General features: G+C 71.0%; 101 protein-coding genes, 1 tRNA gene and 1 pseudogene (1 of these 103 cut by a window edge). 43 read left to right on the top strand and 60 right to left on the bottom strand.

From position 1 onward, the window contains the following. Positions 1-131: 131 nt before the first annotated feature. Positions 132-1,703: an SLC13 family permease gene (locus ACFW3L_RS03740; RefSeq protein ID WP_378735977.1), complete on the bottom strand. Its 1,572-nt coding sequence runs from the start codon at positions 1,701-1,703 to the stop codon at positions 132-134. Between the two features lie 254 nt (positions 1,704-1,957). Between ACFW3L_RS03740 and ACFW3L_RS03735 the strand changes: the two genes are divergently transcribed. After that, positions 1,958-2,953, top strand: coding sequence for a TAXI family TRAP transporter solute-binding subunit (locus ACFW3L_RS03735; RefSeq protein WP_378735975.1), 996 nt, complete (start codon positions 1,958-1,960; stop codon positions 2,951-2,953). A gap of 4 nt (positions 2,954-2,957) precedes the next feature. Here ACFW3L_RS03735 and ACFW3L_RS03730 read toward each other — a convergent pair whose 3' ends face one another. Next, entirely contained in the window at positions 2,958-4,361 is a 1,404-nt protein-coding gene (locus ACFW3L_RS03730; RefSeq protein WP_378735972.1) for an ATP-binding protein, read from the bottom strand. A gap of 3 nt (positions 4,362-4,364) precedes the next feature. Further along, positions 4,365-5,033, bottom strand: a complete 669-nt coding sequence (locus tag ACFW3L_RS03725) for a response regulator transcription factor (RefSeq protein ID WP_378735969.1) — start codon at positions 5,031-5,033, stop codon at positions 4,365-4,367. A 356-nt stretch (positions 5,034-5,389) separates the two neighbouring features. Between ACFW3L_RS03725 and ACFW3L_RS03720 the strand changes: the two genes are divergently transcribed. Next, a complete protein-coding gene (locus ACFW3L_RS03720; RefSeq protein ID WP_378735967.1) occupies positions 5,390-6,160 on the top strand; it encodes a YwqG family protein in 771 nt (256 codons plus the stop codon). Positions 6,161-6,314: 154 nt separating this feature from the next. On the opposite strand, the gene ACFW3L_RS03715 is transcribed toward ACFW3L_RS03720, so the two are convergent. Both ACFW3L_RS03715 and ACFW3L_RS03710 read right to left on the bottom strand, forming a co-directional pair. Next, the gene (locus tag ACFW3L_RS03715) at positions 6,315-6,755 is read right to left on the bottom strand and encodes a DoxX family protein (protein ID WP_378735965.1); all 441 of its coding nucleotides are present in this window, start codon (positions 6,753-6,755) and stop codon (positions 6,315-6,317) included. 193 nt (positions 6,756-6,948) lie between these two features. Next, positions 6,949-7,455 carry a MarR family winged helix-turn-helix transcriptional regulator gene (locus tag ACFW3L_RS03710; protein ID WP_378735963.1) on the bottom strand — a complete coding sequence of 169 codons (507 nt, stop codon included), beginning with the start codon at positions 7,453-7,455 and terminating at the stop codon, positions 6,949-6,951. A gap of 85 nt (positions 7,456-7,540) precedes the next feature. Here ACFW3L_RS03710 and ACFW3L_RS03705 point away from each other — a divergent pair, with 85 nt between their 5' ends. From ACFW3L_RS03705 to ACFW3L_RS03695, 3 genes are all read left to right on the top strand, one after another. Then, positions 7,541-8,320, top strand: coding sequence for a dioxygenase (locus ACFW3L_RS03705; protein ID WP_378735961.1), 780 nt, complete (start codon positions 7,541-7,543; stop codon positions 8,318-8,320). 44 nt (positions 8,321-8,364) lie between these two features. Continuing rightward, the gene (locus ACFW3L_RS03700; RefSeq protein ID WP_378735959.1) at positions 8,365-8,934 is read left to right on the top strand and encodes an NADAR family protein; all 570 of its coding nucleotides are present in this window, start codon (positions 8,365-8,367) and stop codon (positions 8,932-8,934) included. A gap of 271 nt (positions 8,935-9,205) precedes the next feature. Further along, complete coding sequence (locus ACFW3L_RS03695) at positions 9,206-9,445, top strand: hypothetical protein (RefSeq protein WP_378735957.1); 240 nt, start codon at positions 9,206-9,208, stop codon at positions 9,443-9,445. Between the two features lie 51 nt (positions 9,446-9,496). On the opposite strand, the gene ACFW3L_RS03690 is transcribed toward ACFW3L_RS03695, so the two are convergent. After that, a complete protein-coding gene (locus ACFW3L_RS03690; RefSeq protein WP_378735955.1) occupies positions 9,497-10,075 on the bottom strand; it encodes a TetR/AcrR family transcriptional regulator in 579 nt (192 codons plus the stop codon). 130 nt (positions 10,076-10,205) lie between these two features. Here ACFW3L_RS03690 and ACFW3L_RS03685 point away from each other — a divergent pair, with 130 nt between their 5' ends. The 3 genes from ACFW3L_RS03685 to ACFW3L_RS03675 all read left to right on the top strand — a co-directional run bounded on the left by ACFW3L_RS03685 (position 10,206) and on the right by ACFW3L_RS03675 (position 12,030). Beyond that, the gene (locus ACFW3L_RS03685; RefSeq protein WP_378735953.1) at positions 10,206-10,814 is read left to right on the top strand and encodes a dihydrofolate reductase family protein; all 609 of its coding nucleotides are present in this window, start codon (positions 10,206-10,208) and stop codon (positions 10,812-10,814) included. 304 nt (positions 10,815-11,118) lie between these two features. Continuing rightward, the gene (locus ACFW3L_RS03680) at positions 11,119-11,247 is read left to right on the top strand and encodes a hypothetical protein (RefSeq protein ID WP_378735951.1); all 129 of its coding nucleotides are present in this window, start codon (positions 11,119-11,121) and stop codon (positions 11,245-11,247) included. Between the two features lie 120 nt (positions 11,248-11,367). Then, entirely contained in the window at positions 11,368-12,030 is a 663-nt protein-coding gene (locus tag ACFW3L_RS03675) for a TetR/AcrR family transcriptional regulator (RefSeq protein WP_378735949.1), read from the top strand. A gap of 91 nt (positions 12,031-12,121) precedes the next feature. Here ACFW3L_RS03675 and ACFW3L_RS03670 read toward each other — a convergent pair whose 3' ends face one another. Beyond that, positions 12,122-13,420: an Ig-like domain-containing protein gene (locus ACFW3L_RS03670; RefSeq protein ID WP_378735947.1), complete on the bottom strand. Its 1,299-nt coding sequence runs from the start codon at positions 13,418-13,420 to the stop codon at positions 12,122-12,124. Between the two features lie 342 nt (positions 13,421-13,762). Between ACFW3L_RS03670 and ACFW3L_RS03665 the strand changes: the two genes are divergently transcribed. Together ACFW3L_RS03665 and ACFW3L_RS03660 are read left to right on the top strand one after the other, a co-directional pair. After that, positions 13,763-14,086 (top strand): DMT family transporter, encoded by a 324-nt coding sequence (locus tag ACFW3L_RS03665; protein ID WP_378735945.1) that lies wholly within the window; start codon positions 13,763-13,765, stop codon positions 14,084-14,086. Positions 14,087-14,102: 16 nt separating this feature from the next. Then, the gene (locus ACFW3L_RS03660; protein WP_378735944.1) at positions 14,103-14,675 is read left to right on the top strand and encodes a TetR/AcrR family transcriptional regulator; all 573 of its coding nucleotides are present in this window, start codon (positions 14,103-14,105) and stop codon (positions 14,673-14,675) included. A 103-nt stretch (positions 14,676-14,778) separates the two neighbouring features. On the opposite strand, the gene ACFW3L_RS03655 is transcribed toward ACFW3L_RS03660, so the two are convergent. The 6 genes from ACFW3L_RS03655 to ACFW3L_RS03630 form a co-directional block, all read right to left on the bottom strand. After that, complete coding sequence (locus tag ACFW3L_RS03655) at positions 14,779-16,797, bottom strand: ABC1 kinase family protein (protein WP_378735942.1); 2,019 nt, start codon at positions 16,795-16,797, stop codon at positions 14,779-14,781. Between the two features lie 346 nt (positions 16,798-17,143). Then, on the bottom strand, positions 17,144-18,718 hold the full coding sequence (gene dacB / locus ACFW3L_RS03650) for a D-alanyl-D-alanine carboxypeptidase/D-alanyl-D-alanine-endopeptidase (RefSeq protein WP_378735940.1): 1,575 nt from the start codon (positions 18,716-18,718) through the stop codon (positions 17,144-17,146). A 168-nt stretch (positions 18,719-18,886) separates the two neighbouring features. Further along, the gene (locus ACFW3L_RS03645; RefSeq protein ID WP_378735938.1) at positions 18,887-21,115 is read right to left on the bottom strand and encodes a dipeptide ABC transporter ATP-binding protein; all 2,229 of its coding nucleotides are present in this window, start codon (positions 21,113-21,115) and stop codon (positions 18,887-18,889) included. Continuing rightward, complete coding sequence (locus ACFW3L_RS03640) at positions 21,112-22,038, bottom strand: ABC transporter permease (protein ID WP_378735936.1); 927 nt, start codon at positions 22,036-22,038, stop codon at positions 21,112-21,114. The genes ACFW3L_RS03645 and ACFW3L_RS03640 overlap by 4 nt, the downstream gene beginning before the upstream one ends. Then, positions 22,031-23,041 carry an ABC transporter permease gene (locus tag ACFW3L_RS03635; protein WP_378735934.1) on the bottom strand — a complete coding sequence of 337 codons (1,011 nt, stop codon included), beginning with the start codon at positions 23,039-23,041 and terminating at the stop codon, positions 22,031-22,033. Before ACFW3L_RS03635 ends, ACFW3L_RS03640 begins: the two co-directional genes overlap by 8 nt. Before the next feature lie 82 nt (positions 23,042-23,123). Next, positions 23,124-24,830, bottom strand: coding sequence for an ABC transporter family substrate-binding protein (locus tag ACFW3L_RS03630; RefSeq protein WP_378735932.1), 1,707 nt, complete (start codon positions 24,828-24,830; stop codon positions 23,124-23,126). A 663-nt stretch (positions 24,831-25,493) separates the two neighbouring features. On the opposite strand from ACFW3L_RS03630, the gene ACFW3L_RS03625 reads away from it, so the two are divergent. Together ACFW3L_RS03625 and ACFW3L_RS03620 are read left to right on the top strand one after the other, a co-directional pair. Then, entirely contained in the window at positions 25,494-25,967 is a 474-nt protein-coding gene (locus ACFW3L_RS03625; protein ID WP_378735930.1) for a hypothetical protein, read from the top strand. A 124-nt stretch (positions 25,968-26,091) separates the two neighbouring features. Beyond that, entirely contained in the window at positions 26,092-26,703 is a 612-nt protein-coding gene (locus ACFW3L_RS03620; RefSeq protein WP_378735928.1) for a rhomboid family intramembrane serine protease, read from the top strand. A 71-nt stretch (positions 26,704-26,774) separates the two neighbouring features. On the opposite strand, the gene ACFW3L_RS03615 is transcribed toward ACFW3L_RS03620, so the two are convergent. The 5 genes from ACFW3L_RS03615 to dcd all read right to left on the bottom strand — a co-directional run bounded on the left by ACFW3L_RS03615 (position 26,775) and on the right by dcd (position 32,105). Then, a complete protein-coding gene (locus ACFW3L_RS03615) occupies positions 26,775-27,689 on the bottom strand; it encodes a glycine betaine ABC transporter substrate-binding protein (protein ID WP_378735926.1) in 915 nt (304 codons plus the stop codon). Between the two features lie 198 nt (positions 27,690-27,887). Further along, positions 27,888-28,838, bottom strand: coding sequence for a glycine betaine ABC transporter substrate-binding protein (locus tag ACFW3L_RS03610; RefSeq protein ID WP_378735924.1), 951 nt, complete (start codon positions 28,836-28,838; stop codon positions 27,888-27,890). A gap of 39 nt (positions 28,839-28,877) precedes the next feature. Continuing rightward, positions 28,878-30,101 carry an ABC transporter permease gene (locus tag ACFW3L_RS03605; protein ID WP_378735922.1) on the bottom strand — a complete coding sequence of 408 codons (1,224 nt, stop codon included), beginning with the start codon at positions 30,099-30,101 and terminating at the stop codon, positions 28,878-28,880. Beyond that, the gene (locus ACFW3L_RS03600) at positions 30,098-31,111 is read right to left on the bottom strand and encodes a glycine betaine/L-proline ABC transporter ATP-binding protein (protein WP_378735921.1); all 1,014 of its coding nucleotides are present in this window, start codon (positions 31,109-31,111) and stop codon (positions 30,098-30,100) included. The genes ACFW3L_RS03605 and ACFW3L_RS03600 overlap by 4 nt, the downstream gene beginning before the upstream one ends. A gap of 409 nt (positions 31,112-31,520) precedes the next feature. After that, positions 31,521-32,105, bottom strand: coding sequence for a dCTP deaminase (gene dcd / locus ACFW3L_RS03595; protein ID WP_378735919.1), 585 nt, complete (start codon positions 32,103-32,105; stop codon positions 31,521-31,523). 123 nt (positions 32,106-32,228) lie between these two features. Between dcd and ACFW3L_RS03590 the strand changes: the two genes are divergently transcribed. Beyond that, positions 32,229-32,302: transfer RNA gene (locus ACFW3L_RS03590), tRNA-Gly, on the top strand. Between the two features lie 116 nt (positions 32,303-32,418). Here the strand turns inward: ACFW3L_RS03590 and ACFW3L_RS03585 are convergent. The 5 genes from ACFW3L_RS03585 to ACFW3L_RS03565 all read right to left on the bottom strand — a co-directional run bounded on the left by ACFW3L_RS03585 (position 32,419) and on the right by ACFW3L_RS03565 (position 35,490). Continuing rightward, on the bottom strand, positions 32,419-32,565 hold the full coding sequence (locus ACFW3L_RS03585) for a hypothetical protein (RefSeq protein WP_378735917.1): 147 nt from the start codon (positions 32,563-32,565) through the stop codon (positions 32,419-32,421). A gap of 194 nt (positions 32,566-32,759) precedes the next feature. Next, positions 32,760-33,062, bottom strand: coding sequence for a hypothetical protein (locus ACFW3L_RS03580; RefSeq protein ID WP_378735915.1), 303 nt, complete (start codon positions 33,060-33,062; stop codon positions 32,760-32,762). Between the two features lie 79 nt (positions 33,063-33,141). Beyond that, entirely contained in the window at positions 33,142-33,762 is a 621-nt protein-coding gene (locus ACFW3L_RS03575; protein WP_378735913.1) for a hypothetical protein, read from the bottom strand. Positions 33,763-33,773: 11 nt separating this feature from the next. Next, on the bottom strand, positions 33,774-34,685 hold the full coding sequence (locus tag ACFW3L_RS03570; RefSeq protein WP_378735911.1) for a hypothetical protein: 912 nt from the start codon (positions 34,683-34,685) through the stop codon (positions 33,774-33,776). 61 nt (positions 34,686-34,746) lie between these two features. Next, positions 34,747-35,490, bottom strand: a complete 744-nt coding sequence (locus ACFW3L_RS03565; RefSeq protein WP_378735909.1) for a hypothetical protein — start codon at positions 35,488-35,490, stop codon at positions 34,747-34,749. Positions 35,491-35,762: 272 nt separating this feature from the next. On the opposite strand from ACFW3L_RS03565, the gene ACFW3L_RS03560 reads away from it, so the two are divergent. Beyond that, positions 35,763-37,049, top strand: a complete 1,287-nt coding sequence (locus ACFW3L_RS03560; RefSeq protein ID WP_378735907.1) for a hypothetical protein — start codon at positions 35,763-35,765, stop codon at positions 37,047-37,049. On the opposite strand, the gene ACFW3L_RS03555 is transcribed toward ACFW3L_RS03560, so the two are convergent. Beyond that, positions 37,036-37,566, bottom strand: coding sequence for an NUDIX hydrolase (locus tag ACFW3L_RS03555; RefSeq protein ID WP_378735906.1), 531 nt, complete (start codon positions 37,564-37,566; stop codon positions 37,036-37,038). The genes ACFW3L_RS03560 and ACFW3L_RS03555 overlap by 14 nt on opposite strands. A gap of 273 nt (positions 37,567-37,839) precedes the next feature. Between ACFW3L_RS03555 and ACFW3L_RS03550 the strand changes: the two genes are divergently transcribed. The 11 genes from ACFW3L_RS03550 to ACFW3L_RS03500 all read left to right on the top strand — a co-directional run bounded on the left by ACFW3L_RS03550 (position 37,840) and on the right by ACFW3L_RS03500 (position 47,671). Beyond that, positions 37,840-38,598, top strand: a complete 759-nt coding sequence (locus ACFW3L_RS03550; protein ID WP_082206366.1) for a DUF5131 family protein — start codon at positions 37,840-37,842, stop codon at positions 38,596-38,598. A gap of 57 nt (positions 38,599-38,655) precedes the next feature. Next, positions 38,656-39,786 (top strand): three-Cys-motif partner protein TcmP, encoded by a 1,131-nt coding sequence (locus ACFW3L_RS03545; protein WP_378735903.1) that lies wholly within the window; start codon positions 38,656-38,658, stop codon positions 39,784-39,786. Between the two features lie 540 nt (positions 39,787-40,326). Next, positions 40,327-40,626 carry a hypothetical protein gene (locus tag ACFW3L_RS03540; RefSeq protein WP_378735901.1) on the top strand — a complete coding sequence of 100 codons (300 nt, stop codon included), beginning with the start codon at positions 40,327-40,329 and terminating at the stop codon, positions 40,624-40,626. 135 nt (positions 40,627-40,761) lie between these two features. Further along, complete coding sequence (locus ACFW3L_RS03535) at positions 40,762-41,577, top strand: S1 family peptidase (protein ID WP_378735899.1); 816 nt, start codon at positions 40,762-40,764, stop codon at positions 41,575-41,577. Positions 41,578-41,865: 288 nt separating this feature from the next. Continuing rightward, positions 41,866-42,159: a lactococcin 972 family bacteriocin gene (locus ACFW3L_RS03530; RefSeq protein WP_352388595.1), complete on the top strand. Its 294-nt coding sequence runs from the start codon at positions 41,866-41,868 to the stop codon at positions 42,157-42,159. 10 nt (positions 42,160-42,169) lie between these two features. Next, positions 42,170-42,472 carry a lactococcin 972 family bacteriocin gene (locus tag ACFW3L_RS03525; RefSeq protein WP_378735897.1) on the top strand — a complete coding sequence of 101 codons (303 nt, stop codon included), beginning with the start codon at positions 42,170-42,172 and terminating at the stop codon, positions 42,470-42,472. 20 nt (positions 42,473-42,492) lie between these two features. Next, on the top strand, positions 42,493-42,786 hold the full coding sequence (locus ACFW3L_RS03520; RefSeq protein WP_378735895.1) for a lactococcin 972 family bacteriocin: 294 nt from the start codon (positions 42,493-42,495) through the stop codon (positions 42,784-42,786). 46 nt (positions 42,787-42,832) lie between these two features. Next, positions 42,833-44,878 (top strand): bacteriocin-associated integral membrane family protein, encoded by a 2,046-nt coding sequence (locus tag ACFW3L_RS03515; protein WP_378735893.1) that lies wholly within the window; start codon positions 42,833-42,835, stop codon positions 44,876-44,878. A gap of 22 nt (positions 44,879-44,900) precedes the next feature. Further along, entirely contained in the window at positions 44,901-45,548 is a 648-nt protein-coding gene (locus tag ACFW3L_RS03510; RefSeq protein ID WP_378735892.1) for an ABC transporter ATP-binding protein, read from the top strand. A 113-nt stretch (positions 45,549-45,661) separates the two neighbouring features. Beyond that, positions 45,662-46,831, top strand: a complete 1,170-nt coding sequence (locus ACFW3L_RS03505) for an amidase (protein ID WP_378735890.1) — start codon at positions 45,662-45,664, stop codon at positions 46,829-46,831. 93 nt (positions 46,832-46,924) lie between these two features. After that, positions 46,925-47,671 (top strand): hypothetical protein, encoded by a 747-nt coding sequence (locus ACFW3L_RS03500; protein WP_378735888.1) that lies wholly within the window; start codon positions 46,925-46,927, stop codon positions 47,669-47,671. 15 nt (positions 47,672-47,686) lie between these two features. Here ACFW3L_RS03500 and ACFW3L_RS03495 read toward each other — a convergent pair whose 3' ends face one another. From ACFW3L_RS03495 to ACFW3L_RS03480, 4 genes are all read right to left on the bottom strand, one after another. Beyond that, positions 47,687-48,823 carry a PQQ-dependent sugar dehydrogenase gene (locus tag ACFW3L_RS03495; RefSeq protein ID WP_378735886.1) on the bottom strand — a complete coding sequence of 379 codons (1,137 nt, stop codon included), beginning with the start codon at positions 48,821-48,823 and terminating at the stop codon, positions 47,687-47,689. A 48-nt stretch (positions 48,824-48,871) separates the two neighbouring features. Next, on the bottom strand, positions 48,872-50,011 hold the full coding sequence (locus ACFW3L_RS03490; RefSeq protein ID WP_378735884.1) for an aromatic acid exporter family protein: 1,140 nt from the start codon (positions 50,009-50,011) through the stop codon (positions 48,872-48,874). 347 nt (positions 50,012-50,358) lie between these two features. After that, positions 50,359-51,066, bottom strand: a complete 708-nt coding sequence (locus ACFW3L_RS03485) for a Crp/Fnr family transcriptional regulator (RefSeq protein ID WP_378735882.1) — start codon at positions 51,064-51,066, stop codon at positions 50,359-50,361. A gap of 120 nt (positions 51,067-51,186) precedes the next feature. Then, positions 51,187-52,581 carry an MFS transporter gene (locus tag ACFW3L_RS03480; RefSeq protein WP_378735880.1) on the bottom strand — a complete coding sequence of 465 codons (1,395 nt, stop codon included), beginning with the start codon at positions 52,579-52,581 and terminating at the stop codon, positions 51,187-51,189. Positions 52,582-52,797: 216 nt separating this feature from the next. On the opposite strand from ACFW3L_RS03480, the gene ACFW3L_RS03475 reads away from it, so the two are divergent. Beyond that, complete coding sequence (locus ACFW3L_RS03475; protein ID WP_378735878.1) at positions 52,798-53,232, top strand: VOC family protein; 435 nt, start codon at positions 52,798-52,800, stop codon at positions 53,230-53,232. Between the two features lie 45 nt (positions 53,233-53,277). Here the strand turns inward: ACFW3L_RS03475 and ACFW3L_RS03470 are convergent, their stop codons facing one another. Genes ACFW3L_RS03470 through ACFW3L_RS03450 form a run of 5 tightly spaced genes read right to left on the bottom strand, consistent with a single transcriptional unit; the run spans position 53,278 to position 60,628 of the window. Next, positions 53,278-54,438, bottom strand: a complete 1,161-nt coding sequence (locus ACFW3L_RS03470) for a vWA domain-containing protein (protein WP_378735876.1) — start codon at positions 54,436-54,438, stop codon at positions 53,278-53,280. Continuing rightward, positions 54,435-56,711: a DUF5682 family protein gene (locus ACFW3L_RS03465; protein WP_378735874.1), complete on the bottom strand. Its 2,277-nt coding sequence runs from the start codon at positions 56,709-56,711 to the stop codon at positions 54,435-54,437. The genes ACFW3L_RS03470 and ACFW3L_RS03465 overlap by 4 nt, the downstream gene beginning before the upstream one ends. Next, entirely contained in the window at positions 56,711-57,832 is a 1,122-nt protein-coding gene (locus ACFW3L_RS03460) for an AAA family ATPase (protein ID WP_378735872.1), read from the bottom strand. The genes ACFW3L_RS03465 and ACFW3L_RS03460 overlap by 1 nt, the downstream gene beginning before the upstream one ends. A gap of 1 nt (position 57,833) precedes the next feature. After that, positions 57,834-59,384, bottom strand: a complete 1,551-nt coding sequence (locus ACFW3L_RS03455) for a DUF5691 domain-containing protein (protein ID WP_378735870.1) — start codon at positions 59,382-59,384, stop codon at positions 57,834-57,836. Next, the gene (locus ACFW3L_RS03450; protein ID WP_378736190.1) at positions 59,381-60,628 is read right to left on the bottom strand and encodes an SWIM zinc finger family protein; all 1,248 of its coding nucleotides are present in this window, start codon (positions 60,626-60,628) and stop codon (positions 59,381-59,383) included. The genes ACFW3L_RS03455 and ACFW3L_RS03450 overlap by 4 nt, the downstream gene beginning before the upstream one ends. A 378-nt stretch (positions 60,629-61,006) precedes the next feature. Between ACFW3L_RS03450 and ACFW3L_RS03445 the strand changes: the two genes are divergently transcribed. Together ACFW3L_RS03445 and ACFW3L_RS03440 are read left to right on the top strand one after the other, a co-directional pair. Further along, positions 61,007-62,431 (top strand): cytochrome P450, encoded by a 1,425-nt coding sequence (locus tag ACFW3L_RS03445; RefSeq protein WP_378735868.1) that lies wholly within the window; start codon positions 61,007-61,009, stop codon positions 62,429-62,431. Positions 62,432-62,790: 359 nt separating this feature from the next. Continuing rightward, the gene (locus ACFW3L_RS03440; RefSeq protein WP_378736188.1) at positions 62,791-63,636 is read left to right on the top strand and encodes an alpha/beta hydrolase family protein; all 846 of its coding nucleotides are present in this window, start codon (positions 62,791-62,793) and stop codon (positions 63,634-63,636) included. An 88-nt stretch (positions 63,637-63,724) separates the two neighbouring features. Here the strand turns inward: ACFW3L_RS03440 and ACFW3L_RS03435 are convergent, their stop codons facing one another. After that, positions 63,725-64,150, bottom strand: coding sequence for a DoxX family protein (locus ACFW3L_RS03435; protein ID WP_378735866.1), 426 nt, complete (start codon positions 64,148-64,150; stop codon positions 63,725-63,727). 113 nt (positions 64,151-64,263) lie between these two features. Here ACFW3L_RS03435 and ACFW3L_RS03430 point away from each other — a divergent pair, with 113 nt between their 5' ends. Next, positions 64,264-64,842 (top strand): TetR/AcrR family transcriptional regulator, encoded by a 579-nt coding sequence (locus ACFW3L_RS03430; RefSeq protein ID WP_378735864.1) that lies wholly within the window; start codon positions 64,264-64,266, stop codon positions 64,840-64,842. 62 nt (positions 64,843-64,904) lie between these two features. Here ACFW3L_RS03430 and ACFW3L_RS03425 read toward each other — a convergent pair whose 3' ends face one another. From ACFW3L_RS03425 to ACFW3L_RS03400, 6 genes and pseudogenes are all read right to left on the bottom strand, one after another. Further along, the gene (locus tag ACFW3L_RS03425; protein ID WP_378735862.1) at positions 64,905-66,227 is read right to left on the bottom strand and encodes an ABC transporter substrate-binding protein; all 1,323 of its coding nucleotides are present in this window, start codon (positions 66,225-66,227) and stop codon (positions 64,905-64,907) included. A 23-nt stretch (positions 66,228-66,250) separates the two neighbouring features. Then, positions 66,251-67,258 (bottom strand): annotated as a pseudogene (locus ACFW3L_RS03420) (branched-chain amino acid ABC transporter permease); the annotation flags it as partial. 3 nt (positions 67,259-67,261) lie between these two features. Next, complete coding sequence (locus tag ACFW3L_RS03415) at positions 67,262-68,113, bottom strand: branched-chain amino acid ABC transporter permease (protein WP_378735860.1); 852 nt, start codon at positions 68,111-68,113, stop codon at positions 67,262-67,264. Positions 68,114-68,123: 10 nt separating this feature from the next. Continuing rightward, entirely contained in the window at positions 68,124-68,843 is a 720-nt protein-coding gene (locus ACFW3L_RS03410) for an ABC transporter ATP-binding protein (protein ID WP_378735858.1), read from the bottom strand. Further along, positions 68,840-69,658, bottom strand: coding sequence for an ABC transporter ATP-binding protein (locus ACFW3L_RS03405; RefSeq protein WP_378735856.1), 819 nt, complete (start codon positions 69,656-69,658; stop codon positions 68,840-68,842). Before ACFW3L_RS03405 ends, ACFW3L_RS03410 begins: the two co-directional genes overlap by 4 nt. A gap of 108 nt (positions 69,659-69,766) precedes the next feature. Further along, a complete protein-coding gene (locus ACFW3L_RS03400) occupies positions 69,767-72,565 on the bottom strand; it encodes a LuxR C-terminal-related transcriptional regulator (protein WP_378735854.1) in 2,799 nt (932 codons plus the stop codon). Between the two features lie 400 nt (positions 72,566-72,965). Here ACFW3L_RS03400 and ACFW3L_RS03395 point away from each other — a divergent pair, with 400 nt between their 5' ends. Further along, positions 72,966-74,150: a glutamate--cysteine ligase gene (locus ACFW3L_RS03395; RefSeq protein WP_378735852.1), complete on the top strand. Its 1,185-nt coding sequence runs from the start codon at positions 72,966-72,968 to the stop codon at positions 74,148-74,150. Positions 74,151-74,550: 400 nt separating this feature from the next. On the opposite strand, the gene ACFW3L_RS03390 is transcribed toward ACFW3L_RS03395, so the two are convergent. The 13 genes from ACFW3L_RS03390 to ACFW3L_RS03330 all read right to left on the bottom strand — a co-directional run bounded on the left by ACFW3L_RS03390 (position 74,551) and on the right by ACFW3L_RS03330 (position 93,783). Further along, complete coding sequence (locus ACFW3L_RS03390; protein ID WP_378736186.1) at positions 74,551-75,477, bottom strand: carbohydrate kinase; 927 nt, start codon at positions 75,475-75,477, stop codon at positions 74,551-74,553. Between the two features lie 62 nt (positions 75,478-75,539). Next, positions 75,540-76,805, bottom strand: a complete 1,266-nt coding sequence (locus ACFW3L_RS03385) for an AGE family epimerase/isomerase (RefSeq protein ID WP_378735850.1) — start codon at positions 76,803-76,805, stop codon at positions 75,540-75,542. 37 nt (positions 76,806-76,842) lie between these two features. After that, complete coding sequence (locus ACFW3L_RS03380) at positions 76,843-77,685, bottom strand: alpha/beta fold hydrolase (RefSeq protein WP_378735848.1); 843 nt, start codon at positions 77,683-77,685, stop codon at positions 76,843-76,845. 9 nt (positions 77,686-77,694) lie between these two features. Further along, on the bottom strand, positions 77,695-79,095 hold the full coding sequence (locus ACFW3L_RS03375; protein ID WP_378735846.1) for an acyltransferase: 1,401 nt from the start codon (positions 79,093-79,095) through the stop codon (positions 77,695-77,697). Positions 79,096-79,455: 360 nt separating this feature from the next. After that, positions 79,456-80,286: an ammonia-dependent NAD(+) synthetase gene (gene nadE, locus ACFW3L_RS03370; RefSeq protein ID WP_378735844.1), complete on the bottom strand. Its 831-nt coding sequence runs from the start codon at positions 80,284-80,286 to the stop codon at positions 79,456-79,458. Positions 80,287-80,356: 70 nt separating this feature from the next. After that, positions 80,357-80,941: a putative glycolipid-binding domain-containing protein gene (locus tag ACFW3L_RS03365; RefSeq protein ID WP_352388191.1), complete on the bottom strand. Its 585-nt coding sequence runs from the start codon at positions 80,939-80,941 to the stop codon at positions 80,357-80,359. A gap of 138 nt (positions 80,942-81,079) precedes the next feature. After that, the gene (putP, locus tag ACFW3L_RS03360) at positions 81,080-82,651 is read right to left on the bottom strand and encodes a sodium/proline symporter PutP (RefSeq protein ID WP_378735841.1); all 1,572 of its coding nucleotides are present in this window, start codon (positions 82,649-82,651) and stop codon (positions 81,080-81,082) included. A gap of 293 nt (positions 82,652-82,944) precedes the next feature. Next, positions 82,945-83,673: a FadR/GntR family transcriptional regulator gene (locus tag ACFW3L_RS03355; RefSeq protein WP_378735839.1), complete on the bottom strand. Its 729-nt coding sequence runs from the start codon at positions 83,671-83,673 to the stop codon at positions 82,945-82,947. Between the two features lie 233 nt (positions 83,674-83,906). After that, positions 83,907-84,989: a ribonucleotide-diphosphate reductase subunit beta gene (locus tag ACFW3L_RS03350; RefSeq protein WP_378735837.1), complete on the bottom strand. Its 1,083-nt coding sequence runs from the start codon at positions 84,987-84,989 to the stop codon at positions 83,907-83,909. Positions 84,990-85,101: 112 nt separating this feature from the next. Beyond that, entirely contained in the window at positions 85,102-87,645 is a 2,544-nt protein-coding gene (locus tag ACFW3L_RS03345; RefSeq protein WP_378735835.1) for a ribonucleoside-diphosphate reductase subunit alpha, read from the bottom strand. 772 nt (positions 87,646-88,417) lie between these two features. After that, positions 88,418-88,987 carry a hypothetical protein gene (locus ACFW3L_RS03340; RefSeq protein WP_378735833.1) on the bottom strand — a complete coding sequence of 190 codons (570 nt, stop codon included), beginning with the start codon at positions 88,985-88,987 and terminating at the stop codon, positions 88,418-88,420. Positions 88,988-89,013: 26 nt separating this feature from the next. Then, positions 89,014-90,750 (bottom strand): NYN domain-containing protein, encoded by a 1,737-nt coding sequence (locus tag ACFW3L_RS03335; protein WP_378735831.1) that lies wholly within the window; start codon positions 90,748-90,750, stop codon positions 89,014-89,016. A 210-nt stretch (positions 90,751-90,960) separates the two neighbouring features. Continuing rightward, a complete protein-coding gene (locus ACFW3L_RS03330) occupies positions 90,961-93,783 on the bottom strand; it encodes a sigma-70 family RNA polymerase sigma factor (RefSeq protein ID WP_378735829.1) in 2,823 nt (940 codons plus the stop codon). Positions 93,784-94,013: 230 nt separating this feature from the next. On the opposite strand from ACFW3L_RS03330, the gene ACFW3L_RS03325 reads away from it, so the two are divergent. Continuing rightward, complete coding sequence (locus ACFW3L_RS03325) at positions 94,014-94,769, top strand: hypothetical protein (protein WP_378735827.1); 756 nt, start codon at positions 94,014-94,016, stop codon at positions 94,767-94,769. Positions 94,770-95,209: 440 nt separating this feature from the next. Further along, the gene (locus ACFW3L_RS03320) at positions 95,210-95,755 is read left to right on the top strand and encodes a hypothetical protein (RefSeq protein WP_378735825.1); all 546 of its coding nucleotides are present in this window, start codon (positions 95,210-95,212) and stop codon (positions 95,753-95,755) included. A gap of 10 nt (positions 95,756-95,765) precedes the next feature. Here ACFW3L_RS03320 and ACFW3L_RS03315 read toward each other — a convergent pair whose 3' ends face one another. Genes ACFW3L_RS03315 through cutA form a run of 3 tightly spaced genes read right to left on the bottom strand, consistent with a single transcriptional unit; the run spans position 95,766 to position 97,332 of the window. Continuing rightward, entirely contained in the window at positions 95,766-96,407 is a 642-nt protein-coding gene (locus ACFW3L_RS03315; protein WP_378735823.1) for a GNAT family N-acetyltransferase, read from the bottom strand. A gap of 41 nt (positions 96,408-96,448) precedes the next feature. Further along, the gene (locus ACFW3L_RS03310; protein WP_378735821.1) at positions 96,449-97,006 is read right to left on the bottom strand and encodes a hypothetical protein; all 558 of its coding nucleotides are present in this window, start codon (positions 97,004-97,006) and stop codon (positions 96,449-96,451) included. Continuing rightward, a complete protein-coding gene (cutA, locus tag ACFW3L_RS03305; RefSeq protein WP_378735820.1) occupies positions 97,003-97,332 on the bottom strand; it encodes a divalent-cation tolerance protein CutA in 330 nt (109 codons plus the stop codon). Before cutA ends, ACFW3L_RS03310 begins: the two co-directional genes overlap by 4 nt. Positions 97,333-97,400: 68 nt before the next feature. Here cutA and pyrE point away from each other — a divergent pair, with 68 nt between their 5' ends. Continuing rightward, positions 97,401-97,934, top strand: coding sequence for an orotate phosphoribosyltransferase (gene pyrE, locus ACFW3L_RS03300; protein WP_378735818.1), 534 nt, complete (start codon positions 97,401-97,403; stop codon positions 97,932-97,934). Position 97,935: 1 nt separating this feature from the next. Here the strand turns inward: pyrE and ACFW3L_RS03295 are convergent, their stop codons facing one another. Further along, positions 97,936-98,316, bottom strand: coding sequence for a RodZ domain-containing protein (locus ACFW3L_RS03295; protein WP_378735816.1), 381 nt, complete (start codon positions 98,314-98,316; stop codon positions 97,936-97,938). A gap of 418 nt (positions 98,317-98,734) precedes the next feature. Here ACFW3L_RS03295 and fbaA point away from each other — a divergent pair, with 418 nt between their 5' ends. The 7 genes from fbaA (at position 98,735) to ACFW3L_RS03260 (ending at position 107,421) form a co-directional block, all read left to right on the top strand. Continuing rightward, positions 98,735-99,757: a class II fructose-bisphosphate aldolase gene (fbaA, locus tag ACFW3L_RS03290; protein WP_378735814.1), complete on the top strand. Its 1,023-nt coding sequence runs from the start codon at positions 98,735-98,737 to the stop codon at positions 99,755-99,757. Positions 99,758-99,875: 118 nt separating this feature from the next. Then, positions 99,876-100,292 (top strand): DUF3151 domain-containing protein, encoded by a 417-nt coding sequence (locus ACFW3L_RS03285; RefSeq protein WP_378735812.1) that lies wholly within the window; start codon positions 99,876-99,878, stop codon positions 100,290-100,292. 354 nt (positions 100,293-100,646) lie between these two features. Then, the gene (locus ACFW3L_RS03280; RefSeq protein ID WP_378735810.1) at positions 100,647-101,930 is read left to right on the top strand and encodes an adenylosuccinate synthase; all 1,284 of its coding nucleotides are present in this window, start codon (positions 100,647-100,649) and stop codon (positions 101,928-101,930) included. 45 nt (positions 101,931-101,975) lie between these two features. Further along, positions 101,976-103,226, top strand: a complete 1,251-nt coding sequence (gene purD / locus ACFW3L_RS03275) for a phosphoribosylamine--glycine ligase (protein WP_378735808.1) — start codon at positions 101,976-101,978, stop codon at positions 103,224-103,226. A gap of 104 nt (positions 103,227-103,330) precedes the next feature. Further along, positions 103,331-104,236 carry a phosphoribosylaminoimidazolesuccinocarboxamide synthase gene (locus tag ACFW3L_RS03270; RefSeq protein WP_378735806.1) on the top strand — a complete coding sequence of 302 codons (906 nt, stop codon included), beginning with the start codon at positions 103,331-103,333 and terminating at the stop codon, positions 104,234-104,236. Positions 104,237-104,609: 373 nt separating this feature from the next. Then, positions 104,610-105,905 carry a UDP-N-acetylglucosamine 1-carboxyvinyltransferase gene (gene murA, locus ACFW3L_RS03265; protein ID WP_378735803.1) on the top strand — a complete coding sequence of 432 codons (1,296 nt, stop codon included), beginning with the start codon at positions 104,610-104,612 and terminating at the stop codon, positions 105,903-105,905. A 250-nt stretch (positions 105,906-106,155) separates the two neighbouring features. Beyond that, positions 106,156-107,421, top strand: coding sequence for a transcriptional regulator (locus ACFW3L_RS03260; RefSeq protein ID WP_378735801.1), 1,266 nt, complete (start codon positions 106,156-106,158; stop codon positions 107,419-107,421). Between the two features lie 76 nt (positions 107,422-107,497). Here ACFW3L_RS03260 and hisC read toward each other — a convergent pair whose 3' ends face one another. Beyond that, positions 107,498-108,580, bottom strand: a complete 1,083-nt coding sequence (hisC, locus tag ACFW3L_RS03255) for a histidinol-phosphate transaminase (RefSeq protein ID WP_378735799.1) — start codon at positions 108,578-108,580, stop codon at positions 107,498-107,500. A gap of 171 nt (positions 108,581-108,751) precedes the next feature. Between hisC and ACFW3L_RS03250 the strand changes: the two genes are divergently transcribed. Further along, complete coding sequence (locus tag ACFW3L_RS03250) at positions 108,752-109,408, top strand: hypothetical protein (RefSeq protein ID WP_378736184.1); 657 nt, start codon at positions 108,752-108,754, stop codon at positions 109,406-109,408. On the opposite strand, the gene ACFW3L_RS03245 is transcribed toward ACFW3L_RS03250, so the two are convergent. Further along, a complete protein-coding gene (locus ACFW3L_RS03245; RefSeq protein WP_378735797.1) occupies positions 109,383-110,372 on the bottom strand; it encodes a MauE/DoxX family redox-associated membrane protein in 990 nt (329 codons plus the stop codon). The two genes, ACFW3L_RS03250 and ACFW3L_RS03245, sit on opposite strands and share 26 nt — an antisense overlap. Positions 110,373-110,375: 3 nt before the next feature. Then, the gene (locus tag ACFW3L_RS03240) at positions 110,376-111,347 is read right to left on the bottom strand and encodes a hypothetical protein (protein ID WP_378735795.1); all 972 of its coding nucleotides are present in this window, start codon (positions 111,345-111,347) and stop codon (positions 110,376-110,378) included. 460 nt (positions 111,348-111,807) lie between these two features. On the opposite strand from ACFW3L_RS03240, the gene ACFW3L_RS03235 reads away from it, so the two are divergent. Together ACFW3L_RS03235 and ACFW3L_RS03230 are read left to right on the top strand one after the other, a co-directional pair. Beyond that, positions 111,808-112,335: a SigE family RNA polymerase sigma factor gene (locus tag ACFW3L_RS03235; RefSeq protein ID WP_378735793.1), complete on the top strand. Its 528-nt coding sequence runs from the start codon at positions 111,808-111,810 to the stop codon at positions 112,333-112,335. Positions 112,336-112,655: 320 nt separating this feature from the next. Then, positions 112,656-113,951: the 5' portion of an ATP-binding cassette domain-containing protein gene (locus tag ACFW3L_RS03230; RefSeq protein WP_378735790.1), read on the top strand. The gene runs 609 nt beyond the window's last position; only the first 1,296 of its 1,905 coding nucleotides appear in the window; the start codon lies at positions 112,656-112,658; the stop codon falls past the right edge of the window.

Below are 113,951 nucleotides of genomic sequence, written 5' to 3'. Positions count from 1 at the left end.
GACCCCGGTGAACGGTGACGGGGTCGGAAGGGGCGCTCCCGGGTGTTCCGGGACGGCTCCGGGAAGAGGCGGAGGCACCGTCCCGGGGAAGGGGCCGCCCGCTCTCTGCTTCGGGCGGCCCGCGGGTGGCACTAGAACACCTGCACTCCGAGGGCCCAGCTGAACAGGGCGTACATGGAGAACATGATCAGCACGAGCGCGGTCATGTTGAACCACAGGCCCGCACGGAGCATCTCGGTGATCTTGACGTAGCCGGAGCCGAAGGCGATCGCGTTGGGCGGCGTGGCCACCGGCAGCATGAAGGACATGGAGGCCGCGAGGACCGCCGGGATGACCAGCGCCAGGACGTCGACGTCCATGCCGACCGCGACACCGCCCATGATCGGGAGGAACGTCGCGGCGGTGGCCGTGTTGCTGGTGAGCTCGGTGAGGACGAGCACGAGGACGACGACCGCCAGGATGAGCGCCCACATCGGCACGCCCTCGAGGATGGCCACACGGGTACCGATCCACGCGCTCAGGCCGCTGGAGGTGAACTGCGCGGAGATCGCGATACCGCCGCCGAACAGCAGCAGGATGCCCCAGGGCAGCTTGAGCGCGGAGTCCCAGTCGAGCAGGCGGTTGTCACGGTCCGCCGGGATGATGAAGAGCAGGACCGCGACGACCATCGCGACCATGGCGTCGGAGACGCTGCCGATCCACGGGATGACCGAGGCGACGGTGTCGTTCTTCGCCAGCATCGGCGCGAAGATCCAGGAGAAGGCGGCGAAGGCGAAGACCGCGAGCACCAGCTTCTCGGCGCGCTTCATCGGACCCATCTTGGCGAGCTCGCCCCGGATGAGCTCCTGGGCACCCTCCAGACGCTTGACCTCCGGCGGGTAGATGACCTTGGCCAGCAGGAACCAGGCGATCAGCAGGAAGATGATGGCGAGCGGGACACCGGCCATCATCCACTGGCCGAAGCCGATGTGGATGTCGTGGTTCTCCGCGAGGTAGCCGACCATGAGGACGTTCGGCGGGGTGCTGATCAGCGTCGAGACGGAGCCGATGGACGCGGAGTAGGCGATCGCCAGCATGAGGGCGGTGGCGAAGTTGGCGTCGGTCTTGCCGTTGCGCAGCTGGGTGACCAGGCCGATCACCGAGAGGCCGACCGGGAGCATCATGACGGCGACGGCGGTGTTGGACACCCACATGCCGATGACGAAGGTCGCGGCGATGAACCCGCCGATGAGGCCGACCGTGTTGGAGCCGACCTTCGAGACGATCAGCAGCGCGATCCTGCGGTGCAGGTCCCACTTCTGCATGGCCAGGGCCAGCATGAAGCCGCCCATGAAGAGGAAGATGACGTCGGACCCGTAGGACGAGGAGACGTCACCGACACCGACGCCGTCGATGAGCAGCGGGAAGAGGATCAGCGGCAGCAGGGAGGTCGCCGGGATCGGGATGGGCTCGGTCGCCCACCAGATGGCGATCCAGACGGTGACCGCGGCGACGACGCCACCGTTCACCGACATGACGGTCTCGGTGTCGCCGTCCCCGAGCGGCAGCGCCATCTCCGGCAGCAGGAAGAACGCCAGCAGACCGGCGAGGGGACCCGCGATGAAACCGATCACCCGGCTCCGCGTGGTGCGTTCCCCGGGTGTGCCCTTCGTGGTCTTCGCCGGGGTTTCGTCCGGTTTCCTGTCGGCGGTGTCCATCGCCATGTGTGGCCTCCTGCTCGCTGGTCGTCGGTGTCCGCGACTCCCCTCCGGTCGACCGCCGTGTTGCCGACCGGTTTCTCGGGGGTTACTACCTCTTGATGAGGAGATGATTGTGACGACCCGGGAGTGTGTGCAACGTAACTGCACAAGAGTTGGGATTCCTCTGACATTGGGCCACTCTGGGTGTGTGTCCTGGGGCACAAAGTCACACAAAGTACACGCGCGCGATCGGCGTCCCACCCGCCTAAGCTGCGTGTATGCATCCGAGGGAAACTGACCGTCGCACCGTGCTCCTGAGCCTGGCGGGTGTCGCCACCGTGGCGGCGGTGACCGGTTGCACACGTGCGCCCGACGCGGACCCGCCCCGGCTCATCGTCGCCACCGGCCCTCCCGGTGCCGTGTACCGGGAGATCGGCGGGGAGCTCGCGCTCCTCCTCGACGAACGCCTGGCGCACAACAAGGTGATCCCCGTGGAGACCCGTGCCTCGCACGACAACCTGTACCTGCTGGAGGACGGCGGGGCCCATCTGGGCCTGGCGAACCTCGACTCCGTCCTGGCCACCGAGATCGAGAGCCAGGGCCTGGTCAGCGCGGTGGGGCGGCTCTACGACAGCTTCGTGCACCTGGTGGTCACCGCGGACTCCCCCGTGCGCAGGCTGGCCGACCTCGACGGACTGCGGGTCTCCATCGGCGCCTCGGACTCCGGGACCGAGTTCACCGCCGAACAGATCCTCGGCGAGGTCGGGGTGGAACCGGAGACGCTGCGGCTCGACCAGGCGACCTCGGCCGAGGCCCTGGAGTCGGGCGAGATCGACGCCATGTTCTCCCTGACCGGGCTGCCCACCCCGGCCATCGCGGACCTCGCGGAACGCGTCCCGCTGCGCATGGTCGACCTCGCCGACATCGCCGACCTCATGGTCAACGTGTACCCGGAGGCCTACTTCCCGGCGACCATCCCCGCCACCACGTACACCGGGGTGCCGGCCTGCCCCACGATGTCCATCCCGAACCTGCTCCTGTGCCGCCGGGACCTGCCCGAGGACCTCGTGTACGTGGTGACGGACACCGTGTACACCGGAGCGTCCCGGCTGGCGGAGCAGCGTCCCGAGGCGGCGCAGATCAACGTGCGGACCGGGATCTCCACCGGGGTCGTGCCCCTGCACCCCGGCGCCGAACGGTGGTACCGGGACTACAAACCCGCGTCCGAGGGGGCGGAGGTCCAGGTGAGCCCGCCGGTGTCGCGGACCGACTGACCCGTCACCCGTCCTCGGGAGGAGCGGCCGGGGGCAGGGTGATCACCACACCGAACCCGCGCCGCCCCTGGTCAGCGAGGCCGTCACCCAGGTTGAGGCGCCCACCGGACTCACGGACCAGGTCCGCGACGATCGGCAGCCCCAGCCCGGTGCCCTCGGTGTTCTGGTGCCTCGGGGAACGCCAGAAGCGGTCCAGGGCGGCCTCGCGCTCCTCCTTCGGCAGGCCCACACCGTTGTCCAGCACCCCGATCCGCACCTGCTCACCGTCCTCGGCGCGCACCTCGATCCGGGTCCCGCCGGACAGCCGCAGCGCGTTGCTGACCAACTCGTCCAGAATGCTGCCCAGACCGCCCGCGGGGGCGTGCGCCCACAGGTGGTCGGGCAGGTCCGTGGTCACCTCCATCCCACGGGACTCCCCCAGGGCCTTCCAGCGCGCCACCCGCGTGTCCACCACCCCGGTGACCTCCACCACCTCGGTACCGGTCACGCTCTCCAGTCGGGTGGCGGCCAGAAGCGAGTTCAGCATGCGGTGCATGACGGTGGCCTCGTCGATCGCGATCGCGTGCGCCTCTCTGGCCTCGGCGCCCTTCAGGTAGGGGGACAGGTTCTCCACCGAGAGCCGCAGACTGGCCAGGGGGTTGCGGAGCTGGTGGGAGGCTTCGGAGACGAACGAGCGCTGGCGTTCCAGCGCGCGGCGCACCACTCCCACCATGGTGTTGAAGGAGTCGGTGAGGCGGCGCAGCTCCGGCGGGCCGCGTTCCGCGTCCACGTGGACGTCCAGGTCACCCGAGGTCACCGCCGTGGTCGCGGCGTCCAACCGGTGAATGGGCTGGAGGACCCAGCGGGACAGCGGCAGCGAGGCCGCCACCAGCAGCCCCAGCGGCACGATGCTGAACAGGGCCATCCACCCCCACGTGGTGAGGATGTCCTCGCTCAGGACGTCGGTGGGCGAGACCAGCACCACCGCCCCGGCGACCTCGCTGTCACGGCCGATGGGTTCGGCGATGACCAGGGGGTCCGACCGCCAGGGCCACACCGTGGTCGGGGGCTCGGGGCGTTCGCCCGCCAGCGCCACCGTGATCACCGAACCCATGCCCACGTCCGCGACCAGTGCGCGCATCCGGTCGGTCCCGCCGGAGCCCGCGATCACCTCCCCGTCCGGGGCGACCAGCACCACGGGGATGCCGTAGAGCTGTTCGTACCGGGACATCTCCTGGGTGAGGGCGTTGCTCCGCTCGGCCTGGAGGGCCGTCCCCGCCAGCGAGGCGAACCGGCCCGCGTCGCCCAGGCGGTCGACGTACACGGCCTGGGTCTGCTGTTGGGCGATGACCGTCGCCATGGGCACCAGGACCGCGCCGACCAGCACGAAGGCCACCGGAAGCAGGATGGTCAGGAGACGGCGGAGCACCGGTCAGACCTCGTCGAGCAGGTAGCCGACCCCGCGCACCGTGCGGATGCGCGGGGTGGGACCGATCTTGGCGCGCAGGGACGCGATGTGGGTGTCGAGGGTGCGGGAGGAGGCCTCCCAGGCGGCGCCCCAGACCTGGTCGAGGATCTGGTCCCGGGCGACCACGCGCGGGGAGCGTTCCACCAGCAGACGCAGGAGGTCGAACTCCTTGCGGGTCAGCGGCAGGGGTTCGGCTCCCATGAGGGCCTCCCGGGAGTGGACGTCCAGGGTCAGCTTCCCGACCCGCAGCGGGGGGTCGGCCTGCTCGGGTTCGGCCCGCGCCGTCCGGGTGCGGCGCAGCACGGCGTCGATGCGCGCCAGGAGTTCGGCGACGCCGAAGGGCTTGACCACGTAGTCGTCGGCGCCCGCCCGCAGGCCCCGGACCCGGTCGCGTTCCTCGCCCCGGGCCGTGACGGCGATGATCGCGGTCTGCGGGCGTTCGCGGAGCTTGCGCAGGAGGTCGATCCCGTCGGCGTCGGGCAGGCCGAGGTCGAGCAGGACCACGTCCGCCGAGGGCGCCGAGAGGGCCCGTTCGGCCGTGGCCACCCGCTGTACGTCGAAGGAGGCTGCCCGGAGCGCGGTGACCAGCCCGCGCGCCACCCGGTCATCGTCCTCGACCACGAGAATACGCATGGCTAGCCATAGTAGGCAGAGACCGGGGCACTCGCCCCACCGGCACGCGTCCAGCCCCGTTCGGGCGCCCTCCGGGGACGGGCGGCAGCCGCCCCACCGGCACGCGCTCAGCCCCGCAGGATCACCCTCCGAGGGATGTGCGGGATGGCCTCCCGGATCACCTGCGCCGGGCCCACGAAGGATCGGGTTTCCACAGCCTGTGGAAAAGATTCGACGGCGGAACGGTTCGGTCGCGGTCGACCGGAACGCGCCTCCGCAACGGGGGTTCCCCAGCCTTCCACGGGCAGCGACCGGCGGGACCAGCGCCTTCCTCAGCGGTTCCGAAACTGTCGCTCCGCTGCGACAGCATGTCCGGTATGCACAGCACTCAGACCTACCGCGAAGCGGCCCGCGCCAAGGGTGTCCCCGAACACGCCATCGAACTGGCCCTCAGTCTCGCCCTCCCCCAGGCCGAGCTCACCGGGACGGACGAGGACGGCGGCATCCTGGTCGGGCGGTACGGCGGCCTCCCCTCACTCCCCGAGGGCGTCGAGTGGAACAGCGGCCTGGACTTCGTCGCGAGCGTCGACTGCGCCGCCCTGCCCCCGGACGCCTGCAACCTCCCCCTGCCACGCGACGGCCACCTGCTGTTCTTCGCCGCCCGGACCGACCCCGACGGGTTAGCGCTGATGGAGAACTCCCGCTCCGTGATCCACGTTCCGGCGGGTACGCCCACCACCGAGCGGCCGGTCCCCGACGACCAGGAGTACTTCCCCGCCCTCGACCAGCACCCCCTCTACGCCCGGACCTTCCCGAGCCTCCCGTCGAGCGCCGACGACGCCGTCCTTCTCCACCCGGAGATCAGCGACCTCTACTTCGAGCACGATCTGGAGTACCTCGACCAGAGATCCCGTCAATGGGAAGTCAGCCTGTACCTGGGCGGATACGCCTACTCGCCGCAGGACCCGCCCATCATGGGCTCCTCCCCCGAGGACGAGAAGGGGGGCTGGGTACTGCTGGCCCAGGCCCAGTTGGACATGCCCGACGACCCGGGCTTCACCGCGTGCGTGTTCTGGATCATCCAGCGCGACGAGCTCGCGGCGGGGAACTTCGCGGCGGCGGGGCTCGTGTCGATCTCCTACCACTGACGTGCCGGGTCGGGGGTCTCCCGCGCGGGGACCCCGGACAGCACGAACGGCCGCCCAGCACCGGTGTGGACGGCCGCGTCAGCGGTGCGAGTCCGGACAGGGGGTGAGATCACGGGCCCCTGGTCAGGACGGACGCCGAATCAGTCCGTGCGCTTCATGCCGACACGGACTCCTCGGTTCCGCGCGCCTGGCGGACGCGGCCCCAGGGCAGGAGTCGGTCCACCGCGTGGCGACCTCCCGAGAACCCGAGAGCCAGGGCGGCGACGCCGAGCACGAGCACCAGCTCGTATCCGCCGACCAGCGGAGTACCGACGTGGGCGAAGACGTACGCGCCCACCATCATGAGGGCGAGGGACAGGCCCGCGAGCGGCAGCGCGAAGCCGACGACGAGTGCCACACCGGCACCCACCTCGACGATCACGGCGACGAGGACGGACAGGGTCGGGAAGGGGACGCCCATGGCCGCGAAGCCCTGGGTGGCGCCTCCCAGGTCAACGGCCTTCTGGAGCCCGTGGAGGATGAACAGCCCCCCGATCACGGCCCTGGCGAGCAGGGCGACGAGATCGCCGGCCCTGCTTCTGATCGATTCGTTCATGGTGTTCCTGTTCTGTGAGCGGGTATCCCGGAGTGGGCGGCCACCTCGTTGCACAGACTGCAACACTTGAGGTCACAACCTTTTCCCGGGAAGCAGCATGGTAGTACGTATCCGGCCGAACACATAGCGTCCCGGGGAACGGGTTCGACGGAACCACCATCCACCCAGGTCAGGACAGGGAACAGAACTCCACTCAGTCCCGGGTGCCGATCCCGTCAGGGTCGGGGTACCGGGGCTCCTCGCCCTGGGGGTCGAGCACGGACAGCATGGACTCGGAGATCTCCCGCAGCTGCCCCACCTGCTCGGGGCTGAGCGTGTCGAACAGGACCCGCCGCACCTCGTGCACGTGCCCCGGAGCCGCGTCCTCCAGCGCCTTCATCCCGACGGGCGTGATCTCCACGATCACGGTGCGCCGGTCCTCCGGCCGCTTGTGGCGGTGGATCATCCCGTCGCCCTCCAGCCGCGCGGCGGCGTGCGAGAGCCGACTCGGCGACGAGCGCAGCAGGCGGGCCAGCCGCGTCATCGTCAGCTCACGCCCCGGCGCCTCCGACAGCATGGCCAGGATCTGGTAGTACGCGTGCGGCAGCCCGGCGTCGTGCCTGAGCTGGCGGTCCAGTGCGCCGTCGAGCAGGTTGACGGCCATCAGGAAGGCACGCCACGTGTTCTGCTCGCCGTCGTCGAGCCAGCGCGTCTCGGCCATCGGTCCTGTGCCCCCTGAAATACTTGAGCGTTCAATTGTGTTTCTACCGGACACGGACCATCACCCCGAACCCGGAGGCGCCGCCATGGCGACACGCATGCCCACGCTGTACCTGAGCCACGGCGCACCACCCCTGGCCGACGACACCGAGTGGACCCGCCAGCTGGCCGACTGGTCTGGTGACCTCGTCCGCCCGAAGGCGATCCTCGTCGTCTCCGCGCACTGGGAGGACGCACCGCTCACCATCGGCGCGACCACGGACGACACCCCTCTGACCTACGACTTCTGGGGTTTCCCGCAACGCTACTACGACGTGACCTACGCCGCCCCGGGTGCTCCGGCACTCGCGGAGCGCGTCCGCGAACTCACCACTGGTCCAGGTGAGACCCTCCACCAGGACCCCACCCGCGGCCTCGACCACGGCGCCTACGTACCGCTGAAGGAGATGTACCCGGAAGCCGACATCCCGGTCCTCCAGGTTTCCATGCCCACGCTCGACCCGGCACGCCTCCTCGAACTCGGGCGCCGCCTCGCGCCCCTGCGCGACGAGGGCGTACTGATCATGGGCAGCGGTTTCACCACCCACAACCTCCGGGAGATGTCCCGGCGGACCCACGGGGACGCGCCCTCCTGGTCGGTCGAGTTCGACGACTGGACCCACCGGGCCGTCCTGGACCACGACGTCGACGCGCTCCTGGACTTCCGGCACAAGGCCCCGGCCGCGGCCCTCGCCCACCCGCGCAGCGACCACTTCGCACCCCTGTTCGTCGCGCTCGGCGCGGGACTGGAGGACCACCGGACCGCCACGTCCACGGTGGACGGCTTCTGGCACGGGCTGGCCAAGCGGTCGTTCCAGTTCGACTGATCGGCACCCGCCGGAACGTCGGCGGATGCTGGCAGACTGCCGCCATGGACGAAGAGCACCACCCCGCCGACGCGAGGTCCGTGGCGGACCTGCTCCGGGTCGAGGGCCGCGTCAGGTACCTGCACTTCTGGGGGCACCAGCCGCCGCCCAGCGGGGTGTCGTCGAGCTGTCTCTCCCAGTGGTGGCCCGCCGACTTCACCGTGGACGGAACCACCTACCGCACCGCCGAGCACTACATGATGGCCGGGAAGGCGCGGCTCTTCGGGGACCCCGAGGCCGCCGACCGGATCGTGGCGGCCGGACACCCGCGCGACGCCAAGGTGATCGGCCGCCAGGTCCGCGGCTTCGACCAGGAGGTCTGGGAACGGGAGCGCTTCGAGATCGTCGTCCAGGGGAGTGTCGCCAAGTTCGGCCAGCACGAGGACCTGCGCGCGTTCCTGCTCGGCACCGGGCGGCGCGTGCTGGTCGAGGCCAGCCCCCGCGACCGGATCTGGGGCATCGGCCTGGGCCGCTCCCACGAGAACGCCGAGCGCCCCCGCTTCTGGCGCGGTCGCAACCTGTTGGGTTTCGCCCTCATGGAGGCCAGGGCCAGGCTCTCCGAGGAGACCGGCTGAACGAGGGAGACCGTTCTCCCCGATTTCACTTCGGATTCCCCTGTTCACGCTGTGTGGTCGCACCGGCGGGAGTAGAGTCCGAACACGCGGACAGCACGGTGCCCCGGCACCCGCGCCTGTTTCCCGCCCTTGGCCCCGCGCCGACACCCTCGGCTCGACCTCGCGGACCACCCCGGGGTCCCGCCGTTCCCGGGAGACAGATCCTCCAGCTTCGAGCGCGCGTTCCGGACTCCACCGTCCTCACCTTCAGGACGACACTCAGGGGACTCCCATGGCCTACTACCGCATCCAGCTGAACGACGGTTCCTCCCGCACCCTCCAGGCGGTGCGCCTACGCACCGACGCGAGCAGCCTCTACCTGGAGGAGCGCGCGGCCGGCGACTGGCGGCAGGTGTTCAGCAACCCGATCGGGGAGGTGAGCCGCGTCCAGCGCCGGTTCACCGAGAACGACGGCACGTGGACCTGGCTGCCCGAGCGCCTGCCCGCCCCGATCGGCGTCCGCGCCTGGTGATCCGCCTCCGGCGCGGGGCGTGGCGGCCCCGCGTCCGTCGGGCTGCGGGCCTCAGCCCTCCAGGGTGAGCTGGTCCACGACCAGATCCACCAGCCCCTCCAGGCTTCCCTCGGCCGCCAGCACTCCGGGCAGTGTCAGGTGCTCGGTGACCAGCCAGTTCAGCGCCAGGTACAGGACCACCACCGTCCTCCGGCCGCCGGGCATGCCGCTCTGCTCGTGGAAGGCGATGTTGGCGTCCAGGTCGGCGCGGACCCGGGCGGTGAGGTCGGCGCGCAACTCCGGGCGGCGGGTGGCCTCCAGCTGGAGTTCGAGCGTGGCCAGGTACACGTTGGGGTCCGCGGCCATACGCGTGACCGTGGCGCGCATGACCTCCGCGACCTTGGCCCGGGTCCGGGGGCCCTCCAGCACGTTGGCCCACTCCTCCTGTTCGGGCATGAACCGCTCGTAGGTGCGGACGCTGGTCTGGGCGAGCAGGTCCTCACGGCTGGTGAAGTAGTTGGAGGCCGTGCCGACGGGCACACCCGCGCGGGTGTCCACGGCGCGGTAGGTGAGCCCCCGCGCGCCCTCCTCAGCGAGCGCGTCGATGGCGGCGTCGAGCAGCGCGGCACGCCGTTCAGGGTTCCTGACCATGCGTTCTTCCCTTCGTGTGCGGAAATCTCGTGCGACCGCTTGGCAAACCACTATGTGTGAAGTACTTTAATCGAAGTACTTCAAGCTTAGTGGTCAATCGGCCGCAGGAGTACCCCTTCCCAGGAGACACATGCGAACCCTCACCTACTTCGTCGCGGTATCGATCGACGGCTACGCCTGCGGCCCCGACAACTCGTACGACTTCTACGAGGCCCCCGACCCGGGCGGCGAGCTCGGAGACAACGGCCGGTTCCACGTCGACGAGTACCCCGAACTCCTTCCCACCGTGGCGCGCGCCGCGCTGGGGCTGGACGTTCCCAACAAGCACTTCGACACCATGCTCCAGGGCCGCGGCTCCTACCAGGTCGCCCTGGACGAGGGCGTGACGAGCCCCTACGACCACATGCGCCAGATCGTCTTCTCCCGCAGCCTGCCCACCGACATCGACCCCAACGTCACCGTCGTGGCCACGGACCCGTTGGAGACCGTCCGCGAACTCAAGAAGGAGGAGGGTCCCCTGGGGATCGTCATCGTCGGCGGCCCGATCATGGCCGGATACCTGCTCCCGGAGATCGACGAACTCATGATCAAGCGCTACCCCGTCGTCGCCGGTCACGGCCGCCCCCTCTTCGAGGGGGCCGCCTTCGATCCCGCCCGCTTCGAGCGGCTGAGCAGCACCACCTTCGAGGGCGGCGCCGACTACACGCTCTTCCGTCGCCGCGTCTCCAGTGCGACGTGAACCGGGTGCCGGCACCGACCGGCCGCCGACACGACGGGGCGGGGCGGGGCACGGAACGGCTCAGCGAGATCAGCGGCCACCGGTAGTCTGTCCCCGCCCCGATCCCCTCCCCCCTGAGACCTCGTGTCGCATCCCCGGCTCCCGCGCACCCTCGGCTCCGTCCTGTGGTTCCCCCTGGCCCACTACGCCCGTCACCCGTTCGTCCTGTTGGCGACCACCGCCCTCCCCCTGGTCCCCGGCCAGCTGCTCGGCGCGTACGTCAGCCTGCGCCGGACCCCTCGCCCCTCGGGACCTCCCGATCCACATGAGCGCCGCGAACCCCTCGGGGTACGCGCCCGTGCGCATCCTGTCCGTGGACGGAGCACGGCCCGAACTGCTCATGGGACGTCAGCTGATCACCTGCGCCGACCCGCTCTGCGGCCTTCCGGTCTGAGCCCGAACGACCCCGGGAGAGGCGGAACCGCCGGGGGTCGTGGATAGCGTGGGGAACGGTCGAGCACCTCCGGTGTCCGGTCCGGAGTACCCGAGCGGTACGAGGAAGTGGAGAACAGGCATGAGCGAGACGACCCCCACGCGGACGCGTTCGGAGGAGGAGCGGGCGCCGGAAGGCGTACCCCGTCGGCGGGTGAACCGGCGCGAACGGATCCTGCGCACCGCCGCCGAGGTCTTCGCCACGCAGGGCTTCCACAACACCTCGCTGGCGGACATCGCCGCGATGCTCGACATGACCCCCGCCGGGGTGCTGCACCACTTCGGTTCCAAGACCGACCTGCTCACGGCCGTCCTGGAGCTACGCGACACCAACGACCCGGCGCCCGAGGGCAGCGGCATGCTCGACCACCTGGTCACCACCGCCCGCCGTAACGCCGAACGCCCGGGTACCACCCGGCTGTACGCGGTGCTCTCCGCCGAGAGCGCCACCGCCGAACACCCCGCCCAGGAGTGGTTCCGGGAACGCTACTCCGTGCTGCGCGAGGAGGCGGAGGCGGCGGTCCTGGACCGGATCGGCCCCGAGCACCGGAAGGCCGCGAGCACGCCGGGCCCGCACGGCCACACCCCCGCTCGGGCGGCGGCCACCGCGGTACTCGCCGCCATGGACGGACTCCAGGTGCAGTGGCTGCTGGACCCGGAGGCGGTGGACATGGCCGCCGTCACCGAGCTGGTGGTGGAGGCCGTCGTCGCCCGGCTCACCCACCACGAGGCCGCCGGGCGCTGAGCACCCCCGGACGGCGCGAGGGGCGCCACGGTGCCGTTCGCACCCTGACGCCCCTGGACGTGACTACCGGCCCCTCCGGACCGGATCCGGACTACAGGTCCTCGCCGTGCACGGAGCCGGGGGTCCCGTCGGTGGTCGCCTGCGGTTCGGCGGTCTCGCTGCCCTCGAGCCACTCGTCCCAGGACTTCTGCCAGTAGCCCCAGCCGTTGTCCCACTCGAACTCGCGGTCGGTGCCGGTCGTGTCGAGGATGTCGCCCATGAGGGTGTTGTTGAAGAACCACTGGGCGTCGTCCATCCGCAGGTTGGTACAACCGTTGGAGGTGTTGGCCGAGCCGATGGCGCTGTTGTAGGACGCCTCGTGCACGAACTCGCCGCTGTTGGAGGTACGGACCGCGTACTGCACGTCCACCAGGTACGAGCCGGGGGCGTCCTCGGGGATGCCCACGGTCGCGGAGTCCATGGTGAGCTGCTCGTAGCGCTCCATCATCACGTGGGTGCCGGTCGTGGTGGTGTCGAAGCGACGGTTGGCCGCCCCGTTGCTCACCTCGATGACGCGTTCCTCTTCGCCGTCGATCTCGATGATCATCTCGTGGTCCGGCACGTGCATGGTCGCGATCAGCTCACGGCCGATCTCGAAGTCGATCTGGTAGTTGCGCACCCCGAAGACACCCTCGGACGCCTCGACGCCCGCGAGGTTCAGGTCCACGGTGACGTTCTGGTACGGCTCCCAGTACTCCTCGGGCCGGAAGACCGCCATCTGGTCGGTGACCCAGTTCCAGGCGCCGACGGTCTCCTGCTCGGCCACCACGTTCATGGAGTTCTCGACCTGCGCCTTGTTGGTGACGGGCAGGTCGAAGTTGATCACGACGGGCATGCCGACACCGACGGTGTCGCCGGAGCTGGGGAAGTTGGAGACGAGTTCGAGGCGCTGGCCGGGGGCGGCCTCCTGGGTGGTGAACTCGGTGGTGAACTCGGTCTCCTCACCGGCCTCGTTCGCCGCCGTGGCGGTCACCACGATCTCCGAGCCGGGGCGCAGGTTCCAGTCGCTGACCCACTCCGTCTCGTCCTCGTTGAGGGTGCCGGTCATGGCGTAGAGGTCGCCGTCACCGTCACCTTCGCCCTCGGCCGCCGCCTCGTCGACCACGACCTGGTCGACCCTGACGTCGGTGATGACTCCGCTCGACGCGTTGACCCGGATGGGGGTGTTGGGCGCGATCTCCTCGCCGCCGGCCTCCGGAGTGATGCTCAGCTCGGCCGGTTCGGCGTCGGCGGGATCGGCGTTGCTCTGCGTCTCGGCGTCACCGGACGTACAGGCGGTCGCTGCGAGAGCGAGCGCCACCAGACCGATGCCGAACCGACGCGTCACCGCCGGGTGGGACTTCCCCGTCACGTCTGGACCTCCATAGCTGAAACTCGAACCCGACCTACTGCTCTGAGTAAGACGCTCCGGCACGGAAAAGGTTCTGAACTCGTGCGCATCGGTATAGAGCGGTTATCCGGAACGGCCCACCTGCCGCGCCCGGAACGGCTGAGAATACACCCCGGGGGTACGGGGCCGGACCACCGGGGGGTGGGGTTTGCGGCCGTCCGGAAGGGCGTCTCCGCTTGCCCTGACCATCATGCCCGACATAGAATCTTGTTCACTCGCTCAGGTTGTTTCTCCCGAGAAACCTGTTCGATCGGCCAACTTATTCGGGGTCACTCCGACCCCTCCCGTGACAAGGGGAAACACATGCCCTGGTTCTGGCTCGCCGGAGCGATCGTCCTGGAAGTCTTCGCCACCACCTCCCTGAAACTCTCCGAGGGGTTCACTCGGCTCCTGCCCTCGATCTTCGTGGTCGTGGGCTACGTCGGCGCGTTCTACATGCTCTCCCAGACCCTCAACCGGGGCATGCCGCTCGGGGTCGCGTACGGGGTGTGGGCCGCGCTGGGGGTGGCCCTCCTCGCCGTGATCGGGGTGGTCTTCCTCGGGGAGTCCCTGACCTGGATCCAGGTGGGCGGCATCGCGATGGTCATCGCCGGGGTCATGGCCCTGGAGATGGGAGGACAGCACTGACCGGCAAAATGGTGGCGTGAGTACCAAGCCGGAGGACCCGGAGAACATCAGCGACGGCCGCCGACGCAAGGGCGAGCTGCGGCGTCGGCTGCTCCTGGACGCCACCATGAACGTCATCACGCGGGACGGTGTCGCCGCCGTCAGCCAGCGGCGGGTGGCGGCCGAGGCGGGGGTCCCGCCCAGCACCGTCACCTACTACTACTCCTGCGTGGACGACCTCCTGGTCGCCGCCCTCACCAGGGTGAACGACTCCTACGTCGAGCACATGGACACCCTCCCCGACGACCCCGCCGAGGCGCTGCGCGGCTTCGCCGTCCTCATCGCGGAGGGCACCGGCACCGACCGCACGCACGCCCTCGCCGAGATGGAGCTGTTCCTCCTCGCTGCCCGCCGTCCCGCCCTGCGGGAGCAGACCGACCGCTGGACGGCCGCGGTGGACGCCTTCCTCGTGCCCTACCTCCCCGATCCCGAGGTCAGGGCCGGGGTGGCCGCGGCGGCCAACGGCTACTTTCTGTGCTGTTGCACCACCAGCCCGCCGCCCGACGCCGACGAGGTGCACCGGGTGCTGCGCCGCCTCATCACCGGCTGACCCCCGTCTCCCCGGCCACCGCCCAGTCACCACCTCAGGGCAGCGGCTCGTCACCGTCTCCCCGACCACCGACCGAACATCACCTCCTCAGGACAGCGGCTGGTCACCGTCTCCGCCGGTCACCGTCCCGGACCATGTCCACGAGCAGCCGGAGCACGAACATCGCCGTGGCGGCCAGCAGCACCCACGCCAACAGGTTCAGCGCCTTCGTGTGCGTGGCCAGGTCCGGCCAGGACACCCCCTGTGCCTCGGTGACGTTGAACAGCCCCACCGACATGAACCCGGTGACCACGGCGAGCACCGTCATCACCGCGCGCCACACCACCGAGCGCAGGAGTCTTCGGTCCTCGGGGTGGGCGAACAACCGCGCCTGCACCGTGAACCGGCCCTTGTGCAGCTGGTCGGTGATCCGGTCCAGTCTGCGCGGCAGCCGTCGCAGGGTGGGCAGCAGGGCGATCAGCTCCGCAGACGCCATCTCCCGCAGGTTCCCCGTTCCCAGCTGCTCGGACATCCTGGCCCCCGCGTACCGCTTGGCCTCCGCCACGGTGTCGAACCCCGGCGCGAGGTGGACCAGCGTCCCCTCCAGCGTGGCCAGCGCGCGGAAGACCCCGGCCAGCTCCCCGGGCAGCACCAGCCCGAACCGGGTGACCAGCATCAGCAGCTCGGTGAACATCCGCATGCTCGCGGTGGCGCCCCCGTGCAGGTAGCGCGCCATGAACTGCCCGAGGGACCTCCGCAGCCGCTCCGCGTCGATCTCCCCCGGATCGTCCACCACGTCCAGCAGGGTGTCGGTCAGCAGGACCGCGTCGCCCCGGTCGATCGCCAGGAGCATCATCTGGAGGGCCTCCCGGGTCCGGGCGTCGAGGCGCCCCACGGACCCGTAGTCCAACAGCCCCACACCGCCCTCGTCGAGGACGAGGATGTTGCCCGGATGCGGGTCGGCGTGGAAGATCCCACTCATCAGCACCTGTTCCAGCAGGCAGTCCAGCAGGACCCTGGCGAGGCGCTCCCCCTCCTCCACCGAGAGGTCACCGACACCCACCTGGGTTCCGTGCAGGCGCTCCATCACCAGGACCCGACGGCTGGTGTAGGCCTCGTACACCTGCGGGATACGCACCGGCGTACCACCCGTGGCGTCCGCGACCGCCGCGATGTTGGCGGCCTCCACCTCGAAGTCGAGTTCCTCCAACAGCGCCTCGGCGAACCCGTCGGCCAGTTCGAGCACCCCGATCGCGGGCCCCCAGTCGGTGTGCTCGTCGAAGCGGCGGGCCAGCCTGCGGATGATGTCCAGGTCCCGCCGGACCACCGGCACGATCCCCGGCCGCTGCACCTTCACTACGACCTCCTCGCCCCCGTGGAGCCGCGCCGGGTGCGCCTGCGCGATCGAGGCGGCGGCCAGGGGCTCGGGGTCGAACCCGGCGAAGACCTCCTCCAGGGGGCGCCCCAGCTCGCCCTCCACGCACTCGCGCACCCGCTCGAAGGGCACCTTGGCCACCTCGCTGTGCAGACGGCCCAGCTCCTCCACGAAGGCCGGTGGCAGCAGGTCCCGCCGGGTGGCCAGCACCTGCCCGAGCTTCACGAACACCACCCCGGCCTCCTCCATGGACCGGGCCAGGGAACGCGCCAGACGCCGCTGGACCGAGGTGTCCTCGATCCCCTTCCTCCCGCCCAGCACGTAGCCGCCCAGACCGTGGCGGGCCAGGATCCACAGGATGCGCCGGTACCTGCCGAGCCGCCCGAACCAGTTCCTGGCCTCCCGGACCATGGCCAGCGGCCGGAAGCGGGTGCCCCGGGGCAGCAACAGCTCCAGGCCGACGAAGGCGAGCATGGCGCCCACCGCCATGGCGAAGAGCATCAGGGACATGTACCCGGGGTCCTCCATGTCGGCCGGTTCGAGGGAGTTCAGCGCCTCGAAGCTGCCGTAGTAGGCCAGGATCGCGCCCACCGAACCCAGAGGTGCCCCGACCAACGCCGCCAGGGCCAGCCTCGGCAGGTTGAACGGCACGTCCATGAGCCGACTCGCGAGCTTGCCCAGGCCCAACAGGACCAGGACCAGGACGACCAGCGACACGACCTGACTGACGACCATGCCGAACACCGAGGTCACGGTCAGTGTTTCCATCAACGTCCTTCAGCCGGAGGAGGGCGGGGAGACCTCAACACTGTCACCCCCGGGCACCCACCGACAGCCCCGGTCCCCAGCCTGTGGACAACCCCCGCGCCCGCGCCACCGCCCGCGACCGGCGCCGCCGAACCGAGGTCCCCGCGGCCCCGTCCCGTCCGTCCGGCCGCACGCGTCCCGGGCCGGAGGAGCGGGCGGAGCTGAACCCGCCCCGCACCTGCGTACTTCGCCCCCGGCCCGGCGTACTTCGCCCTGAAGCGGCGTACCTCGTCTGGGTTCGCTGCGCTCCGGACACACGAGGGGCCCACGGGCCTGCCTCCCGTGGGCCCTCGGTTCGGTCAGCGGATCAGCAGGTCAGCTCCCATGAGCACTCGATCTCGCCGCCGTCGGTGACCTCGGCGCGCTGCGTGACCGTGCCCGTACGGGCCTGGTTGCCCAGGTGCTCGGCCAGCCGGACCACCACGGCGTTCTGCACGTCGAGGGGCGCGCCGCCGGTGTGGCCGTTGTTGACGACGCTGAAGTACAGCTCGCCGCCGTCCGGGCCCTGCACGTAGCCCGACAGGGCGCTCACCCCGGTCATCGTGCCGGTCTTGGCCTGCGCCACTCCTTCGGCGGCGGTGCCGCGCATCCGGTTGGCCAGCGTGCCCCCGACGAACGGGTCGCTGTCGCCCGCCACCGGCAGCGAGTGGTGCCACACCTCGTACCAGGGAGCGTCCTGGGCGCTGTCGAGCAGGTCGACGACGGTGTTGGCGGTGACCAGGTTGCCCCGCGACAAACCCGAGCCGTCGGTGAGGACCAGGTCCGAGGTGTCCACGCCCAGCTGCTGGAGCGCGGTGTCCTCGGCGGCGAGACCCGCCTCCCACGAACCCTCGCCCGCGACCTCGCGGCCGAGGGTCTTCGTCAGCATCTCCGCGTGCCCGTTGTTGCTGAACTTCATGAGCGGGACCAGGACTTCGCTCAGCGGCATGGAGGTGTGCTCCCCCACCACTCGGGGCCGGTGCCATTCGGTGGGTACCTCGCCCCGCGCGACCCCGCCCTTCACGGCGACCCCGTTCTCCTCCAGGGCCTGGGCGAACAGGTGCCCGGCCAACCCCGCGGGCTCGTCCACGGTGCGCAGCGCCACCACCGGTCCGGCGTTCACCGACAGCGACCCGGTGACGGTGACGGTGTTGGTGCCCACCGGTCGGTCGACCGTGATCCCGGTGCCCTGCCCCGCCGGGGCGGTGACGGCGCGGTTGTCGAGTTCCACGTATCCCTCGGCGGCGCCCAGGTCCACATGGACGGGAGCATCCGCGGAGGCGGCCGTGACGGTCACCTCGGTGACACCGGTGTCGTAGCGCTCGCCGTGGGCCACCGTGAGCGCGGAGATCTGCGCCGAGTACGCGTACGGCTCGTCCTCGGGCCACCAGTCGTCCACGAGGCGCTGCGCGTCGAACCACGAGTCGTCGGCGAACACGTCGCCGACGGAGGTCACCCCGGAGTCGGCCACGTCGGCGGCGAGGGAGTCGAGGTCGTCGGTGTTCAGGGTCGGGTCACCACCGCCGACCAGGTAGAGCTCCGGCACGTCCCCTCGGCCCGGGCGGCGTTCCACCACGGCCTCGGTGGCGAAGGTGTGGTCTTCCCCCAACACCTCCAGCGCGGCGGCGGCCGTGAAGAGCTTCGTGTTCGAGGCGGGCAGCAGCGGGGTGTCCGCGTCCCGCGAGTAGAGCGTCTCTCCGGACTCGGCGTCGGTGACGACCACACCGGAGGTCGCGCCCTCCAGCACGGGGTTCGCCAGGATCGTGTCGAGGTCGGCGCGCAGGTCGGCGGCGCGTTGGGCGGGCTCGGCGGTGTCGGCCCAGGCGGGCGCGACCGGGGCGAGGGCCACCAGCGGGGCCGCGGCGAGGGCGACCAGCCAACGGCGTGGGGGTGCGGGGGTCATGTGTCTCCTCCGGAAGGACCGATCGGGAGCATGCCAGGAGAACGTAACCGACCGTTTCACTCCACGCCAGGACGCCACCGGCGGTTCGATGGCAAAAGGGGCGTCTCAAACGGGGCACACACGGACGGGGCGGGCCGGGGATTCCCCGGCCCGCCCCGTGTGCGGCGCCTAGATGAGCTCGATCGCCTTCGAGTAGTGGCACGCGTCCCGGTGCCCGGTGCCCCGGTCCCTCAGGTCCGGCGGCTCCTCCACGCACCTGGTGCGCTCGGCGTCCGAAAGCTCGTTGGCGAACTTCGGGCAGCGCGTCCGGAACCGGCAGCCCGAGGGCGGGTCGGCCGGGCTCGGGATGTCACCGGTGACGGTGATCCGCTCCCGGGTCCGTTCCTTGACCGGGTCCGGCAGCGGGATCGCCGAGATCAGCGCCTGGGTGTACGGGTGCGCCGGCGAGCTGAACAGCTGGTCCGTCGTGGCCGTCTCCACCATCTTGCCGAGGTACATCACGGCCACGCGGTCCGCGATGTGCTTGACCACCGACAGGTCGTGCGACACGAACAGGTAGGACAGCCCCAGCTCGTCCTGGAGGTCCTCCAACAGGTTGATCACGCCCGCCTGGATGGACACGTCCAGAGCCGAGACCGGCTCGTCCAGCACCAGCACCCTCGGGTTGAGCGACAGCGCCCGGGCCACGCCGATGCGCTGCCGCTGGCCCCCGGAGAACTCGTGCGGGTACCGCGACCCGTGCTCGGGGTTGAGCCCCACCAGTTCGAGGAGTTCCGACACCCGCCTCCGGGCGTCCCGGTGCCCGGACCCGTGGATGCGCATGGGCTCCGCGATGATGTCCGCGACCGTCATGCGCGGGTCCAGGGAGGCGAAGGGGTCCTGGAACACCAGCTGGAGGTCCTTGCGCAGCGGCCGCATCCTGCGGTCGGACAGGCCGTGCAGCGGCTGTCCCAGGTAGGTGACCTCGCCCGAGGTGAGCTTGATCAGGTTGAGCAGCAGCCGCGCCGTGGTGGACTTGCCGCAGCCGGACTCGCCCACCAGCGCGAGGGTCTCCCGCTCGCGCAGGTCCAGGGAGATCCCGGAGACCGCCTGCACCGCGCCGACCCTGCGCCGCAACAACCCCTTGGAACGGATCGGGAAGTGCTTGACCAGGTCGGTGGCGGTGAGCAGGACCTCGGGTCCGGCCGTGTCGGAGGCCGCGCGGGAACCCTCCTCGTCCGCCTCCCCCCGGTACCCCTCGCGGGCCTCGGCCACCTGGGACTCGGCCGCCTCCACCTCGGCCACGGATCCCACGCCCTCGGTGTCCACGGAGGTGGCCCGGAACAGGTCGCCCGCCTCCGCGCCCACCAGGTCCTCGCTGAAGTGGCAGGCGGCGGTGTGCCCGGAGAGCCCGTCGCCCGTCTCACGCTCCGGTGACCCGTTCTCGATGGCCAGCAGCCGGGGCTCCTCCTCGTGGCAGCGCTCCCTGGCCATGGGGCAGCGCGGCGCGAACCCGCAGCCGCCCGGCAGGTCCCGCAGCGAGGGCGGGGTGCCGAGGATGGGGGTGAGCCGGTCGCCCCGGTCGCCGTCCAGTCGCGGCAGCGAGCCGAGGAGTCCCAGCGCGTAGGGCATGCGCGGCCGGTAGAAGACCTCCTCCACCGACCCCATCTCCACGATCCGGCCCGCGTACATCACGCCCACCCGGTCGACCTGCCCGGCCACCACGCCGAGGTCGTGGGTGATGAGCACCAGGGCGGCCCCGGTCTCCTGGCGAGCGCGCTGGAGGGCGTCCAGCACCTGCGCCTGGACGGTCACGTCGAGCGCCGTCGTGGGCTCGTCGGCGATGATCACGTCCGGGTCGTTGGCCATCGCGATCGCGATCACCACGCGCTGGCGCATGCCGCCGGACAGCTCGTGCGGGTACTGCCTGAGCCGCTGTTCGGGGGACGGGATGCCCACGATCTCCAGCAGCTCCAGCGCCCGCGCCATGGCGACCTTCTTGCTCACCTTCCGATGGGCGAGCACCGCCTCCGCGATCTGGTACCCGATCGTGTAGACGGGGTTGAGCGAGGTCAGCGGGTCCTGGAAGATCATCGCGATCCTCTGCCCCCGGACCTGGCTGATCTGCTTGTCGTCGAGCCCGATGATCTCCTGGCCCAGCAGCCGGGCCGAACCCTCCACCCGGGCGTTCCTGGGCAGCAGGCCCATGATCGCCATGGACGTCACGGACTTGCCCGACCCCGACTCCCCCACGATGCCCAGGGCCTCGCCCCGGCGCACCTTGTAGGAGACCTGCCGGACCGCGGGCAGCGGGCCGTCGTCGGAGGGGAAGGTGACGCTGAGGTCGCTGACCTCCAGCACCACGTCGTCGGTGTCCGCCACGGCGGTGTTTCCCTTGTTCTCGTACTCAGTCGTCATCGCCGCACCCTGGTCTGTCGTGGGTCGAGGGCGTCCCGGAGGCCGTCACCGATGAAGTTGATCGTCAGACAGATCAGCACCAGCAGCACACCCGGCGGATAGAACAGCCACGGCCGCGTGGACACCGCCGTGCGCGCGCTGCCGATCATCTGGCCGAGGGAGATGTCCGGCAGCTGGATGCCCAGGCCGAGGAAGGACATGCCCGCCTCCGCGAGGATGGCCACGGCCACCAGCAGGGTGGCGGCGACGATGATCGGTCCGGCCGCGTTGGGCAGCAGGTGCCGGAGGATGATCCACGGCGCCGAGGCCCCCGACGCGCGGGCCGCCTCCACGAACTCCTGCTCCCTCAGGGACAGGACCACACCGCGCACCACGCGGGCGATGGTGGCCCACGAGAAGATCGAGATGATCAGCGCGATCGCGGACCACGAGGTCCCGGCCCCGCTGTTGCCCGCGATCGCCGCGGCGGCCACGAGCAGCGGGACGATCAGGAAGATGTCCACGACGCGCATCATGAACGCGTCCACCCGGCCGCCGTAGTACCCGGCGGTGGCGCCCCACACGGAGCCGACCGCGGTGGACAGCAGCGAGACGGTGAAGGCGACCTTCAGCGTCTGCTGGGCGCCGCGCATGAGCTGGCCGAGGACGTCGTGTCCGGCGGCCGAGGTGCCCAGCGGGTGCGCCCCGGACGGCGGCTGGTTGCTGGGGATCTCCTTGTAGACCGTGTGGTCCCAGGCCCAGAGGAAGGGTCCGACGAACGCGAACAGGGCGATGACCGCCAGGAGCACCAGGCTGATCATCGCGGGCCGGTGTCGGGTGAACCGGATCAGGATGGTCTGGAGCTGGGTCTGGTCGGCGCTGCTCCTCTTCCGCTTCTTCGCCGGGTCACGGCGCGCGCTCTTCGACATGCCGTTCTCACTCATAGCGAATCCTCGGGTCCAGCACGGCGTACAACAGGTCGGCCACCAGGTTGGCCAGGATGACGATCGTGCCGCTGAGCAGCAGCCATCCCATCAGCGCGAAGGAGTCGTTGTTGTCCACCGCGGTGATGAAGAAGTCACCCAGACCGCGCCACTGGAAGACCACCTCGGTGAGGATGGCCCCGTCGATGACGCCCGCGACGCCGATGGCCACCACGGTGGTCAGCGGGATGAGCGCGGTGCGCAGGGCGTGACGCCGGATGACCGTGTGGTTGCGCAGGCCCTTGGCCCGGGCCAGGCGCACGTAGTCGCTGTTCATCACCTCCAGCATCGAGGTGCGCTGGTAGCGGCTCCACGACGCGAAGCTGATCAGCATGAGCACGATCGTGGGCAGCGCCATGTGCGCGAAGGCGTTGAGGAACTGGTCCCACAGCGGCGCGCCCTCGGCTCGGAACCGCCCGTCACCGATGGTGGCGAACACCTGGTCGCCCACCAGCTGGTTGAACTTGACCCCGGCCGCCTGCATGATGCCCGCGAACCAGAAGGTCGGCAGGGCCAGGGCGAGGAAGCCGACGAACGTGAGGGTGTAGTCGAGTTTGGAGTACTGGCGCAGCGCGCTGATCACACCGGTGATGATCGCCAGGCCGAGCGCGAAGACCATGGACGCGCCGACCAGGCGCAGGGTGGTCCACAGGCGTTCCGCGATGGCGGTGCCGATGTCGTAGTGGGGGCCCTGGGTGGAGGGGCCGAACTCCCCCTGGAGCAGTCCGATGTCGCCGTTTCCGCCGATTCCGGTCACCCACAGCCAGTACCGCTCCGGCATGGAGCGGTCGAGGTAGAGCCGCTCCTCCGCCTGTTGCAGTACTTCCTCTGTGGGCGGTGGCTGGGCCATCCGGATGTCGGCGAGCGGGTCACCGGAGACGTCGATCATCACGAAGGTGAGGATGGATGCGAGGACCAGGACGGGGAGCGCGCCCAGGATGCGCCGCATCGTGTAAACGAGCATGGGAGTGATCCTTCAGGGGTGGACGAGGACCGGTCCGGCCCCGGGAGGGTGTCCCGGGGCCGGACCTGGGTGGTTCGCCTGACTAGCTGGCGACGTCCCACTCACCGATGTTGTAGGTGGCTCGGTAGCTGGACTGAAGGTTGTCGTGGACGTTCACGAGGCGGTCGGAGTTGGCGAAGAAGTAGTTCGGCTCCGCCATGATCGGGAGGACGTAGGCCTCCGGGACCAGGATCTCCATGGCCGCGTTGGCGTGCTCGGCCGCCGTGTCCAGGTCGGGGGCGTTGGCCACGTCGCCCGCCAGGTCGTCGACCTCGTCGTTGGAGTAGCCGCCGAAGTTGCTGCCGCTCTCGGAGTGCCAGAACTGCTCCGGGTTGCTGGTGAAGTACGGGGAGCCCGACCAGCCGTACTGGACGATGTCGTACTCCGTCGCGGCGAGCATGCCGCCCAGGTCGTCGGTCATCTCGATGTTGGTCGTGATGCCGATCTCGGAGAGCTGGGCCTGGATGAGCTGGACCGAGGTGTTGCGCACGGTGGAGTCGGTGCTGCGCAGACGGAACGGGCCGATCTCCTCGCCGTCCAGGGTGAGGGTTCCGCCGTCGAGCTCGTAACCGGCCTCCTCCAGGATGCTCTTCGCCTCGTCGAGGTCGCCGGTGCCCTGCGTCTCGCCCTCGAAGTGGTCGACGTAGTAGGGGCTGTCGCTGCCGAAGACGTGGTTGTTCTTCAGCTCGTAGTCCGGGTAGCCGGCGCCGAAGTTGCGGTTGGCGATGTCGTCGCGGTCGATCGCGGTGAAGATCGCGCGGCGCAGCTCGACGTCCTGGAGCGTCTCGTTCTTCAGGTTGAGGTCGACGTGCTCCCAGGTGGCGCCCTCGGCGACGGTCACCTCGGCGTTGGCGACGTCCTGGAGCTGGAGGATCACGTCCTCGCTGTAGTCCGCCGGGTTGCCCCCGTCGATCTCGCTGTTGACGAAGGCGTTCACGAAGGTGCCCTCGTCGGTGTTGTACGGCATGGTGATCTTGTCGAGCGCGGGCGCCTCACCGAAGTAGTTCGGGTTCGGCTCCTTGACGACCTCGTTCTCCAGGTCCCCGGCGGTGATCATGTACGGGCCGCCGGACCACTCGGGGCGCTCGGCGTGCAGCCAGTCGTAGAACTCGCCCAGCTGGTCGGCGTCGTCGACGTCCCAGCCGTTCTCCTCCGCGAGGTGGGCGGGCAGGAAGCCGCCGGCCTGGCTGTGGGCGTCGAACAGGCCCATCCACTCCGGGTCGGCCAGCCCCTCCTTCAGCTGGAAGGTGGCGGTCTTGCCGTCGACCTCGACGGACTCGACCTTGTCGAAGCTCGCGGCGGCGCGGGGGTCGCAGCCGCCGCAGTAGCCCTCGTCGGGGGAGGTGCCGAGCATCCAGGAGACGCGCAGGTCCTCACCGGTCATCGGCTCGCCATCGCTCCACACGGCGTCCTCGGCGAGGGTGATCGACCACTCGAACGGCCCCTCGTCGGGGTCGTCGTTGATGAGCTCGGGCTCCTCCGCGAGGACGTTCATGTCGTACTCGTAGGTCGCGTCCGGCTGCCACTGTCCGGTGTAGGGGAGCACACCGGAGAGCATCTGGATCACGTAGACGCTGCCGCCGGCGAGGCTGGTGGCCTGCCAGGCGCCGGGGAGGCTGTTGATGACCCAGGTGACCTCCTTGGCTCCGCCGTCGCCACCGTCACCCCCTCCTCCTCCACAGCCGCTGGCCACCATGACCGCTGACGTCGCCGCGGCGGCGAGTGCCAACGTCTTTCGGCGCTTGAACATAGTCACACCCTTGATCACTCATGCGAACAGGCCACGGGGTGGGCGCCCACGGGGCACAACCCACCAAAACTAGGCGATTAGTCGATTAGAAGACCATTAAGGGAAATGTCTGTATAGCCCCAATGCCGATTTCGTGACCCATCCGCAACCGGCCCGCGCCCGGGCGAGCCGGAACGAGTCACGCACTCTCAATACACCGGCAACAACCAGGACATCCCCACATCATGCCAGGTCAAGCGGACACGTGGAACAGGGGCCCAGGCCAGCGGGATTCGGACACACTGGAAAAGTATTCGGGTTCAATCAAGGGCTTCCAGAGCAAAGACACAAACGTAAACGACGTTTAACTACGGCCTCGAAGCACGCAACTACCGAGAGAGAACAGGACAAACGACCCAAACTTCACACACGGCTCCATACATGCACCCGAGGACATCTAATACCACCCCTCCCCGCCTCACCTCTCCCGGAGAGCAATTCATGGGATAACCCGGTCATCACTCCATGGAAAGCGACACGGGGGAGGAAACCTCCTTGCGCCTGTCCTGAACTCCACGCACGAGATGACCGAAACCGCGATGCCCGTACCCACGAAGCGGATAGGGTTCCCAGTGACGACCTCCGTCATCCTCAGCGCCCCGCCCAGCGAGAGAGGCATCCGCCGTGTCCGAACCGGTCCGCCTGGTCTGCCCCGTCGGCCGTAAGTACGTGGAGCTGTGGGGTGGTTACGCTCTGCTGGCCCTGGGCGCCGTGGTCGTGGCCGTCGACCCCACCCACTGGGCCAATATCGTGCTCGGCGTCCTCCTCGGGCTCCTCGGGGCCGCCTCGGCCGTCGACGGACACCGGATCAAGGCCCCGGTACTGGAGGTCACCGAGGACGAGTTCCGCTACCGGCGCGGCGCCTACGTCGTGCGGGTGCCCTTCATCGACATCGGCTCCTACTACGTGCTTCCCGGCCGGATCCGCTCCCTCGGCCTGTGCGACCACACCGGGCGCCCCAAGCGCTTCCCCTCGCTCAAGAGCCGCCGGACCTCGCGCACCTACCTGCCGCTGACCGGGATGACCAACCCGGCGAAGGTGGAGGCCTTCATGGCCGTCGCGGGCATCCCCCCGCGCAAGCGCTCCCTGTCCTCCTGACGCTCCCGCGAGCTCCCCTGAGCGGTCGCGACAGAGCAGTCATCTGTGAACACAACAGATCATTTCGCCCACACGCGCCCCAGGAACATACCGACGCAAGGCAGCTTCATCTAGTCTCGATGGGGTGAAGCAGTCCAGAATCACCGCCATCCTGACCGTCGCGGGGATGCTCGCGGCCATGTGGGTCCTGGAGATCCTCGACACCCCGCTCGGGGGACACCTCGACCGGCAGTTCGGAATCCAGGCCCGCAACGCCGACGCACCCTGGACCGTGCTGACCGCGCCCTTCATGCACGGCAACTTCGCCCACCTGATCGGCAACTCACTGCCGTTCCTGGTGCTGGGCGCCCTCGTCGCCTTCAGCGGCCTGGGCCGGTTCCTGCTCACCACGCTGATCGTCGCCGTCGTCAGCGGCGTCGGCGTGTGGCTGTTCACCCCCTCACACGTCGTGACGGTGGGCGCCAGCGGGCTGGTCTTCGGCTACTTCGGCTACACGGTGCTGCGCGGCATCATCGAACGTCGGACCGTCGACATCGTCATCATGATCTGTGTGGTCATCTTCTACGGAACGATGATCTGGGGGGTTCTGCCCCAGCACCCGGGCGTCTCCTGGCAGGCGCACCTGTTCGGCTTCCTGGGCGGGCTCCTGTCCGCCTACGTGCTGCCCAGGCGCGACACGGGCCAGGCCAACCAGCGGAGCGTCGGCGGCGCCCAGGGCGGCTACTACGCCCCCTGATCCCCGCGCACCGCACGACGACGGGGCCGGCTCCCGGAGGGGAGACGGCCCCGTCGTCGTGTCCGGACCGGTCAGAACTCCAGACCCTCGGCGTCCTCCATCAGCGTGCGCTCCAGGAACAGCGGGTTCTGGGCGAGCCACTGACGCGCCCCGGCCGCGGGGTCGGTGACCCCGGGGCCGACCGTGAGCGCCTCCAGGGAGGCCAGCTCCTCGTCGTCCATGGTCCAGTTGCGCAGCCACTCGGCCAGTTCGGGGTAGTCCTCGGCGAACCCCGCGCGACCGATCGAGTGCAGCCCCTCCGTGCCGCCCATGCCGCCCTGCGGGTCCTCCAGGTCCCGGAGGTCGTACTGGGCGTAGGCCGGGTGCGGACGCCACAGCGTCACGACGATCGGCCGCTCCTCCGCGATCGCGGCGTCCAGCCGCTCCATCATCCCCGCGCCCGACGACGTCTCCAGCTCGAAGTCCCCGTCCAGCCCGTACAGCGGCATGGCCTGGTCACGCGTGACCTGGGTCAGGCCCGCGTCCGGCTCGATGCCGACGATGGTGCCCCCGAGCTCGTCCGCGTGCGCCGGGAGGTCGTCGATCTCCCGCACGTCCCGCACGTACTCCGGGACCGCGAGGGTGAGGACGGCGTTGTCGTACCAGGAGCCCAGGCTCTCGATGTCGTCCCGGTGCTTCTCCATGTACTCGTGGTGGGTGACCGGAAGCCACATGTCGAGGTAGAGGTCGAGCTCGCCGTCGGCCACCCCCTGGAAGGCCGGGGCGACGTCGACCTCGGTGACGGTGACGTCGTACCCCTTCTCCTCCAGGACCGCCTCCCACATGTGGGTGACCGCGACCGCCTCCTCCCAGGGGATCAACGCGATGTCGACCTCCCGCAGGTCCTCATCCGCTCCCTCGGAGTCCCCCGAGCAGGCGGACAGCAGAAGCGCGCCGCTCAGACCGGCGGCGGCCAGCCCCGTTCCTCGCCTACGTCCGACCTTCATGTATTCGTTTCCCTCGCTACGCACACGTGCGGAGCCGACCGAGGAGAGGGGGGAGCCCAGGGGGCCCTCGGTACCGGCTCCGGGACTTCGCCCAGACGAAGGCCGCCCCCACACTCGGTGAAGGCGGCCGTCATCGTATGTCTACCCCATCAAAGGGGACGAGTGGTACACCCCGTGACGGGTGCCACACTCTGGGTTCTAGAAGTTCAGGCCCTCGGCGTCGTCGCCCAGGGTGCGCTCCAGGAACTCGGGGTTGTCGGCGAGCCACTGACGGGCGCCGGCGTCGGGGTCGTCGACGTCGTCACCGACGGTCAGCGCCTCCAGGCTGGCGAGCTCGTCGTCACTCATGTCCCAGCCCTCGAGCCAGGAGGAGAGCTGCGGGTAGTCGTTGCCGAAACCGTCACGGCCCACGGCGTGGATCGTCTCGGCGTCACCCATGAGGCCCTCGGGGTCCTCGAGGTCCTTCAGGTCGTGCTTGGCGTAGGCCGGGTGCGGACGCCACAGCGTCACGACGATGGGCTCCTCCTCGGCGATCGCGGAGTCCAGCTCCGCGAGCATCGCCGCACCCGAGGAGGTGACGAGCTCGAAGTCGTCGTCCAGCTCGTAGCCGGGCATCGCGGAGTTCTGGGTGGTGTCGGTGAGACCGGCGCCCGGGTCGATGCCGACGATCCGGTTGTCCAGCTCGTCCGCGTGGTCGAGGAGGTCGGGGATCGAGTTGACGTCCTCCATGTAGGTGGGGACGGTCAGCGTGAGGATCGCGTTGTCGTACCAGGAGCCGAGGTCCTCCAGCTGGTCCCCGTAGTCGTCCCAGTACTGCTGGTGGGTGGCGGGCAGCCAGGTGTCCAGGAACAGGTCCACGTCACCGTTGGCGGCGCCCTGGTACATCGGGGCGACGTCGACGTCGGTGACCTCGACGTTGTAGCCCTTCTCGTCCAGGATGGCCTCCCACATGTGGGTGACCGCGATCGCCTCCTCCCAGGCGATCAGGGCGATGTTGACGTCCTGGAGGTCGTCACCCGTGCCCGAGCCGCCCTGGCCCTCGCCGGAGCCGCCGGTCAGGTCCTCACCGTTGCCGCCACAGGCGGTCAGGAGGAGGACCCCGCTCATACCGGCCGCGGCCAGACCCATCATGCGCTTACGGCTGTACATCTGATTCCTTCCATCAGGACTGCTCGAAGAAGACCGGGGTCAGGAACTGCTGACACTGGCCTGAGGACTCTTGCGGGTGACGGCGGCGGTCAGGCGGTCCAGGAAGATCGCCAGGATGACCACGGCGATTCCGGCCTCGAAGCCCAGCGCGCCGTCGTTGCGCGTGATGCCCTGGTAGACCTGGCTGCCGAGGCCGCCCGCGCCGACCATGCCCGCGATGACGACCATCGACAGACCCAGCATGATGACCTGGTTGACACCGGCCATGATCGTCGGCAGGGCGAGCGGGAGCTGGATGCCGGTGAGGATCTTGCGCCTGGGAGCGCCGAAGGCCTCACCCGCCTCGACGAGCTCCTTGTCGATCTGCCGGATACCGAGTTCCGTCAGGCGCACGCCGGGCGGCATCGCGAACACGATGGTCGCGACCACACCGGGCACCGCGCCGATGGAGAAGAAGAAGATCGCCGGGATCAGGTAGACGAACGCCGGCAGCGTCTGCATCAGGTCCAGGACCGGCTTGGCGACCTTGCTGACGTAGTCGTTGTAGGCGGCCAGGATGCCGATCGGGATCGCGATGACCACCGCGATGAGGCTGGCCACCAAGACCAGGCCGAGGGTGTCCATGGCGTTCGACCACTGGCCGACGGAGGCCACGACGGTCAGGGCGAGCAGCGCGAAGACGCCCAGGCGCCATCCGGCCACCGAGAGCGCGAGCAGGCTCAGCAGCAGGATCATCAGCAGGGACATCGGGTTGGTGACCAGCATGGGCAGGACCAGCCAGCCCAGCAGCACCAGCGCGAGCCAACCGCCCGCGACGATCCCCGTGCGCACCCGGTTGGCGCGGTCCACCATGCCCAGGGCCGCCGTCGCGATCAGGAAGACCAGCGAGACGACGAAAGTGGGCTCGACGTTCGTGTCGAACAGGTTCATGGCCCAGACGAAGAGCCCCGGGACACTGTTGATGAAGCCGGTCACCAGGGAGAACTGCGCCTCCGCGATGTACAGGAGCGACACCACCACGACGATGGCGAGCAGCGGCACCCGGCGCGAGCGCACCAGCGGGACCGCGATGATCACGGCCGCGACGAAGGCGAGCTGTCCGGCCGCCGGCTCCACGAAGAACCCGGACAGGACCGCGACGGCCCAGCGGATGAAGTCGCCGGTGAGGTCGAAGAACAGCCCGAAGTTGCTCTTCAGCCAGGCGTTGAACGCCTCGAAGCCGTCACCGATGGGCAACGACGGAGGGAAGTCGACGGGGGTCACTTGGCCACCTCCTGGACCAGTGCGGCGAGCACCGACTCACGGGTGACCATGCCCAGCACCTCGTCGTCGGCCGTGACCACCCGGAGGCGGTTCTCGGTGGCGACGCTGGTGAACAGGTCGGCGACCAGGGTGTCCGCGGCGACCTGCGGTGCGCCAGCGTCGACGGCGACGTCGGCGAGCGCCTCGGCAGCGGTCAGCACGCGGCTGCGGTCCACGTCCTCCACGAAACGCTCGACGTACTCGTTCGCGGGCGAGTTCAGGATCTCCGACGCCTCACCGATCTGGGCGACGCGACCGTCGCGGAGCACGCAGATCCGGTCACCGAGGCGCATGGCCTCGTTCAGGTCGTGGGTGATGAAGATGATCGTCTTGCCCAGCGTCTCCTGGAGCTCCAGGAGCTGCGTCTGCATGTCCCGTCGGATGAGCGGGTCGAGCGCGCTGAAGGCCTCGTCCATCAGGATGATGTCCGTGTCGGCGGCGAGGGCGCGCGCCAGGCCGACGCGCTGCTGCATGCCGCCGGAAAGCTGCTGCGGGAGCTTGTCCTCCCAACCCTCCAGCCCGACGAGGGCGAGGGTCTCCTTGGCCTTGGCGAAGCGCTCGGCGCGGGAGAACCCGCGCAGCTCCAGCCCGTAGGCGGCGTTCTCCAGCACCGACCGGTGGGGAAGCAGGGCGAAGTGCTGGAAGACCATGCTGATCTTCTCGCCCCGGAGCTTCAGCAGGTCCTTGTGGCTGAGCGTGGTGATGTCCACGCCGTCGATCTCGACCGATCCCGACGTGGAGTCGAGCAGTCCGTTGAGCATGCGGATCAGGGTGGACTTCCCCGATCCCGAGAGTCCCATGACGACGAAGATCTCGCCGGGTTGGACCTCGAAGGACACGTCGATGACGGCAGCGGTCACGTCGAGGTCGGCGATGGTGTCGCGGTGGCTGCCGTCGGCGAGCCGTTCTACGGCCGCCTTCGTCTGCTTACCGAACACCTTGTACAGGTGGTCTGCGCGTACTACTGGCACGGTCTCCTCAAGGGGGCTGTCCCTGGCGCGAAGCCGAGCAGGGTGCGATTCCCAGCGCTCAGCCAGCGGTTACTTCAGGTAGCCGGTCCGCGCAGAGCCCCCTCCGTGCGCACCCGAATCGGGCGAAACCACTACCTGGTTCACGTCGGGGCGCCACCTTACCGAGATATGAACGCACAGTTCAGGCGGCATGTCACTACCAGATAACGTGTTTAACCGCCATAAAACCCGTCTGCCGACCTGTGGCACGGGATGGCGACCTCGAAAAACACGCTTATGTGATCTATGCCACTGCCCATTTCATGGTGACTCGGATCACGTTTCAGCGACATGTGCGCAATGCGACAGAACGTGTCAGTACATAACCGTACCGTAAGGGTTTTCGCCCGACCAGAGGAGACCGCCCCTCCTAGGCCTCGACGATCCGGGTACGCGCGAAGTTCTGGTGCGACCGCGACGGCGTGGGACCGCGCTGCCCCTGGTAACGGGAGCCGTAGGCCGCCGAGCCGTACGGACGCTCGGCAGGGGAGGTCAGCCTGAACATGCACAGCTGGCCGATCTTCATGCCCGGGTAGAGCTTGATCGGCAGGGTGGCCACGTTGGAGAGCTCCAGGGTGACGTGCCCGGAGAACCCGGGGTCGATGAACCCCGCCGTGGAGTGGGTCAACAGGCCCAGCCGCCCGAGGGAGCTCTTGCCCTCCAACCGGCTCGCGATGTCGTCCGGGAGGGTCACGACCTCGTAGGTCGACGCCAGCACGAACTCACCGGGGTGGAGGATGAAGGCCTCCTCCCCGTCGGTCTCGACGAGCCGGGTCAGGTCCGGCTGCTCCACCGAGGGGTCGATGTGGGGGTACTTGTGGTTCTCGAAGACCCGGAAGAACCGGTCGAGGCGGACGTCGATACTCGACGGCTGGACGAGAGAGGGTTCGAAGGGATCGATCCGGACCCGCCCGGAGTCGATTTCTGACCTGATATCGCGATCGGAGAGCAGCACGCTCCGAACCTACCGCCTGCGAGAACGGGCCGAGGGCAGCACCCGGCACCCCGCCGACTTGCCTACCGGGCCCAGAGTTGGGCTAGGATAGCCAGCGTTGGAGAGCCCCCCGGGCCACCCGACGCGGATGTAGTTCAATGGTAGAACTTCAGCTTCCCAAGCTGATAACGCGGGTTCGATTCCCGTCATCCGCTCCAGACACACAAACGGCCAGGTCGTTCGAGGTTTTTCGAACACCTGGCCGTTTGCTTTTCCCGGGGTGTGAGCGGGTCGCCGTGCCACACACGTGCCACACGCCCGTCCGGGGTGAGAGTCAGGCAGGGACCCCCGCGAGCGGCGGATCGTCGCCATCATCTCCGGTCTCGTCCGGCCGGTTGGCCCTCAACTCCTTGGCCGCCCTCTCCCCCAGCCGGTCCGCGATCTCGCGTTCGCGTTCGTCGCGCGCGTGAAGGTAGATCACCGCGGCCCTCGTACTGGAGTGGCCCATCCGCCGCATCAGTTCGCGCAGCAGTACCCACCGGGGGCGGAAACCGCTCCTGGGCAGCCGGTACAGCCCGTGTTCGTGACGCGCGTTTCGCCCCGAAGCCTGACCGACGCCGGGACGGCCACCCGTCCCGAAGGACGAGCGGCCCCAGATCCCCTCCCGGCTTCCCTTCATCCGGCCTCGCGGAGTACGTTCACCACCCGTTCCACGTGCTCACGGGGGAAGAGAAGATGCGCGCTGGGAGCCGTCCTGCCTCGGCCACCGATGAGCTCGGGCAGTAGCGGGCGGACGCACCACCAGGACTCGGCGAGTCCCCACTGGGACAGGGCCAAGCGGAGCTCGGAGTCTCGGCTGAGCAGGCCCACCAGGTGTTCGGCGTCCTCGGCCTCCAGCTCCAGCCAAGCCCGGTCCGCGCAGAAGTCGATCCACCGGCGATCTCCCGCCGCGAGTCCGGGCGGTGAGGCGGCCAGCATGGCCCCGTAGTCCTGACAGCTCGACCGGGTGCGGATGCCGAGTTGCCAGAGCCTGGTGATGAGCGGAACCAGGTCCTCGTCAATGGGAACCTTCGCTCCTTGGGGTGTGCGCAGCGGCCGCCAGGGGTGGAGTGCGGGCGGCGACGTCATCGCGGTCTCCGTTCGTGCGTACGTTCCGTGCGATGGCCAGGGCCCAGGTCCGCACCGCGTCGATGTGGGCGCGCCGCAGGCCTTGGTAGGGGTCGGGTTGGATCAGCAGGGTGGGCACCCCGTTCAGGGATCGCTGGCGGGCCCACTCGTGGTCGGGGTGGGCGAAGTCGTCGTCGATCCACACGAGGGGCGCCTGCGCGGCCCAGGTGGCGACGGCGTCGCGTTTCCACAGGTAGCCGTTGGGGTGTCGGGTGAGCTGCCTGGTGGGGCCGAGGTCGATGTGCGGGTAGGTGGCGAGGCCGAGCCGGGGGCCGATGGTGCACGCGGCCGCGCTCTGCCAACTGGTGGCCCAGATCGGGCGGACCAGGCCCGTGGAGTGGAGCTCGGTGATCCACGAACCGTGGTCCGGGTTCAGCCATACCGGCACGTCGGTGCCGTTGAGGTCGACCCGGTGGGGCCGGTAGTCGGGTGGGAGTGAGCCTCCGGGCCCGGGGAAGGGGTTGAGGACCCCGTCGATGTCGTTGAGCAGGTACGGAGGGTTGGCTGTCATCACACATCCCGTCAGACGTTGAGGAGCCGGGCCGCTTCTTCGATATGCGTGCGCACGACCCGGGCGTACATGTGGTCATCGGGTTCATGGGCGATCCACAGCGCGGCCTGGGCGAGGTACCACTCGACGATCCACACCCGGTGCCAGCCCAGCGCCCAGTCCTGAGCGGACAGCCCGCCCCGATCAGCCAGGGTTTCCTCGGGCCCTCCGGCCTGGACGTAGCGTTCGAGCAGGGCGCGGGTGCGGTCAGGGTCGGCGGGGTCGATGGTGCCGTGCCAGGAGGCCAGGTCGAGCAGGCCGGGCCCGTGGAATGCGCGGGCGAGGTCGTACATGTGCACCCGGTCCGGGCCGATGATCAGGCTGGTGGGGTGGAATTCGGAGTGCACCCACCCGAACGGGGCCAACGTGGCACCCTGTGCCCTGGCCGGTGCCGCCTTCTCCAGCGACCTCAGAGCGGTTTCGAGGTCGGCGGTGTCGGCCCAGCGGTTGTTCTCGTGCAGCACGGTCAGGGTGCGCAGGGCCCGGCCGGGCAGTGAGGCCAGCCAGTCGGTGTCTCCGGGTGAGAGAAAGTCGGGGACAGCGGCCGAGTGCAGTTGCCGAGCTGCGGTGACCCCGTCGTCGTCACCGGCCTGGCGGCAGGGTTGGCCCAGGTCCTCCAGGACCATGCCCAAGGTGGTGCCGCCTCTGGTGGAGGTGAGCACCCGGGGGACGTCGACCCCGGCCTGGCGGGCGGCGATGAGGGCCTCGTCCTCATGTGTGAAGGGTTCACTGGCGCACTTGAAAATCACCGTCCCACCCTCAGGGGATTCGAGGCGTTCGACGTGCGAGAGTGCCCAGCTGTGCAGGACCTCCGTCGAAGTGTTGTCGAAGCCTGCCGCGCCGGTGACCTCCTGGCGCAGCCAGTCGATGTCCTGGGTGTGCACGAACACTCCCCTTCTCTCGTTCGAAGCGCCGGGGCCGTGGGGCCCCGGCGGGCCTGTGTGTTCAGGTGGTGGAGCCGTAGGAGCGCACGGCCTGGATCCACTGGTCGCGGAACTGGGCGAGTTCGTCACGGAAGCGGCCCATGGGGGTGCCGTAGGCCGCGACCACACCACCCTTCTGGGAGGGGGTGGACTGGCAGCCGTGCACTAGTCGGCCGCCCAGGGCGGTGTGGGCCTTGATCGACTCGATCCTGCGGTTCTCGTTGAACAGGCCGCCGTGGAAGACCTCGTCCAAAGCTTGCACGGTGGGCTCGTCCAGGTCGTAGACCACGCGTGCGGTATCGCCGAAGAACCAGGCGGGGCCGACCACGGAGATCCGGCCGTCGGCGTCTACCTTGTTGAGCGCGGTGAGCGTGGATACCTCCCCCAGGATCCTCAGGTGTTCGGCGGTGATCCCGGGGACGTCCAGGGTGGGCAGGTGTTCGGTGCGGAAGAGGTAGCTGTAGACCTTCCAGGCGATCCCCAGGACCTCGGCGGGGTCGTGGGTGATGCGAACGTGGTCCTCGATGAACCGCAGCGCCTTCTGTTCCAGGGCCTCGTCGGAGGACTCCTCCAGGGGCAGCATCCGGTCGGTAACGGTCTGCCAGTCGATGACCCGCCAACCGGTGGACTCCAGGCGGAAGAAGTAGTCCTCGGGCTGAACACTGAGCGTGGGGCCGTCCACCGTGATTCCGGGCAGGCGTTCCCAGCGGGGGTCGAAGCGGTGGTCGGGCAGCTCCACCGTGAACGGAGCGAGTGTGGTCGTCATGCCTGTTCCCTTTCCTCTTCTGCGGCTTCGGGCAGATCCCACCGTCTCGTCGGGGAGCCTTTGCCGAGAAGGCTCGGCCTCGGGGTTCGTGCGTGAGCCCAAGCTGAAGGAGTGCACAGGGGGCGTGCGTTTTCGCGACTTCGTTCCCCACAGGTCGGGGGCGTGCCACACTGCACTCCCCCCGGACACCGCGGAAACACTGTGGAGACGCCGTGCCGCGCACCCCCAAACAGCCGAACACCCAACTCGCGCAGCTCCTCGACGAGTCAGGTATGCCCGCCAAAGGCCTCGCCCGCCGAGTGGTCTCGCGCGGTGACGAGCTGGGGCTCTCACTGTCCTACGACCACAACAGCGTGCGCCGCTGGTTGGAAGGGGAACGCCCACAACAACCGGTCCCCGCGCTGATCTCCGGAGTTCTCTCCGAAGCCCTGGGGCGCCCCCTCAGCGAGCAAGAGTGCGGCCTACCCGGCGGGGACGAGCGCACCCTGGAGTTCCCGCTCTCCTGGACCACGGGCATCTTCACCGCTGGGCAGCTGTACCGGGCCGACGTCGAACGCCGCCGTGTATTGCTCGGCGGATACTCGCCGGCCGCCTACCCAAGCGCCACCACACGATGGCTCACCCATCCGCCCTCCCCCGGCCCCGCGCACCGAGGCCGAACCCGGGTCGGACGCCCTGAAATTGCCGCCATCCGGCAAATGACCCGGGCTTTCCGCGACCTCGACAACCGCGTGGGCGGGGGCCGTATTCGCAGCACCGTCGTGCAGTACCTCGACGCCAACGTCACCCCGCTCCTCCACGGCACCTACACCGAAGAGATCGGACGAGAACTGTTCTCAGCGGCGGCCGAGCTCACCAAGGCCGTGGGGTGGATGGCCTACGACTGCGAGCAGCACGGCTTGGCCCAGCGGTACCTGGTGCAGGCGCTACGCATGGCCAAGACCGCGCAGGACGACGGCCTGTGCGCCGAAATCCTCGCCGCCATGGGTCACCAAGCCACCTACATCGGCCGATCAGCCGAAGCCGTGGACCTCGCGCGGGCAGCCCAGTCCGCAGCCACCCGCACTGGACACACAGCGCTCATGGCCGAGTGCCACCTCATCGAGGCACATGGGCACGCGGGCCTGACCGATCACCGGGCGACCTCGGCCTCCCTGCGCGCCGGGGTGAAGGCGTTCGAGGCTGAAGATCCCGACCCCCCTGAGTGGCTGGCCTACTTCGACGAGGCCTACCTCGCGGCCAAGGTCGCCCACTGCTTCCTTGCTCTGAACGACGACGCCCAGACCGCCACCTACGCGGAACGTTCCCTGGAGATGAACACCGACTACGTCCGCGGCCGCACGTTCAACCTGCTGATGCTCGCCACAGCCCACGCCCCCAACGAACCCGAAGAAGCCGTCCGGATAGGTGGCCTGGCCCTGGATCTGGTCGAGGGATTGCAGTCCCGCCGAGCGCTGTCCTACCTGCGACGCCTGGGCCACCGGCTCCAAGCCCACGAAAGCTCGCCCGCAGTCGAGGAGTTCACCGTGCGAGCGAGGGAAGCCGTCACACCAGGGTGAGCGCCCGGTAGACCGCGACAACCGTGGACGCACCGACGATCTCGCCTCGTTCGATCATCTTCACGGCCTCTTCCAACGGCCACCAGCGGATCTCCTGGGCCTCGTTGACGTCCGGAGGGGTGTCGGTCAGGTCGGCCCCGCGTGCCAGGTAGATGATCTGGGGTTGGTCCACCGAGCCGATCGCGGGCTGGAAGGTCACCATGTGCTCCATGGAGCGGGGACGCCACCCGGTCTCCTCCTCGACCTCACGCGCAGCCGCGGCCTCGATGTCCTCGGCGCCGTCCACGTATCCGCCCGGCAGCTCCCACACCCATCGGTCGATGATGAACCGGTGCCGACGCATCAGGAGTACTTCGCGCTGGTCGTTGACCACCAGCGTCATCGCGGCCGGGGGCATCGCCACGACGTACTGCGTGAAGGACACCCCGTCCGGGAGGGTGATGTCGACCGTGGACAGTCGGATGTGCCGGTTCTCGTCCACCAGCTTCTCGCCGTGGATCGTCCATTGGGTACTCACACCGGCACAGTAGGGCACAGCAAGGTCCGAGAGGGGGGCGCTGGTCTGTTCAAAGATCCCTCGGTGAGGATGATCGCGGTCCTCGTAAATCACCACGTCCCTGAGCACCGAAGCCCCTACCAGCCAGCGGTAGATTTTGTTATGTTGCGAACTAGTGTTCGATTATATCTAGGTTCTCAGAACCTGCGCGACGCACGTCACCTTCGTGGTTAAGTCAACCTCGACTGGTGTCACCAACCAAGTACAAATTTTTAAGGAAGGGCGGTGTTGGCCGTGGCTGACAAGAGCTCCATCGAGTGGACGGAGGCGACCTGGAATCCAACCACAGGGTGCGACCGCGTCGCCTCTGGTTGCGACAACTGCTACGCGCTGGCGCTTTCCAAGAGGCTCAAGGCCATGGGTGTTGACAAGTACCAAACAGACGGAGACCCGCGAACTTCGGGCCCTGGGTTCGGAGTTGCTGTCCACCCCTCAGCGCTCAAGATGCCGTATAAATGGAAGAGCCCTCGCACGGTCTTCGTCAACTCCATGAGCGATCTTTTTCACGCGAAGGTGCCCAAGGACTTCGTTCACAAGGTCTTCGAAGTCATGGCTGATACCCCACAGCACACATACCAGGTACTCACCAAGCGCTCTCTTCGTTTGGCACGGCTAGCACCCGAGCTGCCGTGGCCACCCAACATCTGGATGGGTGTTTCGGTGGAGAGTGCGGAGGCACTCGACCGCGTGGATCATCTTCGAAGCACGCCAGCTGCCGTTCGCTTTCTCTCGTGCGAACCGCTCCTAGGCCCCCTAGACCAGCTGGATCTAGCTAACATCCACTGGGTCATCGTGGGTGGTGAAAGCGGCCCACGCCACCGCACGATGAAGGCCGACTGGGCCCGAGGAATCCGGGACCTTTGTCTTGAATCAGACACTCCTTTCTTCTTTAAGCAATGGGGCGGTCACACACCGAAGTCAGGCGGGCGCCTTCTTGACGATCGAAGCTGGGACGCTACTCCTCATGACCTGAAGGTTCACGCGCACCAGTGACCGAATTCGGCCAATTTTAGCCGTTATTCGATTTCACCTTGGTGGTAAGTGAAATGTATGGCTACCCCCAAGGACACCGTCTGGCCTCTGGACCCCCACACCCAGGCGAAGCATCTCATCATCAGCGAGTACCTCAAAGCCTGGTACCCGATCTGCGCAGGAGGCCAGTTCAAGGAGTTCACCTACGCCGAGGGGTTCGCGGGTCCCGGTGTCTACGTAGGAGAGGAACCTGGCTCGCCGGTGGTCGCCCTGGACGTCTTCCTGCGCCGCCGCGAACTGCTTCGCCCCGGCCAACACCTCAACGTGCTCCTCATCGAGGAGAGAGGTGACCGCCTGGAGGAGCTTCGGCGCCAGGTTGACCGCAAATTTGATGAGTATGGCGGCCGACCTTCTCAGCTGACCGTCACCTTCCGGAAAGGCGAATGCACAACTGCGTTACTCCCCACCCTGCAAAAGTTGACTCCGAGACGTTCTCCCTTCTTCGCCGTACTCGACGGTTGGGGAGGGCCCGACGCGATCCCTCTGGACATAGCCCGGAGTGCTGCCAACAGACCAGGCGGAGAAGTCCTGGTTACCTTCCAGCCACAACACCTGGTCCGCTTCGCCACTACCGAGAACGGTGCGCAAGCAGGTGACAGGTGCTTCGGTAGCGATGATTGGCGCGCTGTCGTCGATCAGCCCAAGAAAATGAAGAAGAAGTTCCTGGTGGATTGCTACCGAAACTCCCTCTTCAAAGCTGGGTTCAGATACGCGGCATCGTTCGAGATGCGAGATGAGAAAAAGAATGAGCTTCACCTCGTCTTCGCGAGCAACCATCTCAAAGGCCTAACCAAGATGAAAGAGGCCATGTGGAAGGTGGACAAGCAGCATGGTGTCAGGTTCCGTGACCCTCGGGATCCGGACCAGTTGGAGTTCTACTTTGAGGAGAAACCTGAGCTCAGCCCCCTGCGCCGCGCCCTCCTCAACAAGTTGGAGGAAGGACCTGGGGAGGTATCGGAGCTCCGCGAATTTGCACTGTGCGAGACAGTCTACCGAGACGTCCACGCCGGAATGGTGCTGAAGGATCTACTCAAGGTTGGCACCATCGAGAGCTCGACTGGGAAAAGGGTCCCGCGAAAGCAGGACCGCGTCTGGCTGACGAAGAAGGAACCAACACCTCCGCCTCTCTCGCCGGAACCTCTCTTCTGATAAAACGTAGATCTTCTGCTTCGGGTATCGGAGAAATCAGCATGTCTGGTGCACCCGTGAGGGTGTACCAAGGCGGCAAAGGTCGTGCACCCGTAGGGTGCACGAGGGCTGATGCAACCTGGGTGAACCCAACACAACGGGGTGGCTGCCAGCGCCACTGCCTGCTGATTCTCGTATTTAGGCAGGTCACGCCACTCACGGTGGGCGGTTCGATTCCCGTCATCCGCTCCGGCTTTGAGACGGCCCCTGAGCAGCGAACACGGTTCGCACACCAGGGGCCGTTCCCGTGTTCGGGGACGCCCGGGGCCACGGATGACGCGCACAGCTCCCGTCGGCCGCCCCCGCCGTTTGCTCTTCTCCGAGCGGACCGACGTGCCACAGGCCCGGGTGAGCGACCTGCGCCCGAGAACACCCGCCTCGGCCAGGCCGGGTGACGAAGACCATGGCCCGTTCCGGGTGGAGGACACGCGGGGTTCGGGGGCGGGCCTGCGGGCGGTGTTCTGGGAGTGTGGTGGGGTCAGCCTTCTCCTGGGAGCGAGTATGAGTCCGACGACAGCCCACGCCGGGTACAGCCACCTGTTCCCCGGAGCCCGGGTGTTCGTCGAGACCACGGCCGAGGACATCGACCGGCTGTCGGAGTCGTTTCCCCTGGTGTTCTCCGACGGTTCGCGGTCGACCGCCCGTGTTCTGGGGGACGGGGACTCTCGGGTCCTGGCGGTGGAGGGCTACACCACGGAGAGGGGAACGGACCTCGACGAGCGCGTGTGGGTGATCGGCGCCGTCGAGTCCGGGCCTGAGGGGATCGGGCTGACTCTTGGCTCCCGCCTCCCGTCGGGTTGACCTTCCGTAGCCCCCCGCGCCGTTGTGCGCGTACTTTCGTCGGACGCCCAGGTGGTCCTCGCGACCGATGTTCCGCAGGGTTCCGCTCCCTAGCTTGGAGTGGACGGAACGCGAGCACGGGACGGAAGGTCTGGCATGGCGGACAGCCGCAGGAACCCACGTGGCACGACGATCGCCGGAGCACTGGGAGTAGGGGCGTTCCTGGGGGCGACCGCGCTGGCCGCACCGGCCGTCGCGGTCATCGGTGGTGTCGACGCCACCGAGGGGTACGAGTTCGTGACAGCCCTGTACGACGACAACGACCAGCACCTGTGCGGGGGCGCGCTGGTCGACGAGGAGTGGGTCCTCACCGCGGGCCACTGCACCGCCCCCGAGCAGCTCACCGTGCGGGTGGGCAGCACCGACGTGAACGCGGGCGGCAGCGAGCGCACCGTCGTGGAGGTCGTTTTCCACCCCGAGTACGAGGTGGAGGACGTCAGCGACGATCCCGACTACCCGCTCTCGCAGTACCTGCTGCGCAACGACCTCGCGCTGCTCAGACTGGACTCCCCGGTCGAGCAGACCCCCGTCGGTATCGGGGAGGAGTCGGCCGCTCCGGGCGCCGAGGTGCGCGGGCTGGGGTGGGGGATGCTCGACGAGTTCGGTGAGGAGGGGAAGCCGGACACCCTCCAGCAGCTGGACACCGAGGTCGTCTCCCCGGACCGCTGCGCGGAGATGGACCCCGAGGGCGACCTCTGCTCGGAGCACCCGACCGACGAGGCGCAGATGTGCATCTCCGACTCCGGCGGCCCCCTGGTCCGTGAGGTGGAGGGGAACTGGGAGCTGGTCGGTGTGGTCAGCCGTGACGGCGACTTCGACGAGAGCCCCCTCTGCGTGGGCCCGATGGTCTTCACGGACCCTGTGGCACACGCGGACTGGATCACCGCCACCGTAGGCGGCGTGCGGGGCTGACGCCCGGACCCGCGAGGCCCCGACCCTCCTGGGTCGGGGCCTCGCGGTGTTCTTTCCACAGCCTGTGGACAGACCACCGGGCAAGTCCACAGAAATCCGATTCGCGAACCCCGTTACCCCAGGTCGGAGCGGTCGTCTGGATCGTGTCCGCATCCGGCCACAAAAAGGAAACCACCTGGAAGGGCGCGGTAGTAATGGATTCCAGAGGGCAATGCTTCTCCTTCCTCTGTGAATTCTCCCATTCTCCGTTTCTGATGCGACGGAGAACGACAGGACCGGGGTTCTCGAATGCGGAAAACAGTCAACCAGGGAATCGTCACCGTGCTCGTCGTCGTGGGTCTCACCGCCGGGGCCGCGGGCGTGGCCCTCGCCGGAACCCGGATCGGCGGCGGCACCTGGTACCACGGGGTCACGGTCTCCTCCGTGTACTCGAACTACCACCACTCCAGCAACTGCCACGGGTCCACCGCCGTGGGCACCTACACCGACCGTTCCAGGAACGCCGCCCCCGGACACACCTCCTACGCCAGCGCCCCCAGGGCCTGGACCAACAACCAGTCGTACTACCGCAACGGCTGCTAGGAGGGGGCCCGTGAACACCGCCTCGCGTGCTCTCGCGACCGTCCTCACCGCCGCCGGGATCGCCCTGGGCGGCGGCACCGCCGCACTGGCCGCTCATTCCTATGTGGGCGGCGGTGAATGGATCTGGGGAATCACCGGAATTCCCGGATCGGGCGAGGTCTACTCCCATTACCGCCACGGTTCCTCCTGTCACGGGGCCACCGCCGTGGGATCGCGCACCGTCCGGGTGAACGGAAACGCCGGGCAGTGGGCCCGCGCCAACGCACCGCGCGCCAACGGAAACAACCAGAGCTACTGGCGCAACAACTGTTAGACCCCGGCAGGGAGCCCTCGATGAAAGCCCTCCTCCGACTGTCCGTCACCGTGGTCACCGTCGTCGTCCTCGCAGCCGGAACCGCCCTCGCCCAGACCTCCCACGTCGGCGGCGGGGTGTGGGAGCGCAGCCTCACCGGGGTCCCCGGGCAGGGGTTCGTCCGGTCCCACTACCTGCATCCGAAGAACTGCCACGGAGCCACCGCCGTGGGTACCCACACCGAGCGGGTCAACGCCTCGGCCGGAATCTGGGCCAGAGCCGAGGCCGCACGGGCCATGGCCAACAACCAGCAGTACTGGCGCGACGGCTGCTGATCCGCCCCCGGGACCACGGGGTCCCCCTCCCTGACAGGACCGCCAGGTGCCCAACCGGACCCTCTCCTTCGCCTACACCGCCTGCGTGGCCTTCGCCGCGCTGCTCGCCTTCCTCCTGGCCGCCACCGCCGAACAGACCGTGCACGTGCTCGACGACCCGGACCTCGTGTGGATCACCCAGAGCGACGGCACCCACGCCACCGACGAGGTGGCGCGCACGGTGCGGGAGGTCGCGGACGCCCATGACGCCGCCATCGGCTACAGCGTCCTGGACGTCCGCACCCCGTCCTCGTTGGCCCACCTGTACCTGGCTGTCTCCGACCCCGGATCGCGGTACGGCCGTTGGCTGGACGAGGGGTATCCGTCCTTCAGCCGGTCCTTCACCGTCCGGACCCACCCCATCGAGGATTTCGGGGAGGTGGGGCCGCACGGCTACTACCTGGTGTTCGGCGCCCCGGACGCCGCTCCCGCGCTGCGCGAGGCGCTGGCCGGGCACGGACTGACCGAGGCGCCCGGCGTCCAGAGGACCCGGCTGTGGCACTTCCTCGCCGGCGGGCACCTGTGGCACCTGGTGGCCGTCGCCGTGCTCACCACGGTCACCGCCACCGGGGCCGGGGTCCTGCTCGCCTCCCGGGACCACGCCGTCCGGCGGCTCCAGGGACACTCCTACGGGCGGCTGCTCCTCGGGGAGCTGGTCGGGGTTCTGAGACTGTGGGCGCTCGTCCTGCCCGTGTCGGCGGTGGTCGTGCTGGGGCTCCTCGGTCTCTACAACGGAGGAGCGCAGCTCGGCTTCTACACGGTGTTGGCGCTGGCCCTCCTCGCCTCGCTCACCCTGCCCTGCCTCATCACGCACGCGGTGGTACTGGCCTTGGTCGGCACCACCGGCATCCTGCCCGCGCTCCAGGGGCGGCTGCCCGTGCGCGGCACCACCGCCGCCGTCTACCTGGTGCGCGTCCCGGCGTGCGCGCTGACCCTCGTGCTGATCGGCTCGGTGGTCACCACGGCGCGGGAGGTCCGGGACCACCGGCTCGGCCTGGAGCTCCACGACCGGTACGGGCAGACGTCCCGACCCGCGCTGAGCGCCAACTACGGGTGGGCGGACGAACAGGCCGTGGACGACACGCTCGGCCCGTGGCTGCGGAGAGCCGACGCGGAGGGCGACCTGGTCCTGGCCGTCCAGATGCGCCTCTCCGAGATCGTTCCGGCCGGAGGCACCCCGCCCCAGGACCGTCCGGTGCTCCTGGTCAACGACACCTATCTGACCGAGGAGGAGGTCCTCTCCCCCGACGGGAAGCGGTACGGACCGGCCGCGACCGTGCGGGTCCTCCTGCCCGCGTCCGTCTCCGGGTCCACCGAGCCACTGGTCGAGGGGGTGACGGGGTGGCTGGAGGTCAACGGCGACCCGGGCGACCGGTTCGACCTGCGGGTCCTGCCCATCGCCGACAACCAGACCCTGTTCACCTACGGCGCGCAGGAACGCCTCGGCGGCGCACTGCCCCTCCTGCACGAACCCCTGGTCATCGCCCTGCCGAACGGGGTCGTCCTGTCCGACAACTCCTACGTCAACCACATGTCCGCGAGACAGACGGTCTTCCCCGACCCCGGGGTGGTGGAGGCGTTCCGCGCGCGGAGTCCGGAGGCCGCCCGCTACGTCTCGATGGTCGAGACCCTGGGCACCAGCGCGCGCAGAGCCCACGCCGTCGCCGTACACGCCCTGCGCACCGAGGCGTTCAACCTGGTCGGCGCGGGCGCCGTGCTCCTGCTGACCGCCATGGCCGCCTGCGTGGTCCACGTGCGTGCCCGGGCACAGGAGATCTTCGTCCGGCACATCAGCGGGTGGGGGTTCCTGGACACGCACCGCCGCCTGTTGTCCACGGAGGCCGTCCTCGCGGTGGGCTTCGTGGGCTGGGCCGTGGCGAGCACCGCCGTCGGCCCGTCCGCGCGGGACGACCCGGCACGACCGGGCACTCCGGTCACCGGAGCCGAACCGTTGCACGCGGCGGGCATCGCCCTGGCCTCGCTCGGCCTCACCCTGGGCGTGCTCGCCCTCCTCCACCGCCGCATCGTCCGTGAGGGCGCCACCCGGTGCTGAACCCCGACCCACAAGGAGACGCATGCTCACCCTGACCGGTCTGACCCGGACCTTCGGCCGTCGTGTCCTGTGGCGGGACCTCGACCTGACCGTCGAACCGGGCCGCCTCCTCGCGCTGGTCGGCGCCAGTGGCTCGGGCAAGACCACCCTGCTCAACTGCATGGGGCTCTTGGACCGGCCCACCAGCGGGCGGATCGAGTTCCGGGGCACGGACCTCACCCGCCTGGGCGCGCGCGGGCAGCGCCGCTTCCGCCGTGACCACCTGGGATACCTCTTCCAGAACTACGCCCTGATGGAGAACGCGACCGTCCGGGCCAACCTGGACGTCGCCCGCCCGCGTGGACCCCGGACGGACCGCTCGGCGGCGCTGGCCCGGGTGGGCCTCGCAGGACGGGAGGGGGAGCGCGCGCACCACCTGTCCGGTGGCGAACAGCAGCGTGTGGCGTTGGCCCGGTTGCTGGTCAAGCAGCCCTCCCTGGTGCTCGCGGACGAACCGACCGGGGCACTGGACGGTGACAACGGCGCGATGGTGGTGGACGTCCTGCGCGGCATGAGCCGGGAGGGCCGCGCGGTGGTCATCGCCACCCATGACCCGGCCGTCCGCGACGCCTGCGACGCCGTCCACGAGTTGGAGCCGCCGAGACCATCGAGATCACTGAGACCGCTGTGACCGCTGTGACCACCGAGACCGCCGGGGCCACCGGGGCCAGCGGGGCCACCGGGAGGCCGGAAGGGCCTTGGCGGAGCCCTCTCCGGTGCCGCGACCGCACTAGCCTCGGTTCGGTGAGGAACGAGACACCACCAACGGCGCGTGAGACCGCGGACCGGGTGACGCGTGGTGAGGCGAGCGCGGTCGAGACCGTACGGGAGGCGCTGGAGGCCGTCGAGCGGATCGGGCACCTGCGCGCCTTCGTCGAGGTCTGGCCGGAGTCGGCGCTGGAGCGCGCGGCCCGGGTGGACGCGGCCGTGGCCGACGGTGTCCGCCTGCCCTTGGCCGGGGTGCCCCTGGCTGTCAAGGCCTCCGAGGGGGCCGACTCCCACCAGGCCCGGCGGTTGGTCGCCGCCGGTGCGGTACCGGTCGGCTCCACGTCGGTGCCCGGCCCCGGAACCCCGTGGAAGACCTGGGGAGACAACGGCGAGGGGCCCACGCTCAACCCCTGGAACGGCGATCGGGTCCCCGGGGGATCCTCCGCCGGGTCAGCCGTCGCGGTGGCCACGGGAGCGGTCCCGTTGGCGACCGCGAGCGACGGCGCCGGATCCACCCGGATCCCCGCGGCCTGGTGCGGGGTGATCGGCTACAAACCGACCACCGGGCTGCTTCCGGCGCGGGACCGGGCCGGGCTGACGGTCGGCGGGCCGATCGCGCGGACGGTCGCGGACGTCGAGCTGTACCGGAGCGCCGTGCTCGGTGGCCGTCCCGTGGCCACTCCACCGCGCCCGCGCGTCGCGTGGTCACCGACCCTGGGGTTCAACGCACCGGATCCGGAGGTGGTGGAGCTCGCGGAACGGGCGCTGCGGCGCTGGGCCCGTTCCTCCGGCGCGACGGTGTCAGTGCCCCGGCTCGCGCTCACCGACCCCGCGGAGACCTGGCTCGCCCGACGGGAGCGGGGCCACCCCGCCGGTGTCCCCTCCGAGGACCTCTCCGCGCTGGACGCCGTCCTGTCCTCCGTGGACCTGCTCGCCACGCCCACGACCCCGAACCGGGCCCATCCGCACGCGGGGCCGGGCGAGGTGATGAGCGTGGGCTACACCTGGTTGTTCAACCTCACCGGGCACCCGGCCCTGAGCCTGCCCGCCGGGCTCACCGGGGACGGTCTGCCCGTGGGTCTGCACCTCGTTGCGCGACACCACGAGGACTCGCTCCTCCTCGCCGCCGCCAGGGACGCCGAACGCGCCCTGCCCACCCCGCCCCCGTCGCCCCTCAGGGACGGCGGTCACACTCCGGAGATGTAGCATCTGAGGCGGATTCTCCCCCTCGTCCGCGTGTTCCCCGGCCCCCGGAGAAAGCCGTGTGACGGGGCTGCCCCAGACACGGAAACGGACGGCATGGACACGGAAGAGACCCAGGTCATGGCCAGGACGGGCCAGTTCACCACCACGCTGGGCTGGGAGACCGCCGTCAGGGGTCGGGTGGCCGCCGCGGTCGACCGGTTCGCCGGTCCCCTGGCCGACCTCGCGGAGCGCGACGCCAACGACGGCGACACCCGTCTGCTGGTCGCCGACTTCTTCAGCGTCGGGCTGAACTTCAGCAAGTACCAGGACCTGACCACCGAGTACCGCACCAGCGGGGACTCGATCGACTACGCGATCGTCCTCGACGGTGAGCTCTTCGCCCCGGTCGAGGTGCGCCGGATCGGCCAGGACCTGGACCTGCGCAACATCCAGATGGCCCGGCGCCTGGCCGTCGAGCAGGGCGTGGACTGGGTGTTCCTCACCAACGGCCGTGTCTGGCGGGTCTACCACCTGCGGCCCGACGCCGACGGCGGCGCCCCGCAGCCGGTCGTCGTCGTGGACGTGGACCTCCTGGACCAGGACTCCCACGACAGCAACGTCGACGGCCTGTTCCTCCTCACCCGCGAGTCGGTCGAACACGGCCGGTTGGAGGCGATGCGCCGCTGGCGTGAGGCGGCCGAGGCCGCGCCGCTGTCCGGCGCCCTGGTGAGCGACGAGGTGGTGGCGGCCGTGCGCGACCGGTTGCGGGAGAGCGCCGAGCACCCCGGCCACGTCGGTGAGGACGAAGAGATCCGCCGTGTCCTGACCGAGGAGGTCATCGCACGGGGCCTGCTCGGCTAGGCAACGGGGCGCCGGTCACTCCAGGGGCACGGTCATGATCCGGTCGTCGCCGTCGGCGGGGGAACCCCAGGTGTCGAGGTTGCTGGTGCTCAGCCACAGGGAGTCCCCGCCAGGGGCGGTGACCACCGTGCGGAGTCGGCCGAACTCCTCGACGAAGTGCGGCTCCGGCTCTCCCACGGTGCCGTCGCCGTTGAGGGGGACCTCCCAGAGCCGGGCACCGCGCAGCGCCGCCACGTACAGGGAGTCCCCGGCGATCGCCGCGCCGCTCGGTGAGGCCTCGGCGGGCTCCCAGGTGACCAGCGGGTCCGTGAACTCGTCGCCGCCGCCGGGGCCCTCCACCTCCGGCCAGCCGTAGTTGTTCCCGGCTTCGATCAGGTTGACCTCGTCCAGGGTGTCCTGGCCGAACTCGGTCGCGTACAGGTTCTCCTGGGCGTCCCACGCCAGGCCCTGCACGTTGCGGTGGCCGTAGCTGTACACGTGGTTGTCGAAGGGGTTGTCCGGAGCCGGTTCGCCGTGGGTGGTGATCCGCAGGATCTTCCCGGCCAGGGAGTCGGTGTCCTGCGAGGCGTCCCTCTCCTGGGCGTCGCCGGTGGCCACGTACAGGTGGCCGTCGGGTCCGAAGGCGATCCGGCCGCCGTTGTGCGTGTTCGCGGCGGGGATGCCGTCCAGGATCACCTCGGCCTCGCCGAGGGAGCCGCCGTCGTACTCCGCCCGGACCACCCGGTTGTCCGTGTCTGTCGTGTGGTGGAGGTACACGTAGGGCTGCTCGGGGAAGTCCGGGTCGACGGCCAGGCCGAGCAGTCCGCCCTCGCCCCCGTGCCGGACGCCCTCGACGGTCCCCGCCTCGGTGACCCGGCCGTCCGCGGTCACGTGCGCGACGGCGGCGTCGTCCCGCTGGGCGACCAGGGCGGAACCGTCGGGAAGGAAGTCGATCCCCCACGGAACGTCGAGGTCGGTGGCCAGGTCCTCGGGCTGGCCGAGGTCGGCTCCCCCGGCCGACTCACCGGGTCGGCCGTCCGCCCCCGATCCGTCAGCCCCCGATCCGTCGGCCCCGGTCGTGGAGCAGGAACCCACGAGGAGGACGGCTCCCATGAGGGAGAGGGTTCGGGTGAGCGGGAGGGGCCGACGGGTGCCCGTGTGTGTCCGGTCCATGTCCGAACCCTGCCCGCTCGGAGCGCGTGTACGCCCTCCGGGCCGGGATCAGCCGCCGTCGCGGCGTTCGGTGTTCTCCTGTCCCTGGTGGATCTCCTCGAAGATCCGCTCGACGTCGGTGATCAGGGCGCTGTAGACCGGCCAGTTCCGGTCGTTCCAGCGCTCGCGCAGCGCGTCGCGTTCCTCGTCCACCAGGCGCAGCGCGTCCTCGACCCGTTCCCGGAGGTCATCGGAGGCGACCGTGTGCCCGGGCTCCTCGGAGTCGTGCACGGAGCGGAAGACGTCCGAGGCCCGGGAGACCAGCGGCGCGAACTCCCGCAGGAAGGCGTCGTCGGGTTCGGGGAAGCGGGAGCCGCCGTGTGTGGTGGTGCGCAGGGTGCGGACGAGGGACTGCACGTGTCGGGAGGCCCGGCTCAGTGCGGCGATCCACTCCCCGTAGGTGTCCAGGTCGCGGGGGTCGGTGCGGGTGCCGGAGACCAGCCGCCGGGGGTTGAGCCGGGTCCGGTCCGCCTGGCGCCGGACCGCCTCCTGGGCGTTGCGGACGGACCCGTCGAGCCCGTCCGAGGCCCGCACCCAGTGGTCCAGATTCAGCCCCGCGCATCCCTCACGCAGTCCCTCGGCCATCTCCCCGGTCAGGGAGCGGAGGCCGTCCGCGAGGTCCCGTACCGCGTTCTCCGCGTCCCGGAACCGGATGGCCGGGGCGAGCACCATGTTGGTGAGCAGTGCCGAGGCGGCACCGACCAGGACCATCAGCAGGAGGTACCCGAGGTCGGCGGCGCTCTCGGCGGTGCCGCCCGCGAGCGCGAAGGCCGCCACCACGGGCAGCTGCACGCCCTGACTGCCGAAGAACCCCGCCTGCCCGGCGACCAGCGCGATCAGGAGCAGCAGGGTGAACGACCACAGTTGGGCTCCGACCGTCAGCCCCGCGAGCCCGGCGAGCAGGGCCCCGGCGAAGACCGCCGCCATGTAGCGGCCCGACTGGAGCACGGAACCGTACACGCTGGGACGGACCACGAGGAGGGCGGTGAAGGGGGCGAACCCGACCTGGCTGGAGGCTCCGAGCTGGGTGCCCACGACCCAGGCGAGGGTGGCCGCGACGGTGCACTTGAGGATGATGACGGCGGTCTCCCGCTCGAACCCGCGCCGTTCCCGGGCACGCCTGACCCTGTCCCGCAGACCTTCGAACATCCTCGCCTCCGTCCTTCCGTGAGCACACACCGTAACGTCGTTCCCCGTAGGGGGCTCGGTTATCGGTTCGCGTCGGAGGACCGTCCCCGTCCACCGTCGGGGGGACAGGAGATCCCCGGTGGCGGGGGACGGCCACCGGGGCGGTGTGGAGACGGGGGGTAGCTGCCGGAATGGTGCCGTCCTCACCACTCCGGCAGCCCGACCGCTCCTCTCCGCACAGGGGAGGGCACCGGAGGAGAGGGTGCTGACAGTGCGGAGCGAGAGGTGGGGCGTGATGCCCAGGTGAAGTCTGTCGCCTACGGTGACCGTGGGACCACCGATCAATCGGCAATTCAGGACAAAAAGGATCACAAAGCGGATTCGAAGACACCGTTCAGGCGCTCCATGTCCACGATCACCACACGCCGGTAGCTGGTGATCAGGAGGCCCTCCGACCGGAAGCGCCGGATCGCGTTGCCCACCGCGTCCGTGCGGGCTCCGACGAGTTTCCCCAGGTCCGTGTGGGAGAGCCGCACCCCCAGATGGACACCCTCGTCCGTGGGCACCCCGTGGCGCCGCGCCATGTCGACCAGGATCCTCGCCACCCGGGCCTCCACCTCGTAGCCCGCGAACTCCGCCCGCTGGCGGTCCGCGCACTCCTGCCGCTCCCCCATCACGGCGAGCATCGCCCGCCACGCCTCGGGGTGTTCCTCCAGGAAGACCTCGAAGACCTGGTGCGGATAGACCCGGATCGAGTGCGGGGCGCACGAGGTGACCGTCGCGCTGGGCCGCGTGTCCCGGAACATCCCCAGCTCGCCCACGAGGTCGCCCCACCTGCGGATGCCGAACATCGCCTCGGTGCCGTTACGCAGCACCGACGTGATCTTGACGCACGCCGGGTCCGCCGGGGTGCCGTTCTCCGGCGGACCCAGGAGCATGACCTGTTCCTCGGCGTCGCCCTGGGCTATGAGGACGCGGTTGGCGGGGATGTGCCGTGGCGGCGCGAGCGCGAGGAGACGGTCCACGGTCCGGGGACCGAGCCTGGACATGAAGCTGCCCGGCGGCCAGTCGGTCATGCGTCCTCCGATCATCCCCAAGGTGGTACCCAGTTCCGCGGGAGAAGCACGAAATCGGCGGATCTTGTTGTCCAGACGTGCCCGGGGCCCGACGCGCCAGGCGCCGGGCCCCGGAACCGCTCAGGAGTCGACGGTGACCCGTGGACGCGGCGCCCGGGTCAGTACCAGGACCGCGACCACCACCAGCCCCACGAACCCGCCCAGGGCCAGGGCGACGCCGTGCAGTGCCCCCGTGAAGGCGGCGCCGACCAGCTCGCCGCCGGTGAGGACCGCCAGGGCCGCGCCGACGATCGCGATGGAGACGGTCTCCAGGCTGAGCCGGGTCGCGTTGAACACCCCTGCGGCGGTGCCCACCCGCTCAGGCGGGACCGCGCCCAGCCCCAGGCCGTCGATCATCCCTCCGGTGAGACCCACACCCGTTCCGACCAGCAGGAACGGCAGGAGCACCGTCCACGGGGTGGAGTCGGGGCCCAGCGTGGTGAAGCCGAGGACTCCCGCCCCCATCAGGAGGAGCGCGCCGACCACCACTGCCGTGGGCGGGAACCGGTGCGCCAGTTCGGCGCCCACGGTGGGCAGCACCAGGGTCGGGACGGTGAGGAGCAACAGCCACAGTCCCGTCGTGCCCGCGCCGAGGCCGACCACGTTGATCAGGTAGGACGGCAGGTAGACCAGGAGCGGCACCAGCACCGACATGAAGGTCGCGGCGGCCAGCGCGTAGGCCACGAACCGGCGGTTGGCGAGCAGCCCGAGATCGACCAGGGGCTCCTCCCGGCGGCGCTCCACCACGGCGAAGAGGCCGAACAGGGCCGCCGAGACGGCCAGGAACCCGGCCAGCACCGGCGCACCCCGACCGGGACCCTCGACCAGGCCGCCGATCAGCGTCAGCAGGGCGGCGGTGAACAGGGCTCCGCCGAGCCAGTCCACCGATCGTCCGTCACCGCGCATCGCGGGGACCCGCGTCACCAGCAGCAGGACCGCCCCGGCCACCAGGGCGGGCCCGGCGAAGGCGAACCGCCAGCCCAGGTTCTCGACCAGCAGTCCGGCGACGGCGGGGCCGAAGGCGGTTCCGGCGCCCAGCACGGTCCCGAGCAGTCCGAAGGCCCGCGCACGCGCCGGTCCCTCGAAGGCCAGGGCGAGCATGGAGCCGCCTCCGGCCACGGCGGCTGCCGCGCCCACGCCGCCCAGGGCGCGCAGGGCGACCAGCGCCCCGATGTCCTGGACGAGCAGGCTCGACAGACCGCTCACGAAGAAGAGGGCGACGCCGAAGGCGTAGACCCGGCGGCGCCCGACCGCGTCCGCGATCGACCCGGCACTGACCAGGAAGGCGGCGAAGCAGGCGTTGTAGGAGTTGACCACCCACTGCGCGGAGGTGAGCCCCACGCCCAGGTCGCGTTGGATGTCGGGCAGAGCGACCGAGGCCCCGGTCAGGGCCAGCGGGAGGAGGAGGGTGGAGAGCAGGACGGTGACGAGCACGATGGTGCCGCCGCCCCTGCCTGGGGACAAGGAAGTGTTCACGGGTACGTCCGGTGTGGAGAGAGGGACACCGGGCAGCCCGAAGGACCGCACCGGCAGGGAAGCTGATGCGGCGGTCGGAACGATGTGGGATCAGGCCGCCGCTAGAGGGCGGCCAGCTCTTTCGCGAGCGGCATGGTCGCAGGCTAGCCCGAGCCGCTCCGCGAAGCCAGCGATATTCCCTTGGGCGAGCGAAGGCGCCCGGTCTAGGGTGGGCCGATGACCACGATCAGAGAGTTCCAAGTCACCTTCGACTGCGCCAGTCCCGAGCGCGTGGCCCGGTTCTGGTGCGAGGTGCTGGGGTACGTCGTGCCGCCGCCTCCGGAGGGCTTCGCCGACTGGGACGAGTTCAACCGCGCGCTCCCGCCCGAGCAGCAGGACTCCGCGTTCGCCTGCGTCGACCCCTCGGGCAAGGGGCCCCGCCTGTTCTTCCAGCGCGTCCCCGAGGGCAAGACGGTCAAGAACCGGGTGCACCTCGACGTGCGCGCCGGTACCGGTCTCGTCGGGGACGAACGCCTCGCCACGCTCCAGGCCGAGCGGGAGCGGCTGGAGGCGCTCGGCGCGGAGTGCGTCCGCGTCATGCGCTCCGACGGGTTCAACGAGTCGTGCATCGTCATGCAGGACGTCGAGGGCAACGAATTCTGCCTGGACTGAGCGCCGGGCGGGGCCGCAGGGGGTCCGGCCCCGCCCGGGGCCGGATCACTCGTCCAGGTGCTTGTCGACCCAGGCGTCCAGGGGCTGGCCCTGGATCGCCGCGGCCATGAGTTCCGGGAAGGCGTCGGGGGTGCACGCGAACGCCGGGACGCCGAGGTCCGCGAGGGCCGACGCGTTCTGGCGGTCGTAGAAGGGCGCCCCCTCGTCGGAGAGGGCCAGCAGGACCACCACCTGCACGCCCGCCGACTTCATGGCGGCCACCCGGCGCAGCATCTCGGCGCGGACGCCACCCTCGTAGAGGTCGCTGATCAGGACGAAGATGGAGTCCTGCGGGCGGTCGATGAGCGTCTGGCTGTAGGCGATGGCCTTGTTGATGTTGGTGCCGCCGCCGAGCTGGGTGCCGAAGAGGACCTCCACCGGGTCGGTGAGCTCGTCGGTGAGGTCGACGACGGCGGTGTCGAAGACGACCAGGGACGTCTTCAGGGTGCTCATGGACGCCAGGACCGCGCCGAACACGCTGGCGTAGACGACCGAGGAGGCCATCGAACCGCTCTGGTCGATGGCCAGGACCACGTCCTTCTGCACGCCCTGGCTGCGGCGCCCGTAGCCCACGAGGGTCTGCGGGATGACCGTGTTGTGCTCGGGCAGGTAGTGCGCCAGGTTGCGGCGGATGGTGGCGTTCCAGTCGATGTCCGCGACCCGGCGGGGGCGGTGCGTGCGCGCGGAGCGGTCGATCGCCCCGCGGATCACCGACCTGGTCTTCTGCGCGACCCTTCTCTCCAGGTCGTCGACGACCCGGCGCACGATGGTCCGGGCGCTCTCCCGGGCCTCGGCGGGCATCACCTGGTTGAGGGAGAGCAGCGTCCCGACCAGGTGCACGTCGGGTTCCACGGCCTCCATCATCTCCGGCTCCAGCAGGAGCTGGTGCAGACGCAGGCGGTCCATGGCGTCGGACTGCATCACCTGCACGACCGTGGACGGGAAGTACTCCCGGATGTCGCCCAGCCAGCGGGCGACGCGGGGCGCCGATCCGCTCAGGTCCGCGCCGCGTTCGTCGCCGGAGGCGGCGGAACGGTCGCGTCTGTTGTACAGCGCGGCCAGTGCGGAGTCCATGGTCTGGTCGGCCCCGGTCAGGGTCGCGCACTGGGACGGTGCGCCCAGGACCAGGCGCCAGCGGCGGGCGCGTTCGGTGGTCTCCGTGCTCACGCGCGGCTCCTTTCGAGTAGTGCCGTCACGGCGGCCACCGCAGGGGCGGCACGACGGGTGTCGACGGGGCGGCGGGTCCGCACCGTGGTGGTGCGACCGCCGTCCGCCCGGGTGACGGCGGTGCCGATCTCGTGGCGTTCGGCCGAGCCGAAGGCCCCGAAGGTACGGCGCAGCAGCGGCAGGACCGCGACGAACCGTTCCTCGGACAGGCTGAGCAGCCACGTGTCGATGAGGCCGAGCAGCCGCTCGTCGTGGACCAGGATGAGCCCGCTCCCCTGGAGGAAGCCCTCCAGCCACGCGGCGGCGCGGGTGGGTTCGGTGCCGGGCGACATCGTCAGGCCGAGCCTGCGGTGCAGTTCCTCGGTGGAGATCCGGCCCGCGTCCGCGAGGATGCGGTTGACCCTGCCGCCGATCCGCCCCGGGACCTGGTCGCGAGCGGCCAGCGACTCCAGCGCCTCCGTCCAGCCCCGTGTGTCCTCGTCCAGGAGGGACACGGCGGCGTGCGTCTGGTCGATCGACGTGACGAACCGGGCCGCCGCGTCGTCGTCCAGCCCGCGTACGGCCGGGGCCAGGCCCACGCACACCCGGGCCAGGATCCGCAGGGCGACCGTGCGCAGGTACGCGGCGTCGGTCCCGCGCACGTCCCCGTACCGGGCCGCGCGGGCCAGCGGCGGCAGCGCCGCCATCAGGTGGGTGATGTCCGCGTCGGTGGCGGCGCGGTCGGTGAGCAGGGCGAGCACGTCCGGCAGCGCGTCGCCGAGCTCGGCGAGCAGGCACTGTTCGGTGAGCGCCGTCAGGGTGGGCAGTTCCGCGTCGGCGGCGACCTCCACCACGCGGGCGGTGGCCGCAGATGCCACCGTGGTCCCCCAGGGCGCGGCCTCGATCAGCGCCACGTCCATGTCCGGGTCCCAGCGCAGCCGCCAGGACTCCCGGAAGGTCCCCTTCGCCTGGTGTCCGGAGGCCCGCGGCACCCCCCACTCGATCCCGAGCACGCGCAGCCGGTGCAGCAGGACGCTGCGTTCGCGCTGGCCGTCCTTGCGCAGGTCGAGGTCGAGATCGCGGTCGAAGGCCTCGGGCTTGAGGCGGAGCCGCTTCTGCGCGGCCATGAGGTCGCGCTGCAACGGCACCATGGGGGTGTCGGGGGGCACCGAGCCGAGACGTTCACCGATCACCATCCGCCCGTGCACCAGGGCGGCCCGGGTCTGCTCGCCCTCGCAGAGGACGGCGGTGACCGCCTCGGAGACCTCGTCGAGCCCGGCGAGCGGTCGGCCGCGCAGCACGGCGAGGCTCTCGGCGAGCCGGACGCCCTCGATCACGTGCGAGGAGGAGACCGGCTGGCCCTCGTCGCGCAGGAGTCGGGCGGCGTCCGTGAGCCACCGGTGGATCGGCAGGTCGGGTGAGGTGAACAGGTGGTGGTACCAGCCGGGTGAGGTCACCCCCGCGCCGTAGCCGCTGGCGGTGGCGAGCCGCCCGTGCGTCCACGGCACCCAGGTGGCGGTGGTCTTCACCTTGGGCAGCCCCCTGAGCAGGGCGGCGTCGTCCTTGACGGGGTGGTCGTAGAGGTCGCGCAGGGCCGGTGCGTGCCAGGCCCCGCACACGACGGCCACCCGTTCGTAGCCCTCCTTGAGCACGGCGCGCAGGGTCTGGCGCATGTACGCCTCGCGGCGCGCGTCGCGCCCGGTCTCGGGGCCGGCCTCCGCGCGGACCGCCGCCATCGCGTCGGTGATCGCGGGGAAGGGCGAGGGTTCGCCGTCACCGCGCTGCTCCACGACGTCGTCCCACCAGCGTTCGGCGTCGTCGTACCCGGCGGCCTCCGCGAGCACCCCGAGGGGGTCGGTGCGGACCCGGGCGGGTGCGCTCGGGGACTCCTCCGGCCCCTGTTCCCGCTCGGCGGCCTCCGCGCGTTCGATCCGCTCCGCGAGCGTGTGGGAGGCGGGCAGGTCGCAGAAGCGCACCGGAACACCGCGCTCGTGGGCGTGGACGAGGGCGGCCCACTCCGGGGAGAACGACGCGAACGGCCAGAACCCCCAGCTCTCCCTGGACCGCGCCGTCCCCGCCTTGGGGGTGTCGGCCAGGTGGACCAGCAGCGCCACCGGTGGTTCCAGACCGCCCACCAGGGAGGTGATCGCGTCGGCCTCGGGCGGCCCCTCGATCAGTACGATGTCGGGCTTGATCTCGTCCAGGGCGGCCGCCACGGCCCGGGCCGAACCCGGGCCGTGGTGGCGGACACCGAGGACACTGACCTTGTCGGTGCCCAGTCGGGGTCGTCCCATCAGGCGCCCACCTCGCGGCAGGCGCGGTAGAAGTCGCCCCAGCCGTCGCGTTCGCGGGCGACGGTCTCCAGGTACTCGCGCCAGACCACGCCGTCGGAGACGCGGTCCTGGACGACGGCGCCCTGGATCCCCGCCGCGACGTCGGCGGGGCGCAGCTGACCGTCACCGAAGTGCGCGGCGAGCGCGATGCCGTTCGTGATCACGGAGATCGCCTCGGCGGTGCTCAGCGTGCCGCTGGGCGACTTGACCTTGGTGCTGGCGTCCTCGGTGACCCCGGAGCGCAGCTCGCGGAAGACGGTGACCACCCGCTGGATCTCGGTGAGGCTGGTGGGCACCTCGGGCAGCTCCAGGGAACGGCCCAGCTGCTCCACCCGCTGGGTGACGATGCGGACCTCGTCCTCGGCGCTGTCCGGGACGGGCAGCACCACGGTGTTGAAGCGGCGGCGCAGCGCGCTGGAGAGGTCGTTGACCCCCCGGTCGCGGTCGTTGGCGGTGGCGATGATGTTGAACCCGCGCTGGGCCTGCACCTCCACGCCGAGCTCCGCGACGGGCAGGGCCTTCTCCGACAGCACGGTGATGAGGCCGTCCTGCACGTCGGAGGGCATACGCGTGAGTTCCTCGATACGACCGATGGAGCCGCGAGCCATGGCGGTCATCACCGGGCTGGGGACGAGCGCGGCCTCCGAGGGCCCCTCGGCGAGCAGGCGGGCGTAGTTCCACCCGTACCGGACCGCCTCCTCGGAGGTCCCGGCGGTGCCCTGGACCAGCAGGGTGGAGTCGCCGGAGACCGCCGCCGCGAGGTGTTCGGACAGCCAGGTCTTGGCGGTGCCGGGGACCCCGATGAGCAGCAGGGCGCGGTCGGTGGCCAGGGTGGCCACGGCCACCTCGACCACGCGGCGCGAGCCGATGTACTTGGGCGTGATCTCGGTGCCGTCGTCGAGGGTGGTGCCCAGCAGGTACTGGGTGACCGCCCACGGGGAGAGACGCCAGCCCGGGGGGCGCTGACGGTCGTCGGCACCGGCCAGGGCCTCGAGCTCGGTGGCGTAGGTCTGCTCGGCGTGCGGGCGCAGCGCGCTGGCCGTGTCGGTGCTGAGGCCGGAAGCGGCGGCGGAGGTGGTCAACTTAGAGCTCCCTGTGCATGTCGAGCCGGAATCGGAGGGTGTCGCGGAGGCGGAGGTAGGCGGGGCCCTCCTCCGCGTGGGGTGGTTCCCTGGGCAGGAGGTCGAGGCGTTCGGGCGGCATGTGCTCGGCGGCGGCCTCGCAGAGGAAGCGGTAGCCGCGTGAGTCACGGGTGCCGATGGGGCCGGTGAGGCGGCGCGCGACCGCCTCGGAGAGCGGGAGGGTCCACGGGGCGTCGACCGCGTGCAGGACCTGCCCGAGGACGTCGCTCCCCCCGAGGGCCGGACCGCCGCCGTCGGGGCCGAGCGCGGCGACGACCCGGTCGCACCGCTCCTCGGTCGGCAGCGCGGCCAGCAGCTCCCGGGTGCGGGGCCAGTGCCGGTCGCGGCCTCCGGAGCGGAGCAGCTGGACGAGCCCGCTCCGTGGGTGGTCGAGGAGCGCGCGGGCCCACGTGGGGTCTGCCTGGAGGCAGACCGCGTCGGCCAGCGCCTCGCGCAGGTCCTGCTCGTCCTCGGCCAGGTCGAGGACGCCCGCCGGGTCGGTGTCCAGGAACGCGGTCCAGGTGTCCAGCGGGGCGTGGGTGATCAGGACGCGGCCGAGTTCCCAGCGCGCCCTGCGGGTCTCCGGCCGCTCCTTCGGGGTCACGAGGGCGAGGTCGCGCAACCGGTCGGCGCTCGGGACGTCCATGTCGACCACGTCCAGGGCGCGCGGCGGACCCTGGTCGCGCCCCAGGTGGGCACGGAGGTGGGCGCGGAGCCGGTGCGCGTGGGCGCTGTCCGGCAGCCGGGTCAGCAGGGCCAGGGCGAGGCCGCGCACGTTGGCGCCACGGTCGTCCAGGGCCCGGTCCAGCACCGGCTCGTCGTCCGGTCCGAGGTTGACGGCCAGGGCCTCCAGGAGGCCGCGCCGTTCCTCTCCCCTGCTCTCCTTGGGCAGGGCCTCGGCGAGGAGGTCACGGGCGGCCGCGGGGTCCGTGGCGCGCAGGGCGAACAGGGACCGGCGGCGCTCGGCGGGGGTGCCCTCGTGCCAGGCGGCGTCGGTGTGGACGTCGGTGGGCAGGGGCTCACGGGCGATGAAGGACCACGCGCCGTTGTGGGTGGCCAGCCAGGTGCCCCGCGCACCGACGACGGAGGCGACCAGGGGGCGCAGCGAGCTGTCCCGGGAGGCGCGTTCCAGCAGGTCCGGGATGTGGACGTGGCTGACCCTGCGCCCGCCCCGGGCGGCGTGCTCCAGCCATTCGGGGAGGAGTTCGGAGCGGCTGGCGAGGAGGACGTCCAGCCGGTGGTTGGCGGCCGGCCCGATCTCCGGACGGGCGTCGGGTGCGTCGGGGGTGACGGGTTCCGCCGTGTGCGCCGTGTACCCGGCGCGGGTGCGCACGGCGTCCAGGGCGACCAGGTCCAGCAGCCCGGCGGCGCCGTCACGGGCGCTCCGGGGCAGGTCGGGCAGGTCCGGGACGGGGCGGCGGGCGGTGCCGACCAGCGCGGTGGAGACCAGCCGGTCCCAGGAGGGGGTCTCGGGGGAGGTCGGTCCCGAGGGGTCCGGAGGGGTCGGGTTCACAGGGCGACTGCCTTTCCGTCGGCGTCCCACAGGGTCATGGGGCTCAGGCCGGTGTCCGGCGACCACTCGGCGGCGATGGTGGCGGGGCGTCCGCCGGTGGCGGCGAGGAACCGCCACAGCTCGCCTCCGGCCAGTGGGAGGGAGGTCCCGGTGGGGTCGGCCAGGTGCCAGCCCTCGGCACGGGCGGGGACCGCGTTCTCCAGCACCACCGGCCAGGCCTCCAGCCACGGGTCCTCGGCCAGGGCCCCGGCGAAGGAGTCCAGGGCCTGCTCGACGGTGCCCCCGGGCGGGGGCGTGGCCGGGCGCTCGTCCCCCTTGCCGACCCGGACCGCGCGGCGGCCGTCCGGGTGGAAGGCGAGTTCGCCCTCGAACTCGGTGCCGGGACGGAAGACGGCGTCCGGGGTCTCGGTGGGCCGGGCGAAGGTGAGGGAGAGGGCGTGGCGGCCGGTCGTCGCGCCGTGCAGCCACTGGCGGCGCCCGCGCATGCGGTCCGGGGTGAGGACGTCCCGGTGGCCGAGCACCCGCCACGTGTCCGCGACCCGCTCCCCGCTGGCCAGGACCTCCTCGGCGCGGGTGGCGATGCCCACGCGGGAGCGCAGCACCGCGCGGGTCCGGGGGTCGTCGCCCTCACCCGCGAGGTAGCCGTCGACCAGCAGGTGCAGCATGCCCAGGCGTTCCAGGAGGCGGTTCGTCCAGCCGTCGGCCCCGACGTTCTGGGGCAGCTGGGTGACCAGGGTGGCGGCGCCGCCCGCCTTGGCGTCCACCAGGCGTTTGGCCATACGGTCCCAGTGCCCGTAGCCGAGTTGGGGGATCTCCGCGAGGCCGCCGTCCACCTGGTCGTGCAGCCACAGACGGAGCTCCTCCAGCCCCGCGGTGACCGAGCGCTCCCTGGCGCGCAGGGTGGCGGCGGCCTTCTCGGGGTCGACCGGGGCCGAGGCGGCGGCGCTCGCACGCTCCTGGCGGGCCACCCGGCCGGAGAGCCACGTGGCGACCCATTCGGGCCGGTCCTCGCGCTCGGCCACGGTGCCCTGGCTCCACAGGGAGAGCAGCGCCAGGACGTGCTTGCAGGGGATCTTGCGGCTGGGACAGCTGCACTTGTAGGCGGGGCCCTTGTCCCCGTCCAGGTGCGCGGCCGCCAGGTAGGGCTTGCTCCCGCTCCCCTTGCACTCACCCCAGACGGCCGAGGTGCCGCCGCCGTCGGCGACGACCACTCCGCTCCGGGGCCACGATCCCGTCTTGGCCACCTTGAGAGCGGCCTTGTGTGAAGAGGGGTCCGGAGCCAGAGCCCAGACTTCGTCGGTACTCCATCGATCGCTCACACAGGCAACTCTAGGGAGCACCACTGACAATCCGGGATGCTCGGGACAGTCACCCAGAGCGGGACAAACAATATAAAACAATCGTGAAGAACAAAGGGGGCGACCCAGATAATCCGTTCCTGTTGAAAATCCGGTGTCGACGCTCCTAGAATGCCACGACCAGGTTGGCTCGATCCCCGGCCGCCGCCCCGAAGCGATTTCGGGATCTCCCGCTTCCCCCTTCCCGTCACCATGACAGTGCCACGTCCTCTCGAAGGGAGGGAAGCGGCCCCGCGAACCTTTTTCCGGGTGTCCGCACCCGAAATGACCACGACTCAGCACGGTGATTCCCAGGGCACGGGGCTCGGCGCGGACCAGGGCGGGCGGAACCCCGCTCCCCCCTCCACCCAGGGATGCCCGGTCGACCACGTCCGGCTCTACGACCCCACTCCACCCGAGGGGCGCACCGAACTCTGGCAGCGCCTTCGGGAACGGCACGGCCCCATCGTCCCGGTCCAGCTGGAACCCGGGGTACGCGCCTGGCTGCTGCTCGGCTACCAGGAGAGCCTCGCCGTCCTCCAGCAGCCGCACCTGTTCTCCCGGGACACCCGCAACTGGCGCGAGGCCAACGAGGGGCGCGTGGACCTCGACAACACCGTCGCGATGATGACCTGGCTGCCCAACGCCTTCTACGCGGACGGAGCCGACCACGTCCGGCTGCGGGCGCCGATCATGGACGGTCTGGCCAGGATCGACATGACCGCCATGGCCCGCACCGTGCACCGGATCGCCGACGGACTGGTCGACCGGTTCGTCAGGGACGGCGAGGCCGACCTCATCGGGGAGTACGCCCAGATGCTCCCCGCTCTGGTCGCCAACCGGCTCTTCGGCCTGCCCGACAGCTACGGACACATGCTCAACGACCTCACGGCGGTCATCTTCAGTGAGGACTCCCAGCGCTCGGAGGAGTCCATCACCGGCCTCCAGCAGTACTTCGCCGGGCTGGTCGCCCGCAAGGCCAACAAGCCCGGGCAGGACCTGACGAGCTGGATCCTCGAACGTTCCACGGACCTCAGCCAGGAGGAGGTCGCCTACGCGGCGTCCCTGGTGGTCAGCGCCAGCCACATGATGACCGTGCACCTCATCGGCAACACGATGCGCACGCTGCTCACCGACGACCGCATCCGCTCCGCCAACACGGACGCGCGCCTGTCCACGCACGACCTCCTGGACCACGTCATGTGGAACGACAGCCCGCTGCAACTGCTGGCCGGGCGGGTCGCGCTCCAGGACGTGCGGATCGGCAACGCGCGGGTCCGCAAGGGCGACGCCCTGTACCTCGGCGTCGACGCGGCCCACCGGGACCCGGCCGTGCGACGCGGCAGGTCGGACCCGGACACCGGCCTGTCCAGCGGCAGCCGCGCCCACCTGACCTTCGGCGCCGGTCCGCACAGCTGTCCCGCCCGTTCACTGGGGCGCCTGGTCGCCTCGACCGGTGTGACCGTGCTCCAGGAACGCCTGGGCGGGCTGCGGCTCTCGGTGCCCCCGGAGGAGCTGCGCCTGTTGCGCTCCCCGTTCCTGCACGGCGTACGGGAGCTGCCGGTGACCTTCACCCCCGGGCGCGTGAGCGAGCCGCCCGCCCTCCTGACGCAGGAGATGGAGCAGGTCCCGGCGGTGGCGGAGGAGGAGCAGCCGCCCGAGGACCTGCTGGGGAAGCTGTTCAGCTGGTGGCGCGGTCTGGGCCGGTAAACGTCGGTCGTCCTTTTCGACCGTGTGAACCGGGACGTCATCAGCACTGGTGGTTCAACGGATGCGTGTTCACGCCTTCGTCTTCATAGTGAACGCACGCCCACGGAAACGGGTGGAAATCCCGTGCGTTCTCCCGCGAAACACCGACGGGAAAACGGTTCCGTGGCGTCCACGGCGACCCGTGGATTCCCGCTGCGCGAGAAAAGGAAGACGACGTGAGTACCGATCATCCCCTGTCCCCCGCGTCCCCCTCTCCGGTACCCCGCACCATCCGCTCCCGCCGGAGCGCCCCCGCCCGCACGGCCGCCCGGGTGCCGCGCACCCGCTCCTGGGCGGCGGCGGTCGCCGCGAAGTCCGCTCTGGTGGTGGGTCTGGCCCTGTTCGGCGCGGGCGCGGCCGTCGCCCCGGCCCAGGCCGCCAACCCGCACGAACGCGGCCCGGACCCGACGGAGCAGAGCGTGACCGCGCCTCGGGGCCACTTCGACACCGACACCACCTCCGTGTCCTCGCTGGTGAGCGGCTTCGGTGGCGGAACCATCTACTATCCGACCGACACCTCACAGGGCACCTTCGGTGGTGTGGTGGTCGCCCCCGGGTACACCGCCGGCCAGTCGTCCATGTCCTGGTACGGGCACCGCTTCGCCTCGCAGGGCTTCGTGGTGTTCACCATCGACACGACCACCCGGTACGACCAGCCGAACAGTCGGGGCCGCCAGTTGGAGGCCGCCCTGGACTACCTGGTCGACCGGAGCGCGGTGAGCGACCGCGTGGACGGTGACCGCCTGGCCGTCATGGGGCACTCGATGGGCGGTGGCGGCACCCTGGCCGCCATCGACTCGCGGCCGGAACTGCGCGCGGCGATCCCGCTGACCCCCTGGCACACGCAGAAGAACTGGTCGAGCGTGCGGACGCCCACGTTGGTCGTCGGCGCCCAGAACGACGTCACCGCGTCGGTCCGTTCGCACGCCATCCCAATGTACGAGAGCCTGCCCGACTCCCTCGACCGCGCCTACCTGGAGCTGCGCGGCGCGAGCCACTTCGCGCCGAACGTCTCCAACACCGCCATCGCGAAGTACGGCATCTCCTGGCTCAAGCGGTTCGTGGACGAGGACGAGCGCTACGAGCAGTTCCTGTGCCCGCCGCCCCGCACGGGGATCGGCACCGACTTCTCCGACTACCGGGACTCCTGCCCGCACGGCGGCTGATCCGGGTGGCCGGGTCGACGTGACGAGGCCCGGCGGGGCCGGTGGGGAGCCCCTCCCCGCCGGCCCCGTTCCCGTGGGCGCCGCCATCTCACGCCCGGGGTTCCAGGGGTGCCCGGGTCAGTCGCCCCCAGGCCACCAGGACCGCCAGGGCGAGCACGACCACGTTGAAGGCGACGTCGGTCTCGCCCCGGAGGAGGTGGAAGGCGATGGCGGACACCTGGAGCCCCGCGCACCCGACGGCGGCCAGGACGGTCAGCCGGGGCAGGACGCGGGTGAGCGCCGGGAGGAGGACCCCGAGCCCGCCGAGGACGTCGAGCACGGACGTGACGAGGAAGAGGGCCGGGGGTGTCTCCCCGACCCAGGGGAAGACCTCGGCCACCCGGGCCACCGGCGTGGCCAGTTTCCAGAGGCCCCCGCCGACGAACACCAGTGCCAGGGTCCACTGGGCGACCCACAGGGCGGTGTTCAGGCCCCGGGGCGCGGACGCGCTCCTCCGCCGATCGGTCCTCGTCATGGCGTCCCTCGTCTCTCGCTCGCCTCGAACATCTATTGAACTAGTCGTACAGTAATGTACTCATAGTTCAGAAGTCACCACGGTGTCGAGGAGGCCCCGATAGGATCGCGCCCATGGGAGAGAGGAAGGCACCCGGTGACGACCCCCGGGTCCTGCGAACGCACCGTGACGTGGTCGACGCCGCCGTGCGCCTGTTCGCGACCGAGGGGTGGGCCGCCGTCACCCACGCGGAGGTGGCGCGCAGGGCCGGTTACTCCAAGGCGACCGTCTACGCGCACTGGCCGACGCGCCTGGACCTGATGCGGGCGTCCGTCGGGAGGATCTGCGACGAGACCGACCACCCGGAACCCACCGGGGACCTGCGCGCGGACCTCGTCGCCGGGTTGGTCGATTTCGCCGAGGACCTGGCTGGCGGGCACCTGGACCGTGTCCTCGGGGGGCTCCTGGAGCGCAGGGGCAGCGACCCGACGGTGGACGAGCTCCGACACAGGCTCTACGAGGCGGGGACCCGCTCCCTGGCGTCGGTACTACGTGCCCACCTGCCCGCCGAGGACGTCGAACCGTCCCTGGCGCTCCTGGTGGGGGGCGTCCTGGCCAGGACCTCCTTCCAGGCGGAACCGTCCTCCCGCGCCTTCGTGGAGGACCTCGTCGACCGGGTCCTGGCCTCCTCCGGGCGCCTCGATCCCTCCTGACCGCCCCTCACAGCGGCGAGCCGGAGCACGCGGTCCGCGCGCCCCGGCTCCGACGGTCGGCGTCAGTCGTGGAAGGGCAGGTCCTCCGGGGAGAGTCGCTCGAAGTCGACCTCCTCGACGGGGCCGCCCTCACGGTCGGTCACCCGGGCCTCCTGGACCATCTCGATGGCGCCGCCGCTCTGGTACCGCACGACGTAGACGCCCTGGTGACCCCCGTGGTCACCCTCGCTGGAGGAGAAGGGCGTGTGGCCGGGGCCCCGCCACTCCTGGGTCTCCAGGGCGTCGACGAGGGACTGGCGGGTGAGGTCGCGCCCCGCCGACTTCAGGACCTGGGCGAACATGACGGCCTGGGTCATGCCGAACATGTGCGTGTTGGTGGGCGGCCCGCCGTGCCCGTACTCCTCGTACACCTCCACGAAGAACCGGCCCCACTCGTCGTCCTCGTCCTCCACGCGCGGCATGTAGCTCGTCACGATCGCCCCGTCGAGGAAGGCGTCGGCCGGGACGCCCTCCGCGTCGGTGTCCTCGGTGAACTCGGTGAGCAGCGCCTGGAGTGTGGCGGTGTCCCCACCGATGCTGGAGATCACCCACTGGGGCTCGTAGCCGATCCGGGCCGCCTCCAGCATGCCGAGCGCGACGAAGGCCGGGATGCAGGAGCAGACGACCACCTCCGCCCCGGAGTTCTCCAGCTCGGCCATCTGCGCGCCGAGGTCGGGGATGTCCGACTCGTAGTGCTCGCGGGCCACGACCTCGTCGGACAGGTACTGGTCGAGTCCGGCCTGGGAGTCCTCACCGACGTCGTCGTTCTGGAACAGGTAGCCGACGTCCTGCCCGGGGAAGTTCTCGGTGATGTACTCGCCCTGGATCTTGGCTTCCTTGGTGTAGTCGGTCTGCCAGCCGTAGGTGAGCGGGTGCTCCTCCGTGTTGTTCCAGGCCAGGGCGCCCGAGGCCGGGAAGACGTCGGGCACCCCCTCGTCGTTGAGGTAGTCGATGACACCGCCGTGGGTGGGCGTGCCGAGGCCGCCCACCATCGCGAAGATCTCGTCCTCGATGACCAGTTGGCGGGTGACGTCGATGGTCCGGGAGGGGTCGTAGCCGTCGTCCTCGACCCGGTAGTCGATCCGCCGCCCGTTGACCCCGCCCTCCGCGTTGACGTGGTCGAACACGGCTCCCGCTCCCTGGGACACCGCGAGGTACCCGGGTGCGGCCGGACCGGTGAGCGGTTGATGGGTACCGATGACGACGGCGTCGTCCGTGACGCCCGGGGCCACGTCCAGGTCGACGTCGGCGCCCTGGCCGACCTCGCCCGCGCCCGAGCAGGCCGCGGCCAGCATGACCAGGGCCAGGGCCGGGGCCCACAGGACCCGGCTTCCGTGTTCGCGCATGGTTGTCTCCTTCACTGGGGGGTTCACGAGGAGGTGCCGGAGCCGGCCATCCGAAGGCGGGCTCCGAGGTCGCGGAGGGCGCCGTGGACGCCGAGGGGCCAGAACCGCAGGACGAGGATGAGGACGACGCCGAAGAACACCACCGGCAGGTTGTTCTCGACGTCGCGCCCCAGGTCCGCCGCCCGTGCGAGGTCGGTGGCCCACACGTCCAGGTAGACGATGGCGATCGAGGCCCACAGGGCGCCCCACAGACTGCCGATGCCGCCGAGCACCAGCGCGGCGAGCAGGGTCAGCGAGAGTACGAGGGTGAAGCTGCCGGGGGTGACGGTGCCGAGGACGTAGGCCTGGAGCCCTCCGGCCAGACCGCCCGCCGCGGAGGCGATCACGAAGGCGGCGACCTTCGTGGCGCCGACGGGGACGCCCGCCATGGCGGCGGCGGTCTCGTCGTCCCGGACCGCGCGCATACGGCGGCCGAGGCGCCCGGCGGAGATCGTGGCGAGCGCGGCCAGGCCGAGCACGACCGTGGTCCACACGACCAGGGCCCGCCACTCGCTGGTCGTCACCAGTCCGTCGAGGAACGGAGGAGCTCCGGCGGTGCGGATGTTGAGGCCGTTGCTGCCACCGAGGAGCTGGTGGTAGCGGTGGGCCAGTCCGGGCAGGCCCACGGCGAGGATGAGGGTCGCCCCGGCCAGGTACGGACCGTGCAGGCGCGCGGTGGCGGCGCCCACCGCGACACCCGCCACGACGGACACCGCGACGATGACACCGAGGTTGGCGGCCAGCGGCAGGGACGGCTGGTGCAGGACGAGCAGCGCCATCGTGTAGGCGCCGATCATCATGAACGCGCCGTGGCCGAGGGAGACCTGTCCGGAGCCGCCGACCAGGAGTTGGAGCCCGGCGACGGCGAGCATGGTGTACCCGACGGCCGCGACGCGCAGGGCGGTGAGGTCGCCGGTCACGAACAGCAGTCCGGCGACGGCGGCCAGGCCGAGGGCGGCCAGAAGCAGGTGGCGGACGGGCAGGGGCATGGCTGGCTAGACCTTTCGGGCGGTCGGTCGGGACAGGATGCCGTCGGGGCGCACGCTCAGGACGGCCACGACGATGACGAGGGCGGCGAGGGTCGCCAGTTCGGGACCCAGGAACCCGGACACGTACGACTTGCCGAGCCCGATGAGCAGACCGCCGATCACGGCGCCGAAGGGGTTGTCCAGACCGCCCACCACGGCCGCCGTGATCCCGAAGACGAACACCACGTCGAAGACGTTCGGTGAGAGGAAGGGCGGTCCGGCGAGCATGCCCGCCAACGCTCCGATCAGGGAGGCGATCCCCCACCCCGCCGTGAGCATGAGACCGACCCGCACCCCGTTGAGCCGGGCCGCCTCCGGGTGGAAGGCGGCGGCGCGCATCCGCAGCCCGAGGGGCGTGAACCGGTACAGGGCGAACAGGAGGAGCGCGGCCACCCCCACGGAGACCAGGGCGAACACGTCCGAGGGGGCGAAGCGGCCCACGTAGCTGAACGCGTAGCGGAGGCCGTGCTGTTCGTTGCCCCAGACCATGCCGACTCCGCCCTGGACCACCAGGAGGAGGCCGAGGGTGACGATGATGGCGTTGAGCTGGGAGGTGCGGGCGATGGGGCGGACGATGACGCGCTCCACGAAGGCGCCCACCAGCAGCCCCGCCGTCAGGGCGGCGGCGAAGCCGAGCCAGTAGGAGCCGGTGAGCTGGGTGACCGTGTACGCGGTGTAGACGGACAGCAGAGCGAGGGCGGGCTGGGCGAAGTTCACCAGCCGGGTGGCCTGGTAGATGATGACCAGGGAGAGCGCCAGTGCCGCGTAGGCCGCCCCGGAGGCCAGCCCGTTGAGGGTCAGGGTGACGAAGTAGTTCATGGGGTCTCCCTCAGAAGCCGAGGTAGGCGTGGCGCGTGCGGTCGTCGGCCAGGAGCTCGGCGGAGGGCCCCTCCGCCACGACGCTCCCCCGGTGGAGGACGTGGCCGTGGTCCGTGACGGACAGGGCCCCGGCGGCGTTCTGCTCCACGAGGACCACCGTGAGTCCCGCGCGGTCGCGCAGGTCGCGGAGCAGGTCGAGGATCCGCCGGGTGATCAGGGGCGCGAGGCCCAGCGAGGGTTCGTCGAGGAGCAGGACCCGGGGCCGGGCCATGAGGGCGCGGCCGATGGCGAGCATCTGGCGTTCCCCGCCGGAGAGGGTGGCGGCGGCCTTCGCGCGGCGCTCGGCCAGGGGAGGGAACAGGTCCATGACCTCGTCGAGGGTGGTTCGGTCCCGGCGGTCCGCGCGCCAGAGGGCACCCAGGCGCAGGTTCTCCTCCACGGTGAGTTCGACGACCACCCCGCCGCCCTCGGGGACGTGGGCGAGGCCCCGGGTGATGACCTGTTCCGTGGGGAGCCGGGTGATGTCCTCGCCCGCCAGCAGCACCCGTCCCGACGAGGCGCGGTGCAGGCCGGTGAGGGTGCGCAGGAGGGTGGTCTTGCCCGCTCCGTTGGCCCCGAGGACGGCGGACAGTCCGCGTTCGGGAACGGTGAGGCTGACGCGGTCCAGGGCCCGGACGGCGCCGTAGGAGGCGCTGAGGTCCTCGACGGTGAGCAGGGGCGGGAGGGTCATCGGCGGTCCCCGTTCCCGTCGTCGGGGCCGGTGGACGGGACGTCGGAGGTGCCCAGGTAGGCGCGGGTGACGGCGGGGTCGGCCTGGACCTCCTCGGGGGTCCCGGTCGAGATGACCCTGCCGAAGTCGAGGACCACGACGCGGTCGCAGACGTCCATGACCAGGTCCATGTGGTGTTCCACGAGGACCACCGCCATGTCCTTGCTGAGCTCCCGGATCCGCTCGCCCAGCTCGGCGGTCTCGTGACCGGAGAGCCCGCTGGCGGGTTCGTCCAGGAGGAGGAGTTCGGGTTCCCCGGCGCAGGCCCGTGCGAGGGCGACCTGCTTCTGCACGCCGTAGGGCAGGGTGCCGGGCAGCCGGTGGGCGTGCTCGCCGACACCGAAGCGCTCCAGGGCGGCGGTGGCGCGCTCCCTGAGCTCGCGTTCGTCGCGGTGGTGCCGCCCGAGGCCGCTGACGAGGGAGAACGCTCCGCCCCTGGCCAGGCGATCGGCGCCCACCATGACGTTCCCGAGAACGGTCATCATCGGGAACAGGTTGAGGCCCTGGAAGGTCCGGGCGATCCCGGCCCTGGCCAGGTGGTGGGTACGCCCGCCGGATCGCGGCGCCCCCTTCCACGAGACCACTCCCCTGGTGGGGCGCAGCACCCCCGAGAGGACGTTGAAAAGGGTGGTCTTGCCCGCTCCGTTGGGGCCGATGAGACCGACGACGGTGCCCGGGTCGACCCGGAGTCCGACGTCGTCCAGCGCGGTGAGCCCTCCGAAGCGCATGGTCACCCCGTCCGCTGTCAGGAGGTGTTCCGGTGCGGTCGTTGTCATGGCTGCCTCTCTCCGGCGACTCGCCGGATCTCATACCGACCAGTTGGTATCGAACGGTCGGCGCGACGGGGCGCCCGCACGCCCCGGGGCGCCGGACCCGGGACGTGTTCAGTTCAGGAGACGGGCCAGATCCACCCGGGACCTGATGTTGAGCCTGCGGAAGATGCCGCGCAGGTGGTGCTCCACGGTGCGCGGGCTGATGAACATGTGCGCGGCCACCTCACGGTTGGTGGCGCCCTCCGCCACCAACTGCGCGATCTGCTGCTGTTGCGCCGTCAGGTCGCCGGTGGCCGGGGACTCTGGGCCGCGTTCCGCGGTGCCGATGGCGCGCAGTTCCGCGCGGGTCTGCCGGACCCACAGCCGCGCGCCGAAGCGCTCGAAGGTCTCCAGGGCGTTGTACAGGTGCTCCCGGGCACGCCCGGGGAGGCGGGACCGCCGCAGGGACGCGCCGAAGAGCAGTTGGGTGCGCGCGTGCTCGACGTCGTCGTCACCGCAGGCCCGGTGCAGGTCGAGCGCGGTCTCGAAGTGGTCGGCCGCCTCCTCCCCGGTGGCGAGCAGGCCGTCCCCGCGTGCGGCCAGGGCCAGCGCGCTCGGGCTCTCCACGGCCTCGGCCCAGCCGCGGTATCCGGCCTGGGAGGCGCGCGCCCACCCGGTCTTGCCCGTGCGGACCGCGGCCTCCACGAAGTGGGGGGCGGTGAGCAGGCGCATGGTGGGGTGCCCGTGCCCGGGACCTGCGTGCACCAGGGAGCGCAGCCGGAAGAAGGCGTCGGCGGCGTTGCCCCGGGAGAGTTCGAGGACGGCCAGCGCCCAGGAGGCCAGCGCGGAGGGCAGCCCGAGGCTCCTCTCCCCGGCCTGCGCGGTCACCGCGCGCGCCCGGATGTGGCAGGTGTCGACGTCGCCCTGGATGGCGGCGATCATCGCCAGCGAGGCGAGGTGCTGGGCGGCCCAGATGGTCTGACCGGACTCGCGGGAGGCGCGCAGCCCGGTCAGGGCGGTCCCGGCGGCGGACGGGAAGCGCCCGCTCCAGAACTCGGAGAAGACGAGGAAGGCCAGCGCCGAGGGCACGAAGACGTGTTCCCCCCGGGACCGGGCCGACTCCCTCGCGCGGGAGGTGACGGTGCGGACGAAGGGGGCGTCCCCCAGGCGGAGGCCGCAGATCCCCGCCCACACCAGCTCCGAGGGGGCGCTCATGCCGTGGGAGAGCCGGATCGCCTCGCGCAGCAGCGGGGTGGAGTTCACGTAGTCGCCCCGGAACGAGACCGTGCACCCCTCCAGGAAGGCGGCGATCAGCCGCATCGAGGGCGGATCGTCGGGGCGGACCAGGGGGACGGCGAGTTCGGTGGCCCTGGCGTGGCGGACGGGGTCCCCCGCGTAGGAGGCGCTGTCGGCGGACCGGACCAGGGCGCGCAGGGCGAGGCCGCGGTCGTGCGGGACGAGGTCGCGCCCGGCGGCGTACAGCCGTTCGGCGGCGTCCACGGCGTTGGAGTCGCACGTCTCGAACTCGGCCTGGATGAGGGCGACCACGGCTCGGCGGCGGTCGGACACAGCCAGCGGGCGGGCCCGCCCGAGCAGGCGCGCGGCGCGTTCGGGCTCCCCTGCGAGGTGGGACTCGTGGGAGGCGGTGGCCAGGCGGCAGGCGCGTTCGTCGGGGTCGGGGGTGAGGTCGGCGGCGCGCTCGTTGGTGTGGGAGGCCGCGAGCGGCCCCGCCAGGCGTTTGGCCCGCCGTGCGGCGGCCGCGATCCGGTCCGCGAGGTCGGCGTCGGGGGCCTCGGCACCGCGGGCGGCGTGCCGGGCGAACTCGACCGGGGCGTGCTCGCGGTCGGTCACCCCGGCCAGGGCCCGGTGGGCCGCGCGCAGGCGACCGGCGGGGGTGGCCTGGACGACGGCCTCCCGCAGGAGCGGGTCGGGGAAGACCAGGGTGTCGCCGTCCACCCGCACCAGCCCGCGTTCCTCGGCGGGTTCGAGGGTGGCCACCGAGGGCGCGGGTTCCGGGTCTTCGGGTTCGCGCGCGGCGTCCAGGAGCAGGTGGACGCGGGGGTCGGCGGCCAGTGCGCCGAGCAGCAGGATCCGCCGGGCGTCGTCGGGCAGCTCTTCGTAGGGGGCGAGCCAGGCCGCGCGCGACCGTGCCGTGAGCGGGAGGGGGTCGGGCAGGGCGTGTTCGCCCCGGACCTGCTCCGGGGTGAGGGACGAGAGGAAGCCGAGGGCCGCCGCGGGGTTGCCGTGGGCGGCGCCGACCAGCCCGGCGCGGACCGTGGAGGACAGGTGGGCGGGGGCGCGGTCGGCGAGCAGGTCGTGCACCGCGCGGTCCTCCAGGGGGGAGAGGACCAGTTCGGGCACCCCCGGGACCGGACCGGGGGCGCTGGAGCGGTGCCCGTCCCGGGCAGCGAACACGGCGGCGATCCGGGTCCCGGTGAGACGCCGCGCGGCGAACGCCAGGGCGTCGAGCGAGGTGGCGTCCAGGAGTTCGGCGTCGTCCACGCACAGGAGGAGGGGGCGATCGGTGCTCGCCTCGGAGAGGAGTTCGAGGACGGCGGTGTAGAGCGGGTAACGGTCGTCGTCGGTGCCGCCGCCCCGGGTGAGGGCTTCGCGCAGGAGGTCGCGCTGGCGCGCCGGAAGCCGGTCGATCACCGGTCCCACGGGGCGCAGGAGGCGTTGGAGGCCGGAGCAGGGGAGGTCGGTCTCGGTGCGGACCCCGCCCACGTGGAGGACGGTGAAGTCACGCGCGGCGTCGCGGGTGCGGTCGAGCAGGAGGCTCCGGCCCTGGCCCGGACCACCCGTGAGGAGCAGGGACGCGCCCCGGCCGGACCTCGCGTCGCCCAGGGCGTCGGCGAGCGTCCTCCACTCAGCGTCCCGGCCCCGGAGGCGTACGCTCGGGGGCTCCGTGTACCGTTCCGTCACGTTGTTCACATTCGCACAGCGCCGCCCCGCTCCGGCAGGTGTGCGCGGACACACTGGTCGTTTCACCGATACCCGCCCCGTGCCCCGCGTGGCGTCCGCGTACGAGGGTTCTGCTGGTCCTCGGTGGGCTTCGCGGGGATGGCGTTGCGCAAGATGAACCGGTGGTTCAGACCGATCCGCGATGCCGAAAAAATGTTCCGGTTCCCTCATATGCCGCACAACCGGAACTCCGCCCGCGTCCGTCCAGGTAGTCCGGACGCGGCGCGTCGAGGCCGCCCCAATAGTGAAACAGACAAACAGCACAAACAACTCTCAGATAGCTTTTTGTCCACTTCGGGACACTGTCGCGGCCGTCCCCGTGCGGGATATCCAGTGCGGGACACACTGGATCGGACAGCCGGAGGACCGCATGGAGAACCGCTCCCTGACAGCGGAGGACCGACGCCCACCCGTCGGCACCGTGAACCGACCCCTGACGTTCGGTGTGGAGGAGGAGTTCTTCGTCGTCGACCCGCGCACGCGCCGCATCCTCTCCCGCGCCCCCGACGTCCTGGCCCACGCCCGATCGTTCGGGCCCCACCTGTGCGGCGAGTTCACCCGGGCCCAGGTGGAGGCCAACAGCCCCGTGTGCACCACCTCGGAGGAGGCCCGCGCGTTCCTGGAGACCGCGCGGGCGGAACTCCACCGGGCCGCCGACAGCGCGGGGCTGGCCGTGGCCGCGACCGGGACCCCCGTCCTCGGAGACCCGGCCGCGGCCACCATCAGCCATGGCCGCCGCTACTCCGCTATCGCCTCCCACTTCGGAGCCCTGCGCGCCTCCCACGTGGTGTGCGGCTGTCACGTGCACGTCGGCATCCCGGACCCGGCCACCGCCGTGGCCGTCAGCGACCACCTGCGCCGCTGGCTGCCCTTCCTGGTCGCGCTGGCCGCGAACTCGCCCTTCCAGTCGGGTCGGGACACCGGTCACGCCAGCTGGCGGACGGTCACCTGGAACCAGCTGCCGTCCGCCGGTCCGCCGCCGCTGATGCGCACCCTCAAGGAGCACGAGAGCGCCGTCCAGGGGCTGACCTCCACCGGGGCGATCCTGGACCGCCGCATGGTCTACTGGGACATCCGCCTCTCCGACCACCTGCCCACGCTGGAGATCCGGGTAGGCGACGTGGCCGCCACCGCCGAGGAGGCCCTGCTCCTCGCGACCCTCACCCGGGGCCTGGCCACGCGGGCCCTCACCGACGTGTGGCACGGGGTCCCCGCACCCGCCGTGAGCACGCACACCCTGCGCGCCGCCGTGTGGCGGGCCGCCCGGGAGGGGTTGGAGGGGGTGGTCCCCGACCCGCTGACCGGCGAGTCCCTGACCGCGAGCGCCGCCATGGAGCGGGTCCGCCGGGCCGCCCTGCCCGGCCTGGCCGTCTCCGGGGACACGGACCTGGTGTCGTCCCTGCTCGACCGGGTCCTGACCGTGGGGTCGGGCGCCCACCGCCAGCGGGTCGCCTACGCGCGCCGGGAGCGGATGACCGACGTGGTGGACCACGTCGTGGCGCAGACCCGCGAGGGCCTGGGGTCGGTGCCCCGCCCGAGGCTCCCCCGCGCCTGAGTACGCGGGGCCGCCGGGCCGTTCTCGGGCAGGGGTCGGCGGACGAGAGTGGAGCATCCCCCGAGATACCAGGGAAACACGTCCGTGCCGGTCACCGCCAGCGCGCTCCCCCCAGCCTGTGGACGACGGGCCGGCCTGCGGACGACGGGGGCGGGCCACCCCAAGCCACCCCGTGACCGGCCCCCCGGCGCGGAGCGGCCCGGCGCGGAGCGACCCGGCGCGGAGCGACCCGGCGCGGAGCGACCCGGCGCGGAGCGGCCCGACGCGGAGCGGCCCGGCGCGGAGCGGCCCGACGCGGAGCGGCCCGACGCGGAGCGGCCCGACGCGGCCGACCGAGAGTCGGGCTCCAAGGATGCTCGGACTCCCCGGCGGGAGGGGGCGCCCCCTCCCGCCGGTACGCTCAGGCCTCCAGAAGTTCCCGCAGGTCGTCGGCGGTGGGAGGATCAGCGCCCACCCGGGTGACCGTGTGGGCCGCGGCGGTGACGGCGAAGGTCAGCAGGTCGGCCAGGTCCGCCTCCGTCAGCCCGGTCAGGCGGCCCCGTGGCCGCTCACCCAGCCTCCCGTCCAGGTCGAGACGGTGGAGGAGGGCTCCCATGAAGGAGTCGCCCGCCCCGACCGTGTCCACCACCTCCACCCTCGGTGCGGGGACCGCGGCCAGCACACCGTGGGAGAGGGCGAAGGCCCCCTCCGCGCCCAGGGTGACCACGACCAGCGCCGGACCGAGGGCGGCCAGGGCGTGCGCGGCCCCCTCGGGGGTGTGCTCCGGGAAGAGGAAGGCCAGGTCCTCGTCGCTGGCCTTGACCACGTGGGCCTGGGCCGCGTGGCGCAGGGCCAGCGCACGGGCCTCGGCCGGGTCCCCGACCACGTCCGCGCGGATGTTGGGGTCGAGGGAGACCGTCACCTGTCCCCGGCCGTGCTCGCGCCGCAGCAGCGCCTCGATCCGGGTGGCCCCCGGTTCGCGGAACAGGGCGATGGAGGCGGCGTGCAGGGCCCGCACCCCGGGTTCCAGGGCTCCGGGGAGCTCACCGGGACGCCAACGCCAGTCGGCGGCGTCGTCCATGCGGAAGTCGTACCGGGCCGCCCCGTCCTGACCGAGGGTGGCCAGGGCCAGGGCGGACGGCTCCTCCGCCGCGACCAGACCGGCGGGGTCCAGCCCCCCGGCCAGAAGGCGTTCCCGGATGGCCGCGCCGAAACCGTCGGCGCCGATCCGGGCGAGCAGCCGGGTGGGCGTGCCCAGCCGGGCCGCGGCCAGCGCCGTGTTGGCCGGTCCGCCGCCGGGTGCGGCCCGCAACACGTCCGGGCCGTGCCGGGACGGCAGCAGGTCCATCACGTTCTCCCCGACCACCACCAGCCGGGGTGTTCCGGCGGCGGGGCCCGTGGTCTCCTCGGTCACCGGCTTCCTCCCGTACCGCGCAGGGCCGCCGCGATCGAGGTCGAGAACCCGACCTGCGGCAGCAGGGTGGCCTGGTAGGCGTGGTAGACGTCGGGCTTGCCCGACCACACCGCTCCCCCGGGGCGGTTCGCGGGGTCCAGCTCGTGCCGCCAGCTGCCGTGCTCGCGGTCCACGTGGAACCGGTCGGCGTAGTCCCACCACCGCTCGTACCGCTCGGTGTAGGCGGTGTCGCCGGTGCGCACGGCCAGCGCCCACGCGGCCATGGTGGCCTCGGCCACCACCCAGTGCATGCGCTGGCGCACGACCGGGCGGTCCTCCCAGTCCAGGGTGTAGGCGAACCCCTCCGCGCCGTCCACGCCCCAGCCTCGCCGGACGGCGTGGGCGAAGAGGTGTTCGGCGTCGGCGCGCAGCCACGCGGGGGCGGTCTCGCCCGCGCGCTCCAGGGCGAGTTCGAGGTGCAGGAGCAGGCGGGCCCACTCCAGGAGGTGGCCGGTGGTGCTGCCGAAGGGGCGGAAGGGGTGATCAGGGTGGTCGCGGTTGTAGTCCGGGAGCGGGCGCCAGTCCGGGGTGAAGTGCTCGGGCAGGCGCCAGTCGTGGGCGGCGGCCACTCCGTGGACCAGGCGCTCCGCCACGGCCAGGGCCCGGCGGGTCCAGTCGGTGTCGCCGGTGGCGTCGGCGGCGGCCAGGAGCGCCTCCACCCAGTGCATGGCGCTGTTGGCCCCCCGGTAGGGCTCGGTGACGGTCCAGTCGGCGTCCCAGCTCTCCCGGACGCAGTCCGCCTCCTCCTCCCAGAAGCGCGCGTCGAACACCCCCAGGGCCTCGTCCAGCAGTTCACGCGCGCCCGGGCGGGCGGCGAGGGCGGCGGAGGAGGCGGCCAGGACGACGAAGGAGAGGGGGTAGGCGGACTTGTCCGGGAGCGCTTGGGAGCGCTCCCGGGCTCGGGCGGGATCCCCGCCCTCCGGCACCGCGTCGAACCATCCGCCCAGTTCGGCGTCGCGCAACGGCCCGGAGAGCGCGGCCACCCCGTGGTCGGCCAGCTCCGCCGCGCGCGCGTCGCCGCGCAGGTGCGCCAGGGAGAACACGTGCGTCATCCGAGCGGTGATCCAGGTCTCGGTCGGACGGTCGGGCTCCACGCCGCCCTTGGCGTCCAGCCAGCCGAACCCGTCGGGGACGGCCGCACCGGCGGCGAAGTCGACCAACCGCCGTTCCTCCGCCGCCAACCACGAGGGGGAGCCCGGGGCAGGGTGTGTCGAAGTGGTCAAACCAGTGCCTCCTCAGGGAGTTGTTCCGCGCGTAACGCTATCCCGGGCCGTGCTTCCCGTGAAGGGTTCCGCTCGCCCCCCGGGCCCGGTCCGCGGCGCTGCACGTCCAGCGGATGTGCTCCGCGACGCTGAGGGGGTCGTCCGCCATCGGGATGTGTCCGACCCCCAGCAGCGACACCATGCGCGCGTTGGGCACCCGCTGGTGGGCGTGCTCCGCGCTGGAGGGCAGCAGGGTTCGGTCCCGGTCACCCCAGGCGATGGTGACCGGGCAGGAGATCGGCCGGGAGGTGAAGTCGTAGTCCGCGATCCTCGGCACCATACGCACGTACGGCGCTCCCGGGGTGAGCCCCTGGATACCGAACCGGGTCGCCTTGGCCTCCGGGGAGGAGGGGTCGCCGCGCAGCGCGATGCGTGCCGCGGCCCGCGCGGGCGGGGTGTCCGCGAGCCGTTCCTTGAGCGGCATGGGCAGGTGGGTGGCCAGGTTGGCCACCACACCGACCGTGCGCATGCCCCAGCGGGCGAGGCGGTCGGAGAACCCGGCCGGGGAGAACACCGTCACCGAGCCGGCCACCCCCTGGACCCCCAGTTCGAGGGCGATCGAACCGCCCAGCGAGTTGCCCGCCAGGTGGGGGCGCTCCAGCCCGTGTAGTTCGCAGAACTCCCGGATCACCCGCACCATGCTGTGCACGTCGTAGGGTTCGTCCCGCCCCGGCGCCGGGGACTCCCCGAACCCCGGCAGGTCCACGCTGACCACCTCGTAGTCGGCGGCCAACCGGGGCGCCACCGCCTCCCAGCTCTGCCGTCGGTCGCCGAGTCCGTGCAGCAGGACCACGGGGCGACCGCTCCCGTGCCGGTCGAAGGCGATGCGTCTGGGGTTCATCCCATGGGTCTACCCGAGGTACCCGTGACGACCACCGGGACGAACCAGGAAACTGGGCAGAAGCTGTGCCCGGGTCGGCTCACCGGCGGCGCGCGGACGCGGCGCGGCGGTGAGCAGCAGGCCCGACACCACGGCCACCAGACCCAGGACCGGCGCCAGGCCGAAGCCCAGACCGGCCACGGTCAGGACCAGCAGCCCGCCGCCGATCAGCGCGGCGGCGGCCAGCACACGGATCAGTCCGGGGTCACCGCGCAGGACCTTCGGCGGCTCCTCGAACCGCACCGCCCAGTGGGCCAGGGGCAGGATCATCGGCACCAGGACCGCCACGCCGAGCACGCCCCACAGCAGCCACAGCCCGGTCATCGGGTCGGGGGTGTTGATGCCCAGGCCGTACACGAGGACCCCGGCCACCACCGAGATCGGCAGCATGTGCCACAGGTACACCGTCATCAGCTGCGGGGAGACACGGTCCAGCATCCGCGCCGGACCGGGCCGGTCCGTCCACGCGGAGATCCGGTCCCGCAGGAGCATCGCGACGCCGACCTGCACGGCGCCCAGCGCCGCCAGCACCAGGGTCGGCGGGGAGACGTTCGAGGTCTCGGCGGCGAACACACCGGTCATGTTGAACGAGTACGGACCCACGTTGACCAGGACGACGACCGTGACGGCGCCGACGGCGGCCATCCATGCCGCGTGGGGGCGGCGGATCGCACCGCTCGCGTACCGGAACCCCAGCTGGTGGACGGCCAACCAGACGAAGGCCACGTTCAGGAAGCCGAAGGCCTCCACCCCGAAGCCGAACCGGCTCAGGTCCACGACCATGGCACCGGCGAGCAGCGCCGCCGGGACCCACCAGCCGAACCTGTCCTGGGCGGCCACCAGGATCGGGGTGGCCACCACCACCAGCACGTACACGGCCAGGAACCACAGCACCATGCCCGCCGCGCCCGCGCCGACCAGTACCGGCTGCTGCTGGGCTCCGCCCAGGACCGCCAGGTGCGAGGCGAGGATCCACACCACCGCGAGGGGCACCACGGGCCAGGCCAGCCGTCTGAGCCGCTTGGCCCACCAGACCGACGCGATCTCGCCCCGGCCCTGGGCCGAGCGCCAGCTGATCATGTTGGCCGCCCCGCCCACGAAGAAGATCAGCGGCATGACCTGGGAGACCCAGGTGAGCGCGAACCCGCCCGGGGTGCTCAGGACGCTGGTCGCCGCGAGGTCGCCCTCGGACTGCACGGTCAGCACCGGCAGCCACCAGTGCTGGAGGACCACCAGGGCCATGACGAACAGGCGCAGGGCGTCGAGGAAGCGATCACGTCCCCGTGGTCGGGGCACGGCCACCACCGGTGCTGCGGCGGAGGCCTGAGGCCGGTCCCCGCCCGCGTTCGCGGGTTCGGCGATCACGGTCATGGGTTGTCGCTCCTTGGTCTTTCCCGGGGTCCGGGGGCGGCCGGGCACGCGGAGGTGCCTGGTCGTGCTGACCGGGCTGTGCTGACCTGTGGGGGGTCCGACACGTCCCGATGCGGGGCCCTGATCACGGGCGCCCGCCGACACTGATGACGGCAGTGGTGACGCGTCGCTGGTAACGACCCTAGGTTCGGGTCGCCGGGCGCCGCGAGGGCGCTGGGTACCCTCTCTCCCCCACGGCCAGCCCACCCACGAGGGGTGGTGCCAGCACTACCGTCCCGTTGGGAACGCCGAGGGCGCGGGGGTTCGCGGACCGGAGACACCGACGGGCCCGGGCAGGTGGTGCCGGTGGGACCGAGGGGATCAGGGAGCGGTGGGGACGGCGCGCTTGTGGGCGGTCACACCGTAGCGGTCCACGAGGGTGCGGGTCACCTCGTCGGGGACCGGAAGGCCCTCGAGGAAGTCGTCGATCTGATCGTAGGTCAGCCCCAGCGCCTCCTCGTCGGGCTTCTGCGGGGTGAGCGTCTCCAGGTCGGCCGTCGGCACCTTGTTCACCAGGTCCCCGGGAGCGCCGAGTTCGGCGGCGACCGCGCGCACCCGGCGCTTGGTCAGTCCGGCCAGCGGCACGAGGTCGACCCCGCCGTCGCCGTACTTGGTGAAGAAGCCGGTGACCGCCTCGGCCGCGTGGTCGGTGCCGACCACCAGGCCGCGCGCGGCGCCCGCGATCGCGTACTGGGCGATCATCCGCTGGCGGGCCTTGACGTTGCCGACCACGAAGTCCTCCGCGAAGGCGTGCTCGTGGGTCACGCCGGCCTCGGTGAGGGAGGCGGCCATGGCGTCCGTGGCCGGTCGCACGTCCACGGTCAGACACTGGTCGGGGGCACCGAACTCCACGGCGCGGGCGGCGTCCGCCTCGTCCGCCTGCGTCCCGTAGGGCAGGCGCACGGCCACGTACTCGGCCTCGTGGCCGGACTCGCGGGCCCGGTCGACGGCCAGTCGGCACAGGCGCCCGGCGGTGAGCGAGTCCACGCCACCGCTGATCCCCAGGACCAGCGCGCGGGACCCGTTCGTGGTGAGTCTCTCCGTGAGGAAGGCCACTCTGCGCTCGATCTCGGCGTGGACGTCGAAGTGCTCGGGGACTTCGAGTTCGCGGATGATCTCGCGGCGCTGCTCGCTCAGCTCGGTCTCGGTCACGTGCGCTCCCTGGATGTGGTGCGTGGTCCACCGATTATCACCCTTGCCGGGGAGCGCTTCACCACGTCGGTCAGCGGTCCGCGCGCAGGCGGCGGGCGAACCGCTCGTAGTCCACCACGACGCCGTCGCCGTCCACGGACAACGAGTACTCGCCGTGCAGGGGGTCGCGGTAGGTGTAGCGCTCCAGACCGTCCTCGGCCGGGTGCCGGGTGTAGCGCTGGCGGACACGGCGGACCCGCAGGCAGGGGATGTCGATCCACGCGACCGCGATGTCCCGGTGTTCTCCGGGACGCAGCCCGAGACGGCGGATGGGGAGCGTGTTGGTGAGCGGGGTGGCGGCGACGTCGGCGTCCAGGCAGCCCACCAGCTCGGGGAGGGGGCGGCCGTCCGCGTCGGTCCAGTGGCCGTCCTGGGCCCGGAGTGTGACCGACCTCGGCCCGGAGGTCGAGAGCACCTCGGCGCGGACCTCGCGGGTCGTCCAGGCCAGGTCCGTGCGGACGGTGAAGCGCGTGAAGAAGCGCTCCGCCCCCTCCACCACGGTCTCCCCGGCCTCCAGCCGGTGGCCGTCGGGCTCGGGCAGGACCGTGCCGAGTCCCAACCCCTGGGGGACGTCGGTGCGGGTCCACGCGGCCGGGTGTTCCGTCAGTGACGACATGTCACCGTTCTACCGTTCTGGACGGTGCGGCGCCAGAGCGCGAGCGTGCCCGTGCCGAACGTGACACGGGCACGGAAGCCGTTCGTTACGGGGCCCGTGGTTCACTGCGGTCGAACCACGGGCCCCGGCGGACGGACGTCAGGCGACGGGCTGGGGCTCCTCGTCCCTGCCGCCGGCCCTGACCTCGTCCTGCACGCGGTCGAAGTCCGCCTCCATCTGCGGGCTGACCCGGCCGAGGCCGTTGAAGGCGAAGATGCACAGCACGCTCAGGGCGATGGCCGGCACCATGGCGTACAGACCGACGCCGAGGAAGGCCTCGTCGACGAAGTCCCAGACGATGGCGGTGGTCGCGCCCGCGACCATGCCGGCCAGGGCGCCCGCCCAGGTCATCCTGCGCCAGAAGACGGCGAAGAGCAGGACCGGGCCGAAGCCCGCCCCGAAGCCCGCCCAGGCGTAGCCGACCAGACCCATGACGGACTGGTCTCCGTAGAGGGCGACCAGGGCGGCGACCACGGCCACGACCACGACGGCCAGACGGCTGAGCCACATGAGCAGCTTGGGACTGGCGTCCTTGTTGATGTAGGCGCGGTAGACGTCCTCGGTGATGGCGGAGGAGGCCACCAGGAGCTGGGAGTCCGCGGTGCTCATGACCGCCGCGAGGATGGCGGCGAGGAGGAAGCCCGCGACCCACGGGTTCATCAGGGCGTCGATCAGGCGGGGGAAGACCTGTTCGGGGTCGTCCAGGGGGGTCTCGAAGTAGGCGATACCGACGAAGCCGACGAGCAGCGCCAGCCCCATGGCGGTGACCGCCCAGGACACGCTGATGGCCGCTGCCTTGGGGATGTCCCGGAGGGAGCGGATGCCCATGTAGCGGGAGAGGATGTGCGGCTGGCCGAAGTAGCCGAAGCCCCACGCCAGACCGGACACGATGACCACCCAGCCCAGCGTCTCGGCGGACACCCAGGCGCCGTCGGCGAGGGAGGAGCCGCCGAAGGCCGACATGAGGTTGTCGCCCCGGGCGTTGACTCCGTCGACGACCTCGCCGAGGCCGCCCAGGAAGCTGATCGCGACCACGGGCACGATGAGCAGGGCCAGCCACATCATCATGGCCTGCACGACGTCGGTGACCGAGACGGCGAGGTAGCCGCCGATGACGGTGTAGGCGACCACGATGCCGAGCCCGATGAGCACGGCCAGCACCGGGTTGAGCCCGAAGACCTGGTCGAACAGCGACATCATCGCCGTCATGCCGGAGGCGACGTAGAAGAAGTAGAAGACGATGATCAGGACCGCCGAGACCCCGCGCAGGAGACGGGTGCGGTCGTTGAACCGGTTCTCCAGGAAGGAGGAGAGGGTGAGCGAGTCGGACTCGCCGCCGTTCCGGGCGTCGGTGACGCGTTCGGTGTACACCCGCAGACGCGGTGCGAGCAGGATCCAGCTGCCGAGGAAGCCGGAGGCCAGACCGACCGCGATCCAGGCCTCACCGAGGCCGGACATGTAGATGGCCCCGGGCAGGCCCATCAGGAGCCAACCGCTGAAGTCGCTGGCGTTCGCGCTCAGGGCGGTGACCAGACTGCCCAGTTTGCGGCCGCCCAGGACGAAGTCGGACTGTGACTGCGTGCGGCTGTAGAAGTACACAGCCATCGCGACCATGAGGCCGAGATAGATCACGAAGGTCACGATCGGTCCGACCAAGGAGTCGGGATTCAACCGTCTCCTCCTTTCCCAGAAGAACGGCGACAGTGGGCCGCTAAGCGTTGTTTGCGAAGAACAGGCCGATCATCACGGTTGGTAGCCCAGACCACAATGCCCTGTGTGCGAAACAACACCCGGTCGAGACCTGGTCGAGTTCTTGACCAGGCAGAATTGTTCGCCTGGCCATTTCCGGTAAGCCCCGTTTGTCTGATCGGACATACGCACACCGCGTGGCCGCACGGTCGTCCCACATGGCGGGACACCGCTCGGCGCACGGGAACCCGGGATCCCCCCGAGCCCCGGGGAACTCAGCCGAGCAGCTCCCGCAACCGGCGCTCCACCCCGGCCAGGTGCGCGCCCAGGGCCAGCCGCGCCGCCTCGGGGTCGCGCGCCCGCACCGCGCGGACGATCCGGCGGTGCTCCCCGTCGCTGGCCGCCAGCGCCGCCTCCGTCAGCGGCGCCACGTCCATCAGCTGGTTGATCCGCATCCGGGTGTCCGTGACCGCGGCGACCGTCCGTTCCGATCCGGTCAGCTGGGCCAGGGTGATGTGGAAGACGGTGTCGCAGCGCCGGTAGTCGGCGGGTCCGGCGTCGGCGGCCACGCCCACCCGCCGGTCCAGGAGGTCGTGCTGGTCCGTGGTGAGGCCGGTCTCGGCCAGCCGGACCACGGCGCCCGTCTCCAGGGTGCGCCGGAAGGCGAGCAGGTCGTCCAGCGCGGTGCCGGCCGCGCCGAGGCCGCGCCGCGCCTCGTCCGGGGTGGGCCTCGGAGGCGGCACCGCGACGAAGGTCCCGCCACCGCGTCCGCGCCGGGACTCGACGTGCCCCCGCCGCCGGAGGAGCTGGATCGCCTCGCGCAGGGTGACACGGCTGACGCCGAGGCGGGCGGAGAGGTCGCGCTCGGCCGGGAAGCGGCCGCCCTCCGGGACGACGCCGAGTCTGATGGCGCACAGCAGGCGCTCGACGGTGACCTCCAGGTCGTTGTCGGCCCGGACGCGACGGAAGACCGCTTCGGCAGCGGGATCGCAGGAGGGGATCACTCGGCCAGCTTAGGGCGCGTTCGGCACTCTCACCCGGAAAAGGCCGATCATCACCTTATCGGCCTGCCCGTATCCGTCTGGGAGGAACGGATCATACGAACACAGTGATTCCGTGGAGGAAAGGAAACACGGATTCCAGGAATGGCGGGCCCTTGAGACACACGAACGGCCCGGGGCGCGCGCCCGCCCCGGGCCGTGGGGAGGGGAGACACTCGTGTTCTCCCAGGAAGGACCTAGTCCCAGTCCAGGCCGCCACCCGTCTGGTACTCGATCACTCGGGTCTCGAAGAAGTTCTTCTCCTTCTGGAGGTCCATCATCTCCGACATCCACGGGAACGGGTTCTCGGTCTCACCGAAGATGGGGGCGAGGCCGATCTGCTCGGCGCGGCGGTCGGTGATGAAGTGCATGTACTTCTCGCACAGCTCGGAGTTGAGGCCCAGCACGCCGCGCGGCATGGTCTCGCGGCCGTAGGCCACCTCCAGCTCGCAGGCGTCCGTGAGCATCTGCCGGACCTCGGCCTGGAACTCCTCGGTCCACAGGTGCGGGTTCTCGATCTTGATCTGGTTGATCACGTCGATGCCGAAGTTCAGGTGGATCGACTCGTCGCGCAGGATGTACTGGTACTGCTCCGCGATGCCGACCATCTTGTTGCGGCGGCCCAGCGAGAGGATCTGCGCGAAGCCGGTGTAGAACCACATGCCCTCGAAGATCACGTAGAACGCGACCAGGTCACGCAGGAAGGCCTGGTCGGACTCGGGCGTTCCGGTGCGGAACTCCGGGTTCTCCAGGTTCTGGGTGTACTTGAGCGCCCAGGCGTCCTTCGCGGTGATCGAGGGGACCTCGCGGTACATGTTGAAGAGCTCGCCCTCGTCCAGGCCGAGGCTCTCGCAGATGTACTGGAAGGTGTGCGTGTGCACCGCCTCCTCGAAGGCCTGGCGCAGCAGGTACTGGCGGCACTCCGGGTTGGTGAGCTGACGGTACACGGCCAGGACGATGTTGTTGGCCACCAGGGACTCCGCCGTGGCGAAGAAGCCGAGGTTGCGCTTGAGCATCAGGCGCTCGTCCTCGGTGAGCCCGTCCTTGGACTTCCACAGCGCGATGTCGGCCTGCATCGCCACCTCGGTGGGCATCCAGTGGTTGTTGCACCCGGAAAGGTACTTCTCCCACGCCCACGTGTACTTGAGGGGCAGCAGCTGGTTGACGTCGGCGCGGGCGTTGATCATCGACTTGTCGTCGACGTTGACGCGCTCGGCGTCGCGCTCGATCTCGCCGAGGCCGCTGGTGGCCGCTGCGCTGTTCTCGGAAACCGCGGTCATGCTCGAACTTGTCCGTTCTCCGGTCGGGCCGGGGTCGTCTGCGGGGAGTGGAGGGGAGCCACGAGGGAGGCGGGGGCGCCCGCGGATGTCGCGGGCGCCCCGGGACACCTCGTTACTGGCAGGCCTCGCACTCGGGGTCCTCGATGCTGCACGCCTGGCCGTCGACGATCTCGAACTCGTCCTCGGGCTCGGGCGCCACCGGCTCGGCCACCGGAGCCGGGCTCACGGCGGGGCTGGGAGCCGGGGCCGCCACGGGGGCGGCCGGGGTGGAGGCGACCGCGTTGAGGCGGCCGTCCGTGCCCTTGAGCGTGCTCTTCTCCACGTGGGTGGCGCTCTGCGAACGCAGGTAGTAGGTGGTCTTGAGACCGGAGCGCCAGGCGCGACGGTACAGGGCGTCCAGCTTCTTCCCGCTGGGGGCGCCCATGTACAGGTTGAGCGACTGGGCCTGGTCGATCCACTTCTGACGGCGCGAACCGGCGTCCACCAGCCAGTTGGGGTCGACCTCGAACGCCGTGGCGTACAGGGCCTTGAGGTCGTCCGGCACGCGGTCGATGTCACCGAGGCTGCCGTCGTGCATCTTCAGCGCCGACACCATGTCCTCGTCCCAGAGACCGCGCTCCTTGAGGTCGCGGACCAGGTAGTCGTTGACGACGGTGAAGTCGCCGGACATGTTCGACTTGACGAACAGGTTCCGGTAGACCGGCTCGATCGACTGGCTGACGCCGGTGATGTTGGCGATGGTCGCGGTGGGCGCGATCGCCATGACGTTGGAGTTGCGCATCCCGGTGGACTTCACGCGCTCACGCAGGGAGTCCCAGTCCAGGGTCTCGCCGCGGTCCATGTCGAGGTCGCCGCCACGGGAGTCCGCGAGCAGGCGCAGGGAGTCGATGGGCAGGACGCCCTGGCTCCACAGCGAGCCCTCGAAGCTCTCGTACGCGCCGCGCTCCTTGGCCAGCTCCATGGACGCCTCGATGGCGTAGTAGCTGATCAGCTCCATGCTCTCGTCCGCGAAGGTGACCGCGCCCTCGGAGGCGAACGGCGTGCGGATCTTGAACAGGGCGTCCTGGAAGCCCATGAGGCCCAGGCCGACCGGGCGGTGGCGCATGTTCGCGCGGCGCGCCTCGGGGATCGTGTAGAAGTTCACGTCGATGACGTTGTCGAGCATGCGCACGGCGGTGCGGACGGTGCGGCGCAGGCGCTCGACGTCGATGCCGTTCGGGCCGACGTGCTGCGGCAGGTTCACCGAGCCGAGGTTGCAGACCGCGACCTCGTCCTTGCTGGTGTTCAGCGTGATCTCGGTGCACAGGTTGGAGGAGTGCACCACGCCGTTGTGCTGCTGCGGCGAACGCAGGTTCGACGGGTCCTTGAAGGTGATCCACGGGTGGCCGGTCTCGAACAGCATGGTGAGCATGCGGCGCCACAGGTCCACGGCGGGCATCTTCTTGGAGACCTTGATGCGCCCGGCCTCGGCCTCGGCCTCGTACTTCTCGTAGGCCTCGACGAAGTCCGTGCCGTACTTGTCGTGCAGGTCGGGGACCTCGTCCGGGGAGAACAGGGTCCAGGTGCCCTGCTCCTCCACGCGCTTCATGAACAGGTCCGGAACCCAGTTCGCGGTGTTCATGTCGTGCGTGCGGCGGCGCTCGTCACCGGTGTTCTTGCGGAGGTCGAGGAACTCCTCGATGTCGATGTGCCAGGTCTCCAGGTAGGCGCAGACCGCGCCCTTGCGCTTGCCGCCCTGGTTGACCGCCACCGCGGTGTCGTTGGCGATCTTCAGGAACGGGACGACGCCCTGGCTCTTGCCGTTGGTGCCCTTGATGTGGGAGCCGAGGCCGCGGACCGGGGTCCAGTCGTTGCCCAGGCCGCCCGAGTACTTGGACAGCATCGCGTTGTTGCTGATGCCGTGGAAGATGTCGTGCAGGTCGTCGCCGACCGTGGTGAGGAAGCAGGAGGACAGCTGCGCGCGGACCGTGCCCGAGTTGAACAGGGTGGGCGTGGAGGCCATGAAGTCGAACGAGCTCAGCAGCTCGTAGAACTCGATGGCGCGGGCCTCGCGGTCGTCCTCGTTGAGCGCCAGGCCCATCGCGACGCGCATGAAGAACGCCTGCGGGAGCTCGTAGCGGACCTCGTCGCTGTGCAGGAAGTAGCGGTCGTACAGGGTCTGGAGACCGAGGAAGGTGAACTGCTCGTCGCGGTCGGCGTGCAGGGCCTTGCCCAGGCGCTCCAGGTCGAACTGGGCCAGGGCCGGGTCGAGCTGACCGAGGTCGATGCCGCGACCGACGTAGGCGGCCAGGTAGGTGGCGTAGCGGTCGTCCATGTCGGACTGACCGGCGGTCTCGGGGGCGCCGCTGACGAAGCTGAGGGCCTCGGTGCGGAGCTTGTCGAGCAGCAGGCGGGCGGCCACGTACGAGTAGTTCGGGTCGACCTCCACGTAGCTGCGGGCGGCCATGACCAGGGCGAGCTCGACCTCGGAGTCCGCGATACCGGGGTAGAAGCCCCGACGCGCCTCGGTGAGGACCTTGGCCGCCGAAACACCGGTGAGCCGCGCACAGGCCTCGGTAACGACGTGCTCGATCCGGTCGACGGCGGCGGGGGCGCCACCGCCGTTGGTCGGCGCGGGCCGAACGGATGCGGGCACGGCCTCGACGTCAAGGGTCATACAGCGGCTCCAACCTCGGTAAAGAAGAGTCCCGGCGGGGAACGGGGTTCACGAGTAGCAGACGCGCGGCTCGCACCGGCGGCCCACCGCACCGGATGCGGATGGACCCGCGACCGGCGGGTCGCGGCGACTCCCCTCGAAGCCCCTTCGTCTGCGTGTCGGTGGCGGGTCCGGGGACCCGCGGGTGACCTACTCGTCCTCCGCGCCCGAAGCCGATCGGGCCTCGTCGCGCGTGGCGGTCGTCGTTCCCGTCTGCTTCACCAGGGCGGGAACCCCGGTGAACCACCAACGGGTCCCGATACTACATCTAGGGGGCGCCACCTTGGAACACCCCAAGATGATGGCGTGTCGCGGATTTCTCGGATTCTTCGACGAATGTCGAACACACGCCTGGAGCGTGGTATGAGTGCCCCACGGGCGCCCTGTGAGAGGGCGTCTCCGGCCGGGCTCGCGGGCCTTCGTGGGGGGTCGGACCCAGCCTAGGACGTCGGCGGGGCGGACGTGTCCGCCCGACTCCCGGAGATCGGCCACAGGGCCGTACGGCACCCCGGAAAAGGGATCGCGCGACGCCGGGTTGACGACCGAACCTGGCGTACCTGGTGGGCGTGGCTGCGGGAAACGGACCCTGGGCGTCCGGATGCGGCCGATCACGCCCCCGGCCCGCGCCGGATCGGGGCGCGTCAGAAAGCTCACTTCCCGGGGGTGTCGGCGGCCCGTCGGCGCGCCGGGTGCCCGGCTGGGCGCGCGCGGGGCTCGACCCGCGCCGCCCGGGTCAGAAGTCCAGGAGCAGGTCCAGGTCGTCCTCGGCCAGGCCGAGGTCGGTCCGGATCCGGAACCGGATGCGCAGGAGCTCGTCGAACAGGTCCCGGGCGTAGGCGGACAGGTTCCGGTTCGAGAACCAGCGGGCGCCCGAGGTGGCCCAGCGCTCCGCGCCCTCCAGGTCGTCGTGGGCGTAGAGGACCTCGGCCACGTGGATGTGCGTCTGGAGCCCCGGCTGACCCCCGCTCTCCAGCCGCTTCAGGTGCTCGTAGGCGAGACCGCGCTCGTCCAGCTGGAGCAGTGCCCCGGCGCTCAGGGCGTGCGCGTCGACCACGGTGGGTCCGCCGTCGTCCATGGCGCGCTGGTAGGCGGCGCAGGCCCGCTCGAACTCCTGGGCGATCTCCCACTGCTCCCCGGCGCGCACGAACAGCTCCGCCCGGGTCACCTCGCTTCCGGCGTCGACCCGGTTGGCCAGGTCGAGCAGCTGGGCGGCGATCCGGCCGTGCTCACCCGACCGGACGGCGTGGAACTCCAACCGGTCGAGATCTGCCGTCGTCACCTGGGTCAACCGCATCGCCCCCATCCCCTACTCGCACTCGCGCGCGCCGGTCAGGGCCTGGCACGCTCCAGTGCCTGCCAGAACCCCTGGCGCAGTCCGTCACGGACCTCGTCGCGCAACAGGTGGTCGATCGGGAGTGAGGACCCCTGAAGCAGCCTCGCCTCGAGGTCGGAGGGCATCCTCGGCCTACGGGCCAGGACCGCCTCCACCCACAGGGCGGGCGCCTCACGTGCGATCGACTCCGCGAAGTCGTTCCCTTCCTTGTGCGCGACATGCACCGCGTCATCAACGGTATGCGCGCCGGAGCCCGTCTGTTGGGTATATCCAGGACTAGGGTTGGATTCCTGGTATCCAGGAGTGCCGAACCGGGTGTCGTACTCGGGACCAGTAGGTCGCCGTTCCCCGAAACCGGGGGCGGCGCCACCGCGACGTGCGGTGTCAGTTGCCGTACTGGTCCCATAGGTAGGGTTTGCGTCCGCCCCACCTCCGAAGCCTGGATCCTCACCGGGTCCGAACCTCAGGTCCGGGCCGGGCGGGGGTGAGTTTCTCTGCGGTGGCCCCTGCTGGAGGTCCGCGAACGAGGCCTGGGGGCCGGTTCCCGCGTCGAAGGACCGCTGCGGCCCCGTCCCGTTGAAGGACGGCTGGGGCCCGGTCCCGTTCGTGAAGGCGGGCTGAGCGCCGGGCAGCGTGTGCCCCTGCGGGTGCCCCGGTCTGCCCTGGAGTCCGTACCCGCCCTGCTCGGCCCCGCGCATGGACTGGTGTCCGCCGGTCCCGGAGGGCGGGTATCCGCCCTGGCCGTTGGCACCGTGTCCGTTCTGCGCCGCGTGGGCGCTGGGGCCGGGGTGCGCCCCGGTGGCACCGGGGTAGGAGCCGTTGCCGTTCACTCCGGGCGGGGCCTGCCCGCCGGACGGGAAGCCGTTCGCGTCGATGGCGCCGGAGGAGGCGCCCTCCGCACCGGGTCCGGCCAGGTGGTCGACGCCGCGCTGTTGCGCTATCGATCGGCGCATCGCACGCAGCTGGTCCATGGCGCTGCCCTGGGGCACGGGTTGTCCGCCGGTGCCCGCGAACATCGCTTCGAGGCCGCCGGTGGAGGCGTTGACCGGGTCGACCCGGCCGGATCCGCTCTGGGCCGACGCGGGCTGACGCGGCTGCGGGGCCTCGGGCTGGCGCGGGGCCTCGGGGGCCGACCGGCCGCGCCCGTTGGCGAAGGGGGTGGTCGTCTTGGCGGCGGTCTCCTGTGTGGAGCCGCCACCGGAGAGGAGGTTCACGTGGGGACGCAGGTGCCCGGCGCCGATCTCGATGAGGTCGTCGCTCTCCCGGCGCAGGGCGCGGGAGATGGTCCAGTTGCCCTCCACGGAGATGTGCACGACGGTGACGCGCACGCCCATGTCCTGGACGTCGGCGACCACGGGCGCCATGTCCTCGTCGCCGCTGACCAGGACCGCGTCGGAAAGGACACCGGTGCGGGCCAGGGTGGTGAGGTCGCGTTGGACGTAGCTCTCCACGCCCTCGCGCCGTCCCGGCCGTATCCGGGCGGCCCGGAACTTGATGCCGGGGATGTCCGCGATGCTGTCCTGTTCCTGGGCCCGCCGGTCGTCGGCGATCGCCTCGTACCAGTAGCACCGCAGGAGAGGCAGTCCCGTCCGGTCCCGGGCCACCTCGTTGAGGAACTGGACGAGACCGGAGTAGTCCCAGGCGACGGAGTCCCGGTTACGGGTTCCGTGCACGGCCATCGCACCGTCGGCGAGAAGGTATCCCGCGTCGACGAACAACGCGCAACGGTCCACGTGACACCGCCCCCTTCCCTGTCGATCTCTGGGGCCATATCCATGACCGGGGCACAGCCTAGCCAAGTCTGTCTCGTTTTGCGTGCCATCGACGAATACTGAACGTTACTAAGCTGCTACGCACCGGAGGCCCCTCGGGGTCGGGCACCGTCCACCGGAAGCCCCACCAGGCCCGGAAGGGCCACGGAAGGGGCATCCCGGCCACGGGCCTCAGGTGCGCATCGGCGCGGTGAGGGCGACGACGCCCACCACCACGGCGTCCTGACCGGACGGGATTCGGATATCCGATTCGCGCCCGAGTACCGCGTCGAATCGAACGACATCGGTCCCGAACGTCATCGGATCACCCACCGCCCCGCGCGCGGAGCTCACGAACGCGTTGTCGACGCTTCCGTGTCCGTCGGAGGGCGCGACCGGGACCCCGCCCACCATGACGCGGTCACCGGCGAGGTCGGCGTCGCCCTCCCAGGCCACCACGTCGAACCGGGCCCGGACCGAATCCGGCAGCAGACCGGACACCGGGAAGCGCGCCCCGGCCGGGTCCTGGAAGACCGCCGTGGTCTCGTCCAGCACCATCGCCTGGTGGTAGCCCTCCACCGACGGGTCGTCCAGGACCACCACGAGGCTCCACCCGGCGTGGACGCCCCTGCCCTCCAAAGCCGGGACGTCGCTGACCCACCACTCGCCGCCCCCGCCCGACCGGACGAGGTCGGTGACGTCCGCGAACGCCTGGTAGGCGCGGTAGCCCGGCAGGTCCGCGAACCGGGTGTCGGTGGCGGCCACGGTGGTGTAGGAGACCATGCCGGGGCCCTTCACGCGTGCGGTGGGAGCGCTCGGCTCCCCCGCCGCCGAGAAGTACAGCCCGGCCCAGCGCACCGACCCGCCCTCGGGGAGTTCCCAGGTCGCGGAGCTGGAGGAGGTGGTCGTGGGGTCCCAGTCGCGGTCGAGCGGGGCCATCACCCAGTTGTCGTTGTCGAGCCGCTCACCGGTCCGCTGACGGGCGTCCGCGCAGGCGCCGGGGGCTTCCTCCACTTCCCCCTCCGCTTCGTCCTCCTCCTCGGCGTACCCGTCCTCGGGGGGTTCGACGGCCTCCGGGGACTCGGAGGGCTCCTCCGCGCCGTCGTCACCGGGCTCGGCCTCGGGCTCGTCCCGTCCCTCCTCCTCGTCGTCGGGCTCCGCCGAGGGACCGCCGCCGAGGAGGTCGTCGATCCCCTCACCGAGACCGGGGGTGACGTCCGAGGGCGCGCGGCGCAGGTCGGCGTCGGGGAGCGCGTCCGGCGACGTGCCCGCCTCGTCCGGGAGCTCCACCGAGCCGCGGCCCGGCCAGCCCCACCACGGCCACGGCCGACCGCCCTCCGGCGGGTCGGGCTCGGTGCAGGTCAGCAGGGCGTTTCCCACCGTCTCCGTACGTACCTGCCCGGCGGTCGCGTAGCGGGCGGCGATACCGTCCGGCGTCACCCCGCGCTCACCGACCGCCTCGAATCTGACCCCGCCCGAGGAGATCACCACTCTCGCGGGCACGTCCACGTCGGCGTCGGGGGCCACACGGACGTCGATGAACTGGGTGCCGCTCTCCCCCTCCGCCATGCCGGGGCGCACGCACTCGCCGCCGCCGCTGCCCACCGAACAGCCCCAGTCACCGTTGCCCGCCGCCATGGGGACGGCGTTCCCCGCGCCGCCGGAGGAGACCATCTCCACTCCGGGGGGCAGGGTGATGGCGGCGACCACGTCGCTGGCGGTGGCCGCGCCCGTGTTGAGCACGTCGAGGACCATGATCCCGTCACCGCCCGGCACCAGGGCGCCGACCGGGTCGATACCCGCCGCGAACTCCGGCTGGGACTCCTCCGGTGCCTCGGGTTCCTCCGGAGCCGCCGGGGGCTCCTCCGGGGTGTCCGGGGGCCTCGGCGCGGGGGGCGCCGGGGCCGGGGCCGGGGCGGCCGGAACGTCGGCGGGCACCGAGGGGACGGGAACCGGTTCGGGTGCGGGTTCGGGCTCCGGCGCGGCCGGGTCCGGATCGTCCGCGGGGGGGTCGGCGGGGGGCGCGGGGGCCCCGGCCGCCGGGGGATCCTCCTGGGGCGCGGCCACCGGAGGGGGATCGGTGGGCACGGGAGCCTCTCCCCCCACCAGGGCGAGCGCGACCGCGACGGCCACACCGGCGGCAGCGGCGGCCCCGGCGGAGACCTGCTGCTGGCGCCGGGACATCCGGTTCCACCAGGCTCCGGTCGCGACACCGCCCGGGGTCACGGTGAGGTAGCCCGTCGCGCCGAAGCCGACGACCAGAGGCAGCACGATCCCGCGCAGGCCGACGTTGACGTCCATGAGCTCCGCGTACACCTCGCGGCAGTCCCCGCAGTCGTCCATGTGCCGGTCGACCTTGGTGGTGTCGCGCTTGGACAGCCCGCCGCGCACGTAGGCGCCGAGCAGACCCAACGTGGGACGGCAGGCCTCCGCCGCTCCCCCGCCCGCCAGGTGCATCTGGAGGTAGGCCTGGCGCAGCCCCTCGCGCGCGCGGTAGGCCAGGGCGGCCACACCGTTGGCGTTCATCCCGAGGATGGTGGCCGCCTCCGCGGGCTTGACCCCCTCGATCTCCGTGTGCCAGAGCACGGACTGCCAGCGTTCGGGCAGGGAGAGGAAGGCGCGGGCGATCAGGGAGCGTTCGAGGCCCTCCAACGCCGGGTCGACGAAGGGTTCACCGGAGTCGTAGCTCTCCATGTCGTCGGTGACGACCTGGCGTCTGTCCCCCCGGCCCCGGTCGTAGGCGGCGTTGCGGACCGCGGTGAGCAGGTAGGGGCGGAAGGCGTCGCTGGGGCCGCCACCGCGCTGGATGACGCTGAGCACCTTGGTGAACGCCTCGGCCACCGCGTCCTCGACCTCGGCCTCGCCGCGCAGCAGCTGGCGGGCCAGCCCCCGGGCGGCCCCGGCATGGCGCTCGTAGAGGGTGCCGTAGGCGGCGTTGTCACCGGCCTTCACCCGCTCGATGATCTCCGCGTCACCGATGAGTGTCTCTGTGTGCTCTCCGTCGGCGTCGGCCACCCAGCGCCCTTTCCCTCGTGGTCCCGTATCCCCCCGCCGGCGAGCCAGAACCGGGGTGTCGGGAGGCAGGGTCGCGGCGTCGGAGGATCACGTACTCGAAAAAATATCTCGTATCCGCGTCATAGCCGCTACCGATCTCCGTGATTGGGGTGAGGGCGAACGAGGAGGACCCACCGCGGGGGCGCGGGTCCACCTCCGTTCACCTGGCCGAACGACGACCGGGAGCGATCATGGGCGAAACCGAAGTGGGAGCCGGAGCGCGGGGCAGTGTGGTGCGCCGCGCCCGGGAACTGCGGGCGCCGTGGGGGCGCCGGAGCGGGGAGCGGGGGTGGATCCCGTCCGAGGACTGGTGGACGCCCTCCGTGGACGCCGTCTGCGAGGCGTACACCACCGGGACGGACCTGACCGAACCCTGCACCCGGCTCGGGGAGGCCCGGGCCCGTTCGGGGGTGGAGGTCGGCCGGGCACTCGCCGACCTCGACGCCTTCGGGGAGGTCGTGGGCTGGGAGCACGTCCCGCTCGCCCTGGTCCGCGCGCTGGCCGAGGGCTGGGTCGAGGGGGGCCGGGGCCGGGACACCTGCCAGGACCCGCTCACCGGCCTGGCCAACGAGGCGTACCTGCGTACCCGCGTCCGTGAGCTGTACCGGAGCGCGGAGGAGACCGTCCCGGCCGCGTTCGACCACCACCTGGTGGTGGTGGCGCTGGATCCCACCCTCGACCCGTGGCGGCGCGCGGCGCGGCTGATCGTGCTCGGACACGAGCTGAACCGCTTCTTCACCCGAGGGGAGTCGGTGTGCCTGGCCAGCCGGGCGCGGATCGCGGTGGTCGCCCGGGACGAGCCCGCGCTCAGGACCGAGATCGACGAGCTGCGCTCGGGGATCGGCTGGGAGCACGGCGCCGCCGTCTGGTCGGTGCCGCTGCCCGCGACCCACCGCGAGGCTTCCGCCCTGCTCGACGGGCTGGGGAGGCCGCCCCGCGAGGAATGACCCACGAACGCCGCTGCGGACCGCCCTTCCAGAGGGGAGAGGGTTCGGTCCGGAGCGGCGGGGCCGACCCCGCGCATGTCTGAGGGGGTGTGCGCGGAGCGGTCGGCCCCCGTCCGACGGGCCCGGGCCCTCTGGCCCCGCGAGAGGGGCGGCCCATGAGGCCGTCGGACGGACGAAGGCGCCGCCTGGCGGCGCCCGGGGGCGCGCTCACACAGGGGAGGTGGGCGCGCCTCCCGTCATGTCACCCGACCCTGACCGGCTCCGGCCGGTGGAGAGCGCGTATGGGAACGGCTTCCGGCGAGAAAACGGAAATGACTCCGGCGGTCGGTGTGCTCACAGAATGTCGCGAAGAAAGGACGCGAAGCGATGCCGTGATCACCATCGGTCATGCCGGGAGAAAGGATTCCGGGAAACGCGCGGGCCCCTGATAACTTCCAGGAATGTTCTCACGGTTTTCCGGCTTTTTTGTCGGTGCTTTCTTCGGGCTGGTGTTCGTGCTGGTCAACAGCGGTCCGCCGCTTTCTTCGGCGGTCGCTTTCACGGTGCGTTCACTGGCCGTGGGGGTGGCCGTGGCGATCGTCGTCCTGGCGCTGCTGGCCATGCGGAAAGGCACCCCCGGGGAGGGTGAGGGCGCTCGGGGGCCACGTTTCGGGGCGTTCTTCGGTGTGGTCACGATGATCGAGGTCGCACTGATCATCGGGGGCGCGATGACCATCGGCCGGCTCGACGGGGTCCCGGACCAGGCCGGTGTGGCCTGGGTGGCCCTCGTCGTCGGCCTGCACTTCCTCCCCCTGGCCTGGCACTGGAAGCAGCGGGAGCTGCTCGTCGTGGCCGGGTACGCCACCGCGCTGGGCGCGATCGGCCTGGTCATGGCGCTGACCGGGCACCCCGGCTGGGTGCCCCTGGTCAGCGGTGTCGTCACCGGCGCGGGCATGCTGCTCGGCAGCCTCGGCGGCGTGGTCCTGGTGGCGCGGAGCCCCCGGTAGCGGAACGACCCTAGAGACCGAAGTACGGCAGGCACGGTTCCAACCCCTCGACCTCGACCGGGACCGTGCGGTGCCGCTCCCAGCCCTCCCGGGTCAGCCGGTACCTGGTCTCCCGCACCCGCTCGCCCCGGATCGCCACCAGGTCGGTCCCGTCCGGGCGGTACCCGAGCCTCCGGGCCACGCCGTGCGAGGCGGCCGTGGCCTCCAGGACCCCCGAGACCGCCGCCTCCGCGCCCAGCTCCGCGAAGGCCAGGTGCAGCACGGCGGCCCGCATCTCCGTGCCGATCCCCCGTCCCTGGTACCGCCGGGTGAGCCACGAGCCCGTGGTCACCTGGCGGGCCACACCGAAGTCCCGCGCCGTCAGGTCCTGGACCCCGATCACGGTGCCCTCGTAGGCGACGACCGCGTTGAACGTCCACCTCTCCGGGGTCCACGCCGCCATGGTGGCCCAGTTGTGCTGGACGACCGCCCGTGCCACGCGGTCGGGCGGCTGGTCCGTCCACGGGACCGAGAAGGGCATCCGCTCCGGGTCGTGGACACCCGCGACGGCGGCGTCGGCCAGCTGGGAGAGGTCCTCGTCGGAGGGCATCCGCAGCTGGAGTCGGGGCGTGTTCAGCCGGATCCCCGCCGGGGGGAAGTGGTCCGCGATCATGCGCCGATTCTGTGGGAGCGCGCCGGGGTTGTCACCCGGTTTCAGCTGACCAGGTCCGCGACGAGCTCGGCCAGATCCCGGGAGGGCCGTCCCCCCGCCTCACGGACCGTCCAGCCGCGCATCCCGGCCAGGTGCGCCGGGTGCGCGTACGCGGAGTCGGTGAGCAGGTAGCCGCACGGCGCGTCCGGCCAGTCCGGGACGGTGGGCAGGCGCTCCGTCCGGTAGGCGGCGGGTTCGTTCGCGCGGGCCGGCACCTCGATCATCTGGTTGCGTGCGAGGTCGGCGCGGGTCGGGCTGCCGGGCTGGGGCAGGGGCGCGTCCACCAGCACGTAGCCGAGGACGGGTCGGTGCGCGGAGCGCTGGGCCGCTCCGACCGCGCCGAGCAGGGGGCCGCTGTCCCCCTCCGCGACCAGCACGACCGGGGTGCGGTCACCGACGAGTCGGCTGATCTCCAGGCTGGCGCGCGCGACGTAGCGGGCCGCGTGGGGGGCGGTGCCGTCATCCACGATCTCGGGGAACACCGGTGCGGGGAGGGCGTCCGCGACGCCCGGGAGCGAGAAGCGGGCTCCGAGGGTGGGGGGCAGGAGGACGGTGATCACGCGCGGGTCTCGTCCCGCACCCAGGCCAGGTACGACGGGTTCCCGCCGGTCACGGGCACCGCGACGATCTCCGGGACGTCGTAGGGGTGCGCCTCGACCAGGTGGGCGACCAGGTCGTCCAGGCGGTCCGCCGCGGTCTTGATCACGACCCTCCACTCCTGGTCGGCCTGGACCTCCCCCTCCCAGCGGTAGAAGCTGGAGAGGGGTCCGCTCACCTGCGCGCAGGCGGCCAGCCGGTGCGCCACCACGGAACGGGCCACCTCCTCGGCACCCTCGCGGCTGTCCACGGTGGTCTCCACCCGGACGGTTCCGGTGTGCTCCTGCATGGTCGTCCCTCCAGGGCGGGGCGGCCCTGGTCCGCGCGGCCCCACCCGGTGTCCTAGGCTCACTGGTCATGAGCGAACGTGATGAACTCCTGCGTCAGATCAACGATAAGGCGGTCGTGCGCGGGAAGGTGACCCTGTCCTCCGGCAAGGAGGCCGACTACTACGTCGACCTGCGCCGGATCACCCTGGACGGGGAGGCCGCGCCGCTGGTCGGCTCGGTCCTGTTGGACACCGTCGAGGACCTGGAGTTCGACGCGGTGGGCGGTCTGACCCTGGGCGCCGACCCGGTGGCCACCGCGATGCTGCACGCCGCGCACGCGCGGGGCCGCAGGCTGGACGCCTTCGTGGTGCGCAAGGCGGGCAAGGCCCACGGTCTCCAGCGGCGGATCGAGGGCCCGGACGTGCGGGGGCGCCGTGTCCTGGCGCTGGAGGACACCTCCACCACCGGCGGTTCGGTGATGACCGCCGTGGAGGCGCTGCGCGAGGCGGGTGCCGAGGTCGTGGCGGTCGCACTGATCGTCGACCGTGGCGCGCGCGGAAGGCTGGAGGAGGAGGGTCTGGAGTACCGGCCCGTCTTCGAGGTCTCCGACCTGGACGTGTGACCTAGGGCTTGAGGGTGAAGGTGTGCCCCGGCGCGCGGTCGGAGACGTCGCGCGGGGCGCCGTTCACGTGGACCTCGACGGCGGTCGGGTCACCGATGGTGACCTCCAGGCCCTCGTCGTTGTCCGGGTAGGTCACGGAGCTGCCCTGGGCGAGCTCCTGGTCCAGGAGCACGTCCCCGCCGGGGACGCGGACGAACACGTCGCTGGACTCGCCCACCACACGGATGTGGAGGACGCCCATGTCGGCGGGGTCCACACTCTCGGCCGCCGCCTCGGACGCGTTGACGCTGACGCCTTCGCCGTCCGGGAGGGACTGGTACAGGAAGTACCCGCCGAGGGCCACCAGGGCGACCAAGAGCACGACGGCCCCGACGATGGCCATCACCTGGCCAACGCCCCGCGGATCATTCCTATGCCTTCCCACGGCGACGAATGTAGCGCGTATCACGACAAAAAGCGACAGCGGCCACCGGGAACTCGTGGTCCGTGCTGCCTCCGTGAGAAATCAGCACGGAATCGTCGGCCACTTCCGGGTCCCCTCACCGGGCCTTCCCGCCCTCCCCCGTAAGCTGCGAGTACGTCGTCGATCCGGAGCATTTTGGTCTAGACCTTTCCAACGGCTCCGGCTATTCGGGATACTTGGACGACACCCGGTGGACGCTTCCGGACGCACGGCCCACGGGCCGTCCTCCGACGGTCCGGATTCCACCGCCGGGGAAACGCACGTGGGGTGCCGTCGGTACGCGAGGGAATCGCGTCGGCGGCCGCTCGCTCCAGGCCGAACCAGGGAGAGTCAAGCCATGCCCATCGCCAGCCCCGAGGTCTACACCGAGATGCTGAGCCGCGCGAAGTCCGAGGGCTTCGCCTACCCGGCGATCAACGTGACCTCCAGCCAGACGCTGCACGCCGCCCTGCGCGGTTTCGCAGAGGCCGAAAGCGACGGCATCGTCCAGGTCTCCACCGGTGGCGCGGAGTTCCTCTCCGGCGCGTCGGTGAAGGACATGGTCACCGGCTCGGTCGCCTTCGCGGAGTTCGCCCGCGTGGTCGCCGCCAAGTACCCGGTGAACATCGCCCTGCACACCGACCACTGCCCGAAGAACAAGCTCGACGGCTTCGTCCGCCCGCTGCTGGAGATCTCCAAGGAGCGCGTGGCCAAGGGCCAGGAGCCGCTGTTCCAGTCGCACATGTGGGACGGCTCCGCGGTCGAGCTGGAGGAGAACCTCCAGATCGCGGACGAGCTGCTCGCCGCCTCGAAGGCCGCCCGGACCATCCTGGAGATCGAGGTGGGCGTCGTCGGCGGTGAGGAGGACGGCATCGTCGGCGAGATCAACGAGAAGCTGTACACGACCCCGGCGGACGCCCTGCGTACCGCCGAGGTGCTCGGCCTGGGCGAGAAGGGCTACTACATGACGGCCCTGACCTTCGGCAACGTGCACGGCTCGTACAAGCCCGGCTTCGTGAAGCTGCGTCCGGAGGTCCTCAAGGCCGCCCAGGAGGCCGTCGCCGCCAAGTACGGCAAGGCCAAGGCCTTCGACTTCGTCTTCCACGGCGGCTCCGGCTCCACCTTGGAGGACATCCACGAGGCGATCGGCTACGGCGTCGTGAAGATGAACATCGACACCGACACCCAGTACGCCTACACGCGTCCGGTCGTCGACCACATCATGCGCAACTACGAGGGCGTCCTGAAGGTCGACGGCGAGATCGGCGACAAGAAGGCCTACGACCCCCGCGCCTACGGAAAGGTCGCCGAGGCCGGGATGGCCGCCCGCGTGGTCGAGGGCGCCCAGCACCTGAAGTCCGCCGGGAACAAGATGAAGTAGGGCTCCCGGCCCCGAACGGCGCCCGGCGGCCGAGGCCGCCGGGCACCGTCGTCCCTGCGTGGTGACGGACACCCCCGGTCCCCCCGGAACCGCGGTGGCCCGGTGGCAGGATGGGGGCATGAACCTGCACCAGAACCTGCTGAACGAGCCGCCCGAGACCCGCCTGGCGGACGACCCCGAGGCGCGCGAGGCCCTGGCCTTCTCCGACGACCCCACCCCGGTGGCCGGTCGGTTCCCGAGTTACTCCGCCGCGTGGGCCCGCCTGGCCGAGCTGGCCCTGGCCGACGGCCAGCCGGTGACCGCCTACGCCTACGCCCGGACCGGGTACCACCGCGGGCTGGACCAGCTGCGCCGTTCGGGCTGGAAGGGCCACGGCCCGATCCCGTGGGAGCACGAGCCCAACCAGGGCTTCCTGCGGGCCCTGCACGCCCTGAGCCAGGCCTCCGAGCAGATCGGTGACACGGAGGAGGCCGAGCGCTGCGCCACCTTCCTCCGCGAGTCGAGCGAGGAGGCCGCCCAGGCCCTGAACGCCTGAGCCCCCGCGCACCACGCGGCCCGGCCGGACCCCCTGGGGTACGGCCGGGCCGTCCGCGTTCTCGGAGGCGGGGCGCGCACACCCCGAGAAGGTCCCGCGGACCCGGTGTGGGAACCCGCACGCGACGGACGGGAACGGGGCCCGGTGGCCGCGGCCCCACCTCGCCACTGACGGTTCCGGAGGGCGGCGCCGAAGGACGGTGAGCGGAGTGCCACAAAGCCCCACTTAACCCGGATGCGCAGGTCGTGTACGCTCAATACGCAACGGCCCCTGTCGCTGCCTTGCGCCAGGGGTTCATCCATGTTCGGGGTCGGAAAGGCCCCGGTCAGGTGTCGAGCGAAGAGGTAGAGACCAATGCCGGCGATCACGCTCGTGGGTGCCCAGTGGGGCGACGAGGGCAAGGGCAAGGCGACCGACCTGGTCGGTGACCGCGTGGACTACGTGGTCCGTTACCAGGGCGGCAACAACGCCGGGCACACGGTGGTCATCGGTGACCAGAAGTACGCCCTCCACCTGCTGCCGTCCGGCATCCTCTCCCCGAACGTCGTCCCGGTCATCGCCAACGGCGTCGTCATCGACCCGGGCGTGCTGTTCGAGGAGCTGCGCGGCCTCCAGGAGCGGGGCGTGGACACCTCCCGCCTGGTCATCTCGGCCAACGCGCACCTGATCATGCCCTACCACCGGGCCCTCGACAAGGTCAGCGAGCGCTTCCTCGGCAAGGGCAAGATCGGCACCACCGGTCGCGGCATCGGCCCGACCTACGCCGACAAGGTCACCCGCCAGGGCGTGCGCGTGCAGGACATGTTCGACCCCAAGATCCTGCGCAAGAAGATCGAGCTCGCCCTCCACGACAAGAACCAGCTCCTCACCAAGGTGTACAACCGGCGGGCCCTGGAGGCCGAGCCGATCATCGAGGAGTACCTGGGCTACGCCGAGAAGCTGCGCCCGCACGTGGCGGACACCTCCCTGATCCTCAACAAGGCGCTGGACGAGGGCAAGACGGTCTACCTGGAGGGCTCGCAGGGCACCCTCCTGGACATCGACCACGGCACCTACCCGTTCGTGACGTCGTCCTCGCCCACCTCCGGCGGCGCCGCCGCGGGCGCGGGCATCGGCCCCAACCGCATCACCAAGGTCGTGGGCATCCTCAAGGCCTACACCACGCGTGTGGGCTCCGGGCCCTTCCCGACCGAGCTCGTCGACGAGCAGGGCGACTGGCTGCGCACCCAGGGCGGCGAGTACGGCGTGACCACCGGCCGCGACCGCCGCTGCGGCTGGTTCGACGCGCCGATCGCCCGGTACGCCACCCGGATCAACGGCATCACCGACTTCTTCCTGACCAAGCTGGACGTCCTCACCGGCCTGGAGCGCATCCCCGTGTGCGTGGCCTACGACGTCGACGGCGTGCGGCACGACGAGATCCCGATGACGCAGACCGACTTCCACCACGCGACGCCGATCTACGAGTACTTCGAGGGCTGGTCCGAGGACATCACCGGCGCCCGGAAATTCGAGGAACTCCCCAAGAACGCGCAGAGCTACGTGCGTACCCTTGAGGAGATGGCCGGGGCTCCGATCTCCGCCATCGGCGTCGGTCCCGGCCGCGAGGAGACCCTCCAGCTGCGTTCCCTGGTCTGACCCGGCGTCACACGACTCCTCCAGTAGAAGAAGAGGCCCCCTGTAGTGAAAGCCCTCGTTCTCGGCGGCGGAGGCCGCGAGCACGCACTCGTCCGCGCTCTGTCCCTTGATCCGGGCGTCACCAGCATCCACAGCGCCCCAGGCAACCCGGGCATCTCCGACCTCTCGGAGAACCACGTCATCAACGTGACGGACGGGCTGGCCGTGACCGAGCTGGCCGCGCGCATCCGCGCCGAGCTGGTCGTGATCGGCCCGGAGGCGCCGCTGGTGGCCGGGGTGGCCGACGCCCTGCGCGACCGTGGCATCCCGGTGTTCGGCCCCGACAGGGAGGCGGCCCGGCTGGAGGGGTCCAAGGCCTTCGCCAAGGAGGTCATGGAGGCCGCGGGCGTGCCCACCGCCAAGGCGCGGGTGTGCCGGAGCGCCAGCCAGGTCTCCGAGGCCCTCGACGAGTTCGGGGCCCCGTACGTGGTGAAGAACGACGGGCTGGCCGCGGGCAAGGGCGTGGTGGTCACCGAGGACCGCGCCCTCGCGGAGCAGCACGCGCGGGAGTGCGGCCGCGTGGTCATCGAGGAGTACCTCGACGGCCCCGAGGTCTCCCTGTTCGTCCTCACGGACGGCGCCCACGCGCTGCCGCTGCTGCCCGCCCAGGACTTCAAGCGCGCCTACGACGGCGACCAGGGGCCGAACACGGGCGGCATGGGCGCCTACGCCCCGGTGCCGTGGGCCCCCGCCGGTCTGGTGGACGAGGTCATGGAGTCGGTCGTGCGGCCGACCGTGTCCGAGATGAACCGCCGTGGCCACCGCTACCAGGGCCTGCTCTACGTGGGCCTGGCGCTGACCTCCAGGGGCCCGCGCGTGGTGGAGTTCAACGCGCGCTTCGGTGACCCGGAGACCCAGGTCGTGCTGGACCGCCTGGCCACCCCGATCGGGGCGGTCCTCCAGGCCACCGACACCGGCGGTCTGGGGTCGATCGGTTCGCTCCAGTGGAAGTCCGGCGCCGCGGTGACCGTGGTGGTCGCGGCGGAGAACTACCCGGGCGACCCGGTCAGGGGCGACCTGATCGGCGGCCTGGACGCCGCGAACGCCCTGGAGGGGGCCTACGTGCTGCACGCGGGCACCGCCTGGGACGGGGTGCGCGACGTCAAGGCCAACGGCGGCCGCGTGCTGAACGTCGTCGGCACCGGCGCGAACCTGCGCCAGGCCCGTGAGCGCGCCTACGAGGCGGTCGGCCGGATCGAACTGCGCGGCTCGTTCCACCGCACCGACATCGCCGAACGCGCCGCCGCCGACGTCTAGGCACGCCCCAGGGCGACGCACGACAAGTTCCCGTGGGGGCCTCCGGCACGCCGGAGGCCCCCGCGCGTCCCGGCGCCCCCGGGCACGACCCAGAGAGAAGCGTCATGAGTGGCTTCGTCACCGTTCCCGAGCCCGTCGAGGTTCCGGGGCTCACCCACCTGCACACCGGCAAGGTGCGCGACCTGTACTCGACGGACTCCGGCGCGCTGGTGATGGTGGCCAGCGACCGCGTGTCGGCCTTCGACTGGGTGCTGCCCACGGAGATCCCCGGCAAGGGCCGTCTGCTGACCCAGCTGTCCCTGTGGTGGTTCGAGCGCCTCGGGGACCTCGTCGCCAACCACGTCCTCTCCGACACCCCGCCCGAGGGCGCACCGGCCGACTGGGCCGGTCGCACGCTGGTCTGCGAGCGGCTGGACATGGTCCCGGTCGAGTGCGTGGCGCGCGGCTACCTGGCCGGGTCCGGGCTGGCCGAGTACCGGGTGGACCGCACGGTGTGCGGCGTCCCCCTCCCCGAGGGCCTGGTCGACGGCTCCGAGCTGCCCGAGCCGGTGTTCACCCCGGCCACCAAGGCCGAGGTGGGCGACCACGACGAGAACGTGTCGTTCGAGGTCGTGGCGGAGCGGCACGGGGAGCGGCTCGCCACGGAGCTGCGCGACCTCACCCTGCGGGTGTACGGGCGCGGTCGGGACGTCGCCCGGGAGCGCGGCGTGATCCTCGCCGACACCAAGTTCGAGTTCGGCCGGTCCGCCTCGGGTGACCTCGTCCTCGCGGACGAGGTGTTCACCCCGGACTCGTCCCGGTACTGGCCCGCCGACGAGTGGAGCCCCGGGCACGCCCAGCCGTCCTTCGACAAGCAGATCCTGCGCGACTGGCTGACCTCGCCCGCCTCGGGCTGGGACCGCGCCTCGGACACCCCGCCGCCGGAACTCCCGGAGAACGTGGTGGAGCGCACTCTGTCCCGTTACGCGGAGATCCATGAGCGTCTGACCGGCGCCAAGCCGACTCTCTGACCGACGCGGACCGCGTGATTCCGCGCACGGGGACGTCGTTTCGGCTGTGGGAGCGCGTATGGTGGTGAAGTCGTATGCAACACCGAAGTAACGGCCAGCTATGCGTACGACCCATGGTCTCTCCCACGGCGTAATGCCTCTTTGGCCGTTTGGCGGGACTTCATCCGCAATCAGCGGGTATACCACGTTCTGGGCCGTTTGGCGCGATCCGCTTGCTATAGAGTCATCGCGAACCGACCGGCTCACCGGCCGCGCAGGTCACACACAAGATGGTCGCAACGTTTCAGGGCGAACCCGCGTCTCAACGCATACAGGCGATACCCGGCGAGGGTGACCCTTTTTTTCACACTGCCTCACGAAGGAGCACATGAGCATGGGCCAGGAGGTTCGTTACCGCGTCCGCGGCGGACGCCCCCTCAGCGGAACGGCGTTCATCCAAGGCGCGAAGAACGCCGTCCTGCCGATGATCGGGGCCGCCCTGCTGGCGTCCAAGGGACGTACCGTGCTGCGGAACGTCCCCGTCATCGAGGACGTCTACCGCGCGCTTGAGCTCGCCGAGCACGTGGGTGCCAAGGTCGAGTTCCACGAGTCCGAGCGCACCGTCGTCATCGACGCGTGCGGGCTCAACGACCCCGAGCGCGCCGTCCTGCCCGCCGATATCGCGGCCCGCTTCCGCGGTTCCGTGCTCTTCGTGCCGGCTCTGATGCACCGCACCGGCCGCGCCCGCATCGAGGGCGTCGGCGGTTGCAACCTCGGCAGCCGCAACCTCGACTTCCACTACCGGGGCTTCGCCCGTCTGGGCGCGGAGGTCACCGAGGACCTGGAGCTCAACCACATCAACGTGGAGGCGAGCAAGCTCCGGGGCGGGCGTCTGTACCTGGACACCCCGTCCCACACGGGCACCGAGAACCTCCTCATGGCGGCCGTGCTGGCTCCCGGCACCACCGTGATCGAGCACGCGGCCCTCGAGCCCGAGGTCATCGACGTCATCAACTTCCTCTCCGCCATGGGCGCGAAGATCAGCGGTGGCGGCACCGGCCTGATCACCGTCGAGGGCGTCGAGGAGCTCACCGCCGTCGAGCACAGCATCATGTCCGACCGCATCGACGCCGGTGTGTTCGCGATGACCGTCGCCGCCACCGGTGGCGAGGTCAGCCTGGTGGGCGCCCACCTGGACCACCTGGGTGTGGCCCGGTGGAAACTGGAGCAGATGGGTGTCGGCTTCTCGCAGGAGGGCGCCGTCCTGCACGTCCAGCGGGACCCGTCCGTGCCGCTGCGCCCGATCAACGCGGTGACCTCGCCGTTCCCGGGCTTCGCGACGGACCTCCAGTCCCCGCTGATGGCGCTGGCCACCCTGGCCGAGGGTGAGAGCTACATCCACGAGGCCATCTACGACGGCCGCTTCGCGCTGGCCGACGAGCTCAACAAGATGGGTGCCAAGATCGAGGTCGAGGGGACCCGCGCCATCGTGCACGGTTCCACGAACCTGCGCGGCGCCGAGGTGATCGCCCACGACCTGCGCACCGGCGCGGCCCTGGTTCTCGCCGGACTGGTCGCCGAAGGTGAGACAATCGTGGCGCCTGGTTATCTGGTTGACCGCGGTCACGCTCAGTTCGCGTCGCGGCTCGCCGCGCTGGGCGGCGACGTGGAGCGCGTCACCGTCTCGTAGGAGCCGTAGGCGCAGTTCAAGCCGGGGTGGGGGGCTTCCTCCCACCCGGGCTTTCGGCGTTGATATGGAAAACGATCTTCTTTGGCCCCGCACAATGGGTACGATCTCGGCAATCATGCCGTGACAGAGATCGGGTCGGGAAACCAGTGGGCGCACATAGTGAAGAGCGTGGAATGGTAGCGGGGAGCAACCCGAGGTGAGTGCGCAGCGTACTGGCGATTTGACGATCGGCGTCATAGGACCTCATGAGGTGGTCGAACGGGTCATGCTCATGGGTCCGGGGTCCACTGGTCCCCTGAACGCCAGACTCATCGCCGCCGCCTACCGAGACGAGCAGGAGGCGACGGACAAGGTCGTCAGGCTGGGGTCGGCCATCGACGCCTACCTGTTCGCCAGTCCTGTCCCCTACGAGTTCGCACGGAAGGCCGGCGTGTTGACCATGCCCGCGACCTTCGTGCCGCTCGGCGGGGCGAGCCTGCACGAGGCGCTGCTCCGAGCGACGCTGGACGATCGTTACGACCCGACCAGAGCCAGCCTCGACGTGCTCAGCCGCGCCGACGTGGTGGAGGCCTACTCCGAGGTCGACCTGCCCGTGGACGGCATCCACGTGCACGAGGAGCTGACCAACACGGCCCAGCTCACGTCCTTCCACGAGGGGCTGTGGCGGCGCAAGGCGACCAGGATGGCGATCACCTGCGTGCGCGGGGTCGCCGAGCGCCTGGAGGCCATCGGGGTTCCGGTGATCCGGCTGCGGCCCACCAACGCGGGTGTGCGCAGCGCCCTCCAGACCGCCGGTCTGCTGGGCGCGCACCACCGCCTGGAGGAGGCCCAGCTCGGCGTGGTCGTCGTGGACGTGCCCACGCTGCGCGACTCCTCCCGGCGTTCCACCCCGCGCTACTGGCGCGAGGAGCTGCGGCTGTCCCTGCACCGGCTGCTGCTCCAGGAGGCCCACCGGATCAACGCGACGGCGCACCGGCTGGACGATCACTCGTTCATGGTGACCGCCACGCGCGGCTCGCTGGTGACCGCGACCGAGGGGTTCCGGCAGCCCCCGTTCGTGGAGCGGATCAAGGCGGAGCTGGGCATCGCGATCGAGGTGGGCATCGGCATGGGCCGGACCACCCAGGACGCGGAGTCCCACGCCCGCGCGGCGCTCAACCGGGCGCAGGCCTCCAGGCAGAGCTTCGCGGTGGACCGCGAGGGCCGTTCGCTGGTCCCGGCCCAGCGCGCCCCGGCCCGGCAGTCGTCGGAGCCCCTGCGCACCAAGGGCCGCGAGACCCTGGTCCGCCTCTCGGAGAAGATCGCCGAGGAGGACGGCCCGCTGGTGGTCGACGCGGAGAACGCCGGGCGCATGCTCGGGGTCACCTCCCGGACCGCCCGGCGGCTGCTGCGCACCCTGGTGGAGGAGGGCCTGGCCTGGCCCCTGCCGCCCAACCGCACCCTCCAGCCCGGGCGCCCGCGCCAGCTCTACCGGCTGATCGTGGAGAAGCTGGACAAGGACGCCGCGGGCAAGTAGGCCCGCTCGTGACGCCCGACGGGGGCGGCTCCCACACGTGGGTGCCGCCCCCGTCGGCGTTCGCCGGGTCCGTGGGTCAGCGGCGCCGGGGGTAGTCGGTCGCGACGGAGAGGAACACGTCGTTCTCCTCGGGAGTGCCGAGGCTGACGCGGGCGCCCTCGCCGTCGAACGGACGCACCGAGACACCCGCCTCGGCGCAGGCCGCCGCGAAGTCGAGGGTGTCCTCATCCAGCCGCAGCCACACGAAGTTGGCCTCGGTGGGGGGCACGGTCCACCCGGAGGCCACGAGGGCGCCACGGACGCGCTCACGCTCCTTCACGGTGGTCTCCACACGCTCCAGGAGCTCGCCCTCGGCGTCCAGCGAGGCGATCCCGGCCGCCTGGGCGAGGTGGTTGACCGCGAAGGGCACGAGTGTCTTGCCCACGGCGGAGGCCACGTGGGGGTGGCCGACGAGGTAGCCCAGGCGCACGGCGGCGAGGCCGTAGGCCTTGGAGAAGGTGCGCAGGACCGCGACGTTGGGCCGGTCCCGGTACAGCCGCACGCCGTCGGGGACCTCGGGGTCGCGCACGTACTCGCGGTAGGCCTCGTCGAGGACGACCAGCACGTGGTCGGGGACGCGGTCGAGGAAGTCGACCAGCTCCCGTTCCCGCACGGCGGTGCCGGTCGGGTTGTTCGGGTTGCACACCAGCACCATGCGGGTGTGGTCGGTGATCGCCTGGAGGATCGCCTCGAGGTCGTGGGTCTCGTCCCTGAGGGGTACCCGGACCGAGGTGACCCCGGACAGTTCCGCGAGCAGGGGGTAGGCCTCGAAGGAGCGCCAGGCGTAGACGACCTCGGCGCCCGGCTCCCCGACGGCCTCCAGGAGCTGCTGGAGCAGGCCGACGGAGCCCGCGCCGAGCGTGAGGTGGTCCTCGGGCACGCCCAGGCGCGCGGCGAGCCGGGTGAGGAGCTCGGTGGCGCCCGGGTCCGGGTAGCGGTTGAGTTCGGCGGAGGCCCTGGTGACGGCCTCACGCACGGACGGGAGCGGCCCGAGCGGGCTCTCGTTGGAGGACAGCTTGACGGAACGCCCGTCGGGCCCGACGACCTTGAGCCCGGGCTTGTAGGCGGGGATGGACTCCAGTACCGCCCGCAGATATGGCGATTTCGACTCCGACACCATTGTCCTTCCTCAATACTTTGTGCTAACCCCGCGACACTCTCAGCAATGGGAGGCCCGGGTCGGTCACCGCTCCAAGCGGAAATATCGCACAAACGAGGAGATACCACCATGCGTTTGCGTCATCGTTCTGCCCGTTCCGCAGCGGGCGTATCCCTGCCCGCCGCGATCGCGCTGACCTCCGCGATCGTCCTGAGCGCGTGCGGCGGAACGGACGAGGGGCAGGGCGACGACCCCAACGCCGAGGCCGCCGCCAAGCTGCACGACGCCCAGCCGATCAACGTCGGGGACGTGACCCTGCTCCCCGAGAGCAGCGAGGCCGGAACCTACTCCGAGCTTGTCACAGTGCAGTACTCGGAGGAGGTCCGGGCCTCCACCGAACTGGACAAGCCCGAGTGCATGGACGCCGCCAACCGCTGGGCCGACCTGGAGGCGGTGCGCGAGGCCCCCACCTCGGTCGCCGCCTACGAGTGGGAGAAGGGCAACGTCTCGCACATCCTCGTCCAGCTCGACGAGGAGTCCGCCGCCGAGGCCCTGGCGGTCGAGCCCCCGGACTCCTGCGCCGAGTACACCGCGACCTACGAGGACGGCAGCAGCTCCGCGTACGGCATCACCGACCTGGAGGTCCCCCCGGTCGGCGACGACTCCCGCTCCTTCGCCATCCAGGTCAGTGACGACGGGGGCGAGAACCACATGTACACCGTCATGTACCGCAACGGCGGTCTGCTGGGCACCACCTCGGTGATGGGCCCCGGTGCGGCCGAGGACTACGAGCAGATCCTCCAGGACTTCACCGAGGCCGCCATCAAACGACAGGGTCAGATGCTCTGACCTCGTCGGGGAGACCACGCCCGGACTCGCCCGGGAACTCCTTGGCCAGGGTTCCGGGCCTGGCCCCGGCCCGGCCCTGGGCCTCGTCCCGCCGGGCCGCCTCACGCGGCCGGGGCAGCCTGCGCGGCGGTCCCTGGAGGTCCAGCGTGGTCACCGCGCCGAAGGACGCGATCACCGCGCCGCTCTCCCGGTCCACCAGGACCGCGCGCACGCCCGTCCGGCGCGGACCGTCGACCCGCACCGCGTACACCACGTCCACACGGCGGCCGTGGCGCAGGCCGTCGTAGCGGAGGAACCTCCAGCAGCCGTGCCGCCACGTCTCCTCGGGCTCGGTCCTGAGCATGACCCTGGCGTTGGTCCGCCAGACCTCGCTGCCGCGCAGGCGGCGGCGGGTCCGGCGTTCGGAGACCTCGCGCACCTCGCAGGGCTCCCGGGTGGCGAACCGGTGCGCCGCCTCGCGGAGCTCCGGGCTGAGCAGCGCGAGCAGGACCAGCTGCACGCCCAGGACCACCCCGTGGGTCGCGGTGGGGGCCGAGGCCACCTCCCAGCCGGTGGGGGCCAGCCCGACCGTCGCGGCCGCGCCCGCCGCGAGCAGGCCCGCACGGGTGAGCGTGCGCCAGCCGATCGGCGTCCGGCTCAGGCCGCCGAAACATCCGCACCCCGCCTCGGGGTCGCGGCGGCGGGCCACCAGCAGCAGGGCCACGGACACCGCGAACACCAGGGCGGTGAGCACCCGGGCCGCCTCGCCGAGGAGGCCGGTCGCGGTCAGCAGGGCCACCGCGAGGGCCGCCTCCAGCAGGCAGGTGGCGAGTGTGACGGGGCGCCGCAGGCGCTCGGGCAGCAGGACGGACACGCCCGTCCCGGCCGCGCGCGGGCTGGCCTTGGCCGCCGCGCCGAGCAGGAGCAGGGCCGCGAGGAGCGGCAGCTGGACCTCGCGGACCGCGTCGAGAACCTCCGGGAACATGGGTCATCCCTCCTGGTGGGCGACGGTCATGGTCGCGTTGAAGCAGCCCGCCTCCAGTCGCCCGCCGAGGGCGACGAAGGAGGTCATGGTGAGGGAGGCGAGACGACCCGCGCTCTGGCTCCCGCAGGCCGGGCACAGGTCGCACAGCCAGCTGTCGGCGGCGGCGCAGTCCACGACGGGGACGACGGCGGTGTCCCTGGTGCAGTCGTTGCGGAGGCTGAGCGTGGCGCCGGTGGACAGCAGCGGCAGCGGGACGCAGGGGGTGCGGCGGTCGCAGGCGCCCTCGTGCCCCGCCCGGTCGAGCGCCGGGTAGGCGGCCCCCGCGACCACGGCCCGCGGGTCCAGGTGGCTGGAACGCCCCCAAGCGGGGTCGTACCAGGTGGCGATCCCGGTGACGGTCGTGGAGTGCTCGCGCGTGCGCGGGCGGCGCGGAGTGGAGCTCAACGGGTAGGGCGGCTGGGTGGTGACCGGCCGCGTCGCCACGATCTCGCCGCCGCGCCAGACACCGACGGCGTCGAAGAGGTAGCCCGGTTCGAGCCTGGGGTGGCGCACCCCGATGCGTCCGGAGGAGCGGTAGGGCAGGAGCACGGTCAGGCGGGGGCGGCCGTGTCCGGGGTCGATGCTGAGGGCGTCGCCCTCCTTGTCGGTGATGAGGCCGGTGGCGCGGGCGGGCTGGGCCCAGACGCGTTCGGCGACCAGTCGTCCGTCGTGGGAGCACAGCACCACGACGTCGTCGCCGGGGCGCAGCTCGGTCGGCGGGACCTCGTCGCCGCGCCAGAAGGAGGTGACGCGCTCGTAGAGGAACCGCTCCTCCCCCTTGGGCGTGGCCACGCAGAGCATGTACGAGGTGGCGTCGACCACCACGCCGCGCGTGACGCGGTGGTGGACCGGTGTGGGCTCGGGTACGACCTTGGCACCGAGCACGGCGGCGGTGAACCGCCGACGGTCCCGACCGCTGTCCGTGATCACTGACATGTCCTTCACGCCCCCTTGCAGACCGACTCGTCCGTCTGTGCCCATTGTCTCCCCCGCCTCCCGAAACGCCCGCTCACACGCCGACACGTGCCGGTTCGTGTCGACCGTCCGCTCCCGGGGCGCCACGCCGGGGCGGGGGGACTCCATCGCCTGCGGACAGGGGAGAACTCGCCTCCGCCCAGCCGCGACACGGCGTCACCGCACGCAAGCATTTGTACACACTTTGTGTCCTCCAGGTACTCCGCACGCTCCGGACGCCCCCCGCGAACTCCCCCGCGCCGACACGCCCGACCCCGTCCCCCGGTTCGTCCTCCACACAATCGCACGAGGGTTTGTTCGCCCTTCGTGCGGTTTGTCGGCACGTGGTGTCCAGGTTCCTGGGGGTTTGCGTTCGCTGTGTGAGAGTGAGAGTCCAGGGCGGACCGCACGGGCGGTGCGCACGGGGACGGCACGCGGGGCGGTGACGGGCGTGAACGGAACGACACGGACACCCAGGCCCGAGGAGTTCAGCGACTACGTGTCCGAACGCGGACCGGCCCTGCTCCGCATGGCGCGCTCCCTCACCAACAGCCACGCGGACGCCGAGGACCTCCTCCAGGCCGCGCTGGTCAAGACCTTCCTCTCCTGGGGACGCATCGCCAACCCCCGGGCCCGTGACGGCTACGTGCGGCGGGCCATGGTCAACACCCAGATCTCCGAGTGGCGCCGCAAGCGCCTGGACGTCTACCCGACCGACGAGATCCCCGAGCAGCGGCTGGACGACCCCACCTGGCGCAGCGACCTGGCCGACGTGGTGGGCCGCGCCATCGAACGCCTGCCCGCCCGGCAGCGCGCCACGGTGGTGCTGCGCTACTACGAGGACCTCACCGAGGCCCAGATAGCCGAGCGCATGGGCGTCACCATCGGCACCGTCAAGAGCACCCTGTCACGGGCCGTGGAGAAGCTGCGCGGCGACGCCGACCTCGTCATCGAGCGCACCACCTCCTGACCCGGGGATGGCCGGAGACCAGGCCACCCGGTCTCCACCCCGCCGCCCGGGCACCCGAGGGTTTGCGGACACCGGGCCGCCCGCCACCGGCGGCCTCCGGCGAAGCTTTGCGCGCGGCCGATTCGTACAGGTATTCGGATCGCGACTTTCCCCCGGGATCCAGTCCGCCGCCCGCGCCTCCGTCTCCTGCCCCACCGCACGGGCCCTCCCACCGGACCGCGATCCGGTCCGTCCGCAACCGTCGGACGCACCCCGGAGCTTCGTGCTCCCGGGCGATGATCGGCACCGCCGAACCCGCCCGACCTCCAGGAGGAACCGCCGTGCGCACCACCCACGCCCCTCAGGACCCCGGCCCCGAGGACGGTCTCGACCTGCCCGAACTCGCCCCGCCCCGGTGGATCAGGCACCACGGAGAGATGGCCGGGGCCTCCTGGTTCCGGATCGCCCGCCGCATGCCCGTGCTCGTCGGCCAGGCCGTCGTGCTGGCCTGGAGGAGCGGCCCACGCGACCTGCTGGCCACCGTCCTCTTCACCCTCGGCAGCGGAGCGACGACCGCCTGGGCGCTGGTCGCCACCACCTCCGTGCTCGCGGAACTCTTCGCGGAGGTACCCACCCCGGCCCGGGTCGCCGCCGCGCTCCCCTCACTCCTCATGCTCGCCCTGGCCCTGGTGGCGCGGGGCGGCTGCGGGGCTCTCGCCGGCCGGGCCCGGGCCCGTCTCACCCCGAAGGTGGTCCTGGCCGCCCAACACGGCCTGCTGGCGGACGCCACCTCCGTGGAACTTCGGGCCTTTGACGACAGCGACTTCCACGACCACCTGTTCCGCTCCCACACCCGGGGGTGCGACGAGGCCGGGGAGCTGGTCCGCCAGACCACGGACCTGCTCGCCGGACTGGTGGGGATCGTCGCGGCGGCCGGGGTCCTGACCGCGCTGCACCCGTCCCTCGTCCCGCTCCTGCTGCTGGCGATGGTCCCCCAGTGGTGGGGGGCGGCCGCGTCCGCGCGCATGCGGTACCGCATGGTGCTCGCCTTCACGGAGGGGCGACGCCGCAAGCACATGCTGGAGCAGCTCATGACCGCGCGGGAGAGCGCCGCCGAGGTGCGTTCGTTCACCATGGAGCGGAACCTCCTCGCCGGGTTCGACCGCATCGCCCGGCGTGAGCTGGACGTCCACCTGAAGCTGGCCACCCGCCAGTCGGTGGTCCGCCTGGTCGGGGACACCGCCAGCGGACTCGTGACGGCGGGGGTTTTCGCGGTGCTGGCCGTCCTCCTGGTGCAGGGGGTGGTGCCGATCGCGGTCGCCGGGGCGGCCGTCGTCGCGGTCCGCGTGGCCCAGGGCGCGCTGAGCAGCGCCCTGTACGCGGTGACCGGCGTCTACGAGTCGGGGCTGTACTTCTCCGACTACGCGGCCTTCCGGCAGGAGGCCCGCACCCGCCTCCCGCGCCCCGGCCTGGTGCCCGCCCCCTCGGGGTTCGAGCGCGTCGAACTGCGGAACCTCACCTTCGGCTACCCCTCCGGGGAGGGCCCCGCTCTGGAGGACGTCAACCTCACCCTCCACCGGGGGCGGACCGTGGCGCTGGTCGGGGAGAACGGTTCCGGCAAGAGCACTCTGGCCAAG

The sequence above is a fragment of the Nocardiopsis sp. NPDC058789 genome (assembly GCF_042745575.1).
In the GTDB taxonomy this organism is placed as follows: domain Bacteria; phylum Actinomycetota; class Actinomycetes; order Streptosporangiales; family Streptosporangiaceae; genus Nocardiopsis; species Nocardiopsis eucommiae.
The sequence above is the reverse complement of the archived record's forward strand: the minus strand, read 5'-3'. Positions and strand labels throughout refer to the sequence as shown.

What these genes read in the sequence shown, in the direction of transcription:
- ACFW3L_RS03630 (WP_378735932.1), bottom strand. Translation starts at nt 24,830, where the DNA reads ATGTTCAAGCGCCGAAAGACGTTGGCACTCGCCGCCGCGGCGACGTCA.
- ACFW3L_RS03285 (WP_378735812.1), top strand. Translation starts at nt 99,876, where the DNA reads ATGAACCTGCACCAGAACCTGCTGAACGAGCCGCCCGAGACCCGCCTG.
- ACFW3L_RS03535 (WP_378735899.1), top strand. Translation starts at nt 40,762, where the DNA reads ATGGCGGACAGCCGCAGGAACCCACGTGGCACGACGATCGCCGGAGCA.
- ACFW3L_RS03720 (WP_378735967.1), top strand. Translation starts at nt 5,390, where the DNA reads ATGCACAGCACTCAGACCTACCGCGAAGCGGCCCGCGCCAAGGGTGTC.
- ACFW3L_RS03545 (WP_378735903.1), top strand. Translation starts at nt 38,656, where the DNA reads ATGGCTACCCCCAAGGACACCGTCTGGCCTCTGGACCCCCACACCCAG.
- ACFW3L_RS03530 (WP_352388595.1), top strand. Translation starts at nt 41,866, where the DNA reads ATGCGGAAAACAGTCAACCAGGGAATCGTCACCGTGCTCGTCGTCGTG.
- ACFW3L_RS03690 (WP_378735955.1), bottom strand. Translation starts at nt 10,075, where the DNA reads ATGGTCAGGAACCCTGAACGGCGTGCCGCGCTGCTCGACGCCGCCATC.
- ACFW3L_RS03560 (WP_378735907.1), top strand. Translation starts at nt 35,763, where the DNA reads ATGCCCGCCAAAGGCCTCGCCCGCCGAGTGGTCTCGCGCGGTGACGAG.
- ACFW3L_RS03695 (WP_378735957.1), top strand. Translation starts at nt 9,206, where the DNA reads ATGGCCTACTACCGCATCCAGCTGAACGACGGTTCCTCCCGCACCCTC.
- ACFW3L_RS03680 (WP_378735951.1), top strand. Translation starts at nt 11,119, where the DNA reads ATGAGCGCCGCGAACCCCTCGGGGTACGCGCCCGTGCGCATCCTGTCC.
- ACFW3L_RS03345 (WP_378735835.1), bottom strand. Translation starts at nt 87,645, where the DNA reads ATGACCCTTGACGTCGAGGCCGTGCCCGCATCCGTTCGGCCCGCGCCG.
- ACFW3L_RS03725 (WP_378735969.1), bottom strand. Translation starts at nt 5,033, where the DNA reads ATGCGTATTCTCGTGGTCGAGGACGATGACCGGGTGGCGCGCGGGCTG.
- ACFW3L_RS03735 (WP_378735975.1), top strand. Translation starts at nt 1,958, where the DNA reads ATGCATCCGAGGGAAACTGACCGTCGCACCGTGCTCCTGAGCCTGGCG.
- ACFW3L_RS03510 (WP_378735892.1), top strand. Translation starts at nt 44,901, where the DNA reads ATGCTCACCCTGACCGGTCTGACCCGGACCTTCGGCCGTCGTGTCCTG.
- ACFW3L_RS03705 (WP_378735961.1), top strand. Translation starts at nt 7,541, where the DNA reads ATGGCGACACGCATGCCCACGCTGTACCTGAGCCACGGCGCACCACCC.
- ACFW3L_RS03520 (WP_378735895.1), top strand. Translation starts at nt 42,493, where the DNA reads ATGAAAGCCCTCCTCCGACTGTCCGTCACCGTGGTCACCGTCGTCGTC.
- ACFW3L_RS03320 (WP_378735825.1), top strand. Translation starts at nt 95,210, where the DNA reads ATGTTCTCACGGTTTTCCGGCTTTTTTGTCGGTGCTTTCTTCGGGCTG.
- ACFW3L_RS03395 (WP_378735852.1), top strand. Translation starts at nt 72,966, where the DNA reads ATGGAGAACCGCTCCCTGACAGCGGAGGACCGACGCCCACCCGTCGGC.
- ACFW3L_RS03375 (WP_378735846.1), bottom strand. Translation starts at nt 79,095, where the DNA reads ATGACCGTGATCGCCGAACCCGCGAACGCGGGCGGGGACCGGCCTCAG.
- ACFW3L_RS03365 (WP_352388191.1), bottom strand. Translation starts at nt 80,941, where the DNA reads ATGTCGTCACTGACGGAACACCCGGCCGCGTGGACCCGCACCGACGTC.
- ACFW3L_RS03490 (WP_378735884.1), bottom strand. Translation starts at nt 50,011, where the DNA reads ATGTTCGAAGGTCTGCGGGACAGGGTCAGGCGTGCCCGGGAACGGCGC.
- ACFW3L_RS03645 (WP_378735938.1), bottom strand. Translation starts at nt 21,115, where the DNA reads ATGACGACTGAGTACGAGAACAAGGGAAACACCGCCGTGGCGGACACC.
- ACFW3L_RS03475 (WP_378735878.1), top strand. Translation starts at nt 52,798, where the DNA reads ATGACCACGATCAGAGAGTTCCAAGTCACCTTCGACTGCGCCAGTCCC.
- murA (WP_378735803.1), top strand. Translation starts at nt 104,610, where the DNA reads ATGGGCCAGGAGGTTCGTTACCGCGTCCGCGGCGGACGCCCCCTCAGC.
- ACFW3L_RS03445 (WP_378735868.1), top strand. Translation starts at nt 61,007, where the DNA reads ATGACCACGACTCAGCACGGTGATTCCCAGGGCACGGGGCTCGGCGCG.
- ACFW3L_RS03715 (WP_378735965.1), bottom strand. Translation starts at nt 6,755, where the DNA reads ATGAACGAATCGATCAGAAGCAGGGCCGGCGATCTCGTCGCCCTGCTC.
- ACFW3L_RS03435 (WP_378735866.1), bottom strand. Translation starts at nt 64,150, where the DNA reads ATGACGAGGACCGATCGGCGGAGGAGCGCGTCCGCGCCCCGGGGCCTG.
- ACFW3L_RS03380 (WP_378735848.1), bottom strand. Translation starts at nt 77,685, where the DNA reads ATGAACCCCAGACGCATCGCCTTCGACCGGCACGGGAGCGGTCGCCCC.
- ACFW3L_RS03575 (WP_378735913.1), bottom strand. Translation starts at nt 33,762, where the DNA reads ATGACAGCCAACCCTCCGTACCTGCTCAACGACATCGACGGGGTCCTC.
- ACFW3L_RS03465 (WP_378735874.1), bottom strand. Translation starts at nt 56,711, where the DNA reads ATGGGACGACCCCGACTGGGCACCGACAAGGTCAGTGTCCTCGGTGTC.
- ACFW3L_RS03425 (WP_378735862.1), bottom strand. Translation starts at nt 66,227, where the DNA reads ATGCGCGAACACGGAAGCCGGGTCCTGTGGGCCCCGGCCCTGGCCCTG.
- ACFW3L_RS03390 (WP_378736186.1), bottom strand. Translation starts at nt 75,477, where the DNA reads ATGGACCTGCTGCCGTCCCGGCACGGCCCGGACGTGTTGCGGGCCGCA.
- ACFW3L_RS03700 (WP_378735959.1), top strand. Translation starts at nt 8,365, where the DNA reads ATGGACGAAGAGCACCACCCCGCCGACGCGAGGTCCGTGGCGGACCTG.
- hisC (WP_378735799.1), bottom strand. Translation starts at nt 108,580, where the DNA reads ATGGTGTCGGAGTCGAAATCGCCATATCTGCGGGCGGTACTGGAGTCC.
- ACFW3L_RS03270 (WP_378735806.1), top strand. Translation starts at nt 103,331, where the DNA reads ATGAGTGGCTTCGTCACCGTTCCCGAGCCCGTCGAGGTTCCGGGGCTC.
- ACFW3L_RS03340 (WP_378735833.1), bottom strand. Translation starts at nt 88,987, where the DNA reads ATGGGGGCGATGCGGTTGACCCAGGTGACGACGGCAGATCTCGACCGG.
- ACFW3L_RS03710 (WP_378735963.1), bottom strand. Translation starts at nt 7,455, where the DNA reads ATGGCCGAGACGCGCTGGCTCGACGACGGCGAGCAGAACACGTGGCGT.
- ACFW3L_RS03640 (WP_378735936.1), bottom strand. Translation starts at nt 22,038, where the DNA reads ATGAGTGAGAACGGCATGTCGAAGAGCGCGCGCCGTGACCCGGCGAAG.
- ACFW3L_RS03675 (WP_378735949.1), top strand. Translation starts at nt 11,368, where the DNA reads ATGAGCGAGACGACCCCCACGCGGACGCGTTCGGAGGAGGAGCGGGCG.
- ACFW3L_RS03740 (WP_378735977.1), bottom strand. Translation starts at nt 1,703, where the DNA reads ATGGCGATGGACACCGCCGACAGGAAACCGGACGAAACCCCGGCGAAG.
- ACFW3L_RS03485 (WP_378735882.1), bottom strand. Translation starts at nt 51,066, where the DNA reads ATGACCGACTGGCCGCCGGGCAGCTTCATGTCCAGGCTCGGTCCCCGG.
- ACFW3L_RS03295 (WP_378735816.1), bottom strand. Translation starts at nt 98,316, where the DNA reads ATGGCCATCGTCGGGGCCGTCGTGCTCTTGGTCGCCCTGGTGGCCCTC.
- ACFW3L_RS03565 (WP_378735909.1), bottom strand. Translation starts at nt 35,490, where the DNA reads ATGACGACCACACTCGCTCCGTTCACGGTGGAGCTGCCCGACCACCGC.
- ACFW3L_RS03685 (WP_378735953.1), top strand. Translation starts at nt 10,206, where the DNA reads ATGCGAACCCTCACCTACTTCGTCGCGGTATCGATCGACGGCTACGCC.
- ACFW3L_RS03315 (WP_378735823.1), bottom strand. Translation starts at nt 96,407, where the DNA reads ATGATCGCGGACCACTTCCCCCCGGCGGGGATCCGGCTGAACACGCCC.
- ACFW3L_RS03615 (WP_378735926.1), bottom strand. Translation starts at nt 27,689, where the DNA reads ATGAAGGTCGGACGTAGGCGAGGAACGGGGCTGGCCGCCGCCGGTCTG.
- ACFW3L_RS03245 (WP_378735797.1), bottom strand. Translation starts at nt 110,372, where the DNA reads ATGTTCCCGGAGGTTCTCGACGCGGTCCGCGAGGTCCAGCTGCCGCTC.
- ACFW3L_RS03580 (WP_378735915.1), bottom strand. Translation starts at nt 33,062, where the DNA reads ATGCTGGCCGCCTCACCGCCCGGACTCGCGGCGGGAGATCGCCGGTGG.
- ACFW3L_RS03655 (WP_378735942.1), bottom strand. Translation starts at nt 16,797, where the DNA reads ATGGAAACACTGACCGTGACCTCGGTGTTCGGCATGGTCGTCAGTCAG.
- fbaA (WP_378735814.1), top strand. Translation starts at nt 98,735, where the DNA reads ATGCCCATCGCCAGCCCCGAGGTCTACACCGAGATGCTGAGCCGCGCG.
- ACFW3L_RS03325 (WP_378735827.1), top strand. Translation starts at nt 94,014, where the DNA reads ATGGGCGAAACCGAAGTGGGAGCCGGAGCGCGGGGCAGTGTGGTGCGC.
- ACFW3L_RS03500 (WP_378735888.1), top strand. Translation starts at nt 46,925, where the DNA reads ATGGACACGGAAGAGACCCAGGTCATGGCCAGGACGGGCCAGTTCACC.
- ACFW3L_RS03430 (WP_378735864.1), top strand. Translation starts at nt 64,264, where the DNA reads ATGGGAGAGAGGAAGGCACCCGGTGACGACCCCCGGGTCCTGCGAACG.
- ACFW3L_RS03665 (WP_378735945.1), top strand. Translation starts at nt 13,763, where the DNA reads ATGCCCTGGTTCTGGCTCGCCGGAGCGATCGTCCTGGAAGTCTTCGCC.
- ACFW3L_RS03610 (WP_378735924.1), bottom strand. Translation starts at nt 28,838, where the DNA reads ATGTACAGCCGTAAGCGCATGATGGGTCTGGCCGCGGCCGGTATGAGC.
- ACFW3L_RS03240 (WP_378735795.1), bottom strand. Translation starts at nt 111,347, where the DNA reads ATGTCAGTGATCACGGACAGCGGTCGGGACCGTCGGCGGTTCACCGCC.
- dacB (WP_378735940.1), bottom strand. Translation starts at nt 18,718, where the DNA reads ATGACCCCCGCACCCCCACGCCGTTGGCTGGTCGCCCTCGCCGCGGCC.
- ACFW3L_RS03280 (WP_378735810.1), top strand. Translation starts at nt 100,647, where the DNA reads ATGCCGGCGATCACGCTCGTGGGTGCCCAGTGGGGCGACGAGGGCAAG.
- ACFW3L_RS03405 (WP_378735856.1), bottom strand. Translation starts at nt 69,658, where the DNA reads ATGACAACGACCGCACCGGAACACCTCCTGACAGCGGACGGGGTGACC.
- ACFW3L_RS03350 (WP_378735837.1), bottom strand. Translation starts at nt 84,989, where the DNA reads ATGACCGCGGTTTCCGAGAACAGCGCAGCGGCCACCAGCGGCCTCGGC.
- ACFW3L_RS03410 (WP_378735858.1), bottom strand. Translation starts at nt 68,843, where the DNA reads ATGACCCTCCCGCCCCTGCTCACCGTCGAGGACCTCAGCGCCTCCTAC.
- ACFW3L_RS03415 (WP_378735860.1), bottom strand. Translation starts at nt 68,113, where the DNA reads ATGAACTACTTCGTCACCCTGACCCTCAACGGGCTGGCCTCCGGGGCG.
- ACFW3L_RS03540 (WP_378735901.1), top strand. Translation starts at nt 40,327, where the DNA reads ATGAGTCCGACGACAGCCCACGCCGGGTACAGCCACCTGTTCCCCGGA.
- pyrE (WP_378735818.1), top strand. Translation starts at nt 97,401, where the DNA reads ATGAGCGAACGTGATGAACTCCTGCGTCAGATCAACGATAAGGCGGTC.
- ACFW3L_RS03635 (WP_378735934.1), bottom strand. Translation starts at nt 23,041, where the DNA reads ATGCTCGTTTACACGATGCGGCGCATCCTGGGCGCGCTCCCCGTCCTG.
- cutA (WP_378735820.1), bottom strand. Translation starts at nt 97,332, where the DNA reads ATGCAGGAGCACACCGGAACCGTCCGGGTGGAGACCACCGTGGACAGC.
- ACFW3L_RS03495 (WP_378735886.1), bottom strand. Translation starts at nt 48,823, where the DNA reads ATGGACCGGACACACACGGGCACCCGTCGGCCCCTCCCGCTCACCCGA.